General features: G+C 72.4%; 102 protein-coding genes and 2 pseudogenes (1 of these 104 only partly in view). 42 read left to right on the top strand and 62 right to left on the bottom strand.

Features of this window, described 5'->3' with window-relative positions; translation table 11 throughout:
• Together ACFCXS_RS14115 and ACFCXS_RS14110 are read right to left on the bottom strand one after the other, a co-directional pair.
• Positions 1-702, bottom strand: the 5' portion of a protein-coding gene (locus tag ACFCXS_RS14115; RefSeq protein WP_376643508.1) for an LLM class F420-dependent oxidoreductase. It extends 204 nt beyond the left edge of the window; only the first 702 of its 906 coding nucleotides appear in the window; it begins with the start codon at positions 700-702; its stop codon lies off the left edge, out of view.
• Between the two features lie 14 nt (positions 703-716).
• On the bottom strand, positions 717-1,958 hold the full coding sequence (locus ACFCXS_RS14110) for an amidohydrolase family protein (RefSeq protein ID WP_376643507.1): 1,242 nt from the start codon (positions 1,956-1,958) through the stop codon (positions 717-719).
• Between the two features lie 226 nt (positions 1,959-2,184).
• Here ACFCXS_RS14110 and ACFCXS_RS14105 point away from each other — a divergent pair, with 226 nt between their 5' ends.
• Complete coding sequence (locus ACFCXS_RS14105) at positions 2,185-5,223, top strand: BTAD domain-containing putative transcriptional regulator (protein ID WP_376643506.1); 3,039 nt, start codon at positions 2,185-2,187, stop codon at positions 5,221-5,223.
• 335 nt (positions 5,224-5,558) lie between these two features.
• Entirely contained in the window at positions 5,559-5,732 is a 174-nt protein-coding gene (locus ACFCXS_RS14100) for a hypothetical protein (protein ID WP_376643505.1), read from the top strand.
• Positions 5,733-5,816: 84 nt separating this feature from the next.
• Here ACFCXS_RS14100 and ACFCXS_RS14095 read toward each other — a convergent pair whose 3' ends face one another.
• Complete coding sequence (locus ACFCXS_RS14095; RefSeq protein WP_376643833.1) at positions 5,817-6,146, bottom strand: hypothetical protein; 330 nt, start codon at positions 6,144-6,146, stop codon at positions 5,817-5,819.
• A 65-nt stretch (positions 6,147-6,211) separates the two neighbouring features.
• The gene (locus ACFCXS_RS14090) at positions 6,212-6,493 is read right to left on the bottom strand and encodes a hypothetical protein (protein WP_376643504.1); all 282 of its coding nucleotides are present in this window, start codon (positions 6,491-6,493) and stop codon (positions 6,212-6,214) included.
• A 119-nt stretch (positions 6,494-6,612) separates the two neighbouring features.
• On the opposite strand from ACFCXS_RS14090, the gene ACFCXS_RS14085 reads away from it, so the two are divergent.
• Complete coding sequence (locus tag ACFCXS_RS14085) at positions 6,613-7,539, top strand: SMP-30/gluconolactonase/LRE family protein (protein WP_376643503.1); 927 nt, start codon at positions 6,613-6,615, stop codon at positions 7,537-7,539.
• On the opposite strand, the gene ACFCXS_RS14080 is transcribed toward ACFCXS_RS14085, so the two are convergent.
• Positions 7,505-9,136: a FadD3 family acyl-CoA ligase gene (locus ACFCXS_RS14080; RefSeq protein WP_376643502.1), complete on the bottom strand. Its 1,632-nt coding sequence runs from the start codon at positions 9,134-9,136 to the stop codon at positions 7,505-7,507. The two genes, ACFCXS_RS14085 and ACFCXS_RS14080, sit on opposite strands and share 35 nt — an antisense overlap.
• 97 nt (positions 9,137-9,233) lie before the next feature.
• On the opposite strand from ACFCXS_RS14080, the gene ACFCXS_RS14075 reads away from it, so the two are divergent.
• From ACFCXS_RS14075 to ACFCXS_RS14060, 4 genes are read left to right on the top strand one after another with little or no spacing between them, the layout of a single operon-like run.
• Complete coding sequence (locus tag ACFCXS_RS14075; protein WP_376643501.1) at positions 9,234-10,394, top strand: lipid-transfer protein; 1,161 nt, start codon at positions 9,234-9,236, stop codon at positions 10,392-10,394.
• A gap of 10 nt (positions 10,395-10,404) precedes the next feature.
• Complete coding sequence (locus tag ACFCXS_RS14070; protein ID WP_376643500.1) at positions 10,405-10,818, top strand: Zn-ribbon domain-containing OB-fold protein; 414 nt, start codon at positions 10,405-10,407, stop codon at positions 10,816-10,818.
• Positions 10,815-11,588 (top strand): enoyl-CoA hydratase/isomerase family protein, encoded by a 774-nt coding sequence (locus ACFCXS_RS14065; RefSeq protein ID WP_376643499.1) that lies wholly within the window; start codon positions 10,815-10,817, stop codon positions 11,586-11,588. Before ACFCXS_RS14070 ends, ACFCXS_RS14065 begins: the two co-directional genes overlap by 4 nt.
• Positions 11,589-11,638: 50 nt before the next feature.
• On the top strand, positions 11,639-12,589 hold the full coding sequence (locus ACFCXS_RS14060) for an alpha/beta fold hydrolase (RefSeq protein WP_376643832.1): 951 nt from the start codon (positions 11,639-11,641) through the stop codon (positions 12,587-12,589).
• 22 nt (positions 12,590-12,611) lie between these two features.
• On the opposite strand, the gene ACFCXS_RS14055 is transcribed toward ACFCXS_RS14060, so the two are convergent.
• From ACFCXS_RS14055 to ACFCXS_RS14045, 3 genes are all read right to left on the bottom strand, one after another.
• On the bottom strand, positions 12,612-13,205 hold the full coding sequence (locus ACFCXS_RS14055) for a hypothetical protein (protein ID WP_376643498.1): 594 nt from the start codon (positions 13,203-13,205) through the stop codon (positions 12,612-12,614).
• Positions 13,206-13,403: 198 nt separating this feature from the next.
• On the bottom strand, positions 13,404-15,803 hold the full coding sequence (locus ACFCXS_RS14050; protein ID WP_376643497.1) for a PQQ-binding-like beta-propeller repeat protein: 2,400 nt from the start codon (positions 15,801-15,803) through the stop codon (positions 13,404-13,406).
• A gap of 193 nt (positions 15,804-15,996) precedes the next feature.
• Positions 15,997-16,719, bottom strand: coding sequence for a VOC family protein (locus ACFCXS_RS14045; RefSeq protein ID WP_376643496.1), 723 nt, complete (start codon positions 16,717-16,719; stop codon positions 15,997-15,999).
• A gap of 122 nt (positions 16,720-16,841) precedes the next feature.
• Here ACFCXS_RS14045 and ACFCXS_RS14040 point away from each other — a divergent pair, with 122 nt between their 5' ends.
• Positions 16,842-17,489: a TetR family transcriptional regulator gene (locus ACFCXS_RS14040; protein ID WP_167345935.1), complete on the top strand. Its 648-nt coding sequence runs from the start codon at positions 16,842-16,844 to the stop codon at positions 17,487-17,489.
• A 118-nt stretch (positions 17,490-17,607) separates the two neighbouring features.
• Here ACFCXS_RS14040 and ACFCXS_RS14035 read toward each other — a convergent pair whose 3' ends face one another.
• Both ACFCXS_RS14035 and ACFCXS_RS14030 read right to left on the bottom strand, forming a co-directional pair.
• Positions 17,608-18,078: a nitroreductase family deazaflavin-dependent oxidoreductase gene (locus tag ACFCXS_RS14035; RefSeq protein ID WP_376643495.1), complete on the bottom strand. Its 471-nt coding sequence runs from the start codon at positions 18,076-18,078 to the stop codon at positions 17,608-17,610.
• The gene (locus ACFCXS_RS14030; protein WP_376643494.1) at positions 18,075-19,406 is read right to left on the bottom strand and encodes an acyl-CoA dehydrogenase family protein; all 1,332 of its coding nucleotides are present in this window, start codon (positions 19,404-19,406) and stop codon (positions 18,075-18,077) included. Before ACFCXS_RS14030 ends, ACFCXS_RS14035 begins: the two co-directional genes overlap by 4 nt.
• Before the next feature lie 109 nt (positions 19,407-19,515).
• On the opposite strand from ACFCXS_RS14030, the gene ACFCXS_RS14025 reads away from it, so the two are divergent.
• The 7 genes and pseudogenes from ACFCXS_RS14025 to ACFCXS_RS13995 all read left to right on the top strand — a co-directional run bounded on the left by ACFCXS_RS14025 (position 19,516) and on the right by ACFCXS_RS13995 (position 25,729).
• A complete protein-coding gene (locus ACFCXS_RS14025; protein WP_376643493.1) occupies positions 19,516-20,685 on the top strand; it encodes an acetyl-CoA acetyltransferase in 1,170 nt (389 codons plus the stop codon).
• A gap of 328 nt (positions 20,686-21,013) precedes the next feature.
• Positions 21,014-21,749 (top strand): annotated as a pseudogene (locus ACFCXS_RS14020) (DUF6879 family protein).
• A complete protein-coding gene (locus tag ACFCXS_RS14015; RefSeq protein ID WP_376643492.1) occupies positions 21,746-22,594 on the top strand; it encodes a helix-turn-helix domain-containing protein in 849 nt (282 codons plus the stop codon). The pseudogene ACFCXS_RS14020 and the gene ACFCXS_RS14015 overlap by 4 nt, the downstream one beginning before the upstream one ends.
• 216 nt (positions 22,595-22,810) lie before the next feature.
• The gene (locus ACFCXS_RS14010) at positions 22,811-23,227 is read left to right on the top strand and encodes a hypothetical protein (RefSeq protein WP_376643491.1); all 417 of its coding nucleotides are present in this window, start codon (positions 22,811-22,813) and stop codon (positions 23,225-23,227) included.
• An 89-nt stretch (positions 23,228-23,316) separates the two neighbouring features.
• On the top strand, positions 23,317-23,856 hold the full coding sequence (locus ACFCXS_RS14005; protein ID WP_376643490.1) for a CYTH domain-containing protein: 540 nt from the start codon (positions 23,317-23,319) through the stop codon (positions 23,854-23,856).
• A gap of 60 nt (positions 23,857-23,916) precedes the next feature.
• Complete coding sequence (locus tag ACFCXS_RS14000) at positions 23,917-25,041, top strand: radical SAM protein (RefSeq protein ID WP_376643489.1); 1,125 nt, start codon at positions 23,917-23,919, stop codon at positions 25,039-25,041.
• Between the two features lie 10 nt (positions 25,042-25,051).
• Positions 25,052-25,729, top strand: a complete 678-nt coding sequence (locus tag ACFCXS_RS13995; RefSeq protein WP_376643488.1) for a pyridoxal 5'-phosphate synthase — start codon at positions 25,052-25,054, stop codon at positions 25,727-25,729.
• Between the two features lie 73 nt (positions 25,730-25,802).
• Here the strand turns inward: ACFCXS_RS13995 and ACFCXS_RS13990 are convergent, their stop codons facing one another.
• The 5 genes from ACFCXS_RS13990 to ACFCXS_RS13970 all read right to left on the bottom strand — a co-directional run bounded on the left by ACFCXS_RS13990 (position 25,803) and on the right by ACFCXS_RS13970 (position 28,750).
• The gene (locus ACFCXS_RS13990) at positions 25,803-26,684 is read right to left on the bottom strand and encodes a GNAT family N-acetyltransferase (RefSeq protein ID WP_376643487.1); all 882 of its coding nucleotides are present in this window, start codon (positions 26,682-26,684) and stop codon (positions 25,803-25,805) included.
• Between the two features lie 66 nt (positions 26,685-26,750).
• Entirely contained in the window at positions 26,751-26,963 is a 213-nt protein-coding gene (locus ACFCXS_RS13985) for a DUF4287 domain-containing protein (protein ID WP_376643486.1), read from the bottom strand.
• A 121-nt stretch (positions 26,964-27,084) separates the two neighbouring features.
• Complete coding sequence (locus ACFCXS_RS13980) at positions 27,085-27,687, bottom strand: GNAT family N-acetyltransferase (RefSeq protein ID WP_376643485.1); 603 nt, start codon at positions 27,685-27,687, stop codon at positions 27,085-27,087.
• A gap of 179 nt (positions 27,688-27,866) precedes the next feature.
• Complete coding sequence (locus ACFCXS_RS13975; RefSeq protein ID WP_376643484.1) at positions 27,867-28,301, bottom strand: Zn-ribbon domain-containing OB-fold protein; 435 nt, start codon at positions 28,299-28,301, stop codon at positions 27,867-27,869.
• On the bottom strand, positions 28,301-28,750 hold the full coding sequence (locus ACFCXS_RS13970; RefSeq protein WP_376643483.1) for a DoxX family protein: 450 nt from the start codon (positions 28,748-28,750) through the stop codon (positions 28,301-28,303). The genes ACFCXS_RS13975 and ACFCXS_RS13970 overlap by 1 nt, the downstream gene beginning before the upstream one ends.
• Before the next feature lie 225 nt (positions 28,751-28,975).
• Here ACFCXS_RS13970 and ACFCXS_RS13965 point away from each other — a divergent pair, with 225 nt between their 5' ends.
• The 4 genes from ACFCXS_RS13965 to ACFCXS_RS13950 all read left to right on the top strand — a co-directional run bounded on the left by ACFCXS_RS13965 (position 28,976) and on the right by ACFCXS_RS13950 (position 33,982).
• Positions 28,976-30,181, top strand: a complete 1,206-nt coding sequence (locus ACFCXS_RS13965) for a flavin-containing monooxygenase (RefSeq protein ID WP_376643482.1) — start codon at positions 28,976-28,978, stop codon at positions 30,179-30,181.
• A gap of 128 nt (positions 30,182-30,309) precedes the next feature.
• On the top strand, positions 30,310-32,535 hold the full coding sequence (locus ACFCXS_RS13960; RefSeq protein WP_376643481.1) for an acetate--CoA ligase family protein: 2,226 nt from the start codon (positions 30,310-30,312) through the stop codon (positions 32,533-32,535).
• A complete protein-coding gene (locus ACFCXS_RS13955; protein WP_376643480.1) occupies positions 32,535-33,326 on the top strand; it encodes an enoyl-CoA hydratase/isomerase family protein in 792 nt (263 codons plus the stop codon). Before ACFCXS_RS13960 ends, ACFCXS_RS13955 begins: the two co-directional genes overlap by 1 nt.
• Positions 33,327-33,367: 41 nt before the next feature.
• The gene (locus ACFCXS_RS13950; protein ID WP_376643479.1) at positions 33,368-33,982 is read left to right on the top strand and encodes a flavin reductase family protein; all 615 of its coding nucleotides are present in this window, start codon (positions 33,368-33,370) and stop codon (positions 33,980-33,982) included.
• A gap of 121 nt (positions 33,983-34,103) precedes the next feature.
• Here ACFCXS_RS13950 and ACFCXS_RS13945 read toward each other — a convergent pair whose 3' ends face one another.
• On the bottom strand, positions 34,104-35,225 hold the full coding sequence (locus ACFCXS_RS13945; protein WP_376643478.1) for a methyltransferase: 1,122 nt from the start codon (positions 35,223-35,225) through the stop codon (positions 34,104-34,106).
• 191 nt (positions 35,226-35,416) lie between these two features.
• Between ACFCXS_RS13945 and ACFCXS_RS13940 the strand changes: the two genes are divergently transcribed.
• On the top strand, positions 35,417-35,884 hold the full coding sequence (locus ACFCXS_RS13940; protein ID WP_376643477.1) for a hypothetical protein: 468 nt from the start codon (positions 35,417-35,419) through the stop codon (positions 35,882-35,884).
• Positions 35,885-35,896: 12 nt separating this feature from the next.
• Here the strand turns inward: ACFCXS_RS13940 and ACFCXS_RS13935 are convergent, their stop codons facing one another.
• Positions 35,897-37,195 (bottom strand): MFS transporter, encoded by a 1,299-nt coding sequence (locus tag ACFCXS_RS13935; protein WP_376643476.1) that lies wholly within the window; start codon positions 37,193-37,195, stop codon positions 35,897-35,899.
• 84 nt (positions 37,196-37,279) lie between these two features.
• Here ACFCXS_RS13935 and ACFCXS_RS13930 point away from each other — a divergent pair, with 84 nt between their 5' ends.
• Entirely contained in the window at positions 37,280-38,293 is a 1,014-nt protein-coding gene (locus ACFCXS_RS13930; protein WP_376643475.1) for a GlxA family transcriptional regulator, read from the top strand.
• Here ACFCXS_RS13930 and ACFCXS_RS13925 read toward each other — a convergent pair.
• The 3 genes from ACFCXS_RS13925 to ACFCXS_RS13915 all read right to left on the bottom strand — a co-directional run bounded on the left by ACFCXS_RS13925 (position 38,283) and on the right by ACFCXS_RS13915 (position 41,518).
• Positions 38,283-39,332, bottom strand: a complete 1,050-nt coding sequence (locus ACFCXS_RS13925) for a Zn-dependent alcohol dehydrogenase (RefSeq protein WP_376643474.1) — start codon at positions 39,330-39,332, stop codon at positions 38,283-38,285. The two genes, ACFCXS_RS13930 and ACFCXS_RS13925, sit on opposite strands and share 11 nt — an antisense overlap.
• Positions 39,332-40,480 carry an acyl-CoA dehydrogenase family protein gene (locus ACFCXS_RS13920; RefSeq protein WP_376643473.1) on the bottom strand — a complete coding sequence of 383 codons (1,149 nt, stop codon included), beginning with the start codon at positions 40,478-40,480 and terminating at the stop codon, positions 39,332-39,334. The genes ACFCXS_RS13925 and ACFCXS_RS13920 overlap by 1 nt, the downstream gene beginning before the upstream one ends.
• A gap of 123 nt (positions 40,481-40,603) precedes the next feature.
• Positions 40,604-41,518 carry an SDR family oxidoreductase gene (locus ACFCXS_RS13915; RefSeq protein WP_376643472.1) on the bottom strand — a complete coding sequence of 305 codons (915 nt, stop codon included), beginning with the start codon at positions 41,516-41,518 and terminating at the stop codon, positions 40,604-40,606.
• 104 nt (positions 41,519-41,622) lie between these two features.
• On the opposite strand from ACFCXS_RS13915, the gene ACFCXS_RS13910 reads away from it, so the two are divergent.
• On the top strand, positions 41,623-42,549 hold the full coding sequence (locus ACFCXS_RS13910) for a cyclase family protein (RefSeq protein WP_376643471.1): 927 nt from the start codon (positions 41,623-41,625) through the stop codon (positions 42,547-42,549).
• Positions 42,550-43,014: 465 nt separating this feature from the next.
• Here the strand turns inward: ACFCXS_RS13910 and ACFCXS_RS13905 are convergent, their stop codons facing one another.
• The 4 genes from ACFCXS_RS13905 to ACFCXS_RS13890 form a co-directional block, all read right to left on the bottom strand.
• Entirely contained in the window at positions 43,015-43,494 is a 480-nt protein-coding gene (locus tag ACFCXS_RS13905; protein WP_376643831.1) for an ATP-binding protein, read from the bottom strand.
• A 443-nt stretch (positions 43,495-43,937) separates the two neighbouring features.
• A complete protein-coding gene (locus ACFCXS_RS13900) occupies positions 43,938-45,038 on the bottom strand; it encodes an acyl-CoA dehydrogenase family protein (RefSeq protein ID WP_376643470.1) in 1,101 nt (366 codons plus the stop codon).
• A gap of 6 nt (positions 45,039-45,044) precedes the next feature.
• On the bottom strand, positions 45,045-46,178 hold the full coding sequence (locus ACFCXS_RS13895; protein WP_376643469.1) for an acyl-CoA dehydrogenase family protein: 1,134 nt from the start codon (positions 46,176-46,178) through the stop codon (positions 45,045-45,047).
• A complete protein-coding gene (locus ACFCXS_RS13890) occupies positions 46,178-47,374 on the bottom strand; it encodes an amidohydrolase family protein (RefSeq protein ID WP_376643468.1) in 1,197 nt (398 codons plus the stop codon). The genes ACFCXS_RS13895 and ACFCXS_RS13890 overlap by 1 nt, the downstream gene beginning before the upstream one ends.
• 101 nt (positions 47,375-47,475) lie before the next feature.
• Between ACFCXS_RS13890 and ACFCXS_RS13885 the strand changes: the two genes are divergently transcribed.
• Positions 47,476-48,978 carry a class I adenylate-forming enzyme family protein gene (locus ACFCXS_RS13885; protein WP_376643467.1) on the top strand — a complete coding sequence of 501 codons (1,503 nt, stop codon included), beginning with the start codon at positions 47,476-47,478 and terminating at the stop codon, positions 48,976-48,978.
• Positions 48,979-49,106: 128 nt separating this feature from the next.
• Here ACFCXS_RS13885 and ACFCXS_RS13880 read toward each other — a convergent pair whose 3' ends face one another.
• Positions 49,107-49,619 (bottom strand): EF-hand domain-containing protein, encoded by a 513-nt coding sequence (locus ACFCXS_RS13880; protein ID WP_376643466.1) that lies wholly within the window; start codon positions 49,617-49,619, stop codon positions 49,107-49,109.
• Between the two features lie 168 nt (positions 49,620-49,787).
• Positions 49,788-50,168 carry an STAS domain-containing protein gene (locus tag ACFCXS_RS13875; RefSeq protein WP_030849533.1) on the bottom strand — a complete coding sequence of 127 codons (381 nt, stop codon included), beginning with the start codon at positions 50,166-50,168 and terminating at the stop codon, positions 49,788-49,790.
• Between the two features lie 362 nt (positions 50,169-50,530).
• On the opposite strand from ACFCXS_RS13875, the gene ACFCXS_RS13870 reads away from it, so the two are divergent.
• Together ACFCXS_RS13870 and ACFCXS_RS13865 are read left to right on the top strand one after the other, a co-directional pair.
• Positions 50,531-51,112: an RNA polymerase sigma factor gene (locus ACFCXS_RS13870; protein ID WP_376643465.1), complete on the top strand. Its 582-nt coding sequence runs from the start codon at positions 50,531-50,533 to the stop codon at positions 51,110-51,112.
• Complete coding sequence (locus ACFCXS_RS13865; protein WP_376643464.1) at positions 51,109-52,584, top strand: zf-HC2 domain-containing protein; 1,476 nt, start codon at positions 51,109-51,111, stop codon at positions 52,582-52,584. Before ACFCXS_RS13870 ends, ACFCXS_RS13865 begins: the two co-directional genes overlap by 4 nt.
• Before the next feature lie 78 nt (positions 52,585-52,662).
• On the opposite strand, the gene purU is transcribed toward ACFCXS_RS13865, so the two are convergent.
• Positions 52,663-53,544: a formyltetrahydrofolate deformylase gene (gene purU / locus ACFCXS_RS13860; protein ID WP_376643463.1), complete on the bottom strand. Its 882-nt coding sequence runs from the start codon at positions 53,542-53,544 to the stop codon at positions 52,663-52,665.
• 141 nt (positions 53,545-53,685) lie between these two features.
• Positions 53,686-54,186: a hypothetical protein gene (locus ACFCXS_RS13855; protein ID WP_362236424.1), complete on the bottom strand. Its 501-nt coding sequence runs from the start codon at positions 54,184-54,186 to the stop codon at positions 53,686-53,688.
• A gap of 117 nt (positions 54,187-54,303) precedes the next feature.
• Between ACFCXS_RS13855 and ACFCXS_RS13850 the strand changes: the two genes are divergently transcribed.
• Positions 54,304-55,614: an ABC transporter substrate-binding protein gene (locus tag ACFCXS_RS13850; RefSeq protein ID WP_376643462.1), complete on the top strand. Its 1,311-nt coding sequence runs from the start codon at positions 54,304-54,306 to the stop codon at positions 55,612-55,614.
• A gap of 161 nt (positions 55,615-55,775) precedes the next feature.
• On the opposite strand, the gene ACFCXS_RS13845 is transcribed toward ACFCXS_RS13850, so the two are convergent.
• The gene (locus ACFCXS_RS13845; RefSeq protein ID WP_376643461.1) at positions 55,776-57,536 is read right to left on the bottom strand and encodes a hypothetical protein; all 1,761 of its coding nucleotides are present in this window, start codon (positions 57,534-57,536) and stop codon (positions 55,776-55,778) included.
• Positions 57,537-57,737: 201 nt separating this feature from the next.
• Positions 57,738-59,123 (bottom strand): transcriptional regulator, encoded by a 1,386-nt coding sequence (locus ACFCXS_RS13840; protein ID WP_376643460.1) that lies wholly within the window; start codon positions 59,121-59,123, stop codon positions 57,738-57,740.
• A 327-nt stretch (positions 59,124-59,450) separates the two neighbouring features.
• Here ACFCXS_RS13840 and ACFCXS_RS13835 point away from each other — a divergent pair, with 327 nt between their 5' ends.
• The 3 genes from ACFCXS_RS13835 (at position 59,451) to ACFCXS_RS13825 (ending at position 62,605) form a co-directional block, all read left to right on the top strand.
• Positions 59,451-60,113, top strand: coding sequence for a bifunctional DNA primase/polymerase (locus ACFCXS_RS13835; RefSeq protein ID WP_376643830.1), 663 nt, complete (start codon positions 59,451-59,453; stop codon positions 60,111-60,113).
• A 111-nt stretch (positions 60,114-60,224) separates the two neighbouring features.
• Positions 60,225-61,016 carry an ABC transporter ATP-binding protein gene (locus tag ACFCXS_RS13830; RefSeq protein WP_376643459.1) on the top strand — a complete coding sequence of 264 codons (792 nt, stop codon included), beginning with the start codon at positions 60,225-60,227 and terminating at the stop codon, positions 61,014-61,016.
• Positions 61,013-62,605 (top strand): transporter, encoded by a 1,593-nt coding sequence (locus ACFCXS_RS13825; protein WP_376643458.1) that lies wholly within the window; start codon positions 61,013-61,015, stop codon positions 62,603-62,605. The genes ACFCXS_RS13830 and ACFCXS_RS13825 overlap by 4 nt, the downstream gene beginning before the upstream one ends.
• Positions 62,606-62,627: 22 nt before the next feature.
• On the opposite strand, the gene ACFCXS_RS13820 is transcribed toward ACFCXS_RS13825, so the two are convergent.
• Both ACFCXS_RS13820 and ACFCXS_RS13815 read right to left on the bottom strand, forming a co-directional pair.
• Positions 62,628-63,554, bottom strand: coding sequence for an alpha/beta fold hydrolase (locus tag ACFCXS_RS13820; RefSeq protein ID WP_376643457.1), 927 nt, complete (start codon positions 63,552-63,554; stop codon positions 62,628-62,630).
• 697 nt (positions 63,555-64,251) lie between these two features.
• Positions 64,252-64,944, bottom strand: a complete 693-nt coding sequence (locus tag ACFCXS_RS13815; RefSeq protein ID WP_053671441.1) for a metal-dependent transcriptional regulator — start codon at positions 64,942-64,944, stop codon at positions 64,252-64,254.
• 270 nt (positions 64,945-65,214) lie between these two features.
• Between ACFCXS_RS13815 and ACFCXS_RS13810 the strand changes: the two genes are divergently transcribed.
• Positions 65,215-65,970, top strand: coding sequence for an SIS domain-containing protein (locus ACFCXS_RS13810; protein ID WP_376643456.1), 756 nt, complete (start codon positions 65,215-65,217; stop codon positions 65,968-65,970).
• A gap of 107 nt (positions 65,971-66,077) precedes the next feature.
• Here the strand turns inward: ACFCXS_RS13810 and ACFCXS_RS13805 are convergent, their stop codons facing one another.
• Positions 66,078-67,535 carry a PAS domain-containing protein gene (locus ACFCXS_RS13805; protein WP_376643455.1) on the bottom strand — a complete coding sequence of 486 codons (1,458 nt, stop codon included), beginning with the start codon at positions 67,533-67,535 and terminating at the stop codon, positions 66,078-66,080.
• 454 nt (positions 67,536-67,989) lie between these two features.
• Here ACFCXS_RS13805 and ACFCXS_RS13800 point away from each other — a divergent pair, with 454 nt between their 5' ends.
• Positions 67,990-68,493: an HIT family protein gene (locus ACFCXS_RS13800; RefSeq protein WP_376643454.1), complete on the top strand. Its 504-nt coding sequence runs from the start codon at positions 67,990-67,992 to the stop codon at positions 68,491-68,493.
• Between the two features lie 17 nt (positions 68,494-68,510).
• Here ACFCXS_RS13800 and ACFCXS_RS13795 read toward each other — a convergent pair whose 3' ends face one another.
• Positions 68,511-69,611: a citrate synthase 2 gene (locus ACFCXS_RS13795; protein WP_376643453.1), complete on the bottom strand. Its 1,101-nt coding sequence runs from the start codon at positions 69,609-69,611 to the stop codon at positions 68,511-68,513.
• A gap of 285 nt (positions 69,612-69,896) precedes the next feature.
• Here ACFCXS_RS13795 and pdxH point away from each other — a divergent pair, with 285 nt between their 5' ends.
• On the top strand, positions 69,897-70,565 hold the full coding sequence (gene pdxH, locus ACFCXS_RS13790) for a pyridoxamine 5'-phosphate oxidase (protein ID WP_376643452.1): 669 nt from the start codon (positions 69,897-69,899) through the stop codon (positions 70,563-70,565).
• Positions 70,566-70,568: 3 nt separating this feature from the next.
• Here the strand turns inward: pdxH and ACFCXS_RS13785 are convergent, their stop codons facing one another.
• The 9 genes from ACFCXS_RS13785 to ACFCXS_RS13745 all read right to left on the bottom strand — a co-directional run bounded on the left by ACFCXS_RS13785 (position 70,569) and on the right by ACFCXS_RS13745 (position 79,839).
• On the bottom strand, positions 70,569-70,970 hold the full coding sequence (locus tag ACFCXS_RS13785; protein ID WP_376643451.1) for a DNA-binding protein: 402 nt from the start codon (positions 70,968-70,970) through the stop codon (positions 70,569-70,571).
• Positions 70,967-71,215 (bottom strand): hypothetical protein, encoded by a 249-nt coding sequence (locus tag ACFCXS_RS13780; RefSeq protein ID WP_376643450.1) that lies wholly within the window; start codon positions 71,213-71,215, stop codon positions 70,967-70,969. The genes ACFCXS_RS13785 and ACFCXS_RS13780 overlap by 4 nt, the downstream gene beginning before the upstream one ends.
• Before the next feature lie 54 nt (positions 71,216-71,269).
• Entirely contained in the window at positions 71,270-71,881 is a 612-nt protein-coding gene (locus tag ACFCXS_RS13775) for a TetR/AcrR family transcriptional regulator (RefSeq protein WP_376643449.1), read from the bottom strand.
• Positions 71,869-72,603 (bottom strand): enoyl-CoA hydratase family protein, encoded by a 735-nt coding sequence (locus tag ACFCXS_RS13770; RefSeq protein WP_376643448.1) that lies wholly within the window; start codon positions 72,601-72,603, stop codon positions 71,869-71,871. The genes ACFCXS_RS13775 and ACFCXS_RS13770 overlap by 13 nt, the downstream gene beginning before the upstream one ends.
• A 48-nt stretch (positions 72,604-72,651) precedes the next feature.
• On the bottom strand, positions 72,652-73,782 hold the full coding sequence (locus ACFCXS_RS13765; RefSeq protein ID WP_376643447.1) for an acyl-CoA dehydrogenase family protein: 1,131 nt from the start codon (positions 73,780-73,782) through the stop codon (positions 72,652-72,654).
• Positions 73,783-73,850: 68 nt separating this feature from the next.
• The gene (locus ACFCXS_RS13760; protein WP_376643446.1) at positions 73,851-75,701 is read right to left on the bottom strand and encodes an acetyl/propionyl/methylcrotonyl-CoA carboxylase subunit alpha; all 1,851 of its coding nucleotides are present in this window, start codon (positions 75,699-75,701) and stop codon (positions 73,851-73,853) included.
• Positions 75,702-75,711: 10 nt separating this feature from the next.
• Entirely contained in the window at positions 75,712-77,310 is a 1,599-nt protein-coding gene (locus tag ACFCXS_RS13755; RefSeq protein WP_376643445.1) for an acyl-CoA carboxylase subunit beta, read from the bottom strand.
• The gene (locus ACFCXS_RS13750) at positions 77,307-79,037 is read right to left on the bottom strand and encodes an acyclic terpene utilization AtuA family protein (RefSeq protein WP_376643444.1); all 1,731 of its coding nucleotides are present in this window, start codon (positions 79,035-79,037) and stop codon (positions 77,307-77,309) included. Before ACFCXS_RS13750 ends, ACFCXS_RS13755 begins: the two co-directional genes overlap by 4 nt.
• A gap of 7 nt (positions 79,038-79,044) precedes the next feature.
• Complete coding sequence (locus tag ACFCXS_RS13745; protein ID WP_376643443.1) at positions 79,045-79,839, bottom strand: TIGR03084 family metal-binding protein; 795 nt, start codon at positions 79,837-79,839, stop codon at positions 79,045-79,047.
• A gap of 193 nt (positions 79,840-80,032) precedes the next feature.
• Here ACFCXS_RS13745 and ACFCXS_RS13740 point away from each other — a divergent pair, with 193 nt between their 5' ends.
• Positions 80,033-81,019, top strand: a complete 987-nt coding sequence (locus ACFCXS_RS13740; RefSeq protein ID WP_376643442.1) for a hypothetical protein — start codon at positions 80,033-80,035, stop codon at positions 81,017-81,019.
• Here the strand turns inward: ACFCXS_RS13740 and ACFCXS_RS13735 are convergent.
• From ACFCXS_RS13735 to ACFCXS_RS13700, 8 genes are all read right to left on the bottom strand, one after another.
• On the bottom strand, positions 81,016-81,630 hold the full coding sequence (locus ACFCXS_RS13735) for a DinB family protein (RefSeq protein ID WP_376643441.1): 615 nt from the start codon (positions 81,628-81,630) through the stop codon (positions 81,016-81,018). The genes ACFCXS_RS13740 and ACFCXS_RS13735 overlap by 4 nt on opposite strands.
• Positions 81,631-81,730: 100 nt before the next feature.
• Positions 81,731-82,687 carry a DMT family transporter gene (locus ACFCXS_RS13730; RefSeq protein ID WP_376643440.1) on the bottom strand — a complete coding sequence of 319 codons (957 nt, stop codon included), beginning with the start codon at positions 82,685-82,687 and terminating at the stop codon, positions 81,731-81,733.
• A gap of 195 nt (positions 82,688-82,882) precedes the next feature.
• Positions 82,883-84,019, bottom strand: a complete 1,137-nt coding sequence (locus tag ACFCXS_RS13725) for a lipid II:glycine glycyltransferase FemX (protein ID WP_376643439.1) — start codon at positions 84,017-84,019, stop codon at positions 82,883-82,885.
• Positions 84,020-84,140: 121 nt separating this feature from the next.
• Complete coding sequence (locus ACFCXS_RS13720) at positions 84,141-87,182, bottom strand: FAD-binding and (Fe-S)-binding domain-containing protein (RefSeq protein WP_376643438.1); 3,042 nt, start codon at positions 87,180-87,182, stop codon at positions 84,141-84,143.
• Positions 87,183-87,237: 55 nt separating this feature from the next.
• A complete protein-coding gene (locus ACFCXS_RS13715) occupies positions 87,238-88,080 on the bottom strand; it encodes a carbohydrate ABC transporter permease (protein WP_376643437.1) in 843 nt (280 codons plus the stop codon).
• Between the two features lie 7 nt (positions 88,081-88,087).
• Positions 88,088-89,080, bottom strand: coding sequence for a carbohydrate ABC transporter permease (locus tag ACFCXS_RS13710; RefSeq protein ID WP_376643436.1), 993 nt, complete (start codon positions 89,078-89,080; stop codon positions 88,088-88,090).
• A gap of 93 nt (positions 89,081-89,173) precedes the next feature.
• Positions 89,174-90,517 (bottom strand): ABC transporter substrate-binding protein, encoded by a 1,344-nt coding sequence (locus ACFCXS_RS13705; protein ID WP_376643435.1) that lies wholly within the window; start codon positions 90,515-90,517, stop codon positions 89,174-89,176.
• Between the two features lie 196 nt (positions 90,518-90,713).
• Positions 90,714-91,730 (bottom strand): LacI family DNA-binding transcriptional regulator, encoded by a 1,017-nt coding sequence (locus ACFCXS_RS13700; RefSeq protein ID WP_376643434.1) that lies wholly within the window; start codon positions 91,728-91,730, stop codon positions 90,714-90,716.
• A 207-nt stretch (positions 91,731-91,937) separates the two neighbouring features.
• On the opposite strand from ACFCXS_RS13700, the gene ACFCXS_RS13695 reads away from it, so the two are divergent.
• Positions 91,938-93,287, top strand: coding sequence for a mucin-1 (locus tag ACFCXS_RS13695; protein WP_376643433.1), 1,350 nt, complete (start codon positions 91,938-91,940; stop codon positions 93,285-93,287).
• Between the two features lie 112 nt (positions 93,288-93,399).
• Positions 93,400-94,518 (top strand): phosphoserine transaminase, encoded by a 1,119-nt coding sequence (serC, locus tag ACFCXS_RS13690; RefSeq protein WP_376643432.1) that lies wholly within the window; start codon positions 93,400-93,402, stop codon positions 94,516-94,518.
• Between the two features lie 114 nt (positions 94,519-94,632).
• Here the strand turns inward: serC and ACFCXS_RS13685 are convergent, their stop codons facing one another.
• From ACFCXS_RS13685 to ACFCXS_RS13665, 5 genes are all read right to left on the bottom strand, one after another.
• The gene (locus ACFCXS_RS13685) at positions 94,633-95,328 is read right to left on the bottom strand and encodes a formylglycine-generating enzyme family protein (RefSeq protein ID WP_376643431.1); all 696 of its coding nucleotides are present in this window, start codon (positions 95,326-95,328) and stop codon (positions 94,633-94,635) included.
• Positions 95,329-95,433: 105 nt separating this feature from the next.
• Entirely contained in the window at positions 95,434-97,041 is a 1,608-nt protein-coding gene (locus ACFCXS_RS13680) for an alpha/beta hydrolase (protein WP_376643430.1), read from the bottom strand.
• A gap of 230 nt (positions 97,042-97,271) precedes the next feature.
• On the bottom strand, positions 97,272-98,783 hold the full coding sequence (locus tag ACFCXS_RS13675; protein WP_376643429.1) for a cellulase family glycosylhydrolase: 1,512 nt from the start codon (positions 98,781-98,783) through the stop codon (positions 97,272-97,274).
• Positions 98,784-98,932: 149 nt separating this feature from the next.
• The gene (locus ACFCXS_RS13670) at positions 98,933-99,754 is read right to left on the bottom strand and encodes an ABC transporter permease (RefSeq protein ID WP_376643428.1); all 822 of its coding nucleotides are present in this window, start codon (positions 99,752-99,754) and stop codon (positions 98,933-98,935) included.
• The gene (locus ACFCXS_RS13665) at positions 99,751-100,710 is read right to left on the bottom strand and encodes an ATP-binding cassette domain-containing protein (RefSeq protein WP_376643427.1); all 960 of its coding nucleotides are present in this window, start codon (positions 100,708-100,710) and stop codon (positions 99,751-99,753) included. Before ACFCXS_RS13665 ends, ACFCXS_RS13670 begins: the two co-directional genes overlap by 4 nt.
• A 110-nt stretch (positions 100,711-100,820) precedes the next feature.
• Here ACFCXS_RS13665 and ACFCXS_RS13660 point away from each other — a divergent pair, with 110 nt between their 5' ends.
• Positions 100,821-101,600 (top strand): TetR/AcrR family transcriptional regulator, encoded by a 780-nt coding sequence (locus tag ACFCXS_RS13660; RefSeq protein WP_376643426.1) that lies wholly within the window; start codon positions 100,821-100,823, stop codon positions 101,598-101,600.
• 101 nt (positions 101,601-101,701) lie between these two features.
• Here ACFCXS_RS13660 and ACFCXS_RS13655 read toward each other — a convergent pair whose 3' ends face one another.
• Entirely contained in the window at positions 101,702-102,682 is a 981-nt protein-coding gene (locus ACFCXS_RS13655) for a WD40 repeat domain-containing protein (protein ID WP_376643425.1), read from the bottom strand.
• Between the two features lie 122 nt (positions 102,683-102,804).
• On the opposite strand from ACFCXS_RS13655, the gene ACFCXS_RS13650 reads away from it, so the two are divergent.
• Positions 102,805-103,479, top strand: coding sequence for an SGNH/GDSL hydrolase family protein (locus ACFCXS_RS13650; protein WP_376643424.1), 675 nt, complete (start codon positions 102,805-102,807; stop codon positions 103,477-103,479).
• On the opposite strand, the gene ACFCXS_RS13645 is transcribed toward ACFCXS_RS13650, so the two are convergent.
• A complete protein-coding gene (locus ACFCXS_RS13645; protein ID WP_376643423.1) occupies positions 103,467-104,219 on the bottom strand; it encodes an aminoglycoside adenylyltransferase family protein in 753 nt (250 codons plus the stop codon). The two genes, ACFCXS_RS13650 and ACFCXS_RS13645, sit on opposite strands and share 13 nt — an antisense overlap.
• A gap of 348 nt (positions 104,220-104,567) precedes the next feature.
• Here ACFCXS_RS13645 and ACFCXS_RS13640 point away from each other — a divergent pair, with 348 nt between their 5' ends.
• On the top strand, positions 104,568-105,560 hold the full coding sequence (locus tag ACFCXS_RS13640) for an aldo/keto reductase (protein ID WP_376643829.1): 993 nt from the start codon (positions 104,568-104,570) through the stop codon (positions 105,558-105,560).
• A 252-nt stretch (positions 105,561-105,812) separates the two neighbouring features.
• Here the strand turns inward: ACFCXS_RS13640 and thpR are convergent, their stop codons facing one another.
• Positions 105,813-106,385 carry an RNA 2',3'-cyclic phosphodiesterase gene (gene thpR, locus ACFCXS_RS13635; protein WP_376643422.1) on the bottom strand — a complete coding sequence of 191 codons (573 nt, stop codon included), beginning with the start codon at positions 106,383-106,385 and terminating at the stop codon, positions 105,813-105,815.
• A 25-nt stretch (positions 106,386-106,410) separates the two neighbouring features.
• Between thpR and ACFCXS_RS13630 the strand changes: the two genes are divergently transcribed.
• A complete protein-coding gene (locus ACFCXS_RS13630; protein WP_376643421.1) occupies positions 106,411-106,932 on the top strand; it encodes a GNAT family N-acetyltransferase in 522 nt (173 codons plus the stop codon).
• 100 nt (positions 106,933-107,032) lie between these two features.
• The gene (locus ACFCXS_RS13625) at positions 107,033-107,620 is read left to right on the top strand and encodes a Uma2 family endonuclease (RefSeq protein WP_376643420.1); all 588 of its coding nucleotides are present in this window, start codon (positions 107,033-107,035) and stop codon (positions 107,618-107,620) included.
• 7 nt (positions 107,621-107,627) lie between these two features.
• On the opposite strand, the gene ACFCXS_RS13620 is transcribed toward ACFCXS_RS13625, so the two are convergent.
• Together ACFCXS_RS13620 and ACFCXS_RS13615 are read right to left on the bottom strand one after the other, a co-directional pair.
• Positions 107,628-108,992 carry an MFS transporter gene (locus tag ACFCXS_RS13620; protein WP_376643419.1) on the bottom strand — a complete coding sequence of 455 codons (1,365 nt, stop codon included), beginning with the start codon at positions 108,990-108,992 and terminating at the stop codon, positions 107,628-107,630.
• A gap of 27 nt (positions 108,993-109,019) precedes the next feature.
• Positions 109,020-109,457: a MarR family winged helix-turn-helix transcriptional regulator gene (locus ACFCXS_RS13615; RefSeq protein ID WP_376643418.1), complete on the bottom strand. Its 438-nt coding sequence runs from the start codon at positions 109,455-109,457 to the stop codon at positions 109,020-109,022.
• A gap of 153 nt (positions 109,458-109,610) precedes the next feature.
• On the opposite strand from ACFCXS_RS13615, the pseudogene ACFCXS_RS13610 reads away from it, so the two are divergent.
• Positions 109,611-109,784 (top strand): annotated as a pseudogene (locus ACFCXS_RS13610) (ribbon-helix-helix protein, CopG family); the annotation flags it as partial.
• Between the two features lie 32 nt (positions 109,785-109,816).
• Here ACFCXS_RS13610 and ACFCXS_RS13605 read toward each other — a convergent pair.
• Positions 109,817-111,268 carry an NCS2 family permease gene (locus ACFCXS_RS13605; protein ID WP_376643417.1) on the bottom strand — a complete coding sequence of 484 codons (1,452 nt, stop codon included), beginning with the start codon at positions 111,266-111,268 and terminating at the stop codon, positions 109,817-109,819.
• 115 nt (positions 111,269-111,383) lie between these two features.
• Between ACFCXS_RS13605 and ACFCXS_RS13600 the strand changes: the two genes are divergently transcribed.
• A complete protein-coding gene (locus ACFCXS_RS13600) occupies positions 111,384-111,653 on the top strand; it encodes a DUF2530 domain-containing protein (protein WP_376643416.1) in 270 nt (89 codons plus the stop codon).
• Positions 111,654-111,795: the final 142 nt, after the last annotated feature.

Genomic DNA, 111,795 nt, shown 5'->3' with positions numbered 1-111,795 from the left:
GGCGATGGCACCCACGGTGAACGGGCCCCGTATGCCGGCCCGCTCGCGCAGCTCCCTGATACGGCCGATCTGCGCGGGCAGCCGGTCCCTCGGATCCCCCTGCGGCAGCCATCCGTCGCCCTTGAGCGCGGCCCGGCGTACGGCGGCGGGCGAGGAGCCGCCGACCCACAGGGGAACCGGGTCCTGAGCCGGACGGGGCCGCTGCCCGAGCCCCTCGAAGTCGTACAGCTTGCCGTGGTGCTCGGGGAACTCCCCGGGGCCGAGGGCGGCGCGCAGGGCGTCGATCGACTCGTCCAGCACGGCCCCGCGCCGGTGGAAGTCGACGCCCAGGGCCTCGAACTCCTCCGGGACGTGCCCGGCGCCGACCCCGAGGATCAGGCGACCGCCCGAAAGGTGGTCGAGGGTGGCGTACTGCTTGGCGGTGAGCAGGGGGTGCCGCAGTCCGACGATCGCGACGTGGCTGAGCAGCCGTACGCGCTCGGTGGCTGCGGCCAGGAAGGCGAGGGTGGCGACGGGGTCGTACCAGACCGTGCTCATCGCGGCGGCCAGCCGGCGCGGGATGGCCACGTGGTCGCAGCTCGCGAGGTAGTCGAACCCGGCCCGGTCGGCGGCGCGGGCGATCTCCAGCAGGTCGTCCGGCCCGGCCTCCGCCTCCCACGCCTCCGCGTAGAGGGCGCTCTGCGACTGGACGGGCAGCTGCATCCCGTACCGCAGGCTCACCGCGCGCCGCCGCCCGGCCACAGCCCCTCGGCCGTCAGCCCGAGCAGCTCGATGGCGTTGCCGCGCACGATCCGCTCGACCACGTCGGGCTCCAGGTGCCCCATCTGCGCCTCGCCGACCTCGCGGGACTTGGGCCAGGTGGAGTCGGAGTGGGGGTAGTCGGTCTCGTAGAGGACGTTGCCGACGCCGATGGAGTCGAGGTTGCGCAGCCCGAAGGCGTCGTCGAAGAAGCAGCCGTGGACATGCTCGGCGAAGAGCTCGGACGGCGGCCGGTGCACCTTGTCGGCGACGCCGCCCCAGCCGCGGTTCTCCTCCCACACCACGTCGGCCCGCTCCAGAATGTAGGGGATCCAGCCGATCTGGCCCTCGGCGTACATGACCTTGAGGTTCGGGAACTGCTCGAACTTGCCGCTCATCAGCCAGTCGACCATGGAGAAGCAGCAGTTGGCGTACGTGATGGTGGAGCCGACGGCGGGCGGGGCGTCCGCGGAGGTGGACGGCATGCGGCTGCTGGAGCCGATGTGCATGGCGACGACGGTCCCGGTCTCGTCGCACGCCCGGAGGAAGGGGTCCCAGCCGTCGGTGTGGACGGAGGGCAGTCCGAGGAAGGGCGGTATCTCGGAGAAGGCGACGGCGCGCACCCCGCGGGCGGCGTTGCGCCGGACCTCCGCCGCCGCCAGTTCGGCGTCCCACAAGGGGATGAGGGGCAGGGGTATGAGCCGCCCGTGCGCCTGCGGGCCGCACCACTCCTCGACCATCCAGTCGTTGTAGGCCCGGACGCAGAGCAGGCCCAGCTCGTGGTCCTTCGCCTCGGTGAAGGTCTGGCCGCAGAAGCGCGGGAAGGTGGGGAAGCACAGGGCGGACTGGACGTGGTTGACGTCCATGTCGGCGAGCCGCGCGGTGACGTCGTAGGAGCCGGGCCGCATCTGCTCGTAGGTGATGACCTCCAGCCGGATCTCGTCCCTGTCGTACCCGACGGCGGTGTCGAGCCGGGTCAGGGGCCGCCGCAGATCCTCGTAGACCCACCAGTCCCCGACGGGCCCGTCGTCCCCGGGCTGTCCCATGACCGGCTTGAACCGGCCTCCGAGGAACGTCATTTCCTTCACGGGGGCCCGGACGATGCGCGGTCCGGCGCCCTTGTACTTCTCCGGAAGCCGGTCCTGCCAGACGCTCGCGGGCTCCACGGTGTGGTCGTCCACGGAGATGATCAGCGGAAAGGTGCTGTCGTGGGTGTCCATGGCGTTCACGGTAGCGCTGATCTGACGGAGCGTCAGCTATGTGGGCAGCGGCCGATACCGGACGGGATGGCATGATGTGCGCGATACGTCCGGGCGCGTGCGGAGAGAGTGTGCAGACCTGGTGGACTCCCCCGCGTCGCCCTGTGATCGGTGTCTCCCGCGGCTGACGTATCCGCCGCCCACAGGGCAAACTGGCCTGGTTGCTCAGGATGTCTAGGGGGACTGCATGGACGGTGTACCGAACGGTGTGCCGCGCGTACCGGAGCAGCGGCGGCCCGACTCCACGCCGCAGTCGGCGATGACCGGCGGACCCGCGGATGCCGCGGCCCTTCGCTTCGGCGTGCTCGGCCCCGTGCGCGCCTGGCGCGGCGACGAGCCCGTCAGCACCGGCTCCCCCCAGCAACGCGCGCTGCTCGCAGCCCTGTTGCTGCGCGAGGGCGCCACCGCCACCGCGGCGGAGCTGATCGACGCCCTGTGGGGCGAGGAACCGCCCTCGCAGGCACTGGCGGCGGTACGGACGTACGCCTCCCGGCTGCGCAAGGTACTCGGCCCCGGCGGCGAGGCAGGCCGGGCGGGCGGCACCGGCGCCGCCGCTTCCGCCGTCCTGGTCAGCGAGTCCGGCGGCTACGCGGTCCGCGACCTCGCCGAAGGCGCCCTGGACCTCACCGTCGCCCAGGACCTGGCGACCGAGGCGGAGAAGGCCCGCTCAACCGGCGACCTCTGCCACGCCCGCGCCACCCTGCGCCGCGTCCTCGCCCTGTGGGACGGGGAGACCCTGGCCGGCGTGCCCGGCCCCTACGCGGAGGCCCAGCGCGTCCGTCTGGAGGAGTGGCGGCTCCAACTCCTGGAGTCCTGCCTGGACATGGACCTGGAGCAGGGCTGCCACGCCGAGGCCGTCTCCGAGCTCACCGCCCTCACCGCGGCCCATCCGCTCCGCGAGCGGCTCCGCGAGCTGCTGATGCTGGCGCTCTACCGCAGCGGACGCCAGGCCGAGGCCCTGGCCGTCTACGCCGACACCCGCCATCTGCTCGCCGACGAACTCGGCGTGGACCCGCGCCCCGGCCTGAGCGAGCTGCAGCAGCGGATCCTCCAGGCCGACCCGTCACTGGCGGAGCCCTCCTCCCCGGCACCCGAGCCGGCTTCCGTCCCGGTCCGTCCGGCGCAACTGCCCGCGACCGTGCCGGACTTCACCGGCCGCGCCGGTTTCGTGCGCGAACTCGGCGACATCCTGGCCTCGGCCGAGGGCCGGGTCATGGCGGTCTCGGCCCTCGCGGGCATCGGCGGCGTCGGCAAGACGACCCTCGCGGTGCACGTGGCACACCAGGCCCGCACGGCGTTCCCGGACGGGCAGCTGTACGTCGACCTCCAGGGCGCGGGCGCCCGGGCGGCGGAACCGGAGACGGTCCTCGGCTCCTTCCTGCGCGCCCTCGGCACGGCCGACTCGGCGATCCCCGACTCCCTGGAGGAGCGCGCGGCCCTGTACCGCTCGGTCCTGGCGGGGCGCCGGGTGCTGGTCCTGCTGGACAACGCCCGCGACGCCGCCCAGGTACGTCCCCTGCTGCCCGGCACGGACGGCTGCGCCGCGCTGGTCACCTCCCGGGTGCGGATGGTGGGCCTGGCGGGTGCCCACCTGATCGACCTCGACGTGATGTCCCCGGACGAGGCGCTGGCGCTGTTCACGAAGATCGTGGGAGAGGAGCGGGTGGCGTCCGAGCGGAAGGCCGCGCTGGACGTGGTCGCCGCCTGCGGTTTCCTGCCGCTGGCGATCCGCATCGCGGCGTCCCGTCTGGCGGCCCGCCGCACCTGGACGGTGTCGGTCCTCGCGGCGAAGCTCGCCGACGAACGCCGCCGCCTGGACGAGCTCCAGGCCGGCGACCTGGCCGTCAAGGCCACCTTCGAGCTCGGCTACGGCCAGCTGGAGCCCGCCCAGGCCCGGGCGTTCCGCCTGCTCGGCCTGGCGGACGGCCCCGACATCTCCGTGGCCGCCGCCGCGGCGGTGCTGGACCTGCCTCTGGAGGACACGGAGGACCTGCTGGAGTCCCTCGTGGACACCTCCCTCCTCGAATCGGCGGCCCCCGGCCGCTACCGCTTCCACGACCTGGTGCGGCTCTACGCGCGTGCCTGCGCGGAACGGGACGAACTGCCCCCGAGCGAGCGAGGGTCGGCGCTCTCCCGGCTGCTGGACTTCTACCTGGCGTCCGCGGCCGGGGTGTACGCGATCGAGCGGCCGGGCGACCGGCTCGTCGACCACCTGGAGACCACGTCGTACCCGGGGCTGCGGTTCGACGACCGGCACGCGGCGCAGGACTGGCTGTACGCGGAGGCCATGTGCCTGCTCGCGTACGCACGGCAGTCCGCGGGGCGGCCGGAGAGCCTCCCCCGGGCCATCGACATGCTGTGGGCCGCGCACGACCTCTCCGAGTCGGGGGCCAACTCCCGGGAGTTCGAGGCGACGGCCGGGGCACTCGTCGCCGCGGCCCGCTCGCACGGCCTCGGACGGGCGGAGGCACGGGCGCTGATGACGCTCGTCAACGTCCACCACGTCAGCGGCCGTTTCGAACGGGCCGAGGAGGAGGCGGAGCGGGTCATCCTGCTCGCCCGCGAGTCCGACGACCTGCTCCCCGTCTGCTGGGCCCGCAACGCCCGCGGCATCATCGCGCTGTACCAGAACCGGCACACGGACGGCGAGGAGCACCTCTCCCGGGCCATCGAGCACTTCCGGGCCCTGGGCGACCGCCCCGGCGAGGCCGCCGCGCTGTGCAACCTCTCCCGGATCCATCTCGCGACCGGGCGCACCCAGAGCGCCGTCGCGCTGGCCCAGGAGGGCATCGACATCTACGACGGCATGGGCAACTCCATGCGCGGCGCGAACGCCCGCTACGCCCTGGGGCTGGCCCTCACCCAGAGCGGGGAGCTGCGCGACGCGGCCGACCGGCTCCAGGAGGCGCTGGAGGTCTTCCGGGACAGCAGGCAGCGCCTCTGGGAGGGCATGAGCCTGTTCCGGCTGGCCGAGGTGGATCTCGCGGCCCGGCGTGCGGCGTCGGCCGCCGCGAACGCCGAGATGGCGCTCACGGTGCTGCGCGGGATCGGCGGTGAGTGGCGGCGGGGCAACGTCCTGACGGTCCTCGGGCGGGCGCTGAGCGGCATCGGCCAGACCGGCCGGGCCCAGGTCTGCTGGCAGGAAGCGGCCGGGATCTACGAGGAGCTGGGCTCGCCCGAGGCGGCCGACGTGCGGGCGCTGCTGTCCCCGGCGCAGGCGGCCTGAGGGGCCCTCGGGGCGCCCCGTCGCAGGCGGCCTTACGGGCCCTCGGGGCGACCCTGTCGCAGGCGGCCTTACGGGCCCTCGGGGCCGACCCTGTCGCAGGCGGCCCGAGGGGCCTTCAGGGCGTCGCCGGGGCGTTCATCATTCGTTTATCGCCTCCCGCCATGATGGACGCAGTCGATCCGTCGCGTCGGGGGGCAGACGGGTCGCCGCACGGGCCTCGCCCTGATGTTCCGGGGTGGGCGGCCCGGGCGGGCCCGTCCGGCCGTCCTCGGGGGAGTGGCCGGACGGGCCCGCCGACCTCACTGCTTGATCCATGCCAAGGGGAGTTGACGATCATGGGCGACGAGCTCAAGCCGCAGGACCTGCACGCCACCGACGAGCCGCTCAAGACCGAGGACCTGCACGCAACCGGCGAGCCGCTCAAGAAGCAGGACCTGCACGCCACGGACGAGCCGCTGGAGACGAAGGACCTGCACGCCACGTCGGAGCCGTTCAAGCCGACGAAGTAAGCCACCGTTGCACGGGGATCGGCCGCGGCGGCGCGGAGGGGGAGCCGTCGCGGCCGAGGTGTGTCCGCGCGCGACGGCGTCACCTCAGAGCGGAACGACCCGTACTCCCGTCCCGCACAGTTTCCCCATGTCGTCCTCGTCGGACGTGAAGAGCACCACGCCTGCGGGCTGCCGGTTCGCGATCACGGCCAGGGCCGCGTCGATCCCGTACTTGTGGCCGTGCAGGCCGGTGTCCTGGAGCAGGGCGACCGCCGCTTCGGCCACCTCACGGGTCACGGGTTCCACGACGACACGCGACATCGCCCACGTCCAGGCCGCACGCTTCACCCGGCCGTGATACGCCTCGATCAGCGTCATCGAGCTGGTCACGACACGGATGCCGGATCGGTGCGCGTCCTTGAGCCGCGCGAGCATCACCCGGTCGCCCAGGACGGCCCGCGACAACGCCTCACAGTCCAGCACGTGGCAGGACGGCACCACTAGCCCGCCCTCCGGTGCCGCTCGCCGGCCGCCCCGGGGCCCTGCTCGGTGAAGTGGCGCTCGAACTCCCTGCGCTCGGCCTCCGCCGTGGCGAGCTCATCTTCGGTGACAGGGCCGTGCTCCGCTTCCAGCCAGGTCACCAGTTCCCCCAGCCGGTCCTGCTCGCGCTGACGCTCTATGGCCCGTGTGACATAGGCACTGAAGCCGCCGGACCCTACCTCGTGCCGGATCTCCTCGGCGAGCTCCTCCGGCAGCGTCACGGTGTACTTCTTGGTTGCCATACCAGTCACCATACCGGCCGGGAGTGCCGTCGGCCCCGCGAAGTGCGCGGCAGACCGGAGCGCGCGATAGTGGGTCGGCGCAGATCACCAGTCGGCCCACATCCGAAGGCGGCCCCCCCATGCCCGGCGAGCAGCCCCACCTCTACGAGACCCTCGACGAGCGGTTCCGGACGGGCAGGTGCCAGGCGGGGGACTCGCGGCTGGAGACGCTGTACGAGGGGTGCCGGTGGGCCGAGGGGCCGGTGTGGGTGCCCGCCGGGCGGTACCTCGTGTGGAGCGACATCCCCAACGACCGGCTGCTGCGCTGGGACGAGACCACCGGGGCCGTCGGGGTGTTCCGCTCCCCCGCCGGCTACCCGAACGGCAGCACCCTGGACGTCCAGGGGCGTCTCGTCACCTGTGAGCAGGGCAATCGGCGGGTGACCCGGACCGAGCACGACGGCTCGGTCACCGTGATCGCCGAGCGGTTCCGCGGCAAGCGGCTCAACAGCCCGAACGACGCCGTCGTGCGGTCGGACGGGTCGGTGTGGTTCTCCGACCCCGAGTTCGGGATCGCCACCGATTACGAGGGGCATCGCGCCGAGAGCGAGATCGGCGCCCGGAACGTGTACCGCGTCGACCCCGCGAGCGGCGAGGTGCGGCTGGTCGCGGACGGGTTCCAGGGGCCCAACGGGCTGGTCTTCTCTCCGGACGAGCGGCAGCTGTACGTGTCCGACAGCGTCGCGAACCACATCCGCGTCTTCGACGTCCACGAGGACGGGATCTCGCTGTCCGGCGGCGAGGTCTTCGCCGCTTGCGCGCAGGGCAACTTCGACAACATCCGGTTCGACGACGAGGGACGGCTCTGGGCCGCCGCCATGGACGGGGGCGTGCACTGCTACGACCCCGACGGCACGCTGATCGGCCGGGTCCTGGTGCCCGGCACCGTCGCCAACGTCCGGTTCGGCGGGGCCCGGCGCAACCGCCTGTTCATCGCCGCCGACACCACCCTGTACTCCCTGATGATGTCGGTCACCGGAACCCCGGCCCTGCCGGCCGGCCGGTGACCGCCTCCCGCAGAGCGCCCTTCACGACCTTCCCGCTCGCGTTGCGCGGCAGCTCCGCGACGAACTCGACACTCCTCGGGACCTTGTAGTTCGCCATCTCCCTGCGGGACCAGGCGATCAGGTCGTCGGCGGTCAGCAGGGCGCCCGGGCGGCGTACCACGTAGGCCCGGCCGACCTCCCCGAGCCGGGCGTCCGGTACGCCGATCACCGCCACGTCGGCCACGTCCGGGTGGAGGCCCAGGAGCTGTTCTATCTCGGCGGGGTAGGCGTTGAAGCCGCCGACGATGAACATGTCCTTGAGGCGGTCGGTGATGCGCAGGTTGCCCGCGGCGTCCAGGACGCCGACGTCGCCGGTGCGCAGCCAGCCGTCCTCGGAGAGCACCTCGGCGGTGGCCTGCTCGTCCTCGTAGTAGCCGGTCATGACGTGGAAGCCGTGCACCAGGACCTCGCCCGGCACACCGGGGCCCAGCGCCCGGCCCTCGGGATCCACGACCCTCAGCCGCGTGCCGGGGATGGCCCGGCCCGACGTGGAGGCGATCACCGTCGGGTCGTCGCCGCGCCGGCACATCGTGACGACGCCGCTCGCCTCGGAGAGGCCGTAGGCGGTGAGGACGGTGCCGACGCCGAGTTCGGCGCGCAGGCGCTCCACGAGACGTAGCGGCACGACCGCCGCTCCCGTCACCACCAGGCGCAGGGCCGTCAGGTCGTGGGCGTCGCGTGCGGGGTGGTCCAGCAGGGACTGGAGGAGGGTCGGGGGGCCGGGGAGCACGGAGACCCGCTCGGCGGCGATGTTGGCCAGGACGGTGGTCACGTTGAACACCGGCTGGGGGATCATCGTCGCGCCCCGCATCAGGCAGGCGATCACCCCGGCCTTGTAGCCGAAGGTGTGGAAGAAGGGGTTGACGATCAGGTAGCGGTCGCCCCGGGTGAGGCCCGCGAGGCCGGCCCAGATGCCGTAGGCGCGCAGGGTCTGGTCGTGGGTGATGACCGCGCCCTTGGGGCGGCCGGTCGTGCCCGAGGTGAAGATGATGTCCGAGGGCCAGGCCCCCTGGACGGCGCCGGACCTGTCGCGTACGTCCGCCGTGCCCACCCCCTCCCCCGCGGCCAAAAAGTCCTTCCAGGTCAGGAAGTTCGCCGGGGCGTCCCCGGAGAGGACGACGGCGTGCTTCAGGGCGGGCAGGCCGGGCAGGGGGCCGGTGCCCGGGCCGTCGCCGGCGGCCCTGCGCAGGGACGCCACGTACGAGGTACCGAGGAACGTGCCGGTCACGAACAGCAGCCGGGCGCCGCTGCGGCGCAGGACGTCCGCCGCCTCGGCGCCCTTGAAGCGGGTGTTCAGCGGGACGAGCACCGCCCCCGCGGAGACCGCGCCCAGGGCGGCGACGATCCAGTCGAGGGAGTTCGGGGCCCAGACGGCGACCCGGTCGCCCGGTTCCACCCCGGTCGCCAGGCAGGCCGCCGCCGCGCGCTCCACGCGGGCGCCCAGTTCCGCGTAGGTGACGCGGGTACGTCCCTCGACGACGGCCTCGGTGTCCGCGTAGCGCTGGGCCGCCGCCTGGACCAGGTCCGGAACGCTTTCCCATGCCGTATCCGCTCGCACAGCGCGCCTCCCGACGACGTAGGAGCTGACTGACCGTCAGATTATCTGTAATCTGACGGACTGTCAGCGACCGTTCGGGCCCGGAGGTGCGCGCAGCATGGCAGCAGGATCGGGAGGCCTCAAGGACGCCACCGCTCTCGTCGGCATAGGCCAGACACCCTTCGCCAAACGGCTCCCGGAGGACGAACGCACCCTCGCCTGCCGTGCCGTCCTGGCCGCCCTCGACGACGCCGGGATCGCGCCCGGCGAGGTCGACGCCCTCGCCTCCTACACCATGGAGGAGACCGACGAGGTGGAGCTGGCGAAGGCCTGCGGCTTCGGCGACCTCACGTTCTTCAGCAAGGTCGGCTTCGGAGGCGGGGGTTCGTGCGCCACCGTCGCCCACCTCGCCGCCGCCGTCGCCGCCGGGCAGGCGAGCGTCGGGGTGGCCTGGCGCTCCCGCAAGCGGGGCAGCGGGCCCCGGCCCTGGACCAGCACCACCGTCCAGCTCCCGACCCCGGCCCAGTGGACGCGGCCCTACGGTCTGCTGCGGCCCGCCGACGAGATCGCGATGCTCACCCGCCGCTACCTGCACGAGTACGGCGCCACCCGCGACCACCTGTTCAACGTCGCCCTGGCCTGCCGCAACCGGGCCAACCAGAACCCTGACGCGATCATGTACGACCGGCCCCTCACCCGCGAGATGTACATGACCTCCCGCTGGATCAGCGAGCCGCTCTGCCTCTTCGACAACTGCCTGGAGACGGACGGGGCGCTGGCGTGCGTCGTGGTCTCCGCCGAGCGCGCCCGCGACTGCCGGCGCAGACCCGTGTACGTCCATTCCGCCGCCCAGTCGCTCCCGGCGCAGCACCACGGCATGGTCAACTACTGGAACGACGACCCCCTCACGGGCCCCGCCTGGGCCGCGGCCCGGCATCTGTGGAAACACTCCGACCTGACCCCCGAGGACGTCGACGTCGCCCAGATCTACGACGCCTTCACACCCCTGGTCCTGCTCTCCCTGGAGGGCTACGGCTTCTGCGGGCGCGGCGAGGGCGGGGCGTTCACCGAGGGCGGGGCACTGGAGACCGGGGGGCTGCTGCCGCTGAACACCGGCGGGGGCGGGCTGTCCGAGGCCTACGTCCACGGCTTCAACCTCATCAACGAAGGGGTCCGGCAGCTGCGCGGCACCAGTACCGCGCAGGTCCCGGGCGCCTCCGCCTGTCTGGTCACCGCGGGCGAGGGAGTACCGACCTCCGCCCTGCTGCTGAGGAGTTGAGGAGCCACCGATGCTGCGTCCCGTCCCCGACACCGACGGCGCCCCCTTCTGGGAGTACGCCGCACAGGGCGAACTGCGCGTCCAGGCCTGCGCCGCGTGCGGCGAGTTCCGCTTCCCGCCCCGGCCCTGCTGCCCGCACTGCCAGTCCTTCGGGAGCGAGTGGCGGCCGGTGTCCGGCCGGGGCCGGGTCTGGTCGTACGTCGTCGCCCATCCACCGCTGCTGCCCGACTACGCCGCGCAGGCGCCGTACAACGTGGTCGTCGTCGAGCTGGACGAGGCACCCCGCATCCGGCTGGTGGGCAACCTGGTCCCCGGCGCCGGACAGCCCCTCGGCGCCTTTCCTCCGGAGAACCTGCGCATCGGGGCGCGGGTGCGGGTGGTCTTCCACGAGGGCCTCCCCCAGTGGGTCCCGGAGCGGTCATGAGCAGTGTGCTCCTGGAGGCCGACCGGGACAGCGGGGTCGCCGTCGTGACGCTGAACCGGCCCGGGCGGCTCAACGCCATCGACCTCGCCATGGCCGACGAACTGGCCGCCACCTGGGACGAGTTGCGGTTCGACGACGCCGTGCGGGCGATCGTCCTCACCGGGGCCGGGGAGCGTGCCTTCTGCACCGGCATCGACCGGGACGCCGTCGTCCCGCAGCCCAGCTCGCCCTACGCGCAGGACGATCCACTGCTCGGCATCGGGCCGAAGGCGAACGACCTGTGGAAACCGGTCGTCGCCGCCGTCCACGGCATGGCCTGCGGAGGGGCCTTCTACCTGCTCGGCGAGGCGGAGTTCGTCGTCGCCGACACCACGGCCTCCTTCTTCGACCCGCACACCACCTACGGCATGGTCAGTGCCTACGAGTCGGTGCTCATGGCGCAGCGCATGCCGTACGGGGAGGTCGCGCGGATGGCGTTGATGGGGGCGGCGGAGCGGATCTCGGCCCGGCGGGCGTACGAGACCGGGCTGGTGTCGGAACTCGTCGCGCGGGGAGAGGCGCTGGGGGCGGCGACCGCCTGCGCCGCCGTCCTCGCGGGGTATCCGGCCGAGGCCGTGCAGGGGACCGTGCGCGCCCTGTGGGCCGCGAGCGAGGCCGGCCGGACGCAGGGGCTCGCGCAGGCACCGCACCTCATCGCACTCGGGAACGCGGCGGGCGAGCGGCAGGCCCGGCTGTTCGCGGGGCGGTCACGGGAGTACCGGTTGCGGTAGGGAATCATTTCCTCCTACACGCGTATGCTCGGGGCGTGGTTGAGCATCGGATGATCGACGTCAATGGCATACAACTGCACATCGCGGAGCAGGGCGAGGGTCCGCTCGTGGTGCTGCTGCACGGTTTCCCGGAGTCCTGGCACTCCTGGCGGCACCAGTTCGGTCCGCTGGCCGAGGCCGGGTTCCGGGTGGTCGCGCCCGACCAGCGGGGGTACGGCGGCAGCGACCGCCCCGAGGACGTGGCCGCGTACAGCATCCTGCACCTGGTGGGGGACGTGGTCGGGCTGATCCACGCGCTGGGCGAGGAGCGGGCGTTCGTCGTCGGGCACGACTGGGGCGCCCCGGTGGCCTGGCACACCGCCCTGCTGCGGCCGGACGTGGTGCGCGGGGTGGCCGGGCTGAGCGTGCCGCCGCCGTTCCGCGGCAGCCGGCCCCCGCTCCAGGCCATGCAGGAGCGGTTCGAGGGGCGCTTCTACTGGAACTACTTCAACCGGCCCGGGGCCGCCGAGGCCGAGCTCGGCGCCGACACCCGCACGGCGCTGCGCAAGCTGCTGTACGCCACCTCCGGTGACGCGCCGGGCGCCGGGCGGCCCGAGCAGGCCCTCGTCGACCCGGAGCGCGGCTGGCTCGCGGACGCGCCGAACCCCGAGGTGCTGCCCGCGTGGCTCACCGAGGGCGACCTCGACGTGCTCACCGAGAGCTTCGAGCCGGGCTTCACCGGCGCGCTCAACTGGTACCGCAACCTGGACCGCAACTGGGAACTGACCGCGCCCTGGCAGGACGCGGTGGTGGCCCCGCCCGCGCTGTACATGTACGGCGACCGGGACCTGGTACCGGCCTTCCCGGGCACGCCCGAGCTGATCGAGCGGCTGCCTGATCTGATGCCGAACCTGCGCCGCAAGCCGCTCGTGCTGCCGGGCTGCGGCCACTGGACGCAGCAGGAGCGGCCCACCGAGGTGAACGAGGCGCTGATCGAGTTCCTGACGGAGCTGCGGGGCTGACGTCCCGCCGCCCGGGGCCGCGTCAGTCGTCGACGAGGGCCTGGCGGTCGACCTCGCAGTGGTCGACCGAGTCCACCAGGCCCGCACCGCCGCCCACCCGGACGTCGACGGTGGCCGTGCCGTTCGCGGGGACCGTGACGTCGCCGTAGCGGCTGACGACGGTGATGCCCCGGTCGTCCTCGAAGGTCACCGAGACGGAGAAGTCCGCCGTGCGGCCGTTGGGGTTCTTGACCTCGACGGTCGCGTAGGGGGCCGCCGGGGTCGCGCAGCGCAGCAGCCTCGCGGTGCCGTCCTTCAGGGCCTTGCGGCTGCCGGAGCCGGAGGACGACGTCGGCGTGGAGCCGTAGTCCGGCCTGCGGGTGTAGGAGCTGCCACCGGTGCTGCCCGAGCTGCCGCTGTAGTCGTCGTCGCCGTCGGAACCGTAGGCGCCGCCGCTGGAGGTGGACGACCTCGAACTGTCGTGGTCCTGGCTGGAGCTGCTGCACCCGCCGCCGCCTCCACCGCCGCGGTGGCCGTGGCTGCCGCCGCGGCCCCGGCCGGTGGAGAAACCGGTCAGTGCCAGCACCACCAGGACCAGCACCGCCGTGAACCTGAGCCTGCGCCCCCGTGTCTGCATGCCCGAGAGCCTAGTGATCGTCTGTCACGGTCATGTCACCGCATGGCGACCGCGGCGTGCCCGGCGTAGCGTCGTGGGGGGAAGCGGGACGGACGCTCCCCACCGAGCGACGGCCGCCGTCCGGAGCCCCTTCCGTACGCCGGTGCGACGGCCGTCCCGGGCCGGCCGGGCGGTGCCACGGCTCTCCCGGGTGGTCCGTCAGGCGGTGCGTGCGGTGCCCGTGCCCTTCTCCGCGTCCAGTGCGTACACGCAGCGGTCCTTGCTGCACGCGTACACCACCCCGTCCCGGACGACGGGGGAGCCGGTGATCTCGCCGCCGGTGGCGAGCTTCCAGCGGAGCCGGCCGTCGTCGGCCTTCAGGGTGTAGAGCAGGTGGTCGGTGGAGCCGAAGTGGATCCGGCCCTCGGCTACCGAGGGGGCGCCCACGATGTCGCCGCCCGCCTGGAAGCGCCACTTGGGCGTGCCGGTGACCGCGTCGAGGGTGTAGAGGCCCTTGCCGCTGCCCACGTGGACATGGCCGGCGGCGACCAGGACGGGGTCGACGCAGGTGCGGGACTCGGTGGCGATGCGCCAGCGGTCGCGGCCGTCGGTGGCGTCGAGGGCGTAGACCGTGCCGAGGTAGTCGGCGAGGTAGATGCCGCCGCCGGTGACGGCCGGGCCGGGCACGAAGGTGGGCGGGCAGAGGAACACGGCCGGGGCCTCGAAGTGCCACTTCACGTGCCCGGCCGCCACGTCCAGGGCGAGGACTCGGGTGCCGGCGCAGACGTAGACGTAGCCGTCGGTGGCCTGAGTGAGCCGGAGGGGGACGCCGCCGCAGGAGGCCGCGTCGCCGACCGGGTACGACCAGCGCTCCTCGCCGGTGCGGGCGTCCAGGGCGCGCAGCCGGGCGTCCTGCCACACGTAGACCGTGCCGTCGTGCAGGACCGGTCCGGCCTCGGGGGACTCGAAGTCGGTCTGGCAGCCGGTGATCTCCCAGAGCTTCTGGCCGCCGGAGGCCTCCCAGCCCTGGACACCGCCGCCGCGGGTGCCGGTGACGACGGTGCCGCGGCCGGCCTGGAGCGTGTAGACCCACGCGTCGGTCTGCAGGCGCCACAGGTCGGCGCCCTCACGGGCGTCGAGCGCGAAGAGGGTGGGCCCGTCGGAGGCGTGGATCCTGCCCTCGGCGACCGCCATGGACCAGGCGACGTCCCGGGTCTTGAAGCGGCGGCGGCCGGTGGCGACGTCCAGGGCGTGCACCTCGAAGGAGGTGACGTACACCAGGTCGTCGGCGACCGCGGGGGTGCCCCAGACGTCGTTGGACATGCGGAAGCGCCAGGGCCGCCAGCCGCCGGCCTGCTCCGGCGGCGCGGCCGGGACCGGGGGTGCGGCGACGGCCGGCCCCACGGCGGGGCCGGTGCCGTTGACGCCCGGGCGGGGCTTGGACCAGGAAGCGGCCAGGGCTGCCTCGGGAGGGGGAGCCTTGACGGCGGCGGCGCGCACGTCGGCGACCCGCGGGCCCGGGCCGATGGGCACCTGCGCGCCGGCCAGCCGGACGGGGCCGGTGTCGGGGCCGCCGACCGGGGTCGCCACGGACCCGGCGGGCACGGGCGCCGGGACGACGGGGTCGTGCGCGGGCGGGGGCGGGACGGGCGCGGGTCCCGGAGCGGGGCCGGGGCGTCCGCCGCCGCTGCGGCCGGCGCCTTGGGCGGGCTTGCCGGCCGGGCGGCCGTTGCGGCGGGACTCGATCAGGCCCACGGCCCGCTCGGGCAGCCACGCGGAGGCCGTGCCGCTGTCGTCGGAGCCGGAGCCGAAGAGGTGCGGGGCGAGCTGGGCCTGGAGGTCGGCCGGGTTGGGGCGGGCCGTGGGGTCCATCTGCATGCAGGACTCGATGAGCGGACGCAGCTCGTCCGGGAGTCCCTCCAGGTCCGGTCCCTCGCGCAGCAGCATGAAGACCGTCTCGACCGGGTTGGCGCCGTGGAAGGGCGGGTGCCCGGTGGCGGCGAAGACCAGCATCGAGCCCAGGGAGAAGACGTCGCTGGCGCCGGTGACGCTGCGGGAGTCCTTGGCCTGCTCGGGGGACATGTAGGCGGGAGTGCCGACGGCGACGTTCGTCATCGTCAAACGCGTGTTCGACACACCCGACGCGATCCCGAAGTCGATCACCCGGGGGCCGTCCTCCACGACGAGGACGTTCGACGGCTTGAGGTCGCGGTGCACCAGGCCCGCGCCGTGGATGGACTGGAGCGCCTCGGCCACGCCCGCCGCCAGCCAGCGCACCGCCTGGGCCGGCATCGGGCCGCAGTCGTTCACTATCTCCTCGAGGGAGGGCGCGGGAACGTACGCGGTGGCCAGCCACGGCACGGCGGCGCGCGGGTCGGCGTCCACGACCGCGGCCGTGTAGAAGCCGGAGACGGCGCGGGCCGCCTCCACCTCACGCGTGAAGCGGACCCGGAACAGCTGGTCCTCGGCGAGCTCCGTGCGGACGGTCTTGATCGCCACGCGCCGGCCGGACGCCGAACGCGCGAGATAGACCAGCCCCATGCCGCCGGCACCCAGCCGCCCCAGCACCTCGAACGGCCCGATCCGCCGCGGATCGTGCTGTGTCAGCTGATCCACCACTCTGCCTGCCACCTCCCCGTACGAGCCGCGCCAAGCCACATGTTCCACGCGACCTTCGTGCAGCGTCTCACCACCGCACCGCCATGGCGGCACGCACCCTGATTCTTCCTGGCCGGAGCCCCGGTGGCGAACCCGGTGACAATTGGGATGTCTCGGCATGGAAGTGATCGAATGATGACCAAACAATGCCTGTTCAGCGGTGCAGCAGCGCGAACGAGGCCCCCTGATTGTCCGTGACGACGGCGACCTCTCCGTACGAGGTCTCGAAAGGCGGGGCCTGGACCCGGCCGCCGAGCCGCCGCACGTCCTCCAGAGCGGCCGGTACGTCCTCGACGGCGAAGTGGACGAGGAAGTGGGGCGGCATCCGCTCGGAGAACACGTCCGTGACGGGGGCCCGGCCGAAGTCGGGCTCCGCCCCCGGCCCGAACAGGGCCTGGCGGAAGAGATCGCCGTAGAAGGCGTTGGCCGCCTCGGTGTCCCGGGCGTACAGCTCGACCCAGGCGAAGGTGCCCGGCTCGTGCCGCTTGCCGAAGCCGGGGTGGTCCTCCGGCTGCCACAGGGCGAAGACGGCGCCCTCGGGGTCCGTGACGAGCGCGGTGACGCCCAGCTCGCCTGCCGGCACCGGGGCCGAGACGACCTGACCGCCCGCGTCCCGGACGCGCCGGGCCAGGGCCGGTGCGTCCGGGGTCGCGAAGTACACCGTCCAGACGGTGGGCAGCCGTCCGTCCACCTTGCGGACCAGAGCGGCCACCGGTTCGCCGTCCTTCAGCGCCTGCGCGAAGGAGCCGAACCAGTCCTCGAAGGTCCATCCGAAAAGTTCACCGTAGAACCGCTTGCCCGCCTCGACGTCCGGGAGCTGCGCGTCCACCCAGCAAGGGACGCCCTCTCCGTACACCGATGCCCTGTTTTCGGCCATGCCGACAACGTAACCGCGACCGCCGCACCCCGCAGACCAGGCACACCAGCCCCCGCACTCCCTTACACCCCATTTGCAGTCGGCCGAATCGCGCCCCGATCCCGCCTCGGTAAGCTGACGTCATGACAGGACAAGTGCGTACCGTCGACGGCCGCGTGGCCGGCCGGCGTGGGCAGGCGACCCGGCAGAAGCTGCTCGACTGCCTCAGCGAGATGCTCAGCTCCTCCCCGTACCGGGACGTCAAGGTCATCGATGTCGCCCGGAAGGCGGGCACTTCGCCCGCGACCTTCTACCAGTACTTCCCGGACGTCGAGGGCGCCGTCCTGGAGATCGCCGAGCAAATGGCGACCGAGGGCGCGGCGTTGACCGAACTCCTGGAGGGCCGCTCCTGGGCCGGCAAGGCCGGCTGGCAGACGGCCCAGGAACTCGTCGACGGTTTCCTGGAGTTCTGGCGCAAGAACGACGCCATCCTCCGGGTCGTCGATCTCGGCGCCGCCGAGGGCGACAAGCGCTTCTACAAACTCCGCATGAAGATCCTCAACTCGGTGAACAACTCCCTCGCGGACGCCGTCGCCGAGCTCCAGGCCAAGGGCCGGGTCGACAAGGACGTGAACCCGGCGGCCGTCGCCGGTTCGCTGGTCGCGATGCTCGCGGCCGTCGCCTCCCACCAGAAGGGCTTCTCCTCCTGGGGCGTGAAGCAGGCCGAACTGAAGCCGAACCTCGCCCTGTTGGTGCACCTCGGCGTCACCGGCCGGAAGCCGACGAAGTAGCGCGGCGCGAAGGCTTCTTACCTACCAAGTCCTGTCTGGCAGGCGGTGGTCCACCCGGGTGGACCACCGCCTGTCGCGCTTTCGCCCGCCACCGCCTGCCGTGCTTTCGCCCGCCGCCCTACCTCCGTACGAGCCGGAACACCCGGATCTCCCGCTCCACCCGCGCCTGGTACGCCGCGTACGGCGGCCAGAACGCCAGCAGCGCCTGCCACGCCGCCGCCCGCTCCTGCCCCGCCAGCAGCCTGGCTGTGACCGGCACGTCCCGGCCCTTCCAGCTGATCTCCGCGTCGGGATGCGCGAGGAGGTTGTGGCTCCAGGCGGGGTGTCCCGGCCGTCCGAAGTTGGACCCGACGAGGATCCAGTGGCGCCCGTCGTCCTCCGGCATGCAGGCCAGGGGGGTACGACGGGGCAGCCCGCTCCTCGCCCCGGTCGAGGTCAGCACCACACCGGGGAGCAGGTGCGCGCTGAGCAGCACCTTGCCCTTGGTGAGCCGGTGCACGGCCCGGTCGAGGGCGGGCACCACGTGCGGCGCCACCCGCGCGAAACCCCTGGTCGACGACACCTTCTGCACCACGCGTGCGCCCCTCATGTGCCGGCCTCCTCGAAGACGTGTGCCGCGTCGGCCGCGTGGGCCCGCAGCCGGTGCACCGGCCCGAACAGCAGATCGTCGCCCGCGGCGCGCTTGAAGTACAGGTGAGCCTCGTGCTCCCAGGTGAACCCGATGCCGCCGTGCAACTGGATCCCCTCGGCGGCGGCCCGGCGGAGCGCTTCGAGCGCCTGGGCGAGGGCGAGAGCACCGGCCCTGTCGTCGGGGGCGGTTGCGGGGGTGGTCGCGCTCGGGGGTGCGGTGGCGGTCGCTTCGGTCGCGGCCGCGCTCGTGGTCGCGGTCGCTTCGGTCGCGGCCGCGCTCGTGGTCGCGGTCGCTTCGGTCGCGGCCGCGCTCGTGGTCGCGGTGGCTTCGGTGGCCGCCGCCCATGCCGCGTAGTACGCCGCCGAGCGGGCCGCCTGGACCTGTACGTACGCGTCGGCCAGGCGGTGCTTGACCGCCTGGAAGGAGCCGACCGGCCGCCCGAACTGCTCGCGCTGCCCCACGTACTCGACGGTCCGCTCCAGCACCCGGGCGGCGGCCCCCACCGCCTCGGCGGCGAGGCAGGCGGCGACGGCGTCGCCGCGCCCGGCGAGAGCGGGCAGGGCGTCGGAGTCCTCGCCACCCAGCAACTCAGCTGGCGCGTCCCGCAGTTGGATTCGCCCCTGCGGGCGGGTCGGGTCCAGTGCGGTCTGCCGTACGCGGGTGAGGCCGGTGGCGTCCCCGCGCACGAGGAAGAGCAGGACCCTGGAGCGGGCGAACCCCCCGGTGTGCGCGGCGACGACGAGCAGCTCGGCGCTGTGCCCGTCGAGGACCTGGTCGACCTGCCCGAACAGCTGCCAGCCGCCCTCGGCCCGCCGGGCCTGCACGCCCCCGGCCCGTCCCCCGCCGGCCCACTGCCCGTGCCGGTCGTGGCCGGTGAGCCCGAGGGCGGTGGCGAGGGCGGGTCCCGGTATGGCGAGGGCGGCGGTGAGTTCGCCGGAGGCGATGCGGGGCACAAGCGCGGCGCGCTGGGCGCCGGTGCCGAGGGCGAGCAGCAGCGGGGCTGTGAGGACGGCGGTGGCCAGCAGCGGAGTGGGGGCCAGGGACCGGCCCGTCTCCTCGCAGGCCAGGGCCAGTTCGGTCAGGGTGCAGCCGGCACCGCCGTAGGTCTCGGGGAGGGCCAGGGCGGGCAGGCCGAGTTGCCCGGCGAGGAGGGCCCACAGGGCGGGGTCGTGCCCGGCCGGGGTGTCGACAGCGGCCCGCAGCTCCTCCGGACCGCACCGCTTGGCGAGCAGTTCGCGCAGGGTGCGGCGGATCTCGTCCTGTTCGTCGGTGAAGCGGGCGTCCATGGCGCACCTCTCTCCGCATCTGACGGTGCGTCATATTAGGGCGGCGCAGTGGAACAGGGAAGCCCGGAGCCCTGCCGCCGAGACCCGTATCTGATGTACCGTCAGATTCATGGTGGCCCGGAGGAAAGCGGCCGTCGTCGGTGTGGCCCTCTCGGACTGCGGCCGTGTGGACGACGCGACCCCGTACGCCCTGCACGCCCAGGCGGCCCGGCGCGCCCTGGCCGACGCGGGCCTGGACCGGTCGCTGGTCGACGGCTTCGCCTCGGCGGGCCTCGGCACCCTGGCGCCCGTGGAGGTCGCCGAGTATCTGGGCCTGCGCCCCACCTGGGTCGACTCCACGTCCGTCGGCGGCTCCACCTGGGAGGTCATGGCGGCCCATGCGGCGGACGCGATCGCTGCCGGGCACGCCCGCGCGGTGCTGCTCGTCTACGGCTCGACGGCCCGCGCGGACGTCCGGGCCGGCCGCCGCACCGGAACCCTGTCCTTCGGCACCCGGGGCCCCATGCAGTTCGAGGTCCCCTACGGCCACACCCTGATCGCCAAGTACGCCATGGCGGCCCGCCGCCACATGATCGAGTACGGCACGACGATCGAGCAGCTGGCGGAGGTGGCGGTGCAGGCCCGGGCCAACGCTGCCCTCAACCCCGAGGCGATGTTCCGCACGCCGATCACGGTCGAGGAGGTCCTGGCCGGGCCGATGATCGCCGACCCCTTCACCAAGCTGCACTGCTGCGTCCGTTCCGACGGCGGGGCGGCGGTGCTGCTCGTCGCGCAGGAGTACGTACGGGACTGCCGTACGGCGCCGGTGTGGGTGCTGGGACACGGGGAGTCCGTCTCGCACGCGGCGATGTCCGAGTGGCCGGACTTCACGGTGTCGCCGGCGGCGGTGAGCGGGCGGCTCGCGTTCGAGCGGGCGGGGGTGCGGCCGTCGGAGATCGACTTCGCCGAACTCTACGACGCGTTCACCTACATGACGCTGGTGACGCTGGAGGACCTCGGCTTCTGCGGCAAGGGCGAGGGCGGGGCGTTCGTGGAGAAGGGACGGCTGCGGGTGGAGGGCGGCGAGCTGCCGGTGAACACCGACGGGGGCGGCCTTTCGGCGCAGCACCCCGGGATGCGGGGGCTGTTCCTGCTGGTGGAGGCGGTGCGGCAGCTGCGCGGGGGATGCGGGGAGAGGCAGGTGCGGCGGGGCGACGGTTCGCTGCCGCGGCTGGCGGTGGCGTCGGGGACGGGCGGGTGGTTCTGCTCGTCGGGGACGGTGGTGCTGGGGGTGGGGTGAAGAGCGGGGCCGCTGCGGCGGTGCGGGGAACAGCTCTCGCTCACAAAGGCGTTGCACTGCTTCGCACGACGACTGCCCTGTCGAAGGAGAACCTGAGACGGCGCTGACCCGCGAAGAGTGAACGGCTCCACGCCCGCGCGCTGTTCTTCTCGCTGGAGCCCGACGAACTCGTCCCCGATGACGTAGGCGAGTAGCGGTCGGCGCGGCCGTGCAGTTGCGAGCAATCCGTAGCCGACGCCCACGGCCGGCAATCTGCCGCAATCCGGGAGCGCCGCCGCACCACGACCCCGCATCCTGGGCATCCAACCCACCAGGCCTCGGAGGCGACATGGCACTCAGGTTCATCGGCACCACCAGCGATGACGGTGACTGCCCCACCCTGTACGAGATCGAGGGCACGGACGAGATCCTCGTGCAGGGTGTCCGAGAGACCGACCCCCAGCACCTCGTAGCGCGACGTCAAGCCGTCCGAGACGTTCGTCCGCGTCCCCCGCAGCCTCCTGACCCGATACGCGCCCCGCAGCGCTGCGCCCGAGCTCCAGCCGTTCGCCTCGATCTCGCACCTGTTCCGCGAGTTCCGGCACACCGCGTTCCGGCTGGAGACCCGCTGCGGCTACGCCTCCGACCGCCAGTCTCCGCTCTGGCCGAAGTGGCTCGCGGGCAAGGGCGTCGCCGCCGAGCCGGCCAACGCGTGGCGGCAGAACGTCCGCGCCCAGGTGGAGAACGGGAAGCGGTTCGAGCGGGTACGCCTGGTCGACGAGCCTCTGACCCAGGGGCAGCAGTTCCTGCTGGCCCGCGCGCCCAGCAACGTCGATGCCGGGGAAGACATCCGCCACCTCCCGCGCAGCGAGGCCCACGCCCTGCGGCTGCCGGACCATGACTTCTGGCTGTTCGACTCGAAGATCGTGGCCCGGTTCGCGTTCGACGACGACGACACCACCCTCGGCGTATACGTCACCGAGGACCCCGTCGAGGTGCTCGCAGCCTGCCAGGCCCGGGACGCCGCCTGGCATCACGCGGTACCTGCAGCCGAGTTCGCGAAGCGGGTAGCTTCGACTGTGTGACCACCGACTTTCAGACCGCACGGGAGGCCCTCGGCGCGCGGCTGCGAGAGTTGCGCACCGAGGCCGACCTGGAGGGAAAGACCATCGCCGGCAGGCTGGGCTGGCAGACGTCGAAGGTATCCCGCCTGCAGAATGGCAAGCAGACCCCGACTCGTGCCGATCTGACCGCTTGGGCGAACGCAGTCGGCCGCCCGGAGGCCGAGCCCGAGCTGCACGGCCTGCTCGCCGGCTTGGACATGAAGCAGCGGCACCGCTCGTGGCGGCGGCAGCTCGCGGGCGGCCACCGCGGTCGGCAGGAGATCGCCGTCCGGCAGACCGAGAACACGACGCTGATCCGGGGCCTCGAGGTTTCCCGCATACCGGGCCTGTTCCAGACCCCCGAGTACGCGCGGGTCATCTTCGACAGTAACGCCGAGTTCCGCGGGATCCCGCCCACCACCGAAGCGGCCGTCGAGACGCGTATGCGCCGTCAGGAAGCGTTGTACGACCCCGAGAAGCGGTTTCGGTTTCTCGTCTGCGAGGCCGCCCTGTACCACCGTTCGTGCCCGGTCGACGTGATGGCCGAGCAACTCGACCGGCTGTACAACCTCGTCGGGCAGCGCCGCATCGAACTCGGCATCCTGCCCTTCGGCACCCAACTGCGCCGCACCGCCCCTCACGCGTTCTGGATCTACGACCGGCGCCTCGTCATCGTCGAGACCATCAGCGAGGAACTGTGGCTCACCGGTGATGACGACGTCCAGCTGTACGAGCGGGCGTGGGACTGGCTCGCCGAGGCTGCCGAGCACGGGGCGCCGGCGCGGCGCCTGATCGGCCGCGCGAGGGCCTGTCTCGACCTCACTTGAGCAACCAGGAGCAAGCCTCCGGGCCGTGTGTGCAATCGCGCGCAATCGCTGCGCGGGGGTGCAACCGACCTCCGTAGCGTTCCGGTCATGGCCCTTGCCTGCGTGCGGCCGCTTCTGGCTCACGCGCCCGGACCGAACGGGCGAACGCACCGACCCTGCCGTACTCGCCGCCGCCTTCGGCCCTGGCGGGTACCGACGCCCAGCGGAGGCATCGGCATGACCATCACCGAGACGGAGACCGCCGTACCCGAAGCTCTCGACCCGGAGAAGGAGTTACAGCTACTCGGCGAGCAGCTGATGCGCACGGCGAAGACGCCACGCGACAAGGCGGCCGTACGGGCGCTGGTCGAAGAGCGGACCATCCTGGAGCTCCCGGCCGTCCGGCGCGCCCTGATCGTCGACTCCGGACGCGGCGCGAAGGTGAGCTTCGAGGGCTTGTCGGGACGTCAGTACGGCCTCGGCCTGGACGAGCAGCAACTTTCGTTCTTCGGCCTGGTCCTGTCGATGTTCGGTATCGGCATCACCACCCTCGCCGCCGTGCGGGATCTCGATGACCGCCGCTTGCCGATCATCCTTCGGGCGATCCTGCTGCTGGCAGGGAACGAAACGATCGCCGTCGGTACCCGCCTGTAGCCCGGGCCCCGTGGGGGTCGTTGTCGGGCTGCGGCCCCTCACGCTGCACGGTCGTTGGACACCAGCAGCGACCAGCGATCGGAGACCACATGGCAGGCATTGAGTACGAAGCTAAAGCCCTCGACGTCGACCCGGCGAAGATCGCGCAGCTCATCACCGAGGCCGGCGGCACCTGCACGGTCGGCACCAGGCTCATGCGGCGATACGTGTACCCCACCATCCCGGCCGTCCCCGGCCGCTGGGTGCGGCTCCGCGACACCGGGACCGACACCACCCTCTGCGTCAAGCAAATCACCACGGACGCCGTCGACGGGACCCACGAGACAGAGGTGACCGTCGACAGCTTCGAGGAGACCGCCGCACTGCTGCGGCTCACCGGCCTGACGCCGCGCGGCTACCAGGAGAACCGGCGCACCTCGTACACCCTCGGCGCCGTCCGCCTGGAGATCGACGAGTGGCCCCGCATCCCGCCGTACCTGGAGATCGAGGCCGACGACGAAGCCCAGGTGTGGACGGCTGCCACCACGCTGGGCATCGACCACGGCCGGCTCACATCGATCAACACCACCAAGGTCTACAGCCTGTACGGCATCGACCTGGACTCCATCGCCGACCTGCGCTTCGAGTAGGCCGGCACCTGCGACACCGGCCGGGGCACCGCGCCCGGACCGGCCCGGAGAGGAAGCACCATGCACGATTTGAACGACGTGCCGGTGGAAGTACAACCCGACCGCACCCTACGCGTGAAGATCATCGACGCATGCGGCCTGGCCTGCTCGTTCTGCCACAACGAAGGGACACCGGTCGCCGCACCAGGCGGCACCGGACGCGTGTCCATCTACCTCCGCACCAACGGCGCCGACTTCCTGCCCGCCCGCATCGCCGCCGACGCGGACTTCGCCCTGGCCCTCGCCGCCGTGCGCGGCAGCCTCCCGACGAACGAAGTCCACTTCACCGGCGGTGAGCCGACGCTGCACCCCGACCTGCCCGGCCTGATCGCCATCGCCCGGCGCCTCGGCCTCACCGTCGGGCTCACCTCGAACGGAGAGAACGGCACCGCGGTCCTGCCCGCAGCCGCGGCCGCCGGCCTCGACCGCATCAACCTGTCCGTATTCGGCACCACCCCGGCCGAGCTCGCCGCCGTCCAAGCCCCACGCCTCGCCTCGCCGAAGCTCGCCGAGCGCAAGCTGACCGCCCTCGACGCGACGATCGAGACCGCGACCGCGCACGGCATCAAGGTCTCCGCCAACATCGTGATCCCCGACCGTGGCCACGTCGACCGCGTGCTCCGCGTCATCGAGCGGCACGGGCGATCCGTCGTGGTCCGGATGCTCGTGTCGCTGGAAGACGGAGGCGCATCCCTGGCCGCCATGCAGGATGTCGTCGACCACCTGGGCGCCGTGCCGGTCCGCCGCATCATCACGGCCGGGGCATCGGACCAGCGGGTGCGTTACCGCCTGCCCGACGGGCGCACGCTGTACGCGAAGAGCATCCGGCACGTGCGCCTGCCCGAGACGTGTGCCGACTGCCGCTTCAACAACCCCGACGACTGCCAGGAGGGGTACTACGGGGTCCGGCTGTACCGCGCCGTGAACGGCCCGTTCATGGTCGGTGTGTGTATCCAGCGCATGGACCTGTGCGTGCCGCTCGGCGAGTTCGTGATGAGCCGGCGCTGCCGCGAGGTAGCGGCCTTCCGCGACGAGGAAGCGGTACGGCTGAGCCGTCTGCACGCCACGCCGGCGACAACCGGCGGCCCGCGCCCCGGCTGGCCGGTGTCCGGCCCGGAGTACCCCCGGGGGCACCGGAACCGGTGACAATCGAGGCATGGCAACCGATCTTCACGAGCTGCTGAGGTCACTGCGGGTCTGGGACCCGGAGGTCACGGACCTGCCCTCCTTCGAGCCGGCCGACGCACCGGCCGCTCCCCTGCCGCTGTTCACCGAGTGGTTCGCTGCGGCGGTGGCGGCCGGCCAGAGCGAGCCGCACACCATGTCGCTGGCGACGTCGGACGAGTCGGGCCTGCCCGACGTACGGATCGTCATGCTGCACGGCGCGGACGCCGACGGCTGGTCCTTCGCGTCCCACGCCGGCAGCCGCAAGGGCCGGCACCTCGCCGCCCGCCCGTACGCCGCGCTCGGCTTCTACTGGCCGGTGCTGGGTCGGCAGGTCCGGGTGCGCGGGCCGGTGACGGCGGCCCCGTCCGAGGACGCCCAGGGCGATCTGCACGCCCGGTCGACGGGCGCGTTGGCCGCTGCGCTGACGGGCAGGCAGAGCGAGGTCCTGCCCTCCCTGGACGACCTGGCCCGGGCCTCGGAATCGGCGTGGGAACGGGCGTCACGGGAACCGGAGGCACCGGTGCCGTCCTGGACGCTGTACCGGCTGCGGGCCGAGGAGGTGGAGTTCTTCCAGGGCGACGAGCGACGGCGGCACGTCAGGCTCCGCTATCGGCGGGAGGAGAAGCGGGACGGGGAGGCATGGTCGCGGGAGCTGCTGTGGCCGTGAGGACGGGCGGCCCCGGCCTCGTCCCGGGGAGCATGGGTCGGGTCCGGGGGCGCTCGTCCGGCGATGGTGACGTCTACGTGAAGTCGTACACGGCGAAGTCCGCCACCGGGCGATAGCCGATGCGCTGGTAGAGGCCGTTGCTGGTCGGGTTGGACAGGTCCGTGAAGAGGAGGACCTCGTCCGCTCCGGCGGCCAGTGCGGCGCGGCTGACCTCGGCCGTCGCCGCGCCCGCGTAGCCGCGGCCACGCAGGTGGGGTGGGGTGTAGACGGGGGCGACACGGACCTGGCCGGCGACCCGGGGGCTCGTGCCGGCCATGGCGACCGGTGTGCCGTCGGGGGCCTCCCAGAAGGTGATGGTGCCGCTGTCGATGCGGGCGTCCGCCCACTCCGCGGAGTCGCGGCCGGTGCCCTGGCCCACGGATTCGCTGAACTCGTCGTGCCAGCGCTTCAGTCGCTCGCGGTCGGACTCGACGGCGACCCTGGGACGGCCGGGCGGCACGGGTCCGGGTGCGGTCAGGGGGCCGAGCCGGTAGAGCCGCTGGCGTTGGCGCAGGGCTGCCTGGGCGCCCGTGTGCCGCTGCCAGGCCGCGGCGAAGGCGGCTGCGGTGTCGGATTCGGCGTTCACCCCGGGCAGGCCTCGGCCGAGGGCGGCCAGACGGGCGGCGAGGGCGTCGGCGTCCTCGGGGGTGAGGGCGGTGAGGTTCAGCCAGTGCGGCGGGGTGCGGAAGAAGGTCGCCCGGACCGCACCGTCCCGTTCCAGCAGGCCGAACTCCGGTGGTCCCTCCCCGTACACGCTCCGGCCGCGGGCTCGCAGGGTTTCCGTGACCGTCAGCGGCACGGTGTGCAGCGCCGGCCGGGAGTGGAGGAAGGCCCCCGCTCGGGCGAGGAAGTCGTCGAGGTCGGAGGTGAGGTGCCAACCGACCTTTTCTGCCCGGGTGTTCGTATCGGTGTCCATGGTTCATGGTGCCGTCCGCCGCCTGACGTGCACCCCTGATTTTCGGCAGGCCAGCCCCCCCTGCGCTCAGTTGCCGCTGCCCTCGGCCAGCGTGTGTGCCACCAGCGCGTTGGCGTGGCCGTGCCCCAGGCCGTGTTCGGTCTTGAGCCAGTTGACGAGCTCCATGTGCCGCTTCAGCGGCGAGGTGCGGATCAGCTCCTGCCAGTCGGCGATCGGCCGGCCGTACTTCTTCTCGATCGACGGGAAGTAGCTGGCGGGGCCCTTCACGGGTGCGCTCATCTCGGCCGGTCCCTTCTCTGCATGACGGTCGTGTCGCGGTCGCCGGGTATGACCGGTGGGGCGGGAGGAACTGATCGCCCACCCGAAGTGACACCCGTCACACAGGCCGCCCTGCTCCCTCTCAGGGATCCGCAGGCTCCGGGTCCGTGGCCAGGCGGGCGTGCAGATGGGCGTCCCGGAAGGCGTCGTGCCGGTCCTCCTGGAAGATCGCGCCGCGCAGGGTGCCCTCGTACGGGAAGCCGCATGTCTCGGCGATCCGGCACGAGGCGTCATGGCCGACGGCGTGGTCCAACTCCAGGCGGTGCAGACCGAGTTCCGTGAGGGCCCAGTGTGCGGCGATCAGGAGGGCACGGGTGGCGACGCCCTGGCCGCGGGCCTCGGGGAGCACCCAGTAGCCGACCCGGGCGACCTTCAGGTGGTACTTGATCTCGTTGACGCCGATGTGCCCGAGCGGGGTGTCGCTGCGCGCGTCCGCGACGCGGAACGACACCGACGTCCCCTCCAGGGCACTCTGCGCCCGCGCGAGCAGCGACTCCCGCGCACTCGCCCGGTCGACGACCGGCCGCAGCGGGGTGTTCCAGCGCCGGAACTCCGGGTCCCGCAGCCCTCGTAGCCACGTGTCGACGTCGGCACCCGATCCCGCGTCCCAGGGGCGCAGGGCAAGGCCGTGGCCGTGCAGATGCGAGTCGGGGCCGGTCGAGGACTGGTCGCGTATGGGGGCCATGGGTCCTATTGAAGCCCGTGGTGCCGGGTGGCCGACCCGTCATGCTCGAAGGACGGCCAAGATTTGGATCGCCTCGACAGGCCGTGCCGACAGGCCGTGCCGACAGGCCGTGCCGACAGGCCGTGTCGACCGGCCGTGCCGACCGGTGGCGGTCGCTCGCCTGCCCCCGGCGGCACCGCTCAGCCCCTCGGCACCGCCCGGAACACCGGCACCCCCTCCCGGAACGCCACCTCCAGCGCCGCCCCGGCCGACAGGCCCGGAGCGCCTGGATCCTCGCCGGTGAGGGGGTGCGGTGTGCCCCTCGCGCCGACGATCTCCGTCATCATCCTCGGCCCCTCCGCAAGCGCGACCACAGCGGCGACGTATGGGACACGGTGCGAGAACGGCGGCAGGTCGTTGCGGTGGACGACGGACCAGGTGTAGAGCGTGGCGCGGCCGCTCGCCGTCTCCCAGGTCACGTCCTCGCTCCAGCAGTGGGGGCAGAACTCGCGCGGGTAGTGGTGGGCCCGGCCGCAGGCCCCGCAGCGCCGGATCAGCAGCCTTCCCTCGGCGGCCGCGTCCCAGTACGTCCGCGTGAAGGCGTCCGGCTCGGGCAGGTCGAAGCGGCCGGTCATCAGAACAGCCCCAGCGCGCTGTCCAGCGACCACGTCTGCCAGGACATCCCGAACAGTCCCACCACCGACATCAGCGCCATCATCGAGTTCTGCCCCTGCTCGGCCACGTCGTGGACCATGAGCGTGAAGTACAGCGCGTTGAGGAGGAACCCGCCGACCAGGGCGACCGGGGTGAGGAAGCCGGTGATCAGGCCCAGTCCGAGCGCGAGTTCGGCGTAGACGACGACGTACGCCATCACGCGCGGGCGCGGCGCCACGGCCGCCTCGAACCCCGCACGGACGGCTCTCCAGCGGTGCTCGGCGGCTATGCCGGCGGCCCACGCGATGCCGGTGCCCCGTTCGAACCACGCCTTGCGGTCCTTGTGCCGCCAGCTCTCCAGCCACCACAGCCCGAGCCCGATCCGCAGCACGGCAAGCCATCCCGCTCCGGTGAGCCAGATCGCGTCCATGCGATCTGACGGTACGTCAGATCAGCGGATGCGCAAGGGCCCCGCAGCACCTCGGCTCCGGCCGGCCCCTCAAGGCGGCGCGGCCAGAAACGATCACCACCCCGCCACAACCAGGCCCCCCACACCGCGAGCCCCACCCTCACCCCCTACAGCCGTGATCAATCCGAAACCAATTCCGGTCTTGACCGAGACCCATCAAGCAGTCCCGTGATTACGCTCGCGCTCATGGCCGACTCCACACCCCCCGCACACGCCTCCGCACAGCCCGCACCCGACCGCCCCGTCTACGTCATCGGCGGCGGCCCCGGCGGGCTCGCCGTGGCGTACGCGCTGCGCGCCCGGGGCGTACGGGCCGTCGTCCTGGAGAAGTCCGACCGGGTCGGGGCGTCCTGGCGCCGCCACTACGACCGGCTGCACCTGCACACCACCCGCCGCCTCTCGGCCCTGCCCGGACTGCCGATGCCGCGCCGGTTCGGACGGTGGGTGGCCCGGGACGACGTGGTGCGGTACCTGGAGAAGTACGCCGAGCACCACCGCCTGGAGATCGTCACCGGCGTCGAGGTGTCCCGTGTCGAGCGCGCCCCCGACGACACGGGCTGGCTGCTGCACGCCACCGGCGGCCGGGAGCTGACCGGCGCGGCGGTGGTCGTCGCCACCGGCTACAACCACACCCCGAGCCTGCCCGACTGGCCCGGCCGGTCCGGCTTCACCGGCGAGTTCCTGCACGCCGGTGAGTACCGCAGCGGCAAGCCCTACGCGGGCCGGGACGTCCTCGTCGTCGGGGTCGGCAACACCGGCGCCGAGATCGCCGTCGACCTGGTGGAGAGCGGCGCCTCGCGGGTCCGGCTCGCCGTGCGCACGGTCCCCCACATCGTGCGCCGTTCGACCGCCGGCTGGGCCGCCCAGTACAGCGGTGTCCTGGTCCGCCGGCTGCCGGTCGGCCTGGTCGACCGGATCTCCCGGGCGCAGGCCAAGGTCGCCGTGCCCGACCTGTCGGCGCACGGGCTGCCGCGTCCCGACACCGGGCTGTACACGCGGGTGAGGCAGGGGGCGATCCCGGTGCAGGACGTCGGTCTGATCGACGCGGTGCGCAAGGGCAAGGTCGAGATCGTGGCCGCCGTGGAGGGTTTCGAGGACGGCGACAAGATCGCCCTGGCCGACGGCAGCCGGATCTCCCCGGACGTCGTGATCGCCGCCACCGGTTACGTCCGCGCCCTGGAGGACCTGGTCGGCCACCTCGGCGTCCTCGACGACCGGGGCAGGCCCGTCGCCCACGGGGCCCGCACCCCGAAGTCCGCCCCCGGCCTGCACTTCACCGGCTTCACCAACCCGATCAGCGGCAACCTCCGCGAGCTGGCGCTGGACGCGGTGAAGATCGCGAAGGCCGTGGCGCGGAACGGGGCGGGGAGCGTGTCCCGCCTGCCGGGCTGAGAGGCCGGAGTAACCCGGTCGACCGGCTCGGTCAACTTTGCACGCCCACACCGTTCCTGACGTCGCATCAGTTCGTTAATCTGACAGAGCGTCAGTTAGCGGCTGTCTCACAGGAGCGGGCGGAAACGATGCTTGGATCGACTCACGGCACCCTCACCACCGACTCCCGCCGGACCCGGGCCATCGCCTGTGGCGAGCGGTCCGGGCCCGTCGTGCACGGCAGGCCGGCCCAGTCGGGCGACCTCGACGTCAGCGGACGGCCCCTGCACGCCGACGTACCCGATCTCGACCGTTTCTTCCGCCCCCGCTCCGTCGCCGTGATCGGCGCCTCGGACGCCGAGGGCCGCCCGAACACCGGCATCACGCGGCAGCTGGCCGACTGGGCGGAGCGGGTCGGTGCCCGGCTGTACCCGGTGCATCCCAGCCGGCCGTCCGTCTTCGGCATCCCCTGTTCCCCGTCCGTCGCCGCCCTGCCCGAGCAGGTCGATCTGGCCGTGGTGCTGGTCGGCGACCCGCTGCCGGTGATCGAGGAACTGGCCGAGGCCAAGGCCCGGTTCGCGGTCGTGTTCGCGTCCGGGTTCGCGGAGACCGGGCCCGAGGGCGAGGCCGCACAGGGGCGACTGGCAGCCGCCGTCGCGCAGTCCGGTATGCGGCTGCTGGGTCCCAACACCAACCTCAACGCCTTCGAGCGGTTCCGCGACGACCTCCAGGGCCCGGCGATAGCGCTGATCACCCAGTCCGGCCACCAGGGCCGGCCCGTCTTCGCCCTCCAGGAACTCGGCATCCGCCTCTCCCACTGGGCACCCACCGGCAACGAGGCCGACCTGGACAGCGCCGACTTCCTCTCCTGGTTCGCCGAGCAGCCCGAGGTCGGCGCCATCGCCTGCTACCTCGAAGGCCTGAAGGACGGACGCTCCTTCCTGCTCGCCGCCGACCGGGCCGCCCGGCGCGGAGTCCCGGTCGTCGCCGTCAAGGTGGGCCGTACCGAGGCCGGCGCCCGCACGGCCGCCTCCCACACCGGCAAACTGACCGGCGCCGACGCGGTGGTGGACGCGGCGCTGCGCCAGTACGGCGTGATCCGCGTCGACGGTCTCGACCAACTCCAGGACACGGCAACCCTGTTGGCCCGGGCCCGGCCGCCGCGCGCCGACGGGGTCGTCGTCTACTCCATCTCCGGCGGCACGGGCGCACACGTCGCCGACCTGGCGACCGAGGCGGGCCTGAGCCTGCCGGTGCTGTCCGAGGCCAAGCAGGCCGAGCTGCACCAGTGGATCCCCGCCTACCTGTCCGTCGCCAACCCGGTCGACAACGGCGGCCATCCGGTCGGGGACGAACGCGGCCGGAAGATCATCGACGCGATCCTCGACGACCCCGAGGTGGGCGTGCTGATCTGCCCGGTCACCGGGCCGTTCCCGCCGCTCAGCGACCGGCTCGTGCGGGACCTGGTGGACGCGGCCGAGCGGACCGACAAGCTGGTCTGCGTCGTGTGGGGGTCGCCGGTGGGCACCGAGCCCGCCTACCGCGAGGTCCTGCTCGGCTCCTCCCGCGTGGCGACCTTCCGCACGGTCGGCAACTGCCTCACCGCCGTCCGCGCCCACCTCGCCCACCACCGCTTCACGACCGGCTACCGCTCCCCCTTCGACGAGGCCCCGCGCACCCTCTCGCCGTCCTACCGCAAGGCGCAGGCCCTGATGCAGCCCGGCCGGCAGCTGAGCGAGCACGCGGCGAAGCAGCTGCTGCGGGCGTACGGCATCCGAGTACCGCGCGAGCAGCTGGTGACCAGCGCGGCGGCGGCCGTCCGCGCGGCCGGGCTCGTGGGCTACCCGGTGGTGATGAAGGCCTCCGGCGCCCGCATCGCCCACAAGACGGAGCTGGGCCTGGTGAAGATCGGGCTGACCTCGGCCAGCCAGGTCCGCGACGCCTACCGGGAGCTGACCGACATCGCCCGCTACGAGGACGTCGCCCTGGACGGCGTCCTGGTCTGCCAGATGGTCGAGCAGGGCGTGGAGATGGTCGTCGGGGTCGCCCACGACGACCTGTTCGGCCCGACCGTGACCGTCGGACTCGGCGGTGTGCTCGTCGAGGTGCTGCGCGACACCGCCGTGGGGGTGCCGCCCTTCGGGGAGGAGCAGGCCCGGGACATGCTCGCCGGGCTGCGCGGACGGGCCCTGCTCGACGGGGTCCGGGGGCGGCCGCCGGCGGATCTGGACGCGCTGGTCGAGGTGGTCCTGCGGGTGCAGCGCATGGCCCTGGAACTCGGCGACCGGCTGGCGGAACTGGAGATCAACCCGCTGATGGTCCTGCCGCAGGGGCAGGGCGCCGTGGCGCTGGACGCGCTGGCGGTGTGCCGCTGATGACGGAGCCCGCGGTGCTGCACACGATCACGGACCACATCCTGTCCGTCACCCTCAACCGGCCCGAGAGCCTCAACGCCCTCACGCCCGGGCAGCGCGAGGAGGTCGTCGGGCTGCTGGCGGAGGCCTCGGGCGCGGCGGAGGTGCGGGCCGTCGTGATCACGGGGGCGGGCCGCGGCTTCTGCTCCGGAGCGGACCTCCGGGGCGCCGGCGCGCCCGGCGAACGCCTCGCGGGCGATGTCGCGCGCACACTGCGCACCGGCGCCCAGCGGCTGATCGCCGCTGTCCTCGACTGCGAGAAGCCGGTGATCGCGGCGGTGAACGGCACGGCGGCCGGCCTCGGCGCGCACCTCGCGTTCGCCTGCGATCTGGTCCTCGCGGCCGAATCCGCCCGCTTCGTCGAGGTGTTCGTGCGTCGCGGGCTGGTCCCCGACGGCGGTGGCGCCTACCTCCTGCCGCGGCTCGTCGGCCCGCAGCGGGCCAAGGAGCTGATGTTCTTCGGCGACGCGCTCACCGCCCCGGACGCCGAGCGCCTCGGGCTGGTCAACCGGGTCGTGCCCGACGAGGAGCTGGTGAAGACGGCGCGCGCCTGGGCCGAACGCCTCGCCGCCGGCCCGACCCGCGCCCTCGCCCTGACCAAGCAGCTCGTCAACGCCTCCCTGGACACCGACCGCGCCACCGCCTTCGCCGCGGAGGCCGCCGCTCAGGAGATCAACATGACGACGGCGGACGCACGGGAGGGCGTGCGGAGCTTCGTGGAGCGGCGGGGCGCGGAGTTCAGGGGACGCTGACCCTTCCTATCTGACGAGTCGTCAGCTTCAATGACGGTGTGATGGGACAAGCAGGGATGGCGGAAGTCGCCGTCCGTTACCTCAGGTCCGTCCGCACGGCCGCCCCGGAGCCGGTGGAGACGCTGCCACGGCCCGAACTGCGCTGTGTCGGCGCCGACGAGCGGGCGCCGCTCGACCCACGGGAGTTCCGCAGGGTCCTGGGGAACTTCGCGTCGGGCGTGGCCGTCGTCACGGCACCTCCCGCCACGGCCGGCGACCCTCCTGCCGGCTTCGCCTGCCAGTCCTTCACCTCCCTCTCCCTCGACCCGCCCCTGGTCGCCTTCATGGTCGGCCGGACGTCGACGACCTGGCCGCGGATCGCCCGCGCCGGGGTGTTCTGCGTGAACGTCCTGGGTTCCGGCCAGGGCGAGTTGTGCCGCTCCTTCGCGGTGAGCGGGGCGGACAAGTTCGCGGGGGTGACGTACGACGCGGCCCCGGTGTCCGGCTCGCCCCGGCTGACGGGCACGGTGGCGTGGATCGACTGCACGATCCACGCCGTCCACCCGGGCGGCGACCACCTCATCGTGGTCGGCCGGGTGGACGCCCTCGGCGCGGTCGCCGACGCCGACCCGCTGCTCTTCCACCGGGGACGCTTCGCGGGAGTGACGGCGTCGTAGGGCGCGGACTGCCGCCCTCGCGGGGCACGGGATGCCGCCCCGGTGGGACACACGCTGCCGCCCTTGGAGGGCACAAAGGCCGCCACCCGCAGGGCACAGGAGGCCGCCACCCCCGCAGGGCTCAGGCAGCCGCCAGCCGCCACAGCGACGTGATCTCGCCGGCCCGGGCGGCATGCAGCGGATCGCCCGAGTCCCGTGCACGGGGGTGACGCGGACGGGTGTCCAGCCGGCCGACGACGCGCAACCCCGCCGCTTCGACGGAGGCAGGCACCTCCCCGCGGTCGCGCAGCCCGAGCCGCTCGGCCAGGTCGGACAGCACGAGCCAGCCCTCACCGCCGGGTTCCAGCCGGCCGGCGAGCCCGCTCAGGAAGCCCCGGAGCATGGCACCCCCCGGGTCGTAGACGCCGAGGTCGAGGTCGGAGGAGGGCCGGGCGGGGAGCCAGGGCGGGTTGCAGACCACGAGGTCGGCACGTCCGCCGGGGTACAGGCCGGGCCCGGTGACGCGGACCCTCGCCTCAAGCCCCAACCGCCGTACGTTCGCCCGTGCGCAGGACCGGGCCCGGGAGCCGATGTCCGTGGCCACCACGTGGCCGGCCCCGCGCCGCGCCAGCACCGCGGCCAGGACCCCGGTGCCGGTACCCAGGTCGAACGCCGTACGCACGGCGCCCCCGCGGGGCAGCGGCGCCCGCGCGACGAGATCGACGTACTCGCTCCTGGTCGGCGCGAACACCCCGTAGTGCGGGTGGATCCGCGCGCCCAGCGCCGGTGCGTGCACGCCCTTCTCCCGCCACTCCCGGGCGCTGATCACACCCAGCAGTTCCGTGAGGGCGACGGCGACCGGCCCGCCGGACGGCGGTCCGTAGGCCTCGTCGCACGCTCGGCGCACATCCGGTGCGCGGCGCAGCGCCAAGGTGTGGTCCTGCTCCAGCAGGACGAGCAACTTGCCCAGGACACGGGCGCGATGGGCGCGGGACCGGCGGTGGGCGTGGAACGCCTCGGCCGCAGAGCCCGGTGCCGCGGGCGCGCTGCGGCCGATACGGCGGTCCATGGCGCGCAGCAACTGGCGGGCGTTGTGGAAATCCCCGCGCCACAGCAGCGCGGTGCCCTCACAGGCCAGCCGATGGGCGAGGGCGGCCCGCATGCCGTCGTCGGCGACGACGACCCGGCGGGGCAGGGGCAGCCCGGACTCAGAGTGCCAGCGGGCGGAACGGGGTCGAGCCTCGACCCAGTGGATCGTGGACACGGCAGACTCCTCGGAAGGTCGAACGTGAGCGAACGCGCGAAGTCACGACGACCACGTCACCGAGGACCATGCCGAGTGTCATCAACGAGCCTTCCGAACGGAGGAGTTGCCGGGTCCAGCTTAGACCCGGCACGCAGCGCGGGGTCCGTCACCGGTGATCCGGATGCCGAGGAGTGAAAGGGAACAGCCGCATGAACGCCGAGGACAGCGCACACGAGCCGCCCGAGCACGCGCGCTTCGCCGCCCATCTGGCCGAACTGGAGCAGGTCACCGAAGCGGACGAGTCCGGCCGGGTCGCCGAAGTCCTCGCCGACCCGGACCCGGTGATGGCCGGTGCCGCCGTGGTGCGCCACCTCGACCGCCGTGCCGAGGAGTTGTGGCCCACTCCCGGATGGGAGCAGTGGGCGGAGGCGATGGCCCGGGTGGTGGGCGACCGTCCTTTCCCGGCCCGGCGTCTGCGGGAGTGGGCCCTGTTCCGTGCCGTCGCACTCGGGCTGCCCTGGGATCAGGACGACCTGCTCGCCTCGTCCGACTGGCTCCAGCTGAGGACCGCGTCCGGGCGGAGCCCCGAAGCCCTCCACGTCCTTGCCGAGCGCGGGCGGACGAAGCGGATCCGCGGCACCGCCCGGGCGGGTCTCACACGACCGAACCCGGCCTGACGGGCGACCGGTTCAGGCCGCCGTCGCGAGGACCGGGCTGCGCCGGATCACCAGCGCCATCAGCGCCGCCGCCGCGCACAGTGCCCCCGACGCGTACCAGACCACGTCGTACGTGCCGAACGTGTCGCGGGCGAGACCGCCCAGGAAGGCGACGAGGGCGGCGCCGACCTGGTGGGAGGCGAGGACCCAGCCGAAGACGATCGCGCTGTCCTCGCCGTACCGCTCGCGGCACAGGGCGAGGGTCGGCGGGACCGTGGCGACCCAGTCGAGGCCGTAGAAGACGATGAAGAAGATCATCGGAGGGTGGACCGCCGGGCCCAGCAGGAGCGGGAGGAACATCAGTGACACGCCCCGCAGCGCGTAGTACACCGCCAGCAGGCGGCGCGGCTCGAAGCGGTCGGTGAACCAGCCGGAGGCGATCGTGCCGACCACGTCGAAGACCCCGATGACCGCGAGCAGGGACGCGGCGGCCTGGACGGGCATGTGAGCGTCGTGGGCCGCGGGGATGAAGTGGGTCTGGATCAGGCCGTTGGTGGAGGCGCCGCAGATCGCGAAGGTGCCGGCGAGCAGCCAGAACGGGCCGGTGCGCACGGCCGAGAGCAGCACGGTCACGGCCCGGCGGGCGGCACCGGGGACGGGCGGCGGCTTCGGCACGAACTCGGCGGCGCCGTAAGGCTTCTGGCCGACGTCGGCCGGGTGGTCGTGCAGCAGGAGCCACACGAACGGCACGACCGCGAGCGCGGCGAGCGCGACCGTCACGGCCGCCGGGCGCCAGTCGTACCGGTCGATGATCCAGGACAGCAGGGGCAGGAAGATGAGCTGGCCGGAGGCCGAGGCCGCGGTGAGGATGCCGCTGACCAGGCCGCGCCGTGCGGTGAACCAGCGGTTGGTGACGGTCGCCGCGAAGGCCAGCGCCATGGAGCCGGAGCCGAGGCCGACCAGCAGGCCCCAGCAGAGCATCAGCTGCCAGGCCGCGGTCATCCACACGGTGAGCCAGGAACCGGCGGCGATCACGGTCAGGGCGACGGCGACGACCCGGCGGATGCCGAAGCGGTCCATCAGGGCCGCCGCGAACGGGGCCGTCAGGCCGTACAGCGCGAGGTTCACCGAGACGGCGGCGCCGATCGTGCCGCGCGACCAGTCGAACTCGGCGTGCAGCGGGTCGATGAGCAGGCCCGGCACGGAACGGAAGGCGGCGGCACCGATGATCGTCACGAAGGTGACGGCAGCGACGAACCAGGCGCGGTGCACCCGCACCCGGGTCGGTCTCGGCGGCTGCTGGACGGACGCTGCTTCGGTTGTCTGGGTCACGCCATAGAGCTTCCGGCCTGCGGAGCGCTCCATCGAGTGGCCCGAAGGACAGCATTCGTCAGGATCGGGCCATAGGATCTCGGCATGAGCCGTGAGCCGGAGTTCCGCCCGCACCGCGTGGTCGTCCTCGCCCTGGACGGCCTGCTCCCCTTCGAGCTGGGCATCCCGCACCGCATCTTCGGCCGCCCCCGGGACGCCGGGGGACGCCTGCTGTACGACGTCGTCACCTGCTCGATCCGCCCGCCGGGTCCGGTGCGGACCGACGCCGACTTCGCCATCCAGGTCGAGCACGGCCCCGAGGCCCTGGCGACCGCCGACACGGTGATCGTCCCGGCGTCGTACGAACTGGGCCCGGTCTTCGAGCAGGGCGTGCTCACCGCCGAACTGGCCGCCGCCCTCGCTCACATCCGCCCGGGCACCCGGCTGGCCTCCATCTGCACCGGCGTCTACGTCCTCGCCGCCGCCGGTCTCCTCGACGGCCGGCCCGCCACCACCCACTGGGCCGACGCCGACCGGTTCCAGCGGCTCTTCCCGCGGATCGAGGTCGACCCGGACGTGCTGTTCATCGACGACGGCGACGTCCTGACCTCCGCGGGCGTCGCGGCCGGCATCGACCTGTGCCTGCACATGGTGCGCCGCGACCACGGCACGGCGGTCGCGAACGACGTGGCCCGCCGCACGGTCGTACCGCCGCACCGCGACGGCGGTCAGGCGCAGTACATCCACCGTCCGGTGCCGGACCCGCAGCAGGCGACCACGACCTCCGCCCGCGCCTGGGCCCTGGGCCGTCTCCACGAGCCGATCCAGCTGCGCGACATGGCCGGCCGGGAGTCCATGTCGGTGCGCACCTTCACCCGCCGCTTCCGCGAGGAGACCGGCGTCAGCCCCGGCCAGTGGCTCACCCAGCAGCGCGTGGAGCGGGCCCGTCACCTCCTGGAGTCCACCGACCGCTCCGTCGACCAGGTGGCGCGGGACGCGGGCTTCGGCACGGCCCAGTCGATGCGCCAGCACCTCCAGTCGGCCCTGGGCGTCACACCCACGGCCTACCGGCGCACGTTCCGCGCGGAGAACGACACCGCCGGCGCCGTCAGAAGGTGAGCACCGCCCGCGCCACCCGACCCGCCTCGGCGTCCGCCGCCGCCTTCTCGAAGTCCTCGACCGGATAGGTCCGGGTGACCAGTTCGTCGAGCAGGAGGCGCCCTTGGCGGTACAGCTCGGCGTACAGGGCGATGTCGCGCTGCGGGCGGGAGGAGCCGTAGCGGCAGCCCAGGATGGACTTGTCGAGGTACATCGAGGAGACGCGGAAGGACGCCTCGGCCGTGGCGGGCGGGACCCCGAGCAGGATCGCCTGGCCGTGCCGGTCCAGCACGTCGATCGCCTGCCGGATCAGCTCCACCCGGCCGACACACTCGAAGGCGTGGTCCGCCCCCGTGGGCAGGAGGTCGCGCACGCCCTCGGCCGAGGTGAGGAAGTCGGTCGCCCCGAACCGTCGCGCCGCCTCCTCCTTCGCCGGGTTGGCGTCGACGGCGACGATCCGCCCGGCGCCCGCGAGCCGCGCCCCTTGGAGCACGTTCAGGCCGATGCCGCCCGTGCCGATGACCAGGACGCTGTCGCCGCGGTCGACCCGCGCCCGGTTGAGCACGGCACCCACCCCCGTCAGCACCCCGCACCCGATGAGCGCGGCCGACGCCGGCGGGATGTCGTCGGGGATGCGGACCGCCTGTACGGCCTTGACGACCGTGCGCTCGGCGAACGCCGAGTTGGACGCGAACTGGTGCGCCGGCGAGCCGCCGTGGCGGAACGGCCGGCCCGGGCGTCCGATGGCCCGCCGGCACATGGTCGGCCGCCCCCGGTCGCACTCGGCGCACGTGCCGCAGTTCGCCAGGGTGGACAGCGCCACATGATCCCCGGGTACGACATGGGTGACGCCCGCACCCACCGCCTCCACGACCCCGGCACCTTCATGGCCCAGCACCACGGGAACGGGGAACGGGATGGTCCCGTCCACCACCGACAGATCGCTGTGGCACAGCCCGGCCGCCGAGATCGCGACCCGCACCTCGCCCGGCCCCGGCTCGCGCACCTCCAGGTCCGTCACGACCCGGACCTGCTTCCCGTCGAAGATCACGCCTCGCATCACACGGCCCCCTTGGGCTCCCTGGGCAGGCCGAGCACCCGCTCGGCGATGATCGTGCGCTGGATCTGGTCCGAGCCGCCGTAGATCGTGTCGGCACGAGAGAAGAGGAACAGGTGCTGGGCGGCGTCCAGTTCGTACGGCGCCGAGGCCGACCAGTCGGCCGGGCCCACCCCTGCCGCCGCGCCCCGCACCAGCACGGCCAGCTCCCCGAGCCGCTGGTGCCAGCCGGCCCACAGCAGCTTGGCCACGCTCGGGGCGCCCGCGTCACCGGAACCCCCCAGCGTGCGCAGGGCGTTCCAGCGCATCGTGCGCAGGTCGGCCCACTGCCGCACGAGCCGTTCCCGTACGACGGGATCCCGCGCCGCGCCCGACTCCACGGCCGTCCGCACCACCGCGCCCAGCTCCTGGGCGAAGCCGATCTGCTGGGCCAGGGTGGAGACCCCGCGTTCGAAGCCGAGCAGGCTCATGGCGACGCGCCAGCCGTTGCCCGCGCCGCCGACGACGTGCTCCGCGCGGGCCCCGTCGAAGAAGACCTCGTTGAATTCGCTGGTGCCGGTCATCTGCCGGATGGGGCGGACCTCGATCCGTCCGGGCTGGTCCATGGGGACGAGCAGGAAGGACAGGCCGTGATGCCGCACCGAGCCGGGTTCGGTCCTGGCCAGCACGAAGCACCAGTCCGCCTCGTGGGCGAGCGACGTCCAGATCTTCTGCCCGCTGACCCGGTAGGTACGGCCGTCCGGCTCGGGCACGCCCGCGGTCCGGATCCCCGCCAGGTCCGACCCGGCGCCGGGTTCGCTGTACCCCTGGCACCACAGTTCCGCCCCGGCGGCGATCGGTGGCAGGAAGCGCGACTTCTGCTCACCGGTGCCGTGGGCGACGAGCGTCGGGGCGAGCAGGTTCTCCCCGATGTGCCCGGAGCGCGGCGGCGCGCCCGACCTCGCGTACTCCTCGGCCCAGACGACCTGCTGGGTGAGGGTGGCCCGCCGGTTCCCGTGACCGCCCTCACCCCACCCGAGCCCGATCCACCCGGCAGCACCCAGGGTGCGCTCCCAGGTGCGGCGGTCGACAGCCTCCTCGGCATGCGCCGCCAGCCAGTCGCGCACCTCGGCGCGAAAGTCCTCATCCTCTTGCCCGAACCCGAACTCCACGCTCGACCGCCTTGATTGGCCAGGTCCTGCACAGGGACAGCGGATCAACCACCCAGGGGCGCGGGGAACTGCGCGACCAGCCACAACCCACCCGCACCCCGCCACACGACCCCCACCCCCGCGCTACTGGGCGTTCGGCCGCTCTCCTCGAGCCGCGGCCCTCTCCATCTCCCCCACCCGCTCCAGCGTCGGCATCGGATCCACTCCCACCGACCCGGGCAGAAACTCCGCGATCCGTTCCACGCTCCACCCGCCGGAGGCATACGCGGCGCGCAGCTCCCGCGGCTGCGCCCACACCGCGATCTTCGCCCCGGCCACCGTGTACACCTGCCCGGTGATCCCCTCGCGGGACGCCGCGTCGGACAGCAGGTACACCACCAGCGCGGCGACGTCCTCCGGCTCCCCGATCTCCGCCAGTTCCGTCGGCACCCCCGCCGACATCCGCGTCCGCGCCACCGGGGCCACCGCGTTCGCGGTCACCCCGTACTTGTGCAGCCCGAGCGCCGCGCTGCGCACCAGCGAGATGATCCCGCCCTTCGCCGCGCTGTAGTTGGCCTGCGACACCGACCCCTGGTGATTGCCGCTCGTGAACCCGATCAACGTCCCGGCCCGCTGCTTCCGCATCACCGCCGAGGCCGCCCGGAACACCGTGAACGTGCCCTTCAGATGCGTCGCGACGACCGGGTCCCACTCCTCCTCGGTCATGTTGAACAGCATCCGCTCGCGCAGGATCCCGGCCACGCAGACGACCCCGTCCAGCCGCCCGTACGACTCCAGCGCCACGTCCACGACCCGTTGCCCGCCCGCCATCGTGGAGATGTCGTCGGCGACGGCCACCGCCTCCCCGCCCGCCGCCTCGATCTCCTTCACCACGGCCTGGGCGACCTCACTCGCCGGCGAGCCCCCGTCGACCGCGACACCGTAGTCGTTGACGACGACCTTCGCGCCCTCGGCCGCCGCCGCGAGCGCGACCGCCCGGCCGATGCCCCGCCCGGCACCCGTGACGGCGACGACCTTGCCTGCCAAGAAGTTCCCCACGCCCGGCCCCTTCCCGTCCCACCGTTTCTGACGGACCGTTAGATTGTCGGTTCCCGAATTCTACGACCCGTCAGATATGGGAAGACAAGCCCCGGGGAGGACTCATGTCGCTGCCGGACGCGTTCCACGACATCGCCAAGCGCGTGAACAACTGGGGGCGTTGGGGATCCGACGACGAGATCGGCACGCTGAACCTGATCACCGACGAGGTCGTCCGGCAGGCCGTGGCGACCGTCCGCACCGGCCGGCGTGTCCCCCTCGCCCTGCCCCTCCAGCAGGACGGTGTGCAGACCGGCGTGATCCCCGGCCGCGTCAACCCCCTGCACACCATGGTGCAGATCAACCAGGAGATCTTCGGCCCGGGCACGGTCGCGTGCAGCGACGACGTCGTGACCATGGGGCTCCAGGCGGCCACCCACTGGGACGCGCTGCCGCACGTCTCGCACTCCGGCCGGCTCTACAACGGCCGCCCGGCCGGCACCGTCACCCCGCACGGCGGCGCCGCCTTCAGCGGCATCGGCACGGTCCGGCACCTGGTCTCACGCGGAGTGCTGCTGGACGTCGCCCGGGCACGGGGCACGGAGCGGCTCGACGGTGGGTACGCCGTCACGCCCGAGGATCTGGACGCAGCGGAGGAGCTGGCCGGCACCCGGGTGCGGGCCGGTGACGTCGTGCTCGTGCGGACCGGGCAGATCCAGGCCTGCCTGGCCGGGGACCGGCACGGCTACGCGTATCCGTCGCCGGGGCTGTCGATCCGCACCCCGGAGTGGTTCCACGCGCGCGATGTCGCGGCCGTCGCCAACGACACCCTGACCTTCGAGGTGTTCCCGCCGGAGGTGGCGGACCTGTGGCTGCCGGTGCACGCGCTCCACCTCGTGGAGATGGGCATGCCGCAGGGCCAGAACTGGAATCTCGAAACGTTGTCCACAGCCTGTGGAGAAGCGGGCCGGTACGCCTTCCTGCTGACGGCCACCCCCGAGCCGTTCACCGGGGCGACCGGCTCGCCGGTGGCACCCGTCGCCGTCCTGTAGACGGACCCCGGGACCGGCGGGTCGCAGGACCCGCCTCCGCACCGGGCCGCCACCCGCCGCAGCTGGATGGCGGCGCCGCGCTGCTCGGCCCGAGCACGGCAGCGCGCGCCGCCACCCGACTCCGGCGCTCCCGCCCCGGCTTCCTGGCCCTGAAGGAAGCCGACGCCGAATCACGACTCACACTCGACGAGGGCTGCCGTCCACCGAAGCCCTCGTCGTCCCCTCTCGGCGAATCGCTGCCCCCAAGCGTGAGCAAGCGGTCACGACCCGTCAACACCCGTCCGGCGATATGCCGCACTTGAGGCTTTTGCCGTGGGCGCGCACGGAAGCACGTCCCGGCGCATCGCCGCATGGCACGACAGAAGCCGATGGCTCGATGCATCCGTGCCCCGGGCCCGCCGCACACACCCGAGGCATGTGCCGCCGCACACCGCGCCCGGCAGGCGCGGGCGACGGGCGGCGGCGCTACACCGCTTCGTACGCCAGCCCCTCGAAGGGCGCGCCACCGCCGTACGCCACCGCACCGCCCCCGCAGGAGGCCGTCAGGTCACCGGACTTCGCACACCGGTCCAGTTCGCACCAGATGCGCTTGCCGGTGGCCTCGACGCTCCAGCCCCAGCGGTCGGCGAGGCCGTCCACGAGCGCCAGACCCCGGCCGCCGGTCGCGTCGTCGCCGGCGCACCGGGGCACGGGGGCCCGGCCGCTGCGGTCCGCGACCTCGAGCCGGACCGTGGCCTCCTCCGTCACCACGTGCGGCAGGGACAGCCTCAGGACTGCGGGACGGCCGGTGTGCACCACGGCGTTGGTGACGAGTTCGGAGACGAGCAGGATCAGCGTCTCGGCGAGGGGTTCGTCGGCCTGTATGCCGGACCCGGCCAGGCGGGAGCGGGCCCACCGCCGGGCTCGCCCCACTTCTGCGGGGTCGGGCCGGATCTCCAGCTGCACTTGAAGCACCTGCACCGCTCACACCATCCGAACCGGCGGACACTTAGGCTCGCGCCTCACGAGGGCCACGATCGTAGCCATTTTCTGCATGGCCAGAACAACGGCCGGGACAAGGATCACGGAACGTGAATCCCTTGTGGGACAGCATGGTTGACGTACAGTCACGCCAACAAGCGCTTCGGGCATATTCCAGCGCGAAGGAGTACCCGTGCGGCATACTGTGCGACGCTCGCCGCGGGCAGTCGAACAGGCGGCGCGACGGGGTCGCACTGCGCTCGGAGCCACTCGCATCTGACACAAGGTACCGGAGTGGGCAATCGACTCCAGGCCGTAACGAGTCACACTGAGGACACAAGCCGATATCAACGCTCCGTGATTCCGGTATGCCACGATCCGCGACATCCCTGGGAGCGTGCACGGCGACACCGCAGCCAGACGGCCCGTCAGGCCGTTTCGGATGTCAGGGCCGCCGCGAGCATCTCCTCACTCTCCGTGACTCCACCCGTACGCTGAGTTCGAACCCATGCGCGTTTCAGATGCAGGTGGACCTCGGACTCCCAGGTGAAGCCCATGCCGCCGTGCACCTGGAGACAGTCGCGGGCGCCGCGCACAGCGGCCTCGTCGGCGAGGAGCCGGGCCGCGGCGATGTCGGCCGGGTCGCCCGTGACGGCGGCCGCGTACACGGCGGCACGTGCCGTCTCCGTCCGGACCAGGATCCCCGCGCACAGATGTGCCACCGCCTGGAAGGCGCCGACGGGCCGGCCGAACTGTTCGCGCGCCCGGGCGTGTTGCGCCGCGAGTTCGCCGACGCGGACGGCCGTGCCGAGTTGCTCGGCGGCGCTCAGCAGGCTCGCGACGGGGTCGGGGGCCGGCCGCCCGGCGGGGACGCGGTGCAGGGGCGTGAGCGGGTCGAGCGAGCGCACAGGCACGGCGCCGGTGGCGTCCCCGCGCACGGCGTCCGCCTCCGCCAGCCACTCCACGAGTGCGCCGTCCACGGCCGCGACCACCGTCTCCCCGGTGGCGGCACCCGGTACGGTCCCGGCCGCGAGGTGGGTGGCGACGAGCGGCCCGGGCAGCAGCACCCGCCCCGCCTCCTCGAACACCAACACGGCCTCCACCGGGCCGAGTCCGACCCCGCCCTGCGCCTCCGGCAGCCGCAACGCGAAGAACCCGAGCTCCCCGAGCGCCCGCCACAGCCCCCGATCGAGCCGCACCGCCCCGCCGGGCCCCACGCCGGGCCCCGCCCCGTCACTCCCCGCGCCGCCCCCGCCGGCCGCCGAACGCCCCGCGATCACACCGTCGCCACCCTCGGAACGCCCCGCCCCCTCGCCCCCCTCACCACCACCGTCCGCCGCTGAACTCCTCGCGCCCGCACCCCCGCCACCCGCCTCGGAACGCCCCGCGCCTTCACCGCCGGTTACGGCACCGCCACCCCCCGCACCCGCCACCGCCGCCCGCAGCGCCTCCCCGTCGAAGCACCGGGGCAGCGCCTCGCGCACTGCCTCCCGCAGGGCCCGCTGGTCGTCGGTCAAGCGGAAACGCACGGCGGCTCACCGCCCCTTCGGCAGGCCGAGGATGCGCTCGGCGATGATGTTGTGCTGGATCTGCGAGGTGCCGGCCGCGATCGTGTACGCCAGGGAGGACAGCCGGTCGACGGTCCACGGCCGGTCCAGGTCGAGACTGTCGGGGCCGAGCACCTCGGCGGCGGCCTCGTAGAGCTCCTGGCGGGCGTGCGAGTAGCGGAGCTTGAAGACCGAGCCGCCGGTGCCCGGCACCCCGCCCGACGCCTCCGCCGCGCTGACGTTCCACTGCGTGAGCCGCCACAGCGCCCGGAACTCGGCGTGCAGCCGGCCCAGCCGGCGCCTGAGGCCGGGGTCGTCCCAGCGGCCGTTCTTGCGGGCCTCGACGGCCAGTTCGCCCAGCACTCGCCGGCAGGCCACGACCTCGCCGGCGAACGCCGTACCGCGTTCGAAGGACAGCGTCACCATGGTCACGCGCCAGCCGTCGTTCTCGTCCCCGACGCGGTTCGCCACCGGCACCCGCACCTCGTCCAGGAACACCTCGGCGAACTCGGCGGACCCGGCCGGCGTCCGCAGCGGCCGCACGGTGATGCCCGGCGCGTCCATGGGCATCGCCAGCCAGGTGATGCCCCGGTGCTTGGGCGCCCCGGGGTCGGTGCGGACCAACAGCTCGCACCAGTCGGCGACTTCCGCGTGGGAGGTCCAGATCTTGGAGCCGGTCACCACGTAGTCGTCGCCGTCGCGGCGCGCGCGGGTGCGCAGGGCCGCGAGGTCGGAACCGGCCTCCGGTTCGCTGAAGCCCTGGCACCAGACCTCCTCCCCGCGCAGGATCGGCGGCAGCCAGCGCTCCCGCTGCCGCGCGGTGCCCTCGGCGGCGATGGTCGGACCGGCGTGCAGCAGACCCACGAAGTTGGCACCGACGTAGGGCGCGCCCGCCCTCTCGGTCTCCTCCAGGAAGATCAGCCGGACGCTCGGTGGGGCGTCCCAGTGGACGCCGGCGTACCCGGCGTCGTGGAGCCGGCGCTGCCAGCCGAGGTCGCAGGCCCGCCGCCCGGGCCAGTCGTCGGGGGACGGCCGGGGCGGGAGGCCGGGGAGCACCGCTGCGAGCCATTCGCGCAGCCGGGCCCGGAAGTCCGCCTCCTCGGGGGTGTCCGACAGGTCCATCAGCGGTCGAGGTCCAGGTCGAGCATCCGGATGGCGTTGCCCCGCATCAGCTTGTACACCGTCTCGTCGTCGAGGCCCTCGACGTGGTCGAGGGCGACCTCCTTGGTGTGCGGGAAGGTCGAGTCGACGTGCGGGTAGTCGGTCTCGAAGGTGGCGTTGTCACGGCCGACCACGTCCAGGGACGCCACGCCGTGCTTGTCGCGGAAGAAGCAGCAGAACATCTGCCGGTAGTAGTACGTGGACGGCGGCTCGGGGATCGTGTCGCGCACGCCGCCCCAGGCCCGGTGCTCCTCCCAGACGTCGTCGGCGCGCTCCAGGGCGTACGGGACCCAGCCCATCTGGCCCTCGGAGTAGGCGAGTTTCAGGCGGGGGAAGCGCACCAGGACCCCGCTGAAGAGGAAGTCCATCATCGAGGCCATCGCGTTGTTGAAGCTGAGCGAGGCCTGGACGGCGGGCGGGGCGTCCGGCGAGGCGGCGGGCATCTGGGAGCTGCTGCCGATGTGCATGTTGATCACCGTGCCGGTCTCCTGGCAGACCGCGAAGAACGGGTCCCAGTAGCCGGAGTGGATGGACGGCAGCCCGAGGTGGGTGGGGATCTCGGAGAAGGTCACGGCCTTCACCCCGCGCGCGGCGTTGCGGCGGATCTCCTCGACCGCCAGGCCGACGTCCCACAGCGGGATCAGGCACAGCGGGATGAGCCGCCCGCCGCTGTCGCCGCACCACTCCTCGACCATCCAGTCGTTGTAGGCGCGCACGCAGGCGAGGGCGACTTCCTTGTCGTGCGCCTCGGCGAAGGTCTGGCCGCAGAACCGCGGGAAGCTGGGGAAGCAGAGGCTCGCCTCGACATGGTTGAGGTCCATGTCCTTCAGGCGCTCCTTGGGGTCCCAGCAGCCGGGCCGCATCTCCTCGCGGGTGATGCCCTCCAGGGTCATCTGGTCGCGGTCGAAGCCGACGGCGGCGATGTTGCGCTTGTACGGGAACTTCAGGTCCTCGTAGATCCACCAGTCGGTGGGCTGGCCGTCCGGGTCCATGGTGATCCGGTACTTGCCGCCGATGTAGGCGAGTTCACCGATGCCGGCGGTCAGCGCCCTGGGGCCGCGCTCGCGGTACCTGGCCGGCAGCCAGGTGTCGAAGAGGTGGGCGGGCTCGATCACGTGGTCGTCGACGCTGATGATGCGGGGCAGTTCGGTCGCCATGGGTCCCCTCCGCCGGACGGTACTTATCTGATGCATCGTCAGATAGCATCCCACCTGACGACCCGTCAGCCAAGGAGCTTGCCGAGCAGCAGGGGGCATCCGTGAACGAGACCCCGCACGCCCTGAGCGCGTCCCGCACCCTGTGGGAGCTGGTCACCCGCCGTGCCGCGCTCACGCCCGACCGCCCGCTGTTCCTCCAGGACGACCGCACGCTCACCTTCGAGGCGCTGCGCGCCCGCGCCGAGCGGGTCGCGGCCGGGCTGTACGGCATGGGCGTACGCCCCGGCACGGTGGTCGCCTGGCAGCTGCCCACCCGCATCGAGACGGCCGTGCTGTCCTTCGCCCTGGCCCGCCTGGGCGCCGTGCAGACCCCGGTGATCCCCTTCTACCGGGACCGCGAGGTCGGCTTCGCGCTGCGCGAGTCCCGGGCGGAGTTCTTCGCGGTGCCGGGCACCTGGCGCGGCTTCGACCACACGGAGATGGCCCGGCGCCTGGGCGCGAAGGGCGTCTTCGAGGCCTACCACGACCTGCCGGACGGCGATCCGTCCCGGCTGCCTCCCCCGCCCACCGACGGCACTGCCGTCCGCTGGATCTACTGGACGTCCGGCACGACCTCCGACCCCAAGGGCGTGCTGCACACGGACCGTTCCCTGCTCGCGGGCGGCTCGTGCCTGGCGCACGCGCTGCGCCCCTCGGCCGGCGACATCGGCTCGATCGCCTTCCCGTACGCCCACATAGGCGGCCCCGACTACACGGTGATGCTGCTGCTGTACGGCTTCCCTGCGGTGCTGTTCGAGCAGTTCGCGCTGCCGGACGCGCTCGCGGCGTACCGCGCGCACGGGGTGACGATGGCGGGCGGGTCGACGGCGTTCTACTCGATGTTCCTGGCGGAGCAGCGCCAGCGGCCGGGAGAGCCGGTGGTGCCGTCGCTGCGGCTGCTGGCGGGCGGCGGGGCGCCCAAGCCGCCGGAGCTTTACCACGCGGTCGTGCGCGAGATGGGGGTGCAGCTCACCCACGGGTACGGCATGACCGAGGTGCCGATGATCACCATGGGGACGCCCGACGACGGCCCCGACCTGCTGGCGACGACCGAGGGGCGGCCGCCGCAGGGCATGGAGATCCGGATCGTGGACGGGGAGGTGCGGCTGCGCGGGGAGGCCGTGTGCCGCGGGTACCTGGATCCGGGGCAGACGGCGGAGGCCTTCGACGACGAGGGGTTCCTGCGCACCGGCGACCTCGGGCGGCTCACGGACACCGGGCACCTGGTGCTCACCGGGCGGCTGAAGGACGTGATCATCCGCAAGGGCGAGAACATCTCGGCCCAGGAGATCGAGGACCTGCTGCACCGGCATCCGGCGGTCGGGGACGTGGCCGTGATAGGGCTGCCCGACGCGGCGCGCGGCGAGCTGGTGTGCGCGGTGGTGGAACAGCCGCCGGGGGCCGACGCCTTGACGCTCGCGGGCGTGACCGCCTTCCTGCGCGCCGAGGGCCTGTCGGTGCACAAGCTGCCGGAGCGGCTGGAGGTGGTCGACGCCCTTCCGCGGGGCGAGACCCTGCGGAAGGTGCTGAAGTACAAGCTCCGCGAGCGCTACTCGGACAAGTGACCCAGTACGGGCAGACCCTTCAGGGGCGCGGGGAACTGCGCGAACAACCACGGACAACCCGCGGCCGCCGTCCCCGAACAACCCCCACGGCGAAGGGGCGCGACACCCTCCGGCGCGGCCGCGTGGCCCTACTCGGGCACGGTGAAGTAGCGGGCGAAGGCGGGTACGACCTCGGTCTCGCCGACCTTGCCGTCACCGTCCGCGTCGAGCGTGGCGGCGGCCGGTCCGGCGACGTCCTCGGGGACACCGAGGCACTTCAGGACCCGGCCGGCCTCCTCGACCGTCGCCGCCCCGTCACCGTCGGTGTCGGCGACGTCCAGGGCCGCGTGCAGGAAGGGGCGGGCGATCTCGGCGAACCGGTCGGGGTTGTCGCGCAGACGCTTGACCGCGCCGTTGACGAACTCCTCGCGCGTGATGCGCTGGTCGCCGTCGCGGTCCGCTATCCCGGCCATGCCCTGCCAGAAGGCCTCGGCACCGCCGTACAGGGCCTGGCCCTTGTCGGACCGGGCCGCCACGGCGAACTCCGTGAGCAGCGCCTTGGCCGCTCCGTAGAAGTCCTCGCGGTCGATGTAGCCGTTGCCGTCCTGGTCGAAGGTGGCGAACCGGGCGGCGATCCTGCGCTCGTACTCGCTGCTGACCATGTCTGTTTCGGGCCGCCTTACGTCGGGTGGGGTACGTCTGGGTCGGAGCGTACGACGGAGGGAGCCGTTCGGGCGCGCGAAAACGTCACTTGTGCCAAGACCGGGGGAATTCCGGGACAACGGCGTGCCGGAACGGCGACATCGGCCGTACCGTGCGTCATCGGGCCGTCACGCGGACAGGGGTTCGCCCTCGTCGCCGAGGGCGGCGTCCACATCGCCGTACACGTCGAACAGTCTGCGTACGCCCAGCGCGCCGAGGACCCGGTTGACGTGGGACCCGTCGGCCGCACCCCGGGCGGGCAGCACGAGACGCAGCCGGCCCTGGCAGGAGCGGATCAGCCGGCGGGCCGCGATGAGCACGCCGACGCCGCTGGAGTCGCAGAAGAACACCTCGGACAGATCCAGGACGAGACAGTGATGCCCCTCGGCCACCACGTCGTGCACGCGCTGACGCAGCACCGGCGACGTCACCAGATCCAGCTCGCCCGACACCTGGAGCACGGCCCATTCGCCCTGCTCGCCGCCGGTCACTTTGAAGGTCACCACCACGCCCTTCGATCGCCAAAACGGAAGCAGACCCTACGCTTCCTTGCAGCGCGGCTGCCCAGCGGCGGTTCCCTGAAACGCGACCCGGAAAACGGATCCCCCGCAGAAGAGGCTTGATTTAGCCGACTTCGATCCTGTTCGATCCTTTTTCGGTCATGCCTGATCGGAGCACAGCGGGGTAGGCGCGAGCCCAAAGGCCTTCGGTGCGAGCGCCGGCGCCCTCTACCACTTGCGGCCGGTCAGGGGGCGCACATTGCCACAAAGGGGCGTGCGCGACCGGACGTGCCGACTACATTCGAGGAGACATCGGGCACAGGCTGGACAGAACACGGGCGCGGTACACGAGCAGGGGGTGAAGGGGCCGCATGGCGAAAAAGGACGCACCACCCCGCTGGGACCGCAAGATGCAGCAGCGGCTCGCCCGGGGCGAAGCGGCAGCCCTCGGTGAGCTCTACGACCGGTTCGCCTCCCTCGTGCACGGCCTCGCCCACCGCGTGCTCGGCGACGAGCGCGCCGCCGACGGCATCACCCGCGAGGTCTTCATCCACGTCTGGGAGCATCCCGACACCTACGACCCCGGACAGGGCCCGCTGCGCACCTGGGTCGCCACCCTGACCCACCGGCTCGCGGTGCAGCGGCTGCGCGTCACCGAGACCGCCGCCCTCACCCGTGAAGGCTCCTGCACCACGGAAGAACTGGAGCACAGGGTGCGCCGCGCCGCGGTCGCCGCCCGCGCCGACTACATCGTGCAGTCCATGCCGGTCCCGCTGCGCTCGGCCCTGGAACGGGCCTACTTCCAGCGCCGCGACTACCGCCAGACCGCCGCCGACCTCGGCATCACCGAGGACGAGGCCCGTCGCCGCCTGCGCCTGGGCCTGCAACTGCTCTCCACCGCCCACGACACCGAGGCGCCGGGCGCACCGCCCGGATACGGGGGTGCGGTGTGAACGGGCCGGACGGGTTCGAGGCGTACGAGGACGACGACGGTCACGACGGCCACGAGGAGAAGGCCAGCACCGGGGACGAACGCGACATTCAGCATGAAAGCGGCAACAGCGGGCACGACATCGGCTCCCCTCCGGAACTCGGCACGCCCGACGGGCCGCGCGGGCCGGGGGGACCCGGACGGCCCGGAGGAACGGCGGGCTCGTGCGAGCCGGGAGGACCGGACCGGGCCGAGGCCGGTGATGCGCCGGAGCGCGGGCGCCCGCCGCGGATCCCGCTGCCCCGGGCCTCCGTCGAGGACAGTGGGATGCCGCTGCCCGCACCGGCGGAGCTCGGCGGCCTGCCGGCGCCGGCCGCACCACCCGTCTTCGAGCACCCTGTGCTGAAGGCCCTGCTCGGTGCCTGGGCACTGGCCGCGTGTTCGGCCGAGGAGGCCACGGCCGTCGAGGAGCACCTCGGCGCGTGCGGCCCCTGCGCCGACGAGGCCCGGCGGCTGCGCGAGGCGGTCGGGCTGCTGCAACGCCCCGAGAGCCTCGATCTGGACCCGGGACTGCGCACCCGCGTCCTGGACACCTGCCTGGAGCGGCGGCCGCCGCGCATCCCGGTACCGGAGTGGGCCGCCGCGTACGACGCCGAGACCGCGCGCCTGGACGCCCTGCTGCAGGACTTCGGCGACGCCGAGTGGCACGCGCCGGTACGGCTGCGCTGGTTCCGCTCGGACGGGTCGACGAGCCGCCGCACCACCGTCGCCGGGGTCATCGCGCACCTGCTCAGCGTCGACGGCCTCGTGGGGGTCGCGCTCGGCCTGGACGACCCGCTGGGCGACGTCCCGCCCCGGCGCCCTACGCCGGCGGCCCGCACCGAGGCGTTCTGGCGCGCCTCCCACTTCCCGCCGACCCGGTCCGTCCGGGCACCCTGGCGGGAGCAGAGCCACAGCCTCGTACGCACGGTGTCGTTCACGGGCGGCCGCGCCGGGAAGCTGCCGGTGTCGTACGGCGACTTCGAACTGCCCCTGCACGACGCGATGCTGGACCGCGCCTTCGAGTGCTGGGTGCACGCGGAGGACATCGCCGACGCCGTCGACTACCCCTACGACCCGCCCTCGCCGCGCCATCTGCACCGCATGATCGACCTGGCGGCACGGATGCTGCCGACGGCCCTGGCCCACCGCCGCCTGGCCGGTCTGGCCTCCCCCGCGCACCACCGCCATCTGGTCGCGGCGGGCGAACCCGGCCGCAGCCTCCGGCTGGAGATCGAGGGCTCGGGCGGCGGCGAGTGGCAGATCCCGCTGGACTCCCCCGCGGCAAAGGGCTCCGCCGAGCACGAGGTGGCCCACGTGGCCCTCGACGGCGTCGAGTTCTGCCGCCTGGCCGCCGGCCACGTCCCTCCGCAGGAGGCGGCGGCAGGCCAGATGGGAGACAAGGAGGCGATCAGAGACGTCCTGTTCGCAGCCGCCTCACTGAGCAGGATGTGAGCAACCCAGGGGCGCGGGGAACTGCGCGAACAACCACGTACAACCCGCACCCGCCACACCACGGGACGCCCCGAGCTCCTAGGCGAAAATCACCGTCCGCCGCCCATTGAGCAGAATCCGGCGCTCGGCATGCCACTTCACACCCCGCGCCAGCGCCTGGCACTCCACATCGCGCCCGATCGCGACAAGCCCCTCGGGCGTCACGTCGTGCCCGACCCGCTCGACCTCCTGCTCGATGATCGGCCCTTCGTCAAGATCAGCCGTCACGTAATGAGCGGTCGCACCGATCAGCTTCACACCCCGGGCATGAGCCTGGTGATACGGCTTCGCCCCCTTGAAGCTCGGCAGGAACGAGTGGTGGATGTTGATGATCCGCCCGGAGAGCGCCTTGCACAGATCGTCCGACAGCACCTGCATGTACCGGGCGAGCACGACCAGCTCGACACCCTCCTCACGCACGATGTCGAGCAGCCGCCCCTCGGCCTCCGCCTTCGTGTCCTTCGTCACCGGAATGTGGTGGAAGGGGAGGTTGTACGACTTCACCAGCTCGGCGAAGTCCGTGTGGTTCGACACCACTCCGGCGATCTCCACCGGCAGCGCCCCGGTCTGCGCCCGGAACAGCAGGTCGTTCAGGCAGTGCCCGAACCTGCTGACCATCAGCAGGATGCGCATCTTCTGGTCGGCCCGGTTGATCTGCCAGTCCATCTGGAAGGAGTCGCCGATCGCCGCGAAGCTGGCCCGCAGCTTCTCCACGGTCACCGGGACGTCCGCCGAGAAGTGGACCCGCATGAAGAACAGTCCCGTGTCGTGGTCGCCGAACTGCTGACTGTCCTCGATGTTGCAACCGGTCATGAACAGGTAGCTCGACACGGCGTGCACGATGCCCTTGCGGTCAGGGCAGGAAAGGGTGAGGACGTACTGGTCGGCCGGGACCGCGGCGCTGGTGGACTGCTCGTTCATGCAGGACAGGTTCCCACAAGGAACGACACCACCGGCAATCGTCCCGCAGGGCGGACCGCGTCGGAACCGCCGGGCCTGCCGGGGGCGGGACCACGCGCGGGCCCCCGGCGGAACCGCGGGGCCGGCAGGGTCGCGAAACCGCTACGCGGACCTGGTCATGATCCGCAGCACGTCCAGGCTGCGCGGCGCCGCGTCCGGCTCCTCACCGTCACTCGTGGCGAGCCGCACATGCGCGTCCCGGGCCGCCTGGACCGCCTCCGGCCACGCCTCGTGCTGGAGGTACGCGGCGACCGGCGCGTCCGGCCCGACCTGGTGCATGATCCGCAGCACCCGCAGCACCGCGGTGTCGACGAGGGCCGCCTCCTGCGAGTCGCGGAAGATCGTGCCGACGTACTTCTCGGCGGACCAGTGATCCAGCCAGGTGTCCTCGACCAGCCGGTACACCGCGTCGGTCACGTCACCGTAGCCGTCCGCACCGGCCAGCCAGACGTCCCGCTGGAACCCGGGGTCGGAGAGCATGTGCAGCGCCGAGCGCACGTTGCTGCGCCAGCGCCACCACGGCATGTCATTGACAGGCATGCCGCCCATGGTGGATGAGCGACGGCCACGACGGGAAGAGTTCTCCGAAGCTTGCACGGTCATCGATCGTACGTTCCCCTCCACATCGGTCACGCCGGCCCCTGCAATTCACCGGTGCGTCACCAATTGTTGATCCGGGATCACGCACGGGTTAGCCATGTGACGGAATCGTGCGGAACCATGACCGGCAGGCGACGCACCCGCAGCACATTCCTCCCCGGCCTCCTCACCCGTCACGCCAGACACGGCATCGTCTCGGCGGGCACGGCGGTCGCGTGCGCGTCGCTCCTCGCCGGATGCGGGGTCGTCCCCGGCACCACGGGGGATGCCGGGGACGACACCATCACCGTCATGACCTGGGCCCCGCAGGACACCAAGGCCACCAACAAACCCGGCATGCCCGCCTTCGCCCGCGCCTACGCCCGCTGGATCAACTCCAAGGGCGGGATCAACGGCCGCAAGCTCAACGTGCTGACCTGCAACGACCACAACGACAGTGTGGCCGCCGCGAAGTGCGCCCGGCGGGCCGCCAAGGAGAACGTCGTCGCGGTCGTCGGATCCTACAGCCAGTACGCGGACTCCTTCTTCCCCTCCCTCGAGGGCGCGGGCATCCCCTACATCGGCGGCTACGGCATCACCAACGCCGAGTTCACCAGCCCCTTGTCCTACCCCGTCAACGGTGGGCAGCCCGCGCTGCTCGCCGGTCTCGGCAGCGCTCTCGCCGGCTGCGGGCCCGTCGCGCTGATCCGGCCCGACACCATCGCGGGCGACCAGCTGCCCCCGCTGCTCGACTCCGGTCTGAAGGCGGGCGGGCACCGGGCCTCGAACGACCAGCGCGCGGCGGAGGACGCCACCGAGTACGACGGCCAGGCCCTGCGGGCCCTGCGCACGACGGCCGGCGACGCGACGGACGACGGGTGCGTGGTGCCCGCGCTGGGGGACCGCAACGGCACCTTCATGGACTCCTTCCGGCGGGCCCGCGAGGACTTCCCCGAGGTGCGGACGGCGACCGTGCTGGGCAGCGTCGACCAGACGGTGATCGACGCGACCGGCGGGGCGTCGGGCCCCTACGAGGGCTCGTACATCACCGGCTGGTACCCGGTGGCGAGCGACCGCCGCTGGGACGGGATGAAGCGGGTGATCCGGGAGCAGGCCTTCGGCGACAACCGCATCGACCCGGCGGACGCCGGAGTGCAGACCACGTGGATCGCCTACACGGTGTTCCGGCAGGTCGTCGAGTCGCTCGGCGACGGGGAGGTGAGTGCCGACACCGTGGCGGAAGCCCTGGACGACGGCCTGCAGGTCAGCACGGGCGGGCTCACGCCGTCGCTGCGGTGGCGTTTCCAGGACAAGCTCGCCGCCGTGGGCTTCCCACGCCTGGTGAACGCGGACGTGACCCTTCAGGTCGTGCGGGACGGGCGGCTGGTCTCGGCGCGCAAGGGCTTCGTCGACACGACGCGGACGCTGGAGAACGCCGACCTGAACGACTGAGCGGGCCGCCTGCGCATCCCTGCCACGGCGCCCTGGTCAGCGACTGCGACCCGGGCGCGGAGCGGGTGAAGAGCCCGTCCACGCACCGGCCGTTCACACCGGGCGGACCGCCCCCGTCACCGGCGCGCCGACGGCCCCGTCACCGGCGCACCGGCACCCCGTCACAGCTGCGTCGGCTGGCGCTCGGTCAGCCCGTACTTCTTCGCGATCCCGTTCCACAGCCCGGCCGCCTTGGCCTTCTCGGTGCTGGCGACGCCGCTGGCCCGGTTGCCGGCCAGGGTCTGGTTGGTGGCGCGGGCCTGGCCCTTCTTGCAGCCCTTCTTGCCGGCGGTCTGGTCGGCCCAGGCCGCGTAGTGGTTGTCGGCCGAGGCGGAGGCCTGCCAGGCCTTGGTGAGGGCGGTGGTCAGCGCGGCGTGGTCGGGCAGCTTGTCGACCTCGATGCCGGAGAGCCGGGTGACCAGCCCGCTGCGCTGCTTGGCCGCGTCCCGCAGGTTCTTCGCCGCCTGGGGGAGGTTGTCGCAGCCCTTGACGTCGGCGACCGCGCTGATGACGGTGCTGCGGCTGTTGCCGCTGTCGGAGAGCAGCTTGTCCAGCTCGACCGCCTGGGCCCGGGCCGGGTCGGCCGCCGGCGAGGCGGAGCCGTCCGTCGCGGCGGCCGAGGCGGCCACGGTCTTCTTGTCGCCGCCGTCCTCGTCACCGCCGCCTCCACCACCGGCGAGGAGTGCTCCCGCGCCGACGCCGAGCACGGCGATGCCGATGCCTACGGCGGCGATGACGGGGACGCGCGATCCGGACCGGCCACCGCGCGAACGGCCTCCGGCGGGCGGGGCGTGGGAGGGCTGGGGAGCGCCGCCGTACGCGGGCTGCGGCCGCGGCTGCTCGATGCGGGGCATCTGCTGGGTGGCACCGGCCGGGCTTTCGGCGCCCTGGTCACTGCGGAAGAGGTTGTCGAACTCGGCGGGCGGCTGCTTGTTCCCACCGGGCACCGGCGGGATGTACTGCGTCGCCTCGGCGTCCGGGTGCGAGCCCGACGGCAGCGGTCCGGCTCCCGCCCGGGGCCCGGTCCCGAGGTACCGCGTCGCCTCCGGGTCCTCCCCGGCAGGCATCTCGGGCGGCAGCGCCCCCGGGGACACCGGGGGTATGTACTGGGTCGCCCCCTCGTCGGCGGCCGGCGCGACGGGCGGCAGGTACTGCGTGGCCGCGGCGGCGTCCCCCGCGACGGGCGGTATGTACTGGGTCGCGCCCTCGTCGGCGGGCGCGGGCAGCGGCGCACCGCCGTACAGCTGCTGGGGGGCTCCCCCGCCCGGAGCGCCGTACGCCCCACCGACGCCCGGCTGACCGGCCCCGTACGCCCCGGGCCCCGGCTGCGGCTGTGCTCCACCGTCGGCGGGAGCGCCGTAGGCGTCGGCCCCCTGCGGGTATCCGTACCCGGAGCCCGCGTGCGCAGGGCCGGCCGGGCCGGAGCCCTCCGGGGGCAGCGGGGCGCCCCCGGCCGCGGTGCCGTACGGGGCGTATCCGGCGGGCGGCTGGGCCGTGCCGTACGGGTCGGGGTTCGCCGGTGTGCCGGCGTAGGGGTCCGGGGACCGGGTGCCCTCCGGGGGGAGCGCGCCCGGGGCCTGGGCGTCCCACGCGGGCTGCTCCGGGGTGCTCCACTGCTGGGGCTGGGACTGCCAGGTCTGGCCCGGCTGCGGGGGCGGGGTCTGCTGCTGACCGGGACCCCAGGGCCGGCCCCAGGTCTGGCCCTCCGCGGGGGCCGCCGTCTGCGGCGCGCCCGCCGAGGGCGGGGCGGGCCGGCGGCCGGGGGCTTCGGCGGGTCCGCCCGTCATACCCGGCAGCAGGGGTTCGCCACCGTCGGAGGGCAGCACGATGCCTTCGCGCGCGGGGCGCGCCGAGGGCTCCTCGCCCTGTCCACTCTGCGTCACCGGGACTCCTACTTATGGGGGACCTTGTGAATCGTCGGGTCACGCTACCGGGTCCCCAGAGCCCCGTGCCACGCAGCACAGGGCCCGACCACCTGCCCTGTGAGCGCGGTAACACCCGCGGATCACGGCGCGTTGCCCAGGCCACCTCCCGCGCGCGCCGTGGCCGTTTCCCGCATGTTCACGCATCCGCAGGCCCTGTGTTCACGCAGCCGCCTGCAGGTCGAGCCGCGCCCCGAACTCCCTCACCACCGCCTCGTCCCGGTACGGCTCCAGCCGCTGCTGGAAGTCCTCCAGGTACTCGGCGCCCCGGTTGGAGCGCAGCCCCTCCAGCAACTCCACGGCCTTCATGCCTGTGGCGCACGCCTCCTCGATCTCGCGCTGCTGCACCTGCGCCGTGGCCAACAGCACATATCCGATGGCCCGGCGGCGCGCCCGCGTCTCGGGGTGCCCTGCCAGCGACTCCTGCGCGCACCGGGCCGCCGCCTCGGCCTGCCCGAGGTCCCGGTGGCAGTGGGCCAACTCGTCGGCGAGGTAGGCCTCGTCGAAGTGCGCGATCCACACGGGATCGTCCCCCGCGGCCGGGTCGGCGGCCTCCAGGGCGCTCACGGCGCGCCCCGCCGAGGACTGCGCGGCGCGCACGTCGCCCATGAGGGCGTGCCCGCGCGCCTCCGCCGCCAGGAACATCGACTCCGCCCGCGGCGACACGCGCCCCCGCGCCCCCTCCTGCGCCGCCCGCGCCAACTGCGCGATCTCCCGCGGGTTCCCGAGCTGCGCGGCGAGATGGCTCATGGAGGCCGCGAGGACGTACCCGCCGTAGCCGCGGTCCCCGGCGGCCTGCGCCAGCCGCAGCGCCTGGATGTAGTAGCGCTGCGCCAGCCCGGGCTGGCCGGTGTCGACGGCCATGTACCCGGCGAGCTCCGTCAGCCGGGCCACCGCGGCGAACAGGTCCCGCCCGACCGCCTCCCGGTACGACCCCGCCAGCAGCCCCGAGACCACGCTGTTGAGGTAGTGCACGACGACCGGCCGCACATGCCCGCTGCCGTACTGGTGGTCGAGACCCACCAGGGCCTGCGTCATGGCCTGCACCGCCTGTACGTCGGACTGCCCCACCCGAGGCCCCGCCGAGCGCGACACCTGCGCGTCGGGCGCGGAGATCAGCCAGTCCCGGCTGGGCTCGACCAGCGCGGACGCGGCGACGGAGGAGCCGGACAGGAAGTCCCGTCGCCCCACGTCGCTGCGCCACAGCTCGCAGACCTGCTCGATGGCCCCCAGTACCGTCGGCGAGAACTGCAGGCCCACGCCCGAGGCGAGGTTCTTGCCGTTGGCCATGCCGATCTCGTCGATCGTGACCGTACGGCCGAGTTTGCGGCCCAGGGCCTCGGCGATGATCGCCGGTGCCCGGCCCCGTGGCTGCTGTCCGCGCAGCCAGCGCGCCACCGACGTCTTGTCGTAGCGCAGGTCGAGGCCGTGCTCGGCGCCGCACATGTTGACCCGGCGGGCCAGGCCGGCGTTGGAGCACCCGGCTTCCTGGATGAGCGCCTGGAGCCGTTCGTTCGGCTGCCTGGCGACGAGCGGCCTTGCGGCCATGGCGTACCCCCTGCTGTCTGGCGGTGCGCCTACGGGGCGCCCAAGCCTGCCCACGCACCGAGTTGACGTGTCTTCCGCGGCCGAGCCCCTCACGTCCCAGCGAAAAGATCCGGCCGTGAAGATCAATGCCCCGCCCACCAGGTGAAAATGCGAGGCATGTGAGGATTGCTGGGGTAACGGCTGTTGCCGGCCCCACACCTGGCTACCCAGCTCCGGCCACCGTTCCTCACGCGCGCCCCCGCACATGCACCCATGCGCCCCGGGAACAGCGGCGATGCTCTCCCCCGCGCACGGGGGTGGGCGTAACCCCTGGTGACGACCAGAGTTGTGTTCATCGTGGAAGAGACGATCGCCGGCACCGAAGCCGCTCAGATCCCGAAGCAGCGCGGGGAATCGCTGCTGGAGACCGCTGTTCGCTACGCCGAGGAGCGCCACTGGGACGTGTTCCCCGGCACCTGGCTGGAGGCCGTCGACGGCAACCAGCGCTGCTCCTGCGGTGACGCGGCGTGTCCCGCGCCGGGGTCGCACCCGGCGCGTCCGGACTGGGCGACGCAGGCGACGGGCAGTGCGACGGTCGCGCGGCGGATGTGGCAGAAGCAGCCGACCGCGTCGATCCTGCTGCCGACGGGGCGGACCTTCGACGCGATCTCCGTACCGGAGACAGCCGGGTTCCTCGCGCTCGCGCGGATGGAGCGGATGGAGCTGACGCTCGGGCCGGTGACGCTCACGCCGGATCGGCGGATGGAGTTCTTCGTGCTGCCCGGGGCCGGGGTGAAGGTGCCCGACCTGGTGCGGAAGCTGGGGTGGTCGGTGTCGTCGCTGGATCTGACCGTGCTGGGTGAGGGGGCGTACGTGGCTGCGCCGCCCACGCGGTTCGGGTCCCGTGGGGCCGTGCAGTGGGCCTGCCGGCCGACCCCGGCGAACCGGTGGCTGCCGGATGCGGAGGAGTTGATCTCGCCGTTGGCCTATGCGTGCGGCAGGGACCGTTAGGCGCGCCTTCTCGTCCGCCTGGTTCGTCCTCGTCGGCGGCCGCGGGTCGTCCGTGGCCGATCGCGCGGTTCCCCGCGCCCCTGGGGCACCACCGAAACCGTAGGGTGCAAGGTGACGGAGGGAGGCGCGGTGGGGACCAGCGCTGTGCGTGTGCAGGGGCTCTGGAAGCGGTTCGGGCAGCAGGTTGCCGTTGCCGGGGTCGATCTCGATCTGCCCGCGGGCAAGTTCATCGGGCTCGTCGGGCCGAACGGGGCCGGGAAGACCACCACCTTGTCGATGGTGACCGGGCTGCTCCGGCCCGACCACGGGACCGTCGAGGTGGTCGGGCACGACGTGTGGCGGGACCCCGTCGAGGTGAAGGCCCGGATCGGGGTGCTCCCGGAGGGACTGCGGCTCTTCGAGCGGCTGTCGGGGCGGGAACTGCTCGCGTACACGGGGCGGTTGCGCGGGCTGCCCGGTGCCGAGGTGGACAAGCGGGCCACGCAGCTCCTCGACGTCCTCGACCTGGCCGGGGCCCAGCACAAACTGGTCGTCGACTACTCGACGGGCATGCGCAAGAAGATCGGGCTCGCCGCCGCCCTCCTCCACAATCCCGAAGTGCTGTTCCTGGACGAGCCGTTCGAGGGCGTCGACCCGGTCTCCGCGCAGACCATCCGGGGCGTCCTGGAGCGGTACACCGCCTCGGGCGCCACGGTCGTGTTCTCTTCCCACGTCATGGAGCTCGTCGAGTCGCTGTGCGACTGGGTCGCGGTGATGGCCGCCGGGCGGATCCGCGCCACCGGCACGCTCGCCGAGGTGCGCGGGGACGCGCCCTCGCTGCAGCGGGCCTTCCTCGAACTCGTCGGCGCCCAGGGCCGGGACGCCGGCTCGGACCTCGACTGGCTGGGCGGTGGGTCGCGGTGAGCACCCCCGCGATCACCCCCGTCTTCGTCCGGCTGAAGCTGTCGCTGCTGCGCAACGGGCTGCGGCAGTCCGGCGGGCGCAAGGCCGCCTACATCACGTCGGCCGTCTTCGCCCTGCTGTTCGCCGCGCTCCAGCTGATCGGCCTGATCGCGCTGCGCGGGCACGCGCACGCCGAGTCGGTGGTGGTGCTGGCCGTGGCGGTGCTGGGGCTCGGGTGGGCGGTGATGCCGCTGTTCTTCCCCACCGGTGACGAGACCCTCGACCCGACCCGGCTGGTGATGCTGCCGCTGCGCCCCCGGCCACTGGTAGGGGCGCTGCTGACGGCCTCGCTGGTGGGCATCGGGCCGTTGTTCACGCTGTGTCTGCTGGTCGGTTCCGTGATCGCGGTGGCACGGGGCGGGGCCGCGTTCGTGGTGGGTGTGCTCGCCGTGGTGCTGGCGCTGCTGGTGTGCGTGGCGCTCGCGCGGGCCGTCGCCGCCGCCAACGTACGGCTGCTGACCAGCCGCAAGGGGCGGGACCTCGCGGTGCTCAGCGGGCTCGTCATCGCGATCGGGGCGCAGGTCGTCAACTTCGGCGCGCAGCGGCTCGGGGCGTCGGGGCTGGGCGAGCTCGACCCGGTGGCGGAGGTGCTGCGGTGGGTGCCGCCGGCGTCGGCGGTGTGGGCCGTGCACGCGGTGAGCGAGGGGTCCTACGGTCTCGCGCTCGCGCAACTGGCGCTGACCGCCGGTGCGCTGGTGGCGCTGCTCGCGCTCTGGTCGCGGCATCTGACGCGGCTGATGACCTCGCCCGACGGGTCCACCCTGCCGAGCGCCGGGCCGGCCGCCCGGGAGCGCTCCTCGACGGGGCTGGGGAAGCTGCTCCCCGCGGGACGTACGGGCACGGTCATGGAGCGCAGCCTGCGGTACGTGTGGCGCGACCCGAAGACCAAGGCCGCCTGGGTGACCTCGCTGGCCATCGGGCTGATCGTGCCGGTGTTCAACGCCTGGCAGGGCACCGGGTCGGTGTACTTCGCGTGTTTCGCCGCCGGGATGCTCGGCATCCAGATGTACAACCAGTTCGGGCAGGACACCTCCGCGTTCTGGATGGTCGCGCTGACGATCTCGTCGCCCCGGGACGCCTACGTCGAGCTGCGCGCCCGGGCGTACGCCCTGCTGCTGATCACCCTGCCGTACGCCACGCTGGTCACCGTGGTGACGACCGCCATGCTGGACGACTGGCGGCGGCTGCCCGAGGCGCTGGGGCTGTCCTTCGCGCTGCTCGGCGCGATGCTCGCGACCGGGGCGTGGACGTCCGCCCGCTTCCCCTACTCCATCCCGCAGGAGGGCTACAAGAACGTCGCCCCCGGGCAGACCGGGCTCGCCTGGATCTCCATCTTCGGCGGGATGATGGCGGCCGCCCTGCTGTGCGCGCCCGTCATCGCGCTCACGATCTGGCTGAACGTGAGCGCCGACGGCGACGCCTGGACCTGGCTGCTGCTGCCGGCGGGCACGGCCTACGGGGCGGCGCTGACGGCGGCGGGGCTGAAACTGGCCGCCCCGCGGACGGCCCGGCGACTGCCGGAGATCCTGGCGGCGGTCAGCAAGGGGTGAGGCACCCGCCGGTGGCCGACCGTCAGATGTCGGGGTCGCTGGTGTCGTCGCCCAGCGAGTCCAGGAACGGCTCGATGGCGGCGCGCCAGGCCTCCGGCTGGTCGTAGTGCACCAGGTGACCGGCGTCGGCCACCTCCGCGTACTGGCCGCGGGGCAGGACCCGGACCATCTCCTGGGCCTCGGCGCGGCCCAGCTCGCCGTCCAGACCGCGCACGACCAGGGCCGGGCAGCGGACCTGGGCCAGCTCCTCCCAGTGCGCGTCGTACACCCAGGTCTCGCGGGAGCGGAGCATCTGCTCCGGTTCGAAGACGGGGCGCCAGCCGTCCGGGGACTCGGCCATCACCTCGGCGTAGAACTCGCCACGGGCCGGATTGGGTCGCTCCACCCAGGGGTCGTCCTCGCCGAACCACTTGCGGACGTCGGCGAGCGTGGCGAAGGGCAGCGGCCAGGACTCGAACCACTGGCCCCACTCGCGCTGCGAGGCGGCACCGAGCGCGGAGGCCCGCATGTCGCAGATGATCAGCCCGCGGACCAGGTCGGGACGCTTGGCGGCGAGCTGCCAGGCGGTCAGCGCGCCCATGGCGTGCCCGATGAGGACGACCCGGGCGAGGCCGAGCTGCTCCAGGGCGGCCTCGGCGTCTTCGACGTAGGCGTCACGGGTGAAGGCGCCCTGCGGGGGTTTGTCGCTGCGGCCGTGGCCGCGCTGGTCGAGGGCGACCGCGCGGTAGCGCGCGGACAGCCAGCGGGCGGTGGACGCCCAGTGCGAGGCGCGGCCCATGAGGCCGTGCAGTAACAGCACGCCGGGCGAGCCCTCCGGCGCGGTGTGCCCGTCGTGCGCTCCCTGTCCGTCCTGCGCGTCCTGCGCCGGGTCGGGCTTGGGCGGGTCGCCGAACTCCCAGGCCGCCAGGCGTACGCCGCCCGTCCCGGTCACGTCGATGCGTCGCGCCATGTCTGGCACCCCCCAAGCTTCGCGCGGACCGCGGCTCCCTGGAGCCGTCCGGTCCTGTGAACCGTGTTCTGCCTGCTGTGCCTTCTGCCGTGCCTTCGGTCGTGCTGGTTGTGTACTGGTTGCCGTACCCGTTCGGTCCAAGTGTGCCGTGCGCCGCCCGCAGACTATCGAATGCGCATTCGAGGATGAGGTTCTCGCGGGCAACACCCCTCGTTCGGGTGACCACTCTCGGGGATTGATCGCCGCTGTCGAGGGGAGATCTTCAGCGGGAGGCGGACCGCTCGGGGAAACCGGTCCGAGGGGAATGACCCTGAGAGCTCGGGGCTCCGGGTCAGCACAGGGGAGGACAGGCCCCGGCGCCACACGGCGCCGGGGCCCTCCGCGTCTTCACGGCACATCCTCCCGCCCCCTCCCCGGCCGGGCGGCATCACTGTCGAGCCGCGGCCAAGAGCCCCTCAGGTCATATGCCTCACGCGACAGCGTCGCACGGGAAACGGACGAGCGCTGCGATTCCGCGGACTGAATGCCGGATTCGGTCCGGATCACGCCAACGGCAGCAAGGACCGCATACGGAAAGGGAGTTGACCGGACACCGGACGGTGGACGGCGAAACGCGGACAGCGGCCGACGGACGGGGGGCCCGGGTCGGCGGAGTCAGGGCCGTCCGCTCGGCGCCGGTGCACGCACGCCGCTCCGCTCAGGGCTTGGCGACGAACACGTGGGATGCGATGTCCGACTCCAGCTCGGCCGCCTCGCCACCGCTGCCCACCAGCACCCCGCCCGCCGACTCGGTCACGCTCACCACCGAGCCGGGCTGCACGCCCGCCCGCCGCAGCGTGTACATCAGCTGCGCGTCCGTCTGGATCGGCTCGCCGATCCGGCGCACCACGACCGTCTTGCCCTCGGCGCCCGGGTCGAGGCTGGCCAGCGACACCATGCCCTCGTCCAGGAACGGGTCGGCACCGTCCTTCTCGCCCAGCTCCTCCAGGCCCGGGATCGGGTTGCCGTACGGCGACTCCGTCGGGTGCCGCAGCAGCTCCAGCACGCGGCGCTCCACGGCCTCGCTCATCACGTGCTCCCAGCGGCACGCCTCCGCGTGGACCTGCTCCCACTCCAGACCGATCACGTCGACGAGCAGACACTCGGCGAGGCGGTGCTTGCGCATCACGCGCGTGGCCAGCCGGCGGCCCTCGTCGGTCAGCTCCAGATGCCGGTCGCTGGCGACGGACACCAGACCGTCGCGCTCCATCCGGGCCACGGTCTGGCTGACGGTCGGCCCGCTCTGGTCCAGCCGCTCGGCGATACGGGCGCGCATAGGGACCACACCCTCTTCCTCCAGCTCGAGGATGGTGCGGAGATACATCTCCGTGGTGTCGATCAGTCCGGACATACGTGCCCCTCGAATGAGATCTGCCGGAGGCTGGACGGCTCACCGGCGTGTGCGCTGGCCCTGCACCCAATTCTGCCGGATACCACCGACAACCGTGCCGCCGGAGGCGAAGCGGGGGATTACCCGGCCGCGCGCAAGGGTACGGACTTGTCCTTCGGGACGTCCCGGCACCCGGCGCACGGCGCGCGCGGCCGTATTGACACCGCACTGGTCCAGACCGCACCGTGATGCGCGGCACAAGCCGCCGAGGCCAGCTTGAAGGGACCCCGTATGAGCGACCGCGCGCCGGCCGGCCAGTTCCTCGACGCCTCGATCGGCCTGCTGCGGCGGCTCCGCGACGAGGAGACCGGCAGCATCGCCGCGGCCGGGACGCTCCTCGCCGACACCGTCGCGGCCGGTGGCCGGCTCTTCGCCTTCGGCGCCGGGCACTCCTCCCTCGCCGCGCAGGACCTCGTCTACCGCGCCGGGGGTCTCGCGCTGATGAACCTGCTCATCGTGCCCGGTGTCGTCGGCGTCGACGTGATGCCCGCGCCGCTCGGCTCCGCCCTGGAACGCGTCGACGGCCTCGCGAGCGCCGTCCTCGACAGCTCCCCGCTCCGCGAGGGGGACGCGCTGCTGATCATCTCCCTGTCCGGGCGCAACGCGCTGCCCGTGGAGATGGCCATGAGCGCCCGCGCCCTGGGCGTGAAGGTCATCGGCGTGACATCGGTGGCCTACGCCTCGGAGACGAAGTCACGGCATTCGTCCGGGACGTATCTGAAGGACCACTGCGACCTCGTCCTCGACTCGAAGATCGCGGTCGGGGACGCGGAACTCACCCACGACGACATCCCGGCCCCCTTCGCCCCGGCCTCGACGGTCGTCACCTCGGCCCTCCTCCAGGCCGTCATGGCGACGACCGCCACCACCCTCGCCGACCGCGGCATCGAACCGCCCCTGCTGCGCTCGGGGAACGTCGACGGCGGCCACGACTGGAACGCCCGGGTGATGGAGCAGTACCGGGACCGGATCTTCTACCGGCATTGAAGGCGGCGGCGGGTCCGCGTCGTCCACCCGCCGGTACGCTCACTCCCGCCCGGCAGCCGGTTCACTCCCAGCCCCGTAGCCCGCTCACTCCCCGCCCCGTAGCCCGCTCACTCCCTGCCCGACATCCCCGCCAGATCCAGGGCTGCGGCGATCCGGACCGCCACGTCCTCGGCGTACAGCGCGTCGGAGCGTTCGAAAGCGCTGCGGCCCGCGCCCCGCAGGAACGTGACGACGCCCAGGGTCCGGCCCCGGCTGCGCAGCACCGCGCACAGGGCGTGAACCGCGTCCGCGGGCCACTGGCGGGCCAGGGCCCACTCCCGGGCCGCCTCCGGCCGGGCCGCGCCCGCACTCGCGCGCAGGGCCCCCACCCGCTCCACGCACTGCACGGCCGGGTGCCCCTCCCCGTAGCGGACGGGAAGGCCCGCGTGCCCGGACAGGCGGCTCGGTCCCGGCGCTCCGGAGGGTGTGGCGGCGACCCGGACCAGCCGGACGGGCTCCTCGGCCTCCGCGTCGCCCAGCGCACCGCCGGCGACCCGGTCGATCAGCGCGTGGTCGGCGAAACCGGCCAGGGCGAAGTCCAGGTGGACCGTCGCCGCCTCCGCCGGGTCCTCGCACTCGGCCGCGGCCCGCGACGCCCGGTGCAGCTGCTGCGTACGGAACCGCAGCAGGGACGCCTCCTGCTCGGCCTGCTTGGTCTCCGTCACGTCCTGGAACAGCCAGCCCACACCCAGTGGTACCGGCTCCTCCGCGAGCGGCGAGGCCAGCCGCAGGAAGCCGCTGCGCCAGCATCGCCGCCGCTCCCCTTCCGGCGTCCGCACGCTCACCCACACCTCGGCGGGCGCCGGTGGCGCACCCTCCGCCAGCACGTGCTGCAGCGCGCTCTCCAGCTCCTCCACGCCCTGCGACAGCAGCTCCCCGAGCGGCCGCCCCAGCACCGACGTGCGCCCCGTGCCCAGTGCCCGGGCCGCGTGCGCGTTCACCACCGCCGGCCGCAGGTCCACGTCCACCAGCACGACACCCCAGCCGGCGTCCTCGAACAGCGCCTCGCTCAGCGCGATCGACCGCTCCAGGTCGATCTGCGTGTGCACCTCGCTGAACGCGCAGTACACGCCCGCCGGCTTTCCGTCGGGCCCGCGCACCGCCGCCGACTGGGTCCGCACGAGAACCCGGCCGCCGTCCTTCGTCAGCAGAGCGAACTCGTGCACCTGCCTGCCGGAGGCGTGCATCGACGACAGCAGCCGGCCCTCGACCTCCTCGGCGTCGGCGGTGCGCACGGCCCACCCGGCCAGCCCGCGCCGCCCGACGGCTTCCTCCGCACTCCAGCCGAGAATCCGCTCGGCCTCGCGGTTCCAGTGCGTGACGACGCCGTCGGCGTCGAACGCGCACAGCGCCGCGTCCATCCCGTCCAGCAAAGCGGCAAGCAGATCCGAACCATCCGAACTGTCCCGCTCGGGCTCGTCCGGCCCCAGCTCGTCGGTGGTCCCACTACGCCGGGAAGCACTCACCTGGACCCCCTGCAGGCTGCGTCCGCACGTACGGCACGTCGGTTCGCTCCTTGCAATCATTCAACTCGAACGTGACCCAGCGCACACCGAGTTCCCAGAACATTGAAGGAATCGTTGTACTGCGGCAATGCCCACGTCAACGCAACAGAAACGTTCATCCGGAGCGTCGGCAGCCCGGCCGACGCCCTCGGTCGGTCAACTGGTCGGTCACGGAGTCAAGGTCTCGAAAAAACAGGTTGATCCGAGGCCGAAGGGTTCCTAGGGTTGCAAGCACTTCAGAAGGGAGGTGGTTCGGCAGATGTATGGATACCGGACGGAAGAGGTGGCTGCGGGCTAGCGGCCCGTCACCACATTCAGTGCGGTGCCGAGCCAGCGCGTGAGCGAGCGCGCAGCCGGCCCAATCTCAAGCAGTCACCCGACCCGCGAGTCGCCGGTACGTCCGGCCGGCTCCTCTCCGGAGGAACCAGACTCGCGGGTCGCCTGCGTTTCCGAGGTGCGACGGGGGGCGACGACGGTGGACGGGTGGCGCGAGGACCGGATCGGCAGCGCTCTGCGGGGTGAGAACCCGGCCGTGCTGCGGAGGCTGGCCTCCGGGTTCGCGGTGATCGGTGATGTGCAGTTCCTGCCCGGCTACTCGGTGCTGCTGACCGACGATCCCGCGGTGCAGCGGCTGTCCGAGCTGCCGCGGAGCGCGCGGCTGGCGTTCCTCGCCGACATGGACCGGCTGGGGGAAGCCGTCGAGCGGGCCTGCCGACGGGTGGAGTCGGGGTTTCTGCGGGTCAATCTGGAGATCCTCGGGAACGCCGACGCGTTCCTGCACGCGCATGTGTGGCCGCGGTACGAGTGGGAGCCCGAGGAACTGGTGCGCAAGCCCGTGTGGCTGTATCCGCGGGAGATGTGGCGCGAGGAGCGGTATGTGCTCGGATCCGGGCACGACCGGCTGCGGGCTGCCGTCGGGGAGGAGCTGGACCGGCTCACGGGCGGGGGCGTGGGGACGGCCTCACCCGGGGGCGGGTGAGGCCGTGAGGGTGCGGATCAGTGGGCGATGTCCTCGTAGCCCTCGATCTCGCGGGGGTTGCGGGTGCCCGGGCCGACGTAGCGGGCCGAGGGGCGGACCAGGCGGCCCGTGCGCTTCTGCTCCAGGATGTGGGCGGACCAGCCGGCGGTGCGGGCGCAGGTGAACATGGACGTGAACATGTGGGCCGGGACCTCGGCGAAGTCCAGGACGATGGCCGCCCAGAACTCGACGTTCGTGGCGAGGACGCGGTCGGGCCGGCGGGCGTGGAGCTCCGCGAGGGCCGCCTTCTCCAGGGCCTCGGCGACCTCGAAGCGGGGGGCGCCCAGCTCGCGGGCGGTGCGGCGCAGGACCCTCGCCCTCGGGTCCTCGGCGCGGTAGACGCGGTGCCCGAAGCCCATCAGGCGTTCGCCCTTGTCGAGGGCGTTCCTGACGTAGGCCTCCGCGTCGCCCGTGCGCTCGATCTCCTCGATCATGCCGAGGACGCGGGAGGGGGCGCCGCCGTGGAGCGGGCCGGACATCGCGCCCACCGCGCCGGAGAGCGCCGCCGCCACGTCCGCGCCGGTCGAGGCGATCACGCGGGCCGTGAAGGTGGAGGCGTTCATGCCGTGCTCCGCGGCGCTCGTCCAGTACGCGTCCACCGCCGCGACGTGCTTGGGGTCCGGCTCGCCGCGCCAGCGGATCATGAAGCGTTCGACGACGGACTGCGCCTTGTCGATCTCCCGCTGCGGGACCATCGGCAGGCCTTGGCCGCGGGCGGACTGGGCGACGTAGGAGAGCGCCATGACGGCCGCGCGGGCCAGGTCGGCCCGGGCCTGCTCGGCGTCGATGTCGAGGAGGGGTTTGAGGCCCCAGACGGGCGCGAGCATGGCCAGGGCGGACTGGACGTCCACGCGGATGTCGCCGGAGTGCACGGGGATGGGGAACGGCTCGGCGGGCGGCAGGCCGGGATTGAAGGCGCCGTCGACGAGGAGGCCCCAGACGTTGCCGAAGGAGACGTGGCCGACGAGGTCCTCGATGTCGACGCCGCGGTACCGGAGTGCGCCGCCCTCCTTGTCGGGTTCGGCGATCTCCGTCTCGAACGCGACGATTCCCTCGAGCCCGGGTACGAAGTCGGACATCAGGCGGCTCCTCGTGATGTAAGTGACAGATGGTGTCGATGTGGGGCTGGGCGAACGAACCATGTGTCAGTCAGCTGGCGAAGCGTGCGCCGTCCACGGGATCCACGGTCGTGTACGGCGACTCGCGGTCCTGGCCGGTTGCCCCTGTGATGCCCCGTACGGCAGGCGGTCACCCAATCGGAACGGCACGGAAACGATATCCCCGAGTGCCACACTTGGGGAGGGGTCACGGCACTCAGTGCCATGCAGTGACGAAGGACACCGTCCGTACGGCAAGATGACCGGGTGACCGACCGCGACGACGTCCCCTTCGATCTGGCCTCGATGCGCAAGCAGTACCGAGCCGAGGGGCTCTCCGAGACCGAGCTGGCCGCGACGCCCGTCGAGCAGTTCGCGCGCTGGTTCAAGCAGGCCGCGACGGACGGCGGGCTGTTCGAGCCGAACGCCATGATCGTCTCGACGGCCGACGCCGAGGGGCGGACGAGCGCCCGTACGGTGCTGCTGAAGCACTTCGACGAGCAGGGGTTCGTCTTCTACACGAACTACGACTCCCGCAAGGCGCGCGACCTGGCGGAGAACCCCTACGTCTCGCTGCTGTTCCCCTGGCACCCCATGGCACGGCAGGTCATCGTGACCGGGGTCGCCCGGCGCACCGGCCGGGACGAGACGGCGGCGTACTTCCGCACCCGGCCGCACGGCTCACAGCTCGGGGCGTGGGCCAGCGCCCAGTCCTCGGTGATCTCCACCCGGGCCGACATCGACGCCGCGTACGCCGAGCTGGCCGCCCGCTACCCGGAGGGCGAGCAGGTGCCGGTGCCGCCGCACTGGGGCGGCTTCCGGGTGGCCGCGCAGACCGTGGAGTTCTGGCAGGGCCGCGAGAACCGGCTGCACGACCGGTTGCGGTACGTGGAGCGGCCCGACGGGAGCTGGCGGGTGGAGCGGCTCAGTCCGTGAGGTTCAGATGCCGATGAGCCGGACTCGGTCGCCGCACAGCCGCGCCATGTCGTCGACATCGGACGTCAGCACGGCCACGGGGCCCGGCTGCCGCAGTGCCACCTCGGCGACGGTCGCGTCGATCGCGTACTTGTGGCCGTGCAGCCCGGCGGCCTTCAGCAGTTCCGCGGATGCCCTCGCGGCGCCCTCGGTCACCGGCTCGACCTTGACGCGGGAGAGCGCCCACTGCAGTCGAGGCATGTTCACCCGCGCATGGCTGACTTCCACGATGGTGTTGGCGCCGATGACGAAATCGGCACCCATGGCGTGGAAAACCTGGAACATCGCCAGGATCTTGCGGTCCTGGGTGATCCAGGCGGACAGCCCCTGAGAGTCGAGGACAACCGTCTCGACGTGCTCCATCACGCCGCGCTCGCCGACCCCCCGGCGTCCGTCGTGCCGAAGATCCGGGAGTGGGCCTCCGCCAGCTCCTCCTGAGTGAACGCCCCGTGCTCCTCCTGGTGGCGCACCAGGTCGGCGCCGAGCAGCTGATGCCGCAGCTGGCGTGCCACCGCCTCGGCGACATAGCCGGAGACGTTGTCGGTGAGCTTCCTGAGTTCGGCGACCTGGTCGGTCGGCAGTGTCACCGTGATGCGCGTCGTGTCCGCCATGCCCCGAGCATACTGCGGTATGCGCATCCCGGGTCCGTGCCGGCACCAGCGCCCTCAGCCCAGCGTCTCCTCCAGCAGCCCGGCCCACTGCGCGACCACCCGTTCCCGGCGGGCCGTGTCGTCGGTGAGGAGGTTGGCCAGGCCCAGGCCGCGGGCCATGTCCAGGAGGCCCTGGACGGTCTCGCGGACGCCGGGGGCGGACTCGTCGGCGGCGAGGAGGTCGACGGCTATGCGGTGGGTCTCGCGGCCGACGCGGGATTCGAGTTCGGTGACGCGGGGCCGCAGCTGCTCCTCGTTGGAGGCGGCGACCCAGAGGTGGAGGGCGGCGCGGAAGAGAGGGCCCGTGTAGAGGTCGACCAGGGCGGCGACGACGGCCTGACGGTCGCCGGCCGCGCCGTCGGGGAAGAGGGCGCGCAGGGCGGTGGAGCGTTCCTCCGCGACGTACTCGACAGCCGCCGTGAAGAGGTCCTCGCGGGTCGGGAAGTGGTGCTGGGCGGCACCGCGGGAGACGCCGGCGCGTTCGGCGACCACGGAGACGGTGGAGCCCGCCCAGCCGTGTTCGGCGAGGCAGGACACGGCGGCTTCGAGGAGCCGCTGCCGGGTGGCCCGGCTGCGGTCCTGCTTGGGGACTCTCTCCGCACGGTCGGCCGTGCTCACACCACCCATGCCGGATCCCGTCGTTCGAGGAAGGCCGTCATCCCCTCGCGGGCCTGCGGGGAGGTGAACAGCCGGGCCGAGAGCGCGGTCAGGTCGGCGGCGTCCCGGTCGAAGGCTTCCAGCACCCTAGCCGTGAGCAGCCGTTTGGTCTCGGCCAGGGCGTCGGGGGCCGACTTGCGCAGGCCTTCCATGATCGGTTCCAGGGCTGTGTCGACGTCGTCCGCGCAGGTGGTGAGCAGGCCGGCGGCCGTGGCTTCCGCCGTGTCGAAGCGTTCGCCGGTGAGGAAGTAGCGGGCGAGGGCGCGGGGGTCGGTGCGGGGCAGGAGCGGCAGGGAGATGACGGCGGGGGCGACGCCGATGCGGACCTCGGTGAAGGCGAAGGTGGCCTGCGTGGAGGCGGCGGCGATGTCGCAGGCGGCCAGGAGGCCGAGGCCGCCCGCGCGGACGTGCCCGGTGACCCGGGCGAGGACCGGTTTGGGCAGCTCGATGATCTGCCGCAGCAGGGCGACCAGGGCTTCCGGCTGTGGAGGGTCCTTGAGGTCGGCGCCCGCGCTGAACGTGTCGCCGGTGTGGGTGAGGACGACCGCGCGGACGCCGGTGTCCTTGCCGGCGTCCGTGAGCGCGTCGGCCAGTTCGCCGATCAGGGTGGCCGAGAGGGCGTTGCGGTTGTGCGGCGAGTCGAGGGACAGGGTCACCACGGCACGGGCGCGGGTAGGGGCGATCAGCATCATGCGCTCTCCCTGAGCTGTCGGCGGAGGAACTTGCCAGGGTCCGGGTCCTCAGTACGACTTGGGCAGGCCCAGGGTCTGGTGGGAGACGTAGTTGAGGATCATCTCCCTGCTCACCGGGGCGATACGAGCCACGCGCGCGGCCGTTATCAGCCGGGCCAGGCCGTACTCGCGGGTGAGACCGTTGCCGCCGAGGGTGTGCACGGCCTGGTCGACGGCCTTCACACAGGCTTCCCCGGCCGCGTACTTGGCCATGTTGGCGGCCTCTCCGGCGCCCGTGTCGTCGCCCTCGTCGTAGCGGGCGGCGGCCTTCTGCATCATCAGGCGGGCGAGTTCGAGGTCGATGTGCGCCGCGGCCAGGGGGTGGGCGACGGCCTGGTGGGCGCCGATGGGGGCGTTCCAGACGGTGCGGTCACGGGCGTACTCGACGGCTTTGGCGAGGGCGTGCCGGCCCATGCCGATCGCGAAGGCGGCGGTCATGATGCGTTCGGGGTTGAGGCCGGCGAAGAGCTGGAGGAGGCCTGCGTCCTCGTCGCCGACCAGGGCGTCGGCGGGCAGCCGTACGTCGTCCAGGGTCAGCTCGAACTGCTTCTCCGCGGCGTTCAGTTCCATGTCGATGGGGCGGCGGGTGAAGCCGGGGGTGTCGCGCGGGACGATGAAGAGGCAGGGCTTGAGGCGGCCGGTGCGGGCGTCTTCGGTACGTCCGACGATGAGGGTCGCGTCCGCGATGTCCACGCCGGAGATGAAGACCTTGCGGCCGGTGAGGAGCCAGTCGGTGCCGTCTTTTCGGGCCGTGGTGGTGATGCGGTGGGAGTTGGAGCCGGCGTCGGGTTCGGTGATGCCGAAGGCCATGAGGCGGGTGCCGTCCGACAGGCCGGGGAGCCACTCCTCCTTCTGGGTGCCGGTGCCGAAGCGGGCTATCACCGTGCCACAGATGGCCGGTGAGACCACGAGCATGAGGAGGGGGCAGCCGGCCGCGCCGAGTTCTTCGAGGACGATGGAGAGTTCTGAGATTCCTCCTCCGCCGCCTCCGTACTCCTCGGGGAGGTTGACGCCCAGGTAGCCCAGTTTGCCTGCCTCCGACCAGAGTTGGGCAGGGTCGCTGCCGCTGCCGTGGCGTTTGCCGAGTGTGGCGACGGCCGTGCGGAGGTCCTTGTGCTCGTCGGTTTCGATCGTGGGCATGTGACTCCTTCGTCGTGGCTTGTCGCGCTCGCGCGGCGGTAGCCGCACATCGATACAGCCCCGCGCCCCTAAGAGGCCTCCGTCACCACCGCCAGGAGCGCGCCCGGCTCCACCTGCTGGCCTGGTACCGCGCGCAGCTCGCTCAGCGTTCCCGTCACCGGGGCCGTGATCTTGTGCTGCATCTTCATGGCCTCCAGCCACATGAGGGGGTCGCCCGCCTTCACCGGTGTTCCGGGCGTGAGGCCCTCGCTGACCCGGACGACCGTGCCCGGCATGGGGGCCAGGAGGGAGCCCGGGGCGTGCCGGGCGGTGGGGTCGGGGAAGCGGGGCAGGGCGGTCAGGGGGGTGGTGTCGACGTAGAGCTGATGGCCGTAGCGGGTGACCTCGTACTTGCGCTCCACCCCGGCCACTTCGAGGATCACGAGGTACGCGTCGGCGTGCACCACCCGCACCCCGTCCGCCTCCAGGCCCTGCCGGGTGTGCCGGTAGCGGGCCTCGTACTCCTCGCCCGCCATCAGGTACCGCTTGCTCTGCGGCTGGGAGGGGACGTTGCGCCAGCCGCCGAAGCCCGGGCGGGAGCGGACCTGGGCGTCGGCGAGGGCGGCGGCCAGCGGGGCGTGCGGGTCGGGGGGCGGCTCGGTCAGGTCCGGCAGGTGGCGGTCGTAGAAGCCGGTGTTCATGCGGGCCGCGGTGAACTCGGGGTGGCGCAGGGATCGGACCAGGAGGTCGCGGTTGGTGACGGGGCCGTGGATCGCGGCCCGTTCCAGGGCGGAGGCCAGGATGCGCAGGGCCTCCGGGCGGGTGGGCGCGTGGGCGACCACCTTGGCGAGCATGGGGTCGTAGTGGACGCCGATCTCGTCGCCGTCCGTGTAGCCGGTGTCCAGGCGGACCTGTCCCGGGACGTCCAGGCGGTGCAGGGTGCCGGTCTGCGGGGACCAGTCGCGGGCCGGGTCCTCGGCGTACAGGCGGGCCTCGACGGCGTGACCACGCGCGCGTGGCGGTTCGGCCGCCAGGGCGTGGCCCTCGGCGATCCGGATCTGCTCCGCGACCAGGTCGATGCCGAACACGGCCTCGGTGACGGGGTGTTCGACCTGGAGGCGGGTGTTCATCTCCAGGAAGTGCGCCCGGCCGTCGGCGACGAGGAACTCGACCGTGCCGGCGCCCACGTAGTCCACGGCCCGGGCGGCCCGTACGGCGAGGGAGCGGACCTCCTCGTCGAGTTCCGGGGACAGGCCGGGGGCCGGGGCCTCCTCGATCACCTTCTGGTGGCGGCGCTGCAGGGAGCAGTCGCGGGTGCCGAGGGGCCGGACCGTGCCGTGGGTGTCGGCGAGGATCTGCACCTCGACGTGGCGGCCGTTCTCCACGTACGGCTCGACGAAGACCTCGCCGTCGCCGAAGGCGCTCGCGGCCTCGGCCCGGGCCGCGGCCGACTCGGCTTCCAGGTCCGCGAGACGGCGTACGACGCGCATGCCGCGGCCGCCTCCCCCGGCCGCCGCCTTCACCAGCACGGGCAGGTCGGCCTCGGTGACGTCGTCGAGGGGCCGGATGCCCATGAGTTGTTTGGCGCGGGTCTTGGACGCCATGGCCTCGATGGCCTGCGGGGGCGGGCCGATCCAGCGCAGTCCCGCGTCCAGGACGGCCCGGGCGAAGCCGGCGTTCTCGGAGAGGAAGCCGTAGCCGGGGTGCACGGCGTCCGCCCCGGTGGCGAGGGCGGCCTTCACGATCAGGTCGCCGCGCAGATAGGTGTCGGCGGGCGCCTCCCCCGGAAGCCGTACGCTCGCGTCGGCCACGCGCGTGTGCAGGGCGTTCGCGTCGGCGTCCGAGTGCACGGCGACCGTGCGGATGCCCAGGTCGTGGCAGGTGCGGAAGACGCGGCAGGCGATCTCGCCCCGGTTGGCGACCAGCACAGAAGTGATCACTGAAGGTTCCTCACATCCGGAAGACGCCGAAGCCGCCGCGCGCGCCCTCGTAGGGGGCGGTGTGGATCGCGGAGAGGCACAGGCCGAGGACGGTGCGGGTGTCGCGCGGGTCGATGACGCCGTCGTCGTACAGCCGCCCGGACAGGAACATCGGCAGCGACTCGGACTCGATCTGCTGCTCGACCATGGCGCGCAGCGCGGCGTCCGCCTCGTCGTCGTAGGGCTGCCCCTTGGCGGCGGCCGACTGGCGGGCGACGATCGACAGCACGCCCGCGAGCTGCTGCGGGCCCATGACGGCCGACTTGGCGCTGGGCCAGGCGAAGAGGAAGCGCGGGTCGTAGGCGCGGCCGCACATGCCGTAGTGGCCGGCGCCGTAGGAGGCGCCCATGAGGACGGAGAGGTGGGGCACGCGGCTGTTGCTGACCGCGTTGATCATCATCGCGCCGTGTTTGATGATGCCGCCCTGCTCGTACTCCCTGCCGACCATGTAGCCGGTGGTGTTGTGCAGGAAGAGCAGGGGGATGTCGCGCTGGTTGGCGAGCTGGATGAACTGGGCGGCCTTCTGCGACTCCTCGCTGAACAGGACCCCCTGGGCGTTCGCCAGCACCCCCACCGGATAGCCGTGCAGGGCGGCCCAGCCGGTGGTCAGGCTCGTGCCGTACAGCGGTTTGAACTCGTCGAAGTCGGAGGCGTCGACGATCCGGGCGATGACCTCGCGCGGGTCGAAGGGGCTCTTGAGGTCGCCGGGGACGATGCCCAGCAGCTCCTCCGCGTCGTACGCGGGCGGCTCGGCCGGGCCCGGATCGCCGTACGCCTTGCGGTGGTTGAGGCGGGCGACCACGCGCCGGGCCTGCCGGAGGGCGTCCGGCTCGTCGACGGCGAAGTGGTCCGCGAGGCCCGAGGTGCGCGCGTGCATCTCGGCGCCGCCCAGGGACTCGTCGTCGCTCTCCTCACCGGTCGCCATCTTCACCAGCGGCGGACCGCCGAGGAACACCTTGGCCCGCTCCTTGACCATGATCACGTGGTCGGACATGCCGGGGACGTAGGCGCCTCCGGCGGTGGAGTTGCCGAAGACGACCGCGACGGTCGGGATCCCGGCGGCCGACAGCCGGGTGAGGTCACGGAAGATCGCGCCGCCGGGGATGAAGATCTCCTTCTGGGACGGCAGATCGGCACCGCCGGACTCCACGAGGCTGATCACGGGCAGCCGGTTGGCGAGCGCGATGTCGTTGGCGCGCAGGGCCTTCTTCAGCGACCAGGGGTTGCTCGCTCCGCCGCGCACGGTCGGGTCGTTGGCGGTGATCAAACACTCGACGCCCTCGACGGTCCCGATGCCGGTGACGAGGGACGCGCCGACGGTGTGGTCGCTGCCCCAGGCGGCCAGGGGGGACAGTTCCAGGAACGGCGTGTCGGGGTCGAGGAGCAACTCGATGCGCTCACGGGCGAGGAGCTTGCCGCGCTTCTTGTGCCGTGCGACGTACTTCTCGCCGCCGCCCGCGAGGGCCTTGGCGTGTTCGGCGTCGAGTGCGGCGAGCTTGGCGAGCATCGTCTCGCGGTCGGCCGCGTAGTCCGGGCCGTCGGTGTCGAGCGCGGAGGTCAGGACGGTCAAAGGAGGGCCTCCGGTATCTCCAGGTGGCGGGAGCGCAGCCATTCGCCGAGGGCCTTGGCCTGCGGATCGAAGCGGTGCTGCGCGGCGGCACCGGCGCCGAGGATGCCCTCGACGACGAAGTTGAGGGCGCGCAGGTTCGGCAGCACGTGCCGTACGACGGTCAGTTCGCGGCTCTCGGGGATCAGCTCCCGGAACCGGTCGGCGGTCAGCTCGTGGGCGAGCCATCGCCAGGCGTCGTCCGTGCGGGCCCACACCCCGACGTTGGCGTTGCCGCCCTTGTCCCCGCTGCGGGCTCCCGCGACGAGGCCGAGGGGAGCCCTGGTGACCGGCCCGGGCGGGAACGGCTCGGGGAGCCGCGGCCGGGGAACGTCGTCGAGTACGAGGGTGTCGTGCGGCGGCGGCACCGGAACCCGCCGTCCGTCGTGGAGTACCGCCACATGGTCGACTCCCCCATGGGGGACGTACACATCCTCGAACACCCCATAGGGCGAGCCCTTTCCAGGTGGGGCCAGCACATGGAAGCCGGGATAGCTGGCGAGGGCGAGCTCCACGGCCGCCCCGCTCAGCGCCCGCCCTACCGCCCCCTGGTCGGGGTCCCGCACGACGAGCCGCAGCAACGCGCTCGCCGTCTCCTCGCTCGGGGCGTCCGGGCGGTCGGTGCGAACCAGCTCCCAGCGCACGTCGGCCACTTCGGCGAGAGCCGGTTCCAGCTGCTCCCGCACCAGGGCCGCCTTGGCCTCGACGTCGAGGCCGGTGAGCACGAAGACGACCTCGTTGCGGAAACCGCCGAGCCGGTTGAGACCGGCCTTGAGGGTGGGCGGCGGGGCCTCCCCGCGCACACCCTCGATCCGCACCCGGTCGGGCCCGTCCTGGCTCAGCCGCACGGTGTCCAGCCGGGCGGTGACGTCCGGCCCCGCGTACCGGGCACCGGCCGTCTCGTACAGCAACTGCGCGGTGACCGTGCCGACGTCGACGAAACCGCCGGTGCCGGGGTGCTTGGTGATGACACAGCTGCCGTCCTCGTGCAGCTCGGCGAGCGGGAAGCCGGGGCGGCGGACGTCGCCGTCCCGGAAGAAGGCGTAGTTGCCGCCGGTGGCCTGCGCCCCGCACTCCAGGACATGCCCGGCGACCACCGCGCCCGCGAGCCGGTCGTGGTCCTTCGGGGTCCAGCCGAAGTGGGCGGCGGCCGGTCCGGTGACCAGGGCCGCGTCCGTCACCCGGCCGGTGACCACGACGTCGGCGCCCGCCCGCAGGCATTCCGTGATGCCGAAACCGCCGAGGTAGGCGTGGGCGGTGAGGGAACCCGGGTGGTCGGCGGTGAGGTCGTCTCCCGCCACATGGGCGACGCGTACGGGTATGCCCAGCCGGTCGGCCAGCCCTCGTACGGCGTCGGCCAGTCCGGCCGGGTTGAGCCCGCCCGCGTTGGTGACGATTTTGACGCCCCGCTCGTGCGCGAGCCCCAGGCACTCCTCCAACTGCCGCAGGAACGTCCGGGCGTATCCGGCGGCGGGGTCCTTCAGACGGTCCCGGCCGAGGATGAGCATGGTCAGCTCGGCGAGGTAGTCGCCGGTGAGGACGTCGAGTTCGCCGCCGGTGAGCATCTCGCGCATCGCGTCGAAGCGGTCGCCGTAGAAGCCCGAGGCGTTGCCTGTGCGGAGGGCCGCCGTCACGAGTCCGCCTCCCTGCCGCCGCGCTCCGGCGTCACGAGCCGGGCCTCGCCGCCGCATCCGGGGGTCATGAGCCCGGCTCCTTCGGTGGGCGTCCGCCGCCCGGCGGGCCCGCGAAGGCCTGCGCGATGTCCAGCCAGCGGCCGGCGTCGGGGCCGTCGGCGCGCAGGGCCAGGTCGGCGCGGTCGGCGCGCTGGGTGACCAGGAGGCAGAAGTCGAGGGCGGGGCCGGTGACGCGCTGCGCGGCGTCCTCGGGGCCGTAGGCCCACAGGTCGCCGGAGGGGGCACGCAGTTCGACGCGGAACGGGTCGGCGGGCGGGGTCAGGCCGTGCACGCCGTAGGCGAAGTCCCGTGTCCGCACCCCGAGCCGGGCCACATGCCGCAGCCGGTCGGTGGGTGGGCGCACCACACCCAGGGCGTCGGCCACGTCCTGCCCGTGCGCCCAGGTCTCCATCAGACGGGCCGTCGCCATGGAGGCCGTCGACATGGGCGGGCCGTACCAGGGGAAACGCGCCTTGGGCGGGGCGGCCCGCAGTGCCTCCTCCAGTGCCGTACGGCCCTCACGCCACCGGGCGAGCAACTCGCCGGGCGGCAGGCCCGCGCCCTCCTCGGCGCCCTCGTCGACGAACGAGTCCGGCGCGGCGAGGGCCTTCTCGACCAGGGCGTGGAAGCCGTCGGCGTCCGTGACGGCGAGCAGGGCCGAGCGGTCCGTCCAGGCGAGATGGGCGATCTGGTGGGCTACGGTCCAGCCGGGCGCGGGCGTCGCGAGCGACCAGCGCTGCGGGGGCGACCCGGCCACGAGGCGGTCGAGTTCCTCGCTCTCCTCGCGCAGATCGTCGATCACGGACAGCGGATCGGACACGGGCGCTCCCCTCGGGGCACGGCGGTGTGCGGGGTGGTGCGGCGTGCTGAGGAGCATGGCAGCGGGGCCAGAAACAATCAAGCGTGCTTGCATGAAACTGTGATGGTGGCCGGAAGCGTGCTCTTCGGCGGCGCGATCAATACACTCGGGGTCGCGCTCGTTCCATGGGGCACGCGTCGGGGGAGACACAAGAATGAGCACCTGGAATCCGGGCGGGCAGCCGCCGTACGACCCGAACGGTCAGCAGCCGTATCCGCCCCGGCCTGGGCCCTATCCGCCCTCACCGGGGCCGTACGCACCGCCGGGTGGCGGGTATCCGCCCCAGGCGCCGCCCGGGGCTGGTTATCCGCCCCATGTGCCGCCGCCCGGGGGTGGTCATCCGCCGCATGTGCCGCACCCCTACGTGCCGCACCCGGCTCCCCCGCCGCCGCCCGGTCCCGTCGCCCGCCTGTGGCGGCGGATCGGGCCCGTCCACACCGCGCGCCGGGTGTTCAGGCCGTCCCGGCCGGACCTCGTCGAGGACGCCTTCATCGCGCGCATGCAGAAGATCCGCACGCTGGTGGGGCTGGCCGCGGTGGTGTGGGTGTCGGTGAGCTACAAGGTCAGCAGCTCGCTGGGAGATGCCGCCGAGGACCGTCTCGACCAGTCGTGGTCCAACGTGCTGGTGCTGTCCGTGACGTTCCCGGTGGTCGTGGGCGTCCTGCTGGCCCTGACCGCGCCGTCCGCCCGCAGGGACCTGCTGCGCCGGGCCGCCAAGCCGGTCGGCGCGATGGTCGCCCTGATCGCCGCGGTGTTCGTGTTCCCGCTGATGGTGCTCACCGGCTTCGTCGACGGGCGGTTCGCCACCAACCCGGCGATGACCGTCGTCACGTGGGTGGTCGTGGTGCTCGTCCTGGTGTGGGTGCTGCCGTTCATCGCGTGGGGTGTCGGCCTGGCCCTGCTGCACGTGTTCCGCACGGCCGACATCCACCAGACGATGCCGCCGCTGCTCGCCATGACGCTGGTGTGGGAGACGACGCTGATCGACCTGTTCACCGGGGCGTACGCGGGGGTGCCGGGGCCGGTGCGGGTGGTGTTCCTGCTCGGTGCGCCGCTGTCGGTGACCGTGGTGGGGCTGTGGGAGCTGCGGCGGCTGCGGGCGCACTACGGCATCGACGTGCGAGGGATGCTGGTGCGCTAGGCCTGCGTTCGGATGGCCTTGTCCGCCTGCCTCGCCGCCGCCTCCAGCCGGTGCCGATGGGCTTCCCACATCGCCCGGTCGCCCGGGGGCATGCTGTCCTTCCCTGGCGTCAGGCCGACCGCCCCGTCGATGAGTTCGCGCACGATGTCGGCGTGGCCGGCGTGACGGCTGGTGTCGGCGATCACGCGCACCAGGATGTGGTGCAGCGTGGTCTCCCGCCGCTCCTCGGGCCACCACGGGACGTGACCGGTCGCGTCCAGCGGGAGCGCCGCGATCGTGCCGTCGGCGTGCTCCCAGGCCCTGCGGTAGAGCCCGGCGATGTCCTCGCGGGACTCGTCCGGGGTGGCCCACATGTCGGCGCCGGGTTCGGCGTCCCGCGTGTACCACCAGGACGGTGGGTTCTCGGCGAAGAACGGCCGGCCGAACGTGTCCCCGAAGTACCCCAGTTCCACCCCGGCGGTGTGCTTGACCAGTCCCAGCAGGTTGGTGCCGGTCGGGGTCAGGGGGCGGCGGATGTCGTACTCCGAGAGCCCGTCGAGCTTCCACAGCAGCGCGTCACGAGCGTCCTGGAGATAGCGGACGAGGTCGGCCTTGGCGTCGGGTGCGGTCATGCGGGCAGTCTTGCACCGGGCACTGACAACAGGGCCGGACTCCGACCGGCGGGACCCGACCGGGCCGGACCGCGACGCGGACCGCGCCTTCAGGAACGGTCTAGCCCTCCAGCCCCGTGCTCTCCAACGCCGCCTTCCTCTTCCGCCCCGGCCCCACCTGGGTGCGCACCGCCCCCATGCTCGCCGCGACGACGAGGGCGATCGCCGCAGCCTCGGCGGCGCTGAGGGCCTGGTCGAGGATGAGGAAACCGGCCGTCGCGGCGATGGCCGGTTCGAGGCTCATCAGGATCGCGAACGTGGAAGCGGGCAGGCGGCGCAGGGCGAGGAGTTCGAGGGTGTAGGGCAGGACCGAGGAGAGCAGGGCGACCGCCGCGCCCAGGCCCAGCGTCACCGGGTCGAGCAGCTTCGTCCCCGACTCGGCGATGCCCAGGGGCAGGAACAGCACCGCGCCCACCGCCATCGCCAGGGCCAGCCCGTCCGCCTGCGGGAAGCGGCGGCCCGTACGGGCGCTGAAGACGATGTAGGCCGCCCACATGGCGCCGGCCCCCAGGGCGAAGGCCGCACCCGTGGGGTCGAGACCGCTGAACCCTCCGCCGCCGAGGAGGAAGACACCGGCGAGGGCGAGGGCCGCCCAGACGACGTTGACCGCGCGGCGGGAGGCGAGGACCGACAGGGCGAGCGGGCCGAGGACCTCCAGCGTGACCGCCGGGCCGAGCGGAATGCGCGCGACGGCCTGGTAGAAGAGGCCGTTCATCGCGGCCATGGTGATGCCGAAGACGACGACCGTGCCCCAGTCGGTGCGCGAGTGGCCGCGCAGCCGAGGACGGCAGACCAGGAGCAGCACGACGGCCGCGACCAGCAGACGCAGCGCCACGACGCCGAGCGCACCCGCCCTGGGCATCAGCGTCACGGCGAGTGCGCCGCCGAACTGCACGGAGATGCCGCCGGCCAGCACCAGGCCCACGGGTCCGAGCGAGCCGAGCCGGCCCGGGCCGGCCGCGGGTGCGGCGGCGCCGGTCGTGGACTGGGGGGTGGCGGTGGTCTCCGGCGTGCTCACGGGCGGTCCTGGGGTCGGGGGTCGATGTCAGGGGTGGGGCGGCATGTGCGGTGCGTACACCCGGACACACGCAACGTACACCCCGATGCACTGCGTAGTCCAGGGTAATGGACTACGTCAGGTGCGTGAACCCCGTTTACCGCTGTCTCGCGGCGTGAGACGTCACCGCCGACAGGGACCGTGGACCGTGAGACGTCACCGCCGGGAGAGGTAGAGGTCGAACGCCTTGTGGAGCAGCCGGTTGAGCGGGTAGTCCCATTCGCCGAGGTACTCCACGGCCTCGCCGCCGGTGCCCACCTTGAAGCGGAGCAGGCCCAGCAGGTGGCTGGACTCCTCCAGGGTGTCGGTGATGCCGCGCAGGTCGTAGACGGCGGCGCCCAGACCGTGCGCGTCGGTCATCATGCGCCACTGCACGGCACTGCTCGGCTGAACCTCGCGGCGGCGGCCGGTGGAGGCGCCGTAGGAGTACCAGACGTGGTCGCCGACGGTCAGCATCGTGGCCGCGGCGAGCACCTCGCCGTCGTGGTGGGCGAGGTAGAGCCGCATCCGGTCCGGGTGTTCGGCGGTGAGCGCGCTCCACATACGCTGGAAGTACGGCAGGGGGCGTGGGACGAACCGGTCCCGCTCGGCGGTCTCGCAGTACAGCTCGTGGAAGGCCGGCAGGTCCTCCAGGTCGCCGCGCACGACCTTCACCCCGGCCTTCTCCGCCTTCTTGATGTTGCGGCGCCACTGCTGGTTCAGGCCGTTGTGGATGTCCTCCAGCGACCGGCCGGCGAACGGCACCTGGAAGACGTAGCGGGGCTGTCCCGCGGCGAAGCCGCCCTCGCCGGAGGCCTCGGACTGCCACCAGCCCATACGGCGCAGACCGTCCGCGACCTGACCGGCCCGCGGTTCGTACGACGTCGCCCGCACGTCGCGCAGCCGCCGGGCGGCCGGGTCGGCGATCGCCGCCTTGACCGCGTCGGCGCTCCAGCGGCGCACCACGACCGGCGGGCCCATGCGCACCGCGAAGGCGCCCTGTCGTCTCAGGTGCGCGAGCATCGGCTCCAGCAGGCGGTCGAGGCCGGGCTCGTGCCAGTCGAGGAGCGGCCCCTCGGGCAGATACGCGAAGTGGCGCGGCAGCCCGGGCAGCCGCGGGCCGGGCAGGGGGCGCAGCAGCGCCAGTCCCGCGCCGACGAGCTGCCCGTCGTCGTCGAACCAGCCGAGGCTCTCCGCCTTCCAGTCGGGCTTCACCTCGCCCCAGGACGGGACCTGGGTGTGGCTGGCGCAGGGGCGGGCCGTGACGAACGCGAGGTGCTCGTCACGGGTGATCGGCTGGACGCGGACGCTCATGCGCGGGCTCCTTCGAGCAGCGGCCCTCGACGGGCGGTGACTGGTCCCGCGAGCCTAGGAGCGGCCCCCTCCCTCCCCCGGCTCAGACACTCGGGTCCGCCCGTCCCGTGGCCCGAACGCCTCACGCTCCGTCGCGCGGGGGCTTCCCGTCCGCCTCGTCGCGCGCGGGGTGCCCGTCCGCCTCGCCGTGCCCGGCGTTTGCGTCCAGCGCCTCGGCCAGCACCTCCGCCAGGTGCCTGCCCCGTACGCCCGCCAGCTGCTCCAGCTGGGTGCGGCAGGAGAAGCCGTCCGCCAGGACCACCGTGCCGTCCGGGGCGTCCCGCACCGAGGGCAGGAGCTGTTCCTCCGCGCAGGCGGTGGACACCTCCCAGTGGCCCTTCTCGAAGCCGAAGTTTCCCGCGAGGCCGCAGCAGCCGCCGCTCAGTTCGCCGGTGAGCAGGGCCGCTTCCCGCAACCGGCGGTCGGCGGCGTCGCCGAGCACCGCGTGCTGGTGGCAGTGGGTCTGCCCGGCCACCGGACGCTCCACGCGCGGCGTCGTCCAGGCGGGGGCATGGCGCTCCAGCGTCTCCGCGAAGGTGAGGACCTTGGCGGCGAGGCGGGCCGCGCGCGGGTCGTCGGCCAGCAGCTCGGGGACGTCGGTGCGCAGGGCCGCCGCGCAGCTCGGTTCCAGGACCACGACCGGCGCGTCGGTCTCCAGCACCGGTTCCATCAGGTCGAGCGTGCGGCGCATGACGGCCCGGGCCCGGTCCAGCCGGCCCGTCGACACGTAGGTCAGCCCGCAGCAGACCCGGCCACGGCCGCGCAGCAGGGACAGCGGGTCGAGGGCGACCGTCCTGCCGTCGCCCACCGGTGGCTTCTCCAGCCGCAGCGTCGGCGGCAACGCCACCCGCAGCCCGGCCGCCTCCAGCACCCGCACGGCGGCCTGCCCCACGCCCGGCGAGAGATGCTCGGTGAAGGTGTCGGGCCACAGGACGACCAGCGGCCCCCGCCCTGCGCCGCCGAAACCGCCGTGGACACGTTCGCCGCCACCGGCCACACCCCTCGCACCGGCCCCACCCCTTGCACCGGCACCAGCACCGCCGCCCCCTGCCCCGCGCCGCTCCCACCACCCGCTGAACGTCCGCGTCGCCAGCCGTGGGATGTCCCGCTCGGGCGTGATCCCGCCCAGCCGCTTCGCCACCCGGGCCAGGGGCGGTACCGCGGACAGCGCGTTGACCAGGCGTGCCGTGCGGGTGCGGGACACCGCCCGGAGCCACTCCGGCAGCCGGCCCATCGAGTGGTGCGCGGCGGGCCGGCGCCGCCCGGCGTAGTGCTGGTGCAGGAACTCCGCCTTGTACGTGGCCATGTCGACCCCGACCGGGCAGTCCGACCGGCAGCCCTTGCAGGACAGGCACAGGTCCAGCGCGTCCCGGACCTCGGTCGAGCGCCAGCCGTCCGTCACCACCTCACCGGCGAGCATCTCGTGCAGCAGCCGGGCCCGCCCGCGTGTGGAGTGCTCCTCCGCACCCGTCGCCCGGAAGGACGGGCACATGACGCCCGAGCCGGACACCGACGTCGTACGGCACTTGGCGACGCCCACGCAGCGCCGCACCGCCGCCGAGAAGTCACCGCCGTCGGCGGGATAGCCGAAGGCGACGTCGACCGGTTCGCGCGGCAGGACCGAGAAGCGCAGGTCGGCGTCGAGGGGCGCGGGGCGCACGAGCATCCCGGGGTTGAGCAGGTCGTCCGGGTCCCACACGCCCTTGACCCGCTCGAACAGGCCCACCATCTGCGCCCCGTACATCCTCGGCAGCAGCTCGGCCCGCGCCTGCCCGTCGCCGTGCTCCCCGGACAGCGATCCGCCGTGCGCCACCACCAGCTCCGCCAGTTCCTCCGAGAAGCGGCGGAAGCGGGCGACGCCGGCCTCGGTGAGGAGGTCGAAGTCGATACGGACGTGGATGCAGCCGTCCCCGAAGTGCCCGTAGGGCGTGCCGCGCAGTCCGTGCGCCGCCGTCAGCGACCGGAAATCGCGCAGGTACGCGCCGAGCCGGGCGGGCGGTACCGCGCAGTCCTCCCAGCCCGGCCATGCTTCCGTGCCGTCCGGCATGCGCGTCGCCGTACCGCTCGCGTCCTCCCGGATCCGCCACAGGGCGCGCTGCCCGGCCGGGTCGGTGACCACGAGCGCGTCCAGGACGTCGGCGGCCCGCACGATCGCCTCCGCACGCGCGCGTGCCTCGCCCGCGGACTCCCCGCCGGTCTCCACGAACAGCCAGGCCCCGCCCCTCGGCAGCGTCTCCGGGGAGGGCACCAGGTCCGCCGCCATGCCCTCCACCGTCAGCGGGCAGAACGGCAGCAGCCCGGCCGCCGCCTCCGCCGCCGCGCTCTCGTCGGCGTAGCCCAGCACGGCCAGGGCACGCGCGCGTGGCGCCTCGACCAGGCGTACGACCGCCTCCGTCAGGACGCCGAGGGTGCCCTCGGAACCGCAGAAGGAGCGGGCCACGTCGGCGCCGCGCTCGGGCAGCAGGGCGTCCAGCGCGTACCCGGAGATGCGGCGGGGCAGTTCCGGGAAGCCGGTGCGCAGGCGCGCCAGTTCTCCCTCGGCCAGGGCGCGCAGGCCGTCCGGTGCCCCGGCCCAGTCCTGCCCGAGCCGCAGCCGCTCGCCGCGCACGGTGACGACGTCCAGTTCCCGCACGCTGTCGGCGGTCGTCCCCCACGCCACGGAGTGCGAGCCGCACGAGTTGTTGCCGATCATGCCGCCGAGCGTGCAGCGGCTGTGCGTCGACGGGTCCGGACCGAACCGCAGGCCGTGCGGGGCGGCGGCCTCCTGGAGCCGGTCGAGGACGAGGCCGGGCTGCACGACGGCCGTCCGTGCCTCGGCGTCCAGCGACACGAGCCGGTTCATGTGCCGGGTGAAGTCCAGCACCACGCCCGTGCCCGTCGCCTGTCCGGCGATCGACGTGCCACCGCCTCTGGCGACGACCGGGACCCCCCGCTCCCGGCACACCTCCAGGGCGGCCGCCACGTCGTCGGCGTCACGGGGGGCCACCACACCCAGGGGCACCCGCCGGTAGTTGGAGGCGTCCATGGTGACCAGCGCCCGGGACGTGACGTCGAACGCCACGTCACCCCGGACGGCCCGGCGCAGCTCCGCCTCGAGGGCGGCCAGATCCCCGACATCCGTCATGCGTCCAGCATGCACCCGGCCACTGACGGTGACGGGCCGGGGCTCCTCCGGCGGCTCAGCCCTTGACCGCGGAGCTCGCCACACCCTCGACGAACCAGCGCTGGAAGAACGCGAAGACGATCAGCACGGGCAGTACCAGCAGCACGCCGAAGGCGAGGATCTGGCCCCAGTCCGGGGGCTGCTGGCCCTGGAAGACGCTCATCTCCAGCGGCAGGGGGCGCACGGACGGGTCGGACACCATCAGCACCGGCCACAGGAAGGAGCCCCACTGGATGAGGAAGGTGAGGATCGCGACCGAGGCGAACACCGGCCTGGACATCGGCACGATGATCGCGAAGAAGGTGCGCCAGGGGCCCGCCCCGTCCAGCCGGGCCGCCTCCTCGATGCTCGGCGGGATCTTCTTGAAGAACGTGTGGAACTGGTAGATCGCGAAGGCGTTGGCGACGAACGGCAGCGCCTGGATGAACAGCGTGTTGCGCTGGCCGTTGAACATGTAGAACAGCGGCACCGCCACCGACTCGAACGGGATCAGCATCAGCAGCAGGACGAGGGTGAACACCGCGTTCTGCCCCCGCCACTTCAGCCGCGTCAGCCCGTAGGCCGCCATCGAGTTGACGATCAGCCCTCCCGTCACCACCACGAACGACAGCAGCACCGACACGCCCATGAACTGCCAGAAGTGGCCGGTGCTCTCGGAGTTCAGGCTGTCGAGGACGGCGGTGTAGTTGTCGAAGGAGAGGTGGGTGGGCAGGAAGCCGGACAGGCCGTTGAGGACCTCGTCCGACGGCTTGAGGCTGCCGAGGAAGAGGTAGAGCGCGGGGAGGGCGAAGACGAACGCCAGGACGCTCAGGACGGTGTAGTCGAGGACGCGGCGCACGGGCGTACGGGTCATGGCCATGGGTGGGTCAGTCCTCGTTGTCGGGCCGGACGACGCGGCGCTGGACGATGGTCAGGGCGACGACGATCAGGAAGAACACCACGGTGACGGCCGAGGCCTGGCCGATGTCGTTCTGGTCGAAGGCGGTGGTGACGGCCTGGTACATCACCGTGCGGGTGGCGTCCTCGTCCAGGCCACCGCCGCGGATGAGGACGTACACCTGGTCGAAGACCCGGAAGGACAGCACCGAGGTCAGCATCGCGACGAACACGAGGGTGCCGCGGATGCCGGGCAGGGTGACGTGCCGGAACTGCTGCCATCGCGAGGCCCGGTCCAGCTCGGAGGCCTCGTAGAGCTCGCCCGGGATCTGCTGGAGGCCGGCGAGCAGGATGACCATCTGGAAGCCGACGCCCTGCCACACCGACAGCACGATGACCGAGCCCATCGCGGTGAGGCCGTCCCCGAGCCAGTCGAAGGCGCCCCAGTTGCCGAGACTCACCGCGTCCAGCGCGGAGTTGAGCATGCCCTGCTCGCTGCGGGCGAGGATCAGCCGCCAGATCACGGCGACCAGCGCCATCGGGAAGACCACCGGCATGAAGAAGAAGGACCGGAACAGGCCGATGGCCTTCAGCTTGCGGTTGAGCAGGATGGCCAGCGCCAGCGCCAGGCCGGTCTGGAGCGGTACGACGACGACGGCGAAGGTCAGGTTGTTCAGCAGCGCCCGCAGGAACGGGCCGGACAGGTCGGGGTCGGTGAACAGCCGCCGGTAGTGCTCCACGCCGAAGAAGGTGGGTTCCAGCGGCGAGCCGAGGCGGACGTTGTAGAAGGACAGCACGACGGCGTAGCCGAACGGGATGCCGACGAAGGCGATCAGCCCGCCGACGGCAGGGGCCGCCATCAGCAGTCCGTGCAGCCGGTCACGGTTGCCGCGCGCGTGACGCGGCGGCTTCGCGGGGGGTGCGGACGAGGCGGCCTGCGCCGGGCCTCGGGCCGCGGCGGGCGCGGGTTCCACGGTTTTCACGACAGGGGTCCTCTTCCCGGCGGGGCGGGCGCCTCGGCGGGTGGCTGTGTCACCACGCCGACGGCGGCCGCCCGGGCCGATGCGTCCTGCGGGTTACGGGATCTCGTAGCCGGCGTTGTCGGTGAAGTCCCGGTCGATGGCGCGGGCGGCCTTCCGCAGGGCTTCCTGGGGGTCGGCGCCGCCGTAGATCGAGTTGAGGGCCGTGTTGAACTTGGCGGTGACGGTGGGGTATCCGGCGGTCACCGGGCGGGTGACGGCGACGCAGGAGGAGGTGATGTCGCTGTCGCCGCAGGGCTTGGCCAGCTGGTCGGCGAAGAGCTGGAGCGGGCCGCCCTTCTTGTACAGCTCGCTCTTGGCGAGAGCGGTCTTGGTGGCGGGCACGGCGCCGTTGGCCTTCGTCATCGCGCCGACGTTGGTGTCGTTCAGCAGATAGTCCAGGAAGGTGCCGGCGGCCTTGCCGTTCTTGCTGTCGGCGCCGATGCCCCACGCCCACGAACCCTGGCCGGTCTTGGGACCGTTGCCGAAGTCCGGCAGCGGCAGCACGGCGAGGTCCTCCCCGAGGGCCTCGCTGTAGGCGGGGTAGTTCCAGTGGCCGACCCAGCTCAGCGCCACCTTGCCCTTGGCGAAGGCGTTGCCGTCGGTGTTGGGGTCGACGTAGGGCTTCCACGACTGGAAGGTCTTCATCGCGGAGACGGCCTTGGGGCTGTCGAGGGCGCCCTCCGCCTTGCCGTCCTTCAGCAGGCCGCCGCCGGCCGACCAGACGATCGGGGAGAAACCGAAGGTGCCCCACTCGGAGGCCAGGCCGTACTGCTCCGAAATGTCGAGGACCTTGCCGTCGGAGTCTCCGCCCTTGAGCGTCTTGAGGGCCTTGCCGAACTCCTCGGCCGTCCAGGCGTCGTCCAGGCCGGTCGGGTACTTCACGCCGGCCGCGTCCAGCAGCTTCTTGTTGGCGTACATGCCGAGCCCGGCGTCGAACATGCCGAGGCCGTAGTGCTTGCCGTCGATCTCGCCCTGCGCCTTGATCGCGTCGGTGGCGTTGGCGAGGGTCTTGGCGGAGACGTGGCCGTCGACCGGGGCGAGCTTGCTGTTGTAGACGAAGTTGGCCATCGTCGGGCCGTCGAACTCCAGCACGTCCGGCAGTTCGGAGGCGTCGGTGGCGGTGATTGTCTTCGTGTAGTCCTTCTCCGGTATGAGCTTCAGCTCGGCCTTGACGTCGCTCTGCGAGGAGTTGAAGGACTTCACCGCGTTCTGCAGCGCGGTCGCCTCGCTCGCCTGGCCCTGGTGGGCCCAGACGCTGATGGTGCCCTTGCCGCTGCCCTCCTCGGCGGAGGTGTCGCCGCCGGCGCCCCCGCCGCCACAGGCGGCCAGCGCGGCCAGCGGCAGCAGGGCGAGGGCCGTCAGGCCCGTACGGCGGTGTTTTCCGTGACCGTTGATCATGGTGGTGCCTCCGAGGGCGGGTGTGCGGCAAGTGCGCGGTGGGTGCGAGACCGGCGGGGCCGCCGGTGCGCGGACGGTGGCCGGGGGCGGGAGCGGCCCTCCGGGGCGGACGTACGAGAGGGGGCGGACGTGCAGGGGGGACGGACGTGCAGGGGGGACGGACGACGGGGCGGGCGTTCGAGGGGGCGAGTGAGGGCTACCGCCGGTTGCCGTGCGGCGGAGCGGTGGTCTCGCGGAGGATGAAGCGGATGGGCATCTCGACGGGCCGCGCCGGCCCGGCGTCGGGTTCGTCCAGCCGCGTCAGCAGCAGCCGGGCCGCCTCCCGGCCCTGGGCCGCGACCGGCTGGGCCACGGTGGTCAGCCCGACCACCTCGGAGAGCTCGTGATCGTCGAAGCCGACCACGGACACGTCCTCGGGCACCCTCAGCCGGTGCCGGCGCAGGGCACGCAGCGCGCCCATCGCCATCTCGTCGGACTGGGCGAACACGGCGGTCGGCGGATGGCGCAGCGCCAGCAGTTCGGTCATGGCCCGCTCGCCGCCCTCGACGGTGTAGCCGCCGTCCGCCTCCAGGGCGGGATCGAGCTCGATCCCGGCGTCGGCCAGCACGTCCCGGTAGCCCTGCCGGCGGTCGAGGGGTGTGGTCCAGTGCAGCGGCTCGCTGGCGCCGGAGATCATGCCGATGCGCCGGTGGCCGAGGTTGACCAGGTGCCGTACGGCGCTCTCCGCCCCGCCCCGGTCGTCGATGCCGACCACCGTGAAGCCGGGCCGGGCACCGCCGACCGTGGTCGCCAGCGGCACGCCGAGGGAGCACAGGGCGGCGGCTTCCTCCGGGTCCGGGATCAGCAGGGACAGCACGGCGTCGACCCGCTTGCGGATCGGCAGCTTGGTGAAGAAGCGCTTGCGCGCCTCCGGTGAGCCGAGGTTGTACAGCAGGACGTCGTACCCGGCGGCGCTGAAGACCTTCTCCGCCGCGTCCAGCACCGTGCCGAAGAACCAGCGGCCGACGTAGGGGACGACGACGCCGATGGTGTAGGTGCGGCCGCTGGCCAGGCTGGAGGCCGAGCGCGAGGCGGTGTAGCCCAGTTCGGCGGCGGCCTCGACGATCCGGGCCCGCATCTGCTCCGACACTCCCGAACGGCCGCGCAGGGCGCGGGACACGGTGGACGCCGAGACGCCGGTGGCCTCGGCGACATCGGTGATGCTGACCGTCACGGGACGCTCCTTGATCGGGGGCACGCCGCGTGGCCGGGGGTCCGGAGCACGTCGGCGGGAGTGGGAGTGACGAGACCGTAAACCCGCCCACCTGGTTGCGCAAGCGTTTGCGTTCAGTTTTACTTCGGCTGACTCTCAGAGGAACTCCGCCCAGCAAGATCACAGCGCACGCGTTTGAGTGCCGCTGTCGGCAGACAGGACCTGTCCATGCGATACGCGCCGCCCGGCCTCTGCGTGAACGACTTCGACCTCCTGCGCCACGCGGACGGCACCTACACCGTGCTGCACCTCCAGGGCCCGTGGACGGCCGAGTTCGACCACCTGCGCATGGAGACCTCCTACGGCAGGGCCACCTCCGCCGACCTGGTCCACTGGGAGCCGCAGGGCACGGCCTTCGGCAACGGCCTGCCGGGCCGCTTCGACCAGCAGGCGGTGTGGACCATGCACGCCTTCCCGCACGGCCCCGGCACGGCGATGCTCTACACCGCCGTCTCCGGACTCACCCCGGGCGGCTGGCCCCTGCAGTCGATCGGCCTGGCCCGCTCCGAGCGCACCGACGGCACCGGCTGGCGCCGCCACGGCACCGGACCGGTCGCCGAGGCGGACGGGCGCTGGTACCGCACGGGCGAACGCATGGGCTGGCGCGACCCCTTCGTCGTACGCGACGACGAGTCCGACGGCTGGGTGATGGTGGTCTGCGCCGCCGACGCCTCGCTGCCCGTCGACGTCGGCGGGTGCGTCGCCTGGGCGACCTCCGACGACCTGGAGCACTGGACGGTCCAGCCGCCGCTGGTCTCCCCCGGCGACGTCGACGAGTTCGAGTGCCCGGTCCTCGAACGCCTCGACGACGGCAGCTGGCTGCTGCTCGGCTCCATCGGCGCCACCCGGGGCTTCGAGGCGTGGACCGCTCCGCGCCTGCGCGGCCCGTGGACCCGCCGCGGCCCGCTCGGCCCCACGGGCGCGTACGCCCCGCGCGTCGTCGCCGCCCCCGACGGCTCCCGCGTCGTGCTGCACACCACCCCGCGCCGCGTCGGCCTCAGCGACACCGGCGAGCGCTGCCGCGGCATGCTCGCCCAGCCCAAGTCCCTCGCCGTACCCGCGGATTCGGCGCCCCGCCTGGAATGGTGGCCGGGCCTGGACCCCTGGCTCGGCGAGGAGACGTACGACGCCCCGCTGCACGCGGTCGGTGACATCGCCCTGTCCGGCCGCACCGAGATCACCCTGCGCGCGCATGTCTCCGACGGGGCCCGGCCCGCGCTCACGGTCGGCTGCGACGGCAAGCACCTCCGGGTCACCGGCCCGGACGGCGACCTGCTCGGTGAGACCCTCCTGCCGGACCCCGCCGCCGCACTGCGCATCCTCACCGTCGGCGAGTACGTCGAGGTCTACGCCGACGGCGTCTTCGTCCTCACCACCCTGTGCTATTCGGGCCGCCCCGCCCCCTGGACGGCCACGACCGAGGGCGTGACCCGCCCCGTCGCCGTCCGCCCCCTGCGGCTGCCGGACCCGCACCGCGACGACGCCTCGGCCGTCTGGCCCGGCCCGCCCCCGCACTGACCGGCCGCACACCGTCCGAACCGGCCCGCCCCCGCACTGACCTGTCCACACACCGTCTCACCCGACGGACGACGTTTCGCCCAGGTTTCTGGAAACGGCTACGCTCCCCTTCGTGGCTGAGATCCAGATTCCTGCTGACATCAAGCCCGCCGACGGTCGATTCGGCGCGGGCCCCTCCAAGGTGCGGGTGGAGGCGCTGGACGCCCTGGCCGCCACCGGCACGTCCCTGCTCGGCACCTCCCACCGTCAGGCCCCCGTCAAGAGCCTGGTCGGCCAGGTGCGCGAGGGCATCAGTGAGCTGTTCCAGATCCCCGACGGCTACGAGGTGGTCCTCGGCAACGGCGGCTCGACCGCGTTCTGGGACATCGCGACGCACGGCCTGATCGAGAACAGGTCGCAGCACCTCACCTTCGGCGAGTTCTCCTCCAAGTTCGCCAAGGCCGCGAAGCTCGCGCCCTGGCTGGCCGAGCCGGACGTCGTCTCCGCCGACCCGGGCACGCATCCCGAGGCGGTCGCCGAGGCGGGCGTGGACGTCTACGCGTTCACCCACAACGAGACCTCGACCGGTGTCGCCATGCCGATCAAGCGCGTGGCCGGTGCCGACGAGGGCGCGCTGGTACTGGTGGACGCCACTTCCGGCGCGGGCGGCCTGCCGGTCGACGTCTCCGAGACGGACGTCTACTACTTCGCCCCGCAGAAGTCCTTCGCCTCCGACGGCGGCCTGTGGATCGGCGTCTTCTCCCCGGCCGCGATCGAGCGCGCCGAGCGGATCCACGCCTCCGGCCGCCACGTCCCGGAGTTCTTCTCGCTGCCGACGGCGATCGACAACTCCCGCAAGAACCAGACGTACAACACCCCGGCCCTCGCCACCCTCTTCCTGCTGAACCAGCAGCTGGAGTGGATCAACGGCCAGGGCGGCCTGGACTGGTCGGTCCGGCGCACCGCCACCTCCGCCCGCACGCTCTACGGCTGGGCCGAGGACATCAAGTACGCCAACCCGTTCGTCACCGACCCGGCCAAGCGCTCGCAGGTCATCGGCACGATCGACTTCACCGACGAGGTCGACGCGGCCGCCGTCGCCAAGGTGCTGCGCGCCAACGGCATCGTCGACACCGAGCCCTACCGCAAGCTCGGCCGCAACCAGCTGCGCGTCGCGATGTTCCCGGCGATCGACCCGGCGGACATCGAGGCGCTCACCAAGTGCGTCGACTACGTGATCGAGAAGCTCTGACCTTCTCCCGTACGTGAGGGCCTTCTCCCGTAGGTGAGGGCCGAGGGCGTCCCGCTCGCGCGGGGCGCCCTCTCCCGTACTCGGGCTCCCTCGCCCTCAAGGACCATCTCCGGCTCAGGCCGGCCCTGCGTCCACGCCCGCCGGCACCGAGCGCGCCACCCGGAACCCCACGTCGTCGATCCGGAACGTCGGATGGCTCCGGCGGCGTACCGAGGCGCGGCAGCTCCAGTGCTCGTCGGACCAGCCGCCGCCCCGCAGCACCCGGTAGGTGCCGTAGACCTCGGCGTCGTAGAGGTCCCAGCACCAGTCCCAGGTGTTGCCCAGCATGTCGTGCAGGCCCCAGGCGTTGGGCCGCTTGCCGCCCACGGGGTGGATGCGGTCGTCCGCGTTGCCGCGGTACCAGGCGATCTCGTCGAGCGGGCCGTAACGGGGGCTGGTGCCGCCGGCGCGGCAGGCGTGTTCCCACTCGGCCTCGGTGGGCAGCCGGTAGCCGTCGGCGGAGGTGTCCCAGCCCGCCTGCCCGTCCCCGGGCCGCACGTCGTAGACGGGGGTCAGGCCCTCGCGTACCGACAGGGCGTTGCAGAACCGGACCGCGTCCCACCAGGACACGCCCTCGACGGGCAACCGGTCGCCCCGGGCCGTGCTCGGGCGCTCGCCGGTGACCTCGGCGTACCGGGCCTGGGTGACCGGCACCGCCCCCATCCGGAACGACGCGACCTCGGCTTCCCAACTGCGCTGTGTCCGCCGGTCGGACAGCGTGACGCGTCCCGCAGGGACGGCCACCAGGTCGTCGTTCATGCGTTCCCCCATGACCGGACACCCTAGGTCGTGTCCTCGGTGGACGGCGAAGGGCGCCCGGCGAGTACCGCCCGGGCGCCCCTGTGTCGTCCTGTCAGGCCTGGGTCACCGGGACGCTCAGCGTCCGGACCCCAGGATCCCGCGCAGGCTGTCGCCTACCGCCGCGACGGCCGGCTGCGTCGCGGCCGCCGCCTTCTGCGCCGCCGACTGCGGCTTCGGGTCGGCGGTCTTCTTGCACACCGCGTCCGCCACACCGTTGCCGTGCGGGACCTTGCCGTTGGTCAGGTACGTGGCGAGGTACTTGTCGAGGCAGGCGTTGCCGCCGAGCGTGATGCCGTGGTTGCCGCCGCCCTGTTCCACCACCAGGCTGGACTTCTTCAGCAGCCGATGCATGGTGACACCGCCCTCGTAGGGGGTGGCCGCGTCGTCCGTCGCCTGGAACAGCAGCACCGGCGGGAGCTTGCTGTTGGAGACGTTCACCGGCTTCAGCGACTTCGTCGGCCAGAACGCGCACGGCGCGTTGTACCAGGCGTTGTTCCAGGCCATGAACGGGGCCTTCTCGTACACCGCCCAGTTGTCCTTGCGCCACTGCTTCCAGTCGCGCGGCCAGGACGCGTCACGGCACTGCACCGCGGTGTAGACGCTGTAGCCGTTGTCGCCGGAGGCGTCGATCGCCGCGATGTCGTCGTAGGCCTTGACCAGCGGGGCGGTGTCGTGCTGGTTGACGTAGGCCGCGAAGGCCTGGGCGAGCGTGGGCCAGTAGGCGTTGTTGTAGCCGCCGGGTATGAAGATGTCCTCCAGCTCGGAGGCGCCCACCTTGCCGCCCGCGGGCTTCTTGGCCAGGGCCGCCCGCATGGCGTACCACTTGGCCTCGATCTTCTTGGGGTCGGTGCCGAGCTTGTAGGTGCCGTTGTACTTGGCTGTCCACGCCATGAGCGCCTTGTGGCGCTTGTCGAAGGCGTAGTCCTGCTGGATGTTGTCGTCGTACCAGACGCCGTTCGGGTCGACGATCGAGTCAAGCACCAGGCGCCGCACCCGCTCGGGGAACAGCTTGGCGTAGACCGCACCCAGGTAGGTGCCGTACGAGTAGCCGAAGTAGTTGATCTTCGACGCGCCGAGGGCCTTGCGGATGGAGTCCATGTCCTTCACGGCGCTGACCGTGTCGATGTAGGGCAGGACGTCCTTGTACTTCGTGCCGCAGGCCTGGGCGAAGGCCTTGGCGCGGGCGACGTTGGCCTTCTCGAGCGCCGGGGTGCTGGGCACGGAGTCGGGTCGGACCGGGTCGAAGTGGCCCGGCTTGCAGTCCAGGGCGGGCTGGCTCTTGCCCACTCCGCGCGGGTCGAAGCCGATGACGTCGTACTGGGCGGCGACCTCCTTGGGCAGGGAGGACGCGACGAACGAGGCCAGCGACAGACCGCTGCCACCGGGGCCGCCGGGGTTGACCAGCAGCGGGCCCTGGGACTTCGACGCGGTGTGCGGCACACGGGACAGCGCCAGCGTGATCTGCTTCCCCCGCGGCTTCGCGTGGTCGAGCGGCACCTTGACCGACCCGCACTGGAGCGTCGGGGAGTCGTCGGTCCCGCACTTCTTCCACGTGACCTTCGCCGCGGCGCTCGTCACGGCGGCGTTCGCCGACTGCGACGGGCCGGCGTTGGCGGGGGCGGCGGTGAGTGTCCCGGTCAGGACGACCGTGGCGCCGCACAGGAGGGCTGCGCTTCTTCTCATGGAGTCTCTCGCAACGGTGAGGGGGGTCGAACCCGTGAGTAACACGGGCCGTGCCGCATCGTTTCGGAAGAGCACCCCTCACACGTACGCATTCGACGAAGACTTGACCGAATCGAGTCATAGCCTGTTCACAGAAAACCCCTCAGAAAGGGGGAGTTCTGGCCATTCCAGGCAGGTCGCCCTGCCGGGGTACGCCCGGCGCGCACCGGGCGTACCACCTCAGACCCTGATCACGTCGCCGTGCACCGCACGCTCGGCACGCTCCCGCCCCCGGGCGCACCGCCCAGGCCGAAGCTCGTGGAACCCGCCACCGGCACGCTCCCGTTGTGCGCGGCGTTGACCGCCGTGACGGTCGCCCCGCTCTGGGTGTACGAGGCGTTCCACATGCTCGTGACCTTCTGCGAGCCGCTCCATGTCCAGCTCACCTGCCAGGACTTCAGCGGGACACCGCTCGTGTTGGTCACCTTCACCTCGGCGTTGAAGCCGCCGCCCCAGTCGCTGCTGACGGTGTAGGCGGCGGTGCAGGTGGGCGTGGGGTCACCCGGCCCGCCCGGGCCGGGCCCCGTGCCGCCACCTCCGAAGCCCGGGGCCTTGACGGGCGCCAGGTACGCGTCCTTCACCGTGTCGACCGTCTGCCAGTCGTCCTTCAGGATGCCTCCCGTGTCACCGGAGTTGGGGTTCCAGGACCAGAACGTCCAGTGGAAGCTGTCGGTGCCGTACGCCGACGTGGAGCGCAGGTACTTCACCAGCTCGGCCAGCCACTTCTGGTCCACCGAGGGCTTCAGCGTCGTACCGAACTCGCCGAGCCACACCGGGGCGATGTTCTGCTTGAAGAGGTAGCCCCAGTACTTGTCCCAGATCCCCGGCATGTTGGCGGGGAAGGACGGGTCCGTGAACCAGGACTGCTCGGCCACCGACGTCGCGTAGTCGTGCGCCGAGTACACCAGCCGGTTCGCAACGTCCAGCCGGACCGGGTACTGGGCCGCGCCCATGAGGTTGCCGCCCCACCAGATGCTGTTGCCGTTGAACGTCTGCACGCCCTCGACCATGATCAGCAGCTCGGGGTTGACCGACAGCACCGCGTTGCCCGCGCGCTCGGCGGCCAGGCGCCAGTCGCGGGAGGTGTCGCCGCAGCCCCAGCAGGCCGGGTCGTGGGGCTCGTTGTGCAGGTCGATGCCGATGACCGTGGAGTTGCCCTTGTAGCGCGCGGCCAGGGCCTTGAGGTTGGTGATCCAGGTCGACTCCGGGACCGAAGCCGTGTACCAGAGCGCCGACTGACCTGCCGCGTCCGGGCGGTGGCGGTCCAGGACGACCTTGAGGCCGGACTGGCCCGCGTAGGCCACGATCTTGTCCAGGACCTGGAGCGAGGTCAGCCCGCGCAGGTCCGTGTTCCTGCCGTCGAGGTTGATGCCCTCGGGCATGGCGCCGGGCTTGAGGATGTCGTCGCTGTAGGGCACGCGGAGGGTGTTGTAGCCCAGTGACCTGATCTGGTCGATCATGCTCTTGTAGTCGCGTGTCCACAGGCCGTGGGCGACGCGGTTGGAGGTCTCGAAGCCGAACCAGTTGATGCCGGCGATCCGGACCGGCTGCCCGGCCGCGTCCAGGATCTGGCGGCCGCTGGTGTGCCAGTAGCCGGCACCGGGGGCCTCGGCGGTGGCATCGGCTCGGGCCGACTGCACGCCGGCCAGCGGTAACAGGAGCGCCGCGGCAACACACAGGGCTCTGCGCAGACTGCGGAACATGTGGCTGCTTCCTCTCGGGTTCCTCGGGGGAGGGGAGGCACGGCACCCGGAACAGGTTGGGAGCGCTCCCATCGCGCCGCGCACCTTCCAGAGAACGGATGCAGCATGGGCACGTCAAGACTCTGGAAGGTGTGCGATCGCTCCGGCCGCTACCGGCTCAGCTTCCGGAACCGCCGTACGGCCAGCGGCAGGAAGACCATTGTCAGGATCACCGGCCACACCCCGGCCATCAGCAGGGCGTGCCGCTCCACCCAGGAGTCACCGCCCCCGACCGGCGTCCCGAACAGCTCGCGGGTCGCCGCCGCCGTGGAGGAGATCGGATTCCAGGCCGCCACCCGGCCCAGCCAGTCGGGCATGAGCTGCGGCGCGACGAAGATGCTGGAGATCATCGTCAGCGGGAAGGCGACGGCGAACAGGCCGCCCGCCGCTTCCGGGTTGGGCACCAGCAGGCCGAGCCACACGCCGACCCAGATCAGCGCGAAGCGCAGCCAGAGCAGCAGACCGAACGCGGCGAAGAAGGCGAAGCCGCCGTCCGGGCGCCAGCCCATCGCGAGGGCCGTCAACATCATGATCGCCAACTCGGCGCAGGCCACGATCAGATCGGTGACCCCGCGCCCGGCCACCACGGCGGAGGACGCCATCGGCATGGAGCGGAAACGGTCGATGACGCCCTTGGTGGAGTCGTACACCACGACCGTGGCGGTGTTCATGAAGCCGAACGCCATGGTCATCACGAACATGCCCGGCATCAGGAAGTCCTTGTAGTCCCCGCCGCCCGGCACCTTCATCGCGCTGCCGAAGACATAGCCGTACATCAGTACGGAGAGGATCGGGAAGCCCAGCTGCCAGGCGATGTTGACCGGCTGGCGCCGGTAGTGGGTCAGGCCGCGGCGGACGATGTTCCAGCAGTCGGCGAGCAGCCAGTACGTGCCGCTGCGGGTGCTCGGCGCGCTCAGGTCGGTGGCACTCACGCCGCGGCCTCCTGCTCCGTACGGTGTCCGGTCAGGCGCAGGAACACGTCGTCGAGGCTCGGCCTGCGCAGCCCGATGTCCTCGACGCGGACTCCCTCGTCCTGGAGGGTCCGTGCGACCTCGGTGAGCGCGGTGACCCGGTCGGTGACCGGGGCGTGCACCCGCGCCTCCGTCTCGTCCGCCTCGGGTTCGCCGTCCGCCACCCGGGCGACGACCTTCACCACCCGCGGGATCTCGGACCGCTCGGCCACCACGACCTCGATACGGTCACCGCCGACCAGGTCCTTCAGCCCGTCCGGGGTGTCGTCGGCGATGGCCCGCCCCTGGTCGATGACGGTGATGCGGGAGGCGAGCTTGTCGGCCTCCTCCAGGTACTGCGTGGTGAGCAGCACGGTCGTGCCGCCCGCCACCAGGGCCCGCAGGGATTCCCAGACTTCACCCCGGCTGCGGGGGTCGAGACCGGTCGTCGGCTCGTCGAGGAAGAGGACGGCCGGGGCGAGGATCATCGACGCGGCGAGGTCGAGGCGGCGCCGCATACCGCCGCTGTACTTGCCCACGCCCTTGCCGGCGGCGCCGGTCAGGTCGAACTGCTCCAGCAGCTCGGCCGCCCGGAGCCGGGCCCGCTTGCCGCCGAGGTGGAACAGGCGGCCGAACATCTCCAGGTTCTGCCGGCCGGTGAGCACCTCGTCCACCGCCGCGTACTGGCCGGTGAGGCCGATCCGGGCCCGGACCTCGCGCGCCTGCCGGACGACGTCCAGACCCGCGACCGTCGCGCTGCCCCCGTCCAGGCGGATCAGCGTGGACAGGATGCGGACGGCGGTGGTCTTGCCCGCCCCGTTCGGCCCGAGCAGACCGTGCACCGTGCCCTCGCGCACCTCCAGGTCGAAGCCGTCGAGGGCGCGTTTCTCGCCGTACCGCTTCTCCAGCGCCTCGGCCCGCACCGCGTATCCGTCCATGCCGTCCCCTCCCCGCACGCCCGTGCCCCGTCGGCACCGAACTGGGTACACCGTACCCGATTACGCGTACGCCGTACCCAGTTTTTCCGCGGGGATCTAAGCTGGGCTCCATGACGAGCGGTTCGAACGGCACGGGCGGTACGGAGACCAGCGGCAGCGGCGACATCGCCCGCACGCTCGAACTGCTGTGGGACACCGGCCGCCGCCCCAGCCGCGGCCCCAAACCGACCCTGACGCTGGAGCGGATCGTGGAAGCGGCGATCCAGGTGGCGGACACCGAGGGACTGGCTGCCCTCTCCATGCGCCGCGTCGCCGCCGAGCTCGGCACCGGCACCATGTCGCTCTACCGGTACGTGCCCGGCAAGGGCGAGCTGCTCGACCTGATGCTGGACCGGGTGCAGCGCCCCTCCCAGAACCCGGCCGACCTCGGCGACGGCGGCTGGCGGGCGGCCCTGGAGGCACTGGGCCGCGCCACCCTCGCCCTCTACCGCCGCCACCCCTGGCTGCTCCAGGTCAACCAGACCCGCCCGATCCTCGGCCCGAGCGCCCTCGACGGCATGGAGAAGGTGCTGACCCTGATCCGCCCGATGGGACTGAGCGACCCCGAGCTGGTCTCCGCGATCATCATGGTCGACGGGTATGTCGTCGGGGCCGCGCGCACACAGCTCTACGAGCAGGAGGCGGAGCGCCGGACGGGCCTGACGGACGCCGAGTTCTGGCAGGCGCAGGTTCCGGCCCTGGAGAAGGCCATGGCCTCCGGCCGGTACCCGGTGATGGCCTCGCTCTCCGAGGACACCTTCGGGCCGGACTTCGACCACTTCGAGTTCGGGCTGCAGCGGATCCTGGACGGGCTGGAGATGCTGGTGGAAAACCGCGGGAACGCTCGCTGACCTGGCGCCCGGCCAGGTACCGGGTGAACTCCCGCGCCACCCTCACAGCGCTGGGTCCGTGCCCGCGAAGTCCCGCCCGCCCCGCGGCTTCGGGCCACGGCCTAGCGCCGGCGCCTCCTCGATCCCCGCAGGGCCAGCACCACCACCACGACAACCGCACCCGCGGCGATCGCCCCGGTCTTCAGGTTGCCGTTCAGCCCGTCTCCCCCGCCTTCGGACGCCGTCGAACTCCCGCTCCCCGACGACGAGTCGGAGCCGCCGCTCCCGGGGGCGTCCTGCGGCTCCACCGGGCTGTCCGCGCCCTCGGCGCCGTACATCAGCTTCTTGCCGTCGGCGGTGTAGGTGACGGACTCCCCCTGCCCCAGGAACGGCACCCCGAGCCGCTCCTTCTTCTTGATCTTCCCGCCGTTCCAGTCGTAGGCGATCGCGCCGAAGTAGCTGCGTACGACGAGGTGTTCGCCGTCCGGGGAGAGCGCGGCGTCGGTGGCCTCCAGGTCGGGAACCGCGGCGATCGGACGGAAGACGTTCGCCCCGGACGGGGAGAGCCGCGCCGGGCCCTCGTACAGGTGCCCGCCCTTCTCGTTCTTGTCGACGATGTAGACGCGGCCGGTCTTCGGGTGCACCACGAGCGACTCGGCGTTCCGCGCGCCGTCGGAGTACTTCACGACGTACTGCGTCGCCTTGATCGTCTCGTCGCGCAGCTTCTTCGGCTCGGGCAGCCGGTAGATCCAGACGTACGGCCAGGTGCCGCCGAGGTTGTCGCCGATGTCGCCGACGTAGATCTGGTCGTCCGGCCCGATGGAGATGGCCTCGACGTCGCGCGGGCTGCCCACGCCGGACATGGTGATCGTGGCGACCGTCTCGCCCGTCGCGCTGTCGACGGCGTACAGGTAGGCCCCGTCGTCGCTGTCGTTGTGCGTCCAGTAGATGCCGGGGTGCTGCCGCGAGGCGGCCAGGCCGCTGGACTCGGTGATGCGCGGGTCCTTGATCGTGAACTTCTCGTCGCCGTCGGCGGCGGAGGCGGGCACGGTGAGGGCGCCCGTGAGGAGGGCCGCGGCGAGAAGGGCGAACGGTCTGCGCATGCCCCAAGCCTGCCATCCGGCCCGGCGGTTCACCGGCACAACGGATCACAGACCGAAGGCCGTTCGAAGGGCGTGTCCCGACTCACACTCCGTCGGCCGTCGAGATCGTTCATCATGAGCGGATGCTCAGGTTCATGCCCGTCGGTGACTCCATGACGATCGGAAGCACGGGCGAACACACGTGGCGCTACCGGCTGTGGCAGCACCTGTGCCGTTCCTACGACCGCCCCTTCACCCTCGTCGGCCCCCGCGAGACGCTCTACGACAAGCAGGCCGGGGCCCCGGTGTCGTTCGGGTACGCCGAACCGGACTTCCCGCGCGCCCACCTGGCCGGCTGGGGCGAGGGCTGGCAGCACATGGCGCCGCTGATCGGCGACGCGGTGCGGTCGTGCCGCGCCGACGTGCTCCTGGTCTCCCTGGGCCTGATCGACCTGGGCTTCTACACCAACGCCGAGCAGACCGCCGAGAACGTCCGGGCCTTCACGGCCGAGGCACGGTCGGCGAACCGGCGGGTGGGCATGGTGTGGCTGCCGGTCACCCCGAACGTGCGCGCCGGGTCGGACGCGGCCTTCGCCGGCGAGGTCACCCGCTTCAACGAGCTCCTCGCCAAGACGGCCGCCGACCTCGACGAGCCCGGCTCCCCCGTCCTCCTGGCCTCACCCCCGCCCTCGTACGACGTCACCACCGACACGTACGACGGCACCCACCCCAACGCGAGCGGCGAGCACAAACTCGCGGCGGCCTTCGCGGAGGCGATGCACCAGGGCTGGGGTTTGGCGGGGCCCTACGCGGAGTAGCTCTCCTCGATCATCCGGACCAGGTGCTCGGCACAGGGCCGGACATCGAGGTCGTCCCACCGCTCGTCCTCGTCCCCGAGGTAGACGGCCCGCGCACGGGCCAGGGCCGGCCGGTGCGCGACGGGCAGCCGGGCGCCGGCCCACTCGGCGGCGGCGTCCTTGGACCGGATGCTTCCGGTGTCCAGCGTGGTCCACACCCGGGCCAGGGTGAGCAGCACGTTCCGTGTGTCCGTGGCGAGTTCCTCCGTCAGCTCCGGCACACCGGCGACGATCGCCCGCCGGAGATCGGCGGCCGGCACGGGGTCCAGCAGTTCGGCGGGCGGGGGTCCGAGCAGCGGGGCGTCGGCGAGCAGCACCATCGTGAGGACGGGGGCGAGGTCGGGGTTCGGCCCGGGGTCCGGGGTCACCCCGCGCTCGAAGTCCTGGCGCAGCCACTCCCCGTACAGAAACTCGCAGCTGGGCGGGTACCGCCAGGGCCGCACCGCGTCCTGCACGACGACGGTCGCCTCGACAGGGCGCAGCCCCTGCCCTGTCCCCGACACCCGGAGCAATTCCTCGACGAGGAAACGCCGTTGGTCAGGGCTCGTCGGATCCCTCACGACAGCCAGGACATCCAGGTCACTGTGCGGGCGGAGGCCACCGAGGGCGGCGGAGCCGTGCAGGAAGACGCCGAAGAGGGAATCTCCGAGGACGCCCCGCAGGATCCGGACGAGGTGGTCGGTGTGAGGTTGTTCGGGCATGTCTGCTCGTCTCCGTGTGCCGGTCGCGGTGCGGAGTACCACCATCCGTCAAAACCCCACGTCAGGTCCCCGGTAGGCCGGAGGCCGCCGTGTTCGGGTGGCCTGTTCGTACGCGTATGCCAGTCGCAGCAGTGTCGGCTCGCTCCAGGCCGTGCCCATGAAGGTCAGGCCGACCGGCAGGCCGAAGGCGAATCCGGCCGGGACGCCGACCGCCGGGTAGCCGCGAGGGCGGCCGGTGCCGAGGAGCCGCCACCGTGGGCGTAGCCGGACCCGGAGCGGGAGGAGAAGTCGCGCTCACCCGGGTACGCGCTTGCCTGGAGCGCACTCCAGGACGTTGGCTTGGACACCATGAAGTACACGCAGCTCGGACGCACGGGACTCAAGGTCAGCCGGCTCGTCCTCGGCACCATGAACTTCGGCCCGCAGACCGACGAGGCCGACAGCCACGCCATCATGGACGCGGCGCTGGACGCGGGCATCAACATCTTCGACACGGCCAACGTCTACGGCTGGGGCGAGAACAAGGGCCGTACCGAGTCCATCATCGGAAACTGGTTCGCCAAGAGCGAGGGACGGCGCGACAAGGTCGTCCTCGCCACGAAGGTGTACGGCAACATGGGCGCCGACGGCCCGGCCTGGCCCAACCACGACAAGCTCTCCGCGGTCAACATCCGGCGGGCCGTGGACGCCAGCCTCAAGCGGCTCCAGACGGACCACATCGACGTCTACCAGTTCCACCACGTCGACCGGGACACCCCCTTCGAGGAGATCTGGCAGGCGATCGACGTCCTGGTCCAGCAGGGCAAGATCCTCTACGTCGGATCGTCGAACTTCCCCGGCTACAAGATCGCCCAGGCCAACGAGATCGCCGCCCGGCGCGGCGGGACCATCGGCCTGGTCAGCGAGCAGTGCCTGTACAACCTCGCCGAGCGGCGCGCGGAGATGGAGGTCGTCCCGGCCGCCCAGGAGTACGGGCTCGGCGTCATCCCCTGGTCCCCGCTGCACGGCGGTCTGCTGGGCGGTGTCCTCAAGAAGGAGGTCGAGGGCAAGCGCCGTGCCTCCGGCCGGGCGGCCGACGCGCTCAACGACCCCGCCACACGGGCGCAGATCCAGTCCTACGAGGACCTGCTCGACAAGCACGGCATCGAGCCCGGCGAGGCCGCCCTGGCCTGGCTGCTCACCCGCCCGGGGGTGACCGGCCCGATCGTCGGCCCGCGCACCGCCGAGCAGCTGGCCTCCGCGGTCCGCGCCGCGGAGCTGGAGCTCTCCGAGGAGCTCCTGACCGGCCTGGACGAGGTCTTCCCGGGCCCGGGGCCGAGCCCGGAGGCTTTCGCCTGGTAACGGGGGCGGGTCGGCGCCCCTCTTCCGGGGGCGCGAGGCCGTGCGCCGATGTCCGCGGTTTCCCCGGCGCCCTCAGGGGCGCGGGGAACTGCGCGACAAGCCCCCACCGGCCCGCGGCCAGGACACCACCGACCGCGGCTCCCGCCCCTGCCCTACCTCCCGATCACGGAAGCCAGGGCCACGACGAGAAACATCAGCACGAGCACACCGGCCATGATCCGGTTGCGGGTTTTCGGGTCCACGGCATCGAGCCTAACCGGCACCCCCGAGTGCCCAGCGCCCGACCGCCTCGTACCGGGGCTGCTCCCCCGGCACCCCCGAGGTCGGCAGATTGCTCCGCACCAGCGCCAGCTCCCCCACGGTCCAGGCCCGGCCCGAGAACCCCGCGAGGGCGTCCAGGTAGGGCCGCACATCCCCTGCCGTCCGGTTCCGCGCCAGGGTCAGATGGGCCTTGTACCGCCGGTGCTCCCCCATCGGCACCCCCGCCTTGCGCGCCGCCGCCTCGGCCCGCTCGGCCAGCAGCCGGAGGGTGGCCAGGTCCCCCTCGGCCCCGGCCCACAGCGCCTTCCCGTGCCCGAACTGCCCGCCGCCCCGCACGGCCAGGTCGAACGGCTCGGTCCGGCGCGCGGCCCGCTCCAGCCGCTCCGACAGCCCCGGGACGAGGCCGTCGTCGACCTCACCGTAGAACGCGAGGGTGAAGTGCCAGCCAGGACGGCCGGTCCAGCGCATGCCGTCGGCGCCGGGCAGTGCGTGCAACTGGTCGACGACCGAGCCGAGTTCACGGCACACCTCGTCCGGGGGCAGCACGGCCGCGAAGAGTCTCATGGGTCCAGCCTGGCACCATGAGCCCATGCGGATCACCATCCGGGACGGCGGGCCCGACGACATTCCCGCGATACTCGGCATGCTCGACAGCTGCGTGGAGTGGCTGGTCTCCCAGGGGCGCACGGGGCAGTGGGGGACGAAGCCGCTGTCGCAGAGCCCCAGGACGGTGGAGTCGGTCCGCCGCTACATGGCGGAGGGCAGCGTGTTCATGGCCGACGCCGACGGCGTCCCCGCCGGCACCCTCACCCTCACCGACTCGGCGGGCGCCTACCTGTCCCACCTCCCGCAGCCCGGCGAGCCCGAGCGCTACATCCACTGGCTCGCCTCCGACCGACGCTTCGAGGGCCACGGCGTGGGCAGCGCCCTGCTCACCCACGCCGCCGAGGAAACCCGCGGCGCCGGGATCTCCCTGCTCCGCGTCGACTGCTACGCCGGCGACGACGGCAAGCTCGTCCGGTACTACGAGTCCAACGGCTTCACCCGCACCGTGGCTTTCACGGTCGGCGAGAACAAGTGGCCGGGCCAGCTGCTGGCCCGGAGGGTGTAGGCACGGGCCCCGCGGACCCGGGCGTGTCCTGGTCACCGTGCGTATCGTTGTACTGCGCGGCCGGATTCATCCACGGGTGCGGCCGGGGAGGAGCGCCACGATGACCGTCCTTGACGACAGGATCGAGATGGCCGAAAGCAGCGGTGAACTCACCCTCGACACGATGTTCGAGTGGGTGGAGACGATGCCGGTCCCCGAGGGCTACAAGGTCGAGATCGTCGGGGGGAACATCTTCATGGCGCCTCAGCGGGACACCCTCTGGGACATCATCGCGGACATCTACGACCAACTGCGCACCAAGTATCCGCGCAAGCGCGTGAAGTCCGACGTCCGTGTCGACTACCCGGGCCACCTCAACGGCTTCGCCTCCGACCTGACGGTGATGACGGAGGGCGCGGCCAAGAACGCCAAAGGCCTGTGGCGCTACGAGGACGTCGAGTTCGTCGCCGAGGTGATCTCCAGGAAGACCGGGGCGAACGACTACGGCCCCAAGAAGGACGCCTACGCCGCCGCCGGCGTGCCGGTGTACCTGATCGTGGATCCGTACACCGGCCGCTGGCATCTGCACACCAAGCCCAAGGACGGCGAGTACCGGGGCGAGCTGAGCCTGGACTTCGGGGACGAGATCGACCTGACCGGAACCGTGGTCGGGCTCGTCCTCGAAACCGGCGAGTTCCCCCGGGACTGACGGAGTCCTAGGCCGCCGGAGCCAGCGCCTCCTGCTGTTCCCGGGGCACGAACCGCACCCGGGGATGCCCGCCGTGCCAGCCCACCGACAGGCGCAGGTTGCCGACGCGGGCCAGGATCAGGCCGATCACCGCCGCGGCGAGTGCCGCCACCGCGCCGCCGGCCGCGAGGCCGACCCTGGCGCCGTACGTGTCGGTGATCCAGCCGACGATCGGGGCACCGACCGGCGAGCCGCCGAGGAAGATCATCATGTAGAGGGCCATGACACGGCCGCGCATGGCCGGGTCCGTGGACATCTGGATGCTGGTGTTCGTCGTGACGTTGACCGTCATGCCGAACAGGCCCAGCGGGATCATGAACAGGGCGAACATCCACAGCGTGGGGGTCGTCGCGGCCAGGATCTCCAGCGCGCCGAAGGCCATGGCCGCCACGATCAGCAGCCGCAGCCGGGCCGTCCCCCGCCGCGCCGCGAGCAGTGCGCCCACGAGCGAGCCGACCGCCATCAGCGTGTTGAACAGGCTGTACGCGCCCGCACCGGCGTGGAACACGTCGTCCGCGAAGGCCGAGAGGTAGACGGGGAAGTTGAAGGCGAACGTCCCGACGAAGCCGACCAGGACGATCGGCCAGATCAGCTCCGGGCGACCGGTGACGTAGCGCACGCCCTCCCGCAGCTGCCCCTTGCCGCGCGGGGCCCGCTCCACGACGTGCAGCTCGCGGGCGCGCATGAGCAGCAGGCCGGCGAGCGGCGCGATGAAGGACAGGCCGTTGAAGAGGAACGCGAAGCCGGTGCCGACGCCGGTGATGAGGAGGCCCGCGACGGCGGGGCCGACCAGGCGGGCGGACTGGAAGTTCGCCGAGTTCAGGCTGACCGCGTTCTGCAGCTGCCCCGGGCCGACCAGCTCGGAGACGAAGGACTGCCGGGCCGGGTTGTCCACGACGGTGGCCAGACCGACCGCGAAGGCGGCGACGTACACGTGCCACACCTGGACGTGCCCGGTGAGGGTGAGGAGGGACAGGGCGATCGCTGTGAGCGCCATCGAGGACTGCGTCACGAGCAGCGTGGGCCGCTTGCGCAGCCGGTCGACGAGGACACCGCCGTAGAGGCCGAAGAGCAGCATCGGCAGGAACTGCAGCGCGGTGGTGATGCCGACCGCGGCGGAGGAGCCGGTGAGGCTGAGCACCAGCCAGTCCTGGGCGATGCGCTGCATCCAGGTGCCGATGTTGGAGACGACCTGGCCCACGAAGAAGAGGCGGTAGTTCCTGACCTTCAGCGAGGAGAACATCGAGGACTTGCGCGGAAGCGGATCCGGGGCGGGCGGGGAATCGTGGGGGTCAGGTGCGGGGGCGGAAGCTGCTCCGGGTCCCGAACTCAAATGTGTCGCCTCCTTGCAACGGCCTTCTTACAGATGCGCGAGCTTCTCCAGTACGGGGGCGGCGGCGCGGAGTTTCGCCCACTCGCCCTCGTCGAGGTTCTCCACCAGCGTGGCCAGGAACGCGTTCCGCTTGGCGCGGCTCTCCTCGAGCATGGCCTCGGCCTGCTCGGTGCGTGTGACGACCTTCTGACGCCGGTCCTCGGGGTGCGGCTCCAGCCGGACCAGCCCCTTGGCCTCCAGCAGCGCCACGATGCGGGTCATCGACGGCGGCTGGACGTGCTCCTTGCGGGCGAGCTCGCCCGGTGTGGCCCTGCCGCACAGCGAGAGGGTGCCGAGCACCGACATCTCGGTGGGGCTGAGCGATTCGTCGACCCGCTGGTGCTTGAGCCGACGGGACAGCCGCATCACTGCGGATCGGAGGGAGTTCACGGCGGCTACGTCGTCGCCATGGTTGAGGTCCGGCATGTTCTTTAGCGTAACTCATTACTCTCGCTAAAGACCAGCCGGAACGCGCCAGTCGTCCGTGACGCCCGCCACTGAAGCGTGACATCACTCATATGGGTGACAAGGCGGCGGAACGTGCCCCGCCGGACCGAACGGTGCCGCGACCCTCTGCTCATGGGGACCAGTGTGCTCAGCCTGCGAATAGACCACGACCTGCTCGAACGGCTCAGGCACCACGCCGCGAAAAGGGGAACGAGCGTCCAGGACTATGTCGTCCGGACGCTCGTTAGAGATGACTTCGACCAGCGCTTCCAGGCCGCCGTCGAGGAGACGGAGAGGTTCTACGGCACCTCCGGCTCCCCGGACTCCGGCGACGAGGATCAGGTCAGACCCAGCGCCGGCATCAGGTAGTAGAAGGCGAACACCGCCGCCACCGCGTACATCGCCGGCGGCACCTCGCGGCCCCGCCCGGCCGCCAGCCGCAGCACCACGAAGGTGATGAAGCCCATGCCGATGCCGTTGGTGATCGAGTAGGTGAACGGCATCATCAGCATCGTCACGAAGGCCGGGACGGCGATCGTGTAGTCCGCCCAGTCGATCTCCTTCACCGATCCGGCCAGGATCAGGAAGCCGACCGCGACCAGGGCGGGCGTGGCCGCCTGGGACGGGACCATCGTGGCGACCGGCGTCAGGAAGAGGGCGGCGGCGAAGAGACCGCCGGTGACGACGTTCGCGAGCCCGGTCCGGGCCCCCTCGCCGACACCCGCCGTGGACTCGACGAACGCGGTCGTGGCGGAGGAGGAGCTGGCGCCGCCGGCGGCGACCGCCAGGCCGTCGACGAACAGCACCCGGTTGATGCCGGGCATCTGGCCCTCGCCGTCGGTCAGCTTCGCCTCGTCGGAGACGCCCATGATCGTGCCCATCGCGTCGAAGAAGCACGACAGCAGCACGGTGAAGACGAAGAGCACGCCGGTCAGCATGCCGACCTTGCCGAAGCCGCCGAACAGGCTGACCTGCCCGATCAGCCCGAAGTCCGGGCTCGCGACCGGGTTGCCGGGCCACTTGGGCGTGGTCAGGCCCCAGCTCGGCACCTTGGCCACCGCGTTGATGACCACCGCGAGGACCGTCATCGCCACGATGGAGATCAGGATCGCCCCGGAGACCTTGCGCACGATCAGCGCGAGGGTGAGCAGCACACCCAGCACGAAGACGAGCACCGGCCAGCCGTCGAGGTGACCGTCGCCACCCAGCTGGAGCGGGACGGTGGTCTGCGCGGCGTCCGGGATCCGGGAGACGAAGCCCGCGTCGACGAGCCCGATCAGCATGATGAACAGGCCGATACCGATGGAGATGGCCTTGCGCAGGCCGTAGGGCACGGCGTTCATGACGCGCTCACGCAACCCCGTGGCCACCAGCAGCATGACCACGAACCCGGCGAGGACCACCATGCCCATCGCGTCCGGCCAGGACATGCGCGGGGCGAGCTGGAGGGCGACGACGGAGTTCACCCCGAGACCGGCGGCCAGCGCGATCGGGACGTTGCCGATGACACCCATGAGGAGGGTGGTGAGCGCGGCGGTGAGGGCCGTCGCGGTGACCAGCTGCCCGTTGTCGAGCTGGTGACCGTACATGTCCTTGGCGCTGCCGAGGATGATCGGGTTCAGCACGATGATGTAGGCCATCGCGAAGAAGGTGGCGAGACCGCCGCGTACCTCGCGGGGCAGGGTGCTGCCCCGCTCGGAGATGCGGAAGAAGCGGTCGAGTGCACCGAACGTGGGCCCGGCTCCCGGCTGCTGAGGGGCGGGGACCTTGGCAGGAGCCGAGGAGGACATGTGTTGGAGTTTCCTACGAAGAGAAGTGGTCAGACACAAACCGTTTCAGTATGAACATATAAAGCCCCATCGGCCATCTCCGCGCGTAGACCTGATCGCCTCGTAAGCTGTCCCCATGGCGAAGTGGACCCCCAGACACGAGGCGCCGGAGCCCCTGGAGGGCCCCGTGGTCGCCACCATCACCGGCGGCACCATCCTGTGGTTCGTCCTCTTCCTGGTCCAGCTCCCCTTCTACGGCTGGTTCGACGACCGCGGCCACACCTGGTGGGTGTGGACCTGCCTGGCAGGCGGCGGCCTGGGCCTGATCGGCATCTGGTACGTCCGCAGGCGCGACGCGGCGATCAAGCGCGCGGCGGCACAGAACCCGACGGCCACGCCCCAGTAGCCGAGCCGAGACGCTCCCGCACCCGCGTACGGCGGAGAGGGGCCGTGTCGGGGGGTGTCCGCCCGCAGCGGTTGTCGCGTCAACGAACAGCCGGTCGGCACGCAACCCCATCGCGACGTTCCGAGGACGGACACCCCCCGAC

This window comes from Streptomyces sp. NPDC056373, assembly GCF_042262425.1.
Classification (GTDB): domain Bacteria; phylum Actinomycetota; class Actinomycetes; order Streptomycetales; family Streptomycetaceae; genus Streptomyces.
Note: the sequence above shows the minus strand (reverse complement) of the source record. Positions and strands in the feature narration are given on the sequence as shown.

What these genes read in the sequence shown, in the direction of transcription:
- ACFCXS_RS14110 (WP_376643507.1), bottom strand. Translation starts at nt 1,958, where the DNA reads ATGGACACCCACGACAGCACCTTTCCGCTGATCATCTCCGTGGACGAC.
- ACFCXS_RS14105 (WP_376643506.1), top strand. Translation starts at nt 2,185, where the DNA reads ATGGACGGTGTACCGAACGGTGTGCCGCGCGTACCGGAGCAGCGGCGG.
- ACFCXS_RS14100 (WP_376643505.1), top strand. Translation starts at nt 5,559, where the DNA reads ATGGGCGACGAGCTCAAGCCGCAGGACCTGCACGCCACCGACGAGCCG.
- ACFCXS_RS14095 (WP_376643833.1), bottom strand. Translation starts at nt 6,146, where the DNA reads ATGCTCGCGCGGCTCAAGGACGCGCACCGATCCGGCATCCGTGTCGTG.
- ACFCXS_RS14090 (WP_376643504.1), bottom strand. Translation starts at nt 6,493, where the DNA reads ATGGCAACCAAGAAGTACACCGTGACGCTGCCGGAGGAGCTCGCCGAG.
- ACFCXS_RS14085 (WP_376643503.1), top strand. Translation starts at nt 6,613, where the DNA reads ATGCCCGGCGAGCAGCCCCACCTCTACGAGACCCTCGACGAGCGGTTC.
- ACFCXS_RS14075 (WP_376643501.1), top strand. Translation starts at nt 9,234, where the DNA reads ATGGCAGCAGGATCGGGAGGCCTCAAGGACGCCACCGCTCTCGTCGGC.
- ACFCXS_RS14070 (WP_376643500.1), top strand. Translation starts at nt 10,405, where the DNA reads ATGCTGCGTCCCGTCCCCGACACCGACGGCGCCCCCTTCTGGGAGTAC.
- ACFCXS_RS14065 (WP_376643499.1), top strand. Translation starts at nt 10,815, where the DNA reads ATGAGCAGTGTGCTCCTGGAGGCCGACCGGGACAGCGGGGTCGCCGTC.
- ACFCXS_RS14060 (WP_376643832.1), top strand. Translation starts at nt 11,639, where the DNA reads ATGATCGACGTCAATGGCATACAACTGCACATCGCGGAGCAGGGCGAG.
- ACFCXS_RS14055 (WP_376643498.1), bottom strand. Translation starts at nt 13,205, where the DNA reads ATGCAGACACGGGGGCGCAGGCTCAGGTTCACGGCGGTGCTGGTCCTG.
- ACFCXS_RS14045 (WP_376643496.1), bottom strand. Translation starts at nt 16,719, where the DNA reads ATGGCCGAAAACAGGGCATCGGTGTACGGAGAGGGCGTCCCTTGCTGG.
- ACFCXS_RS14040 (WP_167345935.1), top strand. Translation starts at nt 16,842, where the DNA reads ATGACAGGACAAGTGCGTACCGTCGACGGCCGCGTGGCCGGCCGGCGT.
- ACFCXS_RS14035 (WP_376643495.1), bottom strand. Translation starts at nt 18,078, where the DNA reads ATGAGGGGCGCACGCGTGGTGCAGAAGGTGTCGTCGACCAGGGGTTTC.
- ACFCXS_RS14030 (WP_376643494.1), bottom strand. Translation starts at nt 19,406, where the DNA reads ATGGACGCCCGCTTCACCGACGAACAGGACGAGATCCGCCGCACCCTG.
- ACFCXS_RS14025 (WP_376643493.1), top strand. Translation starts at nt 19,516, where the DNA reads ATGGTGGCCCGGAGGAAAGCGGCCGTCGTCGGTGTGGCCCTCTCGGAC.
- ACFCXS_RS14010 (WP_376643491.1), top strand. Translation starts at nt 22,811, where the DNA reads ATGACCATCACCGAGACGGAGACCGCCGTACCCGAAGCTCTCGACCCG.
- ACFCXS_RS14005 (WP_376643490.1), top strand. Translation starts at nt 23,317, where the DNA reads ATGGCAGGCATTGAGTACGAAGCTAAAGCCCTCGACGTCGACCCGGCG.
- ACFCXS_RS14000 (WP_376643489.1), top strand. Translation starts at nt 23,917, where the DNA reads ATGCACGATTTGAACGACGTGCCGGTGGAAGTACAACCCGACCGCACC.
- ACFCXS_RS13995 (WP_376643488.1), top strand. Translation starts at nt 25,052, where the DNA reads ATGGCAACCGATCTTCACGAGCTGCTGAGGTCACTGCGGGTCTGGGAC.
- ACFCXS_RS13990 (WP_376643487.1), bottom strand. Translation starts at nt 26,684, where the DNA reads ATGGACACCGATACGAACACCCGGGCAGAAAAGGTCGGTTGGCACCTC.
- ACFCXS_RS13985 (WP_376643486.1), bottom strand. Translation starts at nt 26,963, where the DNA reads ATGAGCGCACCCGTGAAGGGCCCCGCCAGCTACTTCCCGTCGATCGAG.
- ACFCXS_RS13980 (WP_376643485.1), bottom strand. Translation starts at nt 27,687, where the DNA reads ATGGCCCCCATACGCGACCAGTCCTCGACCGGCCCCGACTCGCATCTG.
- ACFCXS_RS13975 (WP_376643484.1), bottom strand. Translation starts at nt 28,301, where the DNA reads ATGACCGGCCGCTTCGACCTGCCCGAGCCGGACGCCTTCACGCGGACG.
- ACFCXS_RS13970 (WP_376643483.1), bottom strand. Translation starts at nt 28,750, where the DNA reads ATGGACGCGATCTGGCTCACCGGAGCGGGATGGCTTGCCGTGCTGCGG.
- ACFCXS_RS13965 (WP_376643482.1), top strand. Translation starts at nt 28,976, where the DNA reads ATGGCCGACTCCACACCCCCCGCACACGCCTCCGCACAGCCCGCACCC.
- ACFCXS_RS13960 (WP_376643481.1), top strand. Translation starts at nt 30,310, where the DNA reads ATGCTTGGATCGACTCACGGCACCCTCACCACCGACTCCCGCCGGACC.
- ACFCXS_RS13955 (WP_376643480.1), top strand. Translation starts at nt 32,535, where the DNA reads ATGACGGAGCCCGCGGTGCTGCACACGATCACGGACCACATCCTGTCC.
- ACFCXS_RS13950 (WP_376643479.1), top strand. Translation starts at nt 33,368, where the DNA reads ATGGGACAAGCAGGGATGGCGGAAGTCGCCGTCCGTTACCTCAGGTCC.
- ACFCXS_RS13940 (WP_376643477.1), top strand. Translation starts at nt 35,417, where the DNA reads ATGAACGCCGAGGACAGCGCACACGAGCCGCCCGAGCACGCGCGCTTC.
- ACFCXS_RS13930 (WP_376643475.1), top strand. Translation starts at nt 37,280, where the DNA reads ATGAGCCGTGAGCCGGAGTTCCGCCCGCACCGCGTGGTCGTCCTCGCC.
- ACFCXS_RS13925 (WP_376643474.1), bottom strand. Translation starts at nt 39,332, where the DNA reads ATGCGAGGCGTGATCTTCGACGGGAAGCAGGTCCGGGTCGTGACGGAC.
- ACFCXS_RS13910 (WP_376643471.1), top strand. Translation starts at nt 41,623, where the DNA reads ATGTCGCTGCCGGACGCGTTCCACGACATCGCCAAGCGCGTGAACAAC.
- ACFCXS_RS13895 (WP_376643469.1), bottom strand. Translation starts at nt 46,178, where the DNA reads ATGGACCTGTCGGACACCCCCGAGGAGGCGGACTTCCGGGCCCGGCTG.
- ACFCXS_RS13890 (WP_376643468.1), bottom strand. Translation starts at nt 47,374, where the DNA reads ATGGCGACCGAACTGCCCCGCATCATCAGCGTCGACGACCACGTGATC.
- ACFCXS_RS13880 (WP_376643466.1), bottom strand. Translation starts at nt 49,619, where the DNA reads ATGGTCAGCAGCGAGTACGAGCGCAGGATCGCCGCCCGGTTCGCCACC.
- ACFCXS_RS13870 (WP_376643465.1), top strand. Translation starts at nt 50,531, where the DNA reads ATGGCGAAAAAGGACGCACCACCCCGCTGGGACCGCAAGATGCAGCAG.
- purU (WP_376643463.1), bottom strand. Translation starts at nt 53,544, where the DNA reads ATGAACGAGCAGTCCACCAGCGCCGCGGTCCCGGCCGACCAGTACGTC.
- ACFCXS_RS13855 (WP_362236424.1), bottom strand. Translation starts at nt 54,186, where the DNA reads ATGACCGTGCAAGCTTCGGAGAACTCTTCCCGTCGTGGCCGTCGCTCA.
- ACFCXS_RS13850 (WP_376643462.1), top strand. Translation starts at nt 54,304, where the DNA reads ATGACCGGCAGGCGACGCACCCGCAGCACATTCCTCCCCGGCCTCCTC.
- ACFCXS_RS13840 (WP_376643460.1), bottom strand. Translation starts at nt 59,123, where the DNA reads ATGGCCGCAAGGCCGCTCGTCGCCAGGCAGCCGAACGAACGGCTCCAG.
- ACFCXS_RS13820 (WP_376643457.1), bottom strand. Translation starts at nt 63,554, where the DNA reads ATGGCGCGACGCATCGACGTGACCGGGACGGGCGGCGTACGCCTGGCG.
- ACFCXS_RS13815 (WP_053671441.1), bottom strand. Translation starts at nt 64,944, where the DNA reads ATGTCCGGACTGATCGACACCACGGAGATGTATCTCCGCACCATCCTC.
- ACFCXS_RS13810 (WP_376643456.1), top strand. Translation starts at nt 65,215, where the DNA reads ATGAGCGACCGCGCGCCGGCCGGCCAGTTCCTCGACGCCTCGATCGGC.
- ACFCXS_RS13805 (WP_376643455.1), bottom strand. Translation starts at nt 67,535, where the DNA reads ATGATTGCAAGGAGCGAACCGACGTGCCGTACGTGCGGACGCAGCCTG.
- ACFCXS_RS13795 (WP_376643453.1), bottom strand. Translation starts at nt 69,611, where the DNA reads ATGTCCGACTTCGTACCCGGGCTCGAGGGAATCGTCGCGTTCGAGACG.
- ACFCXS_RS13780 (WP_376643450.1), bottom strand. Translation starts at nt 71,215, where the DNA reads ATGGCGGACACGACGCGCATCACGGTGACACTGCCGACCGACCAGGTC.
- ACFCXS_RS13775 (WP_376643449.1), bottom strand. Translation starts at nt 71,881, where the DNA reads ATGGGTGGTGTGAGCACGGCCGACCGTGCGGAGAGAGTCCCCAAGCAG.
- ACFCXS_RS13770 (WP_376643448.1), bottom strand. Translation starts at nt 72,603, where the DNA reads ATGATGCTGATCGCCCCTACCCGCGCCCGTGCCGTGGTGACCCTGTCC.
- ACFCXS_RS13765 (WP_376643447.1), bottom strand. Translation starts at nt 73,782, where the DNA reads ATGCCCACGATCGAAACCGACGAGCACAAGGACCTCCGCACGGCCGTC.
- ACFCXS_RS13750 (WP_376643444.1), bottom strand. Translation starts at nt 79,037, where the DNA reads ATGCGGCGGCGAGGCCCGGCTCGTGACGCCGGAGCGCGGCGGCAGGGA.
- ACFCXS_RS13740 (WP_376643442.1), top strand. Translation starts at nt 80,033, where the DNA reads ATGAGCACCTGGAATCCGGGCGGGCAGCCGCCGTACGACCCGAACGGT.
- ACFCXS_RS13735 (WP_376643441.1), bottom strand. Translation starts at nt 81,630, where the DNA reads ATGACCGCACCCGACGCCAAGGCCGACCTCGTCCGCTATCTCCAGGAC.
- ACFCXS_RS13725 (WP_376643439.1), bottom strand. Translation starts at nt 84,019, where the DNA reads ATGAGCGTCCGCGTCCAGCCGATCACCCGTGACGAGCACCTCGCGTTC.
- ACFCXS_RS13720 (WP_376643438.1), bottom strand. Translation starts at nt 87,182, where the DNA reads ATGACGGATGTCGGGGATCTGGCCGCCCTCGAGGCGGAGCTGCGCCGG.
- ACFCXS_RS13715 (WP_376643437.1), bottom strand. Translation starts at nt 88,080, where the DNA reads ATGGCCATGACCCGTACGCCCGTGCGCCGCGTCCTCGACTACACCGTC.
- ACFCXS_RS13705 (WP_376643435.1), bottom strand. Translation starts at nt 90,517, where the DNA reads ATGATCAACGGTCACGGAAAACACCGCCGTACGGGCCTGACGGCCCTC.
- ACFCXS_RS13695 (WP_376643433.1), top strand. Translation starts at nt 91,938, where the DNA reads ATGCGATACGCGCCGCCCGGCCTCTGCGTGAACGACTTCGACCTCCTG.
- ACFCXS_RS13685 (WP_376643431.1), bottom strand. Translation starts at nt 95,328, where the DNA reads ATGGGGGAACGCATGAACGACGACCTGGTGGCCGTCCCTGCGGGACGC.
- ACFCXS_RS13680 (WP_376643430.1), bottom strand. Translation starts at nt 97,041, where the DNA reads ATGAGAAGAAGCGCAGCCCTCCTGTGCGGCGCCACGGTCGTCCTGACC.
- ACFCXS_RS13675 (WP_376643429.1), bottom strand. Translation starts at nt 98,783, where the DNA reads ATGTTCCGCAGTCTGCGCAGAGCCCTGTGTGTTGCCGCGGCGCTCCTG.
- ACFCXS_RS13665 (WP_376643427.1), bottom strand. Translation starts at nt 100,710, where the DNA reads ATGGACGGATACGCGGTGCGGGCCGAGGCGCTGGAGAAGCGGTACGGC.
- ACFCXS_RS13660 (WP_376643426.1), top strand. Translation starts at nt 100,821, where the DNA reads ATGACGAGCGGTTCGAACGGCACGGGCGGTACGGAGACCAGCGGCAGC.
- ACFCXS_RS13655 (WP_376643425.1), bottom strand. Translation starts at nt 102,682, where the DNA reads ATGCGCAGACCGTTCGCCCTTCTCGCCGCGGCCCTCCTCACGGGCGCC.
- ACFCXS_RS13650 (WP_376643424.1), top strand. Translation starts at nt 102,805, where the DNA reads ATGCTCAGGTTCATGCCCGTCGGTGACTCCATGACGATCGGAAGCACG.
- ACFCXS_RS13645 (WP_376643423.1), bottom strand. Translation starts at nt 104,219, where the DNA reads ATGCCCGAACAACCTCACACCGACCACCTCGTCCGGATCCTGCGGGGC.
- ACFCXS_RS13640 (WP_376643829.1), top strand. Translation starts at nt 104,568, where the DNA reads ATGAAGTACACGCAGCTCGGACGCACGGGACTCAAGGTCAGCCGGCTC.
- thpR (WP_376643422.1), bottom strand. Translation starts at nt 106,385, where the DNA reads ATGAGACTCTTCGCGGCCGTGCTGCCCCCGGACGAGGTGTGCCGTGAA.
- ACFCXS_RS13630 (WP_376643421.1), top strand. Translation starts at nt 106,411, where the DNA reads ATGCGGATCACCATCCGGGACGGCGGGCCCGACGACATTCCCGCGATA.
- ACFCXS_RS13625 (WP_376643420.1), top strand. Translation starts at nt 107,033, where the DNA reads ATGACCGTCCTTGACGACAGGATCGAGATGGCCGAAAGCAGCGGTGAA.
- ACFCXS_RS13615 (WP_376643418.1), bottom strand. Translation starts at nt 109,457, where the DNA reads ATGCCGGACCTCAACCATGGCGACGACGTAGCCGCCGTGAACTCCCTC.
- ACFCXS_RS13605 (WP_376643417.1), bottom strand. Translation starts at nt 111,268, where the DNA reads ATGTCCTCCTCGGCTCCTGCCAAGGTCCCCGCCCCTCAGCAGCCGGGA.
- ACFCXS_RS13600 (WP_376643416.1), top strand. Translation starts at nt 111,384, where the DNA reads ATGGCGAAGTGGACCCCCAGACACGAGGCGCCGGAGCCCCTGGAGGGC.